General features: G+C 45.1%; 80 protein-coding genes, 1 rRNA gene and 2 pseudogenes. 59 read left to right on the forward strand and 24 right to left on the reverse strand.

The annotated features are described in order from the left end of the window. The 3 genes from FTU69_RS08325 to FTU69_RS08335 all read left to right on the forward strand — a co-directional run. A partial coding sequence (locus FTU69_RS08325) for a type VI secretion system Vgr family protein (RefSeq protein ID WP_257223622.1) occupies nt 1-2,192 on the forward strand: 2,192 nt, incomplete at its 5' end. Nucleotides 2,193-2,232: 40 nt separating this feature from the next. Further along, nucleotides 2,233-6,936: an RHS repeat-associated core domain-containing protein gene (locus FTU69_RS08330; protein WP_180103725.1), complete on the forward strand. Its 4,704-nt coding sequence runs from the start codon at nt 2,233-2,235 to the stop codon at nt 6,934-6,936. Nucleotides 6,937-7,214: 278 nt separating this feature from the next. Continuing rightward, a complete protein-coding gene (locus FTU69_RS08335; protein ID WP_168391366.1) occupies nt 7,215-7,955 on the forward strand; it encodes a tetratricopeptide repeat protein in 741 nt (246 codons plus the stop codon). A gap of 153 nt (nt 7,956-8,108) precedes the next feature. Here FTU69_RS08335 and FTU69_RS08340 read toward each other — a convergent pair. After that, nucleotides 8,109-8,411 (reverse strand): annotated as a pseudogene (locus FTU69_RS08340) (IS30 family transposase); the annotation flags it as partial. Here FTU69_RS08340 and FTU69_RS14935 point away from each other — a divergent pair. From FTU69_RS14935 to FTU69_RS08365, 5 genes and pseudogenes are all read left to right on the forward strand, one after another. After that, nucleotides 8,411-8,611 (forward strand): annotated as a pseudogene (locus FTU69_RS14935) (RHS repeat-associated core domain-containing protein); the annotation flags it as partial. The pseudogenes FTU69_RS08340 and FTU69_RS14935 overlap by 1 nt on opposite strands. Before the next feature lie 49 nt (nt 8,612-8,660). Continuing rightward, nucleotides 8,661-9,140: a hypothetical protein gene (locus FTU69_RS08350; RefSeq protein ID WP_180103727.1), complete on the forward strand. Its 480-nt coding sequence runs from the start codon at nt 8,661-8,663 to the stop codon at nt 9,138-9,140. A 15-nt stretch (nt 9,141-9,155) separates the two neighbouring features. Further along, nucleotides 9,156-10,034 carry a tetratricopeptide repeat protein gene (locus tag FTU69_RS08355; RefSeq protein WP_163146125.1) on the forward strand — a complete coding sequence of 293 codons (879 nt, stop codon included), beginning with the start codon at nt 9,156-9,158 and terminating at the stop codon, nt 10,032-10,034. Nucleotides 10,035-10,077: 43 nt separating this feature from the next. Next, the gene (locus tag FTU69_RS08360; protein ID WP_180103728.1) at nt 10,078-10,821 is read left to right on the forward strand and encodes a tetratricopeptide repeat protein; all 744 of its coding nucleotides are present in this window, start codon (nt 10,078-10,080) and stop codon (nt 10,819-10,821) included. A 604-nt stretch (nt 10,822-11,425) separates the two neighbouring features. Then, nucleotides 11,426-11,944 carry a tetratricopeptide repeat protein gene (locus tag FTU69_RS08365; RefSeq protein WP_075167347.1) on the forward strand — a complete coding sequence of 173 codons (519 nt, stop codon included), beginning with the start codon at nt 11,426-11,428 and terminating at the stop codon, nt 11,942-11,944. Between the two features lie 66 nt (nt 11,945-12,010). Here the strand turns inward: FTU69_RS08365 and FTU69_RS08370 are convergent, their stop codons facing one another. Beyond that, the gene (locus tag FTU69_RS08370) at nt 12,011-12,943 is read right to left on the reverse strand and encodes an IS5-like element IS17 family transposase (RefSeq protein WP_180103729.1); all 933 of its coding nucleotides are present in this window, start codon (nt 12,941-12,943) and stop codon (nt 12,011-12,013) included. A gap of 250 nt (nt 12,944-13,193) precedes the next feature. Here FTU69_RS08370 and FTU69_RS08375 point away from each other — a divergent pair, with 250 nt between their 5' ends. The 5 genes from FTU69_RS08375 to FTU69_RS08395 all read left to right on the forward strand — a co-directional run bounded on the left by FTU69_RS08375 (nt 13,194) and on the right by FTU69_RS08395 (nt 16,136). Continuing rightward, nucleotides 13,194-13,352 carry a hypothetical protein gene (locus tag FTU69_RS08375; RefSeq protein ID WP_180087932.1) on the forward strand — a complete coding sequence of 53 codons (159 nt, stop codon included), beginning with the start codon at nt 13,194-13,196 and terminating at the stop codon, nt 13,350-13,352. Between the two features lie 21 nt (nt 13,353-13,373). After that, nucleotides 13,374-14,309, forward strand: coding sequence for a hypothetical protein (locus tag FTU69_RS08380; RefSeq protein WP_180103730.1), 936 nt, complete (start codon nt 13,374-13,376; stop codon nt 14,307-14,309). Nucleotides 14,310-14,458: 149 nt separating this feature from the next. Then, nucleotides 14,459-14,836 carry a hypothetical protein gene (locus tag FTU69_RS08385; protein ID WP_180103731.1) on the forward strand — a complete coding sequence of 126 codons (378 nt, stop codon included), beginning with the start codon at nt 14,459-14,461 and terminating at the stop codon, nt 14,834-14,836. Between the two features lie 2 nt (nt 14,837-14,838). Further along, entirely contained in the window at nt 14,839-15,597 is a 759-nt protein-coding gene (locus FTU69_RS08390) for a putative type VI secretion system effector (protein ID WP_180103732.1), read from the forward strand. Further along, nucleotides 15,594-16,136 carry a hypothetical protein gene (locus FTU69_RS08395; protein ID WP_373685091.1) on the forward strand — a complete coding sequence of 181 codons (543 nt, stop codon included), beginning with the start codon at nt 15,594-15,596 and terminating at the stop codon, nt 16,134-16,136. Before FTU69_RS08390 ends, FTU69_RS08395 begins: the two co-directional genes overlap by 4 nt. Before the next feature lie 1,040 nt (nt 16,137-17,176). On the opposite strand, the gene FTU69_RS08400 is transcribed toward FTU69_RS08395, so the two are convergent. The 7 genes from FTU69_RS08400 to FTU69_RS08430 all read right to left on the reverse strand — a co-directional run bounded on the left by FTU69_RS08400 (nt 17,177) and on the right by FTU69_RS08430 (nt 27,044). After that, on the reverse strand, nt 17,177-18,595 hold the full coding sequence (locus FTU69_RS08400; RefSeq protein WP_180103733.1) for an efflux transporter outer membrane subunit: 1,419 nt from the start codon (nt 18,593-18,595) through the stop codon (nt 17,177-17,179). Nucleotides 18,596-18,605: 10 nt separating this feature from the next. Further along, nucleotides 18,606-20,585, reverse strand: coding sequence for a MacB family efflux pump subunit (locus FTU69_RS08405; RefSeq protein WP_005182346.1), 1,980 nt, complete (start codon nt 20,583-20,585; stop codon nt 18,606-18,608). Nucleotides 20,586-20,587: 2 nt separating this feature from the next. Beyond that, the gene (locus tag FTU69_RS08410) at nt 20,588-21,931 is read right to left on the reverse strand and encodes a MacA family efflux pump subunit (RefSeq protein WP_005182348.1); all 1,344 of its coding nucleotides are present in this window, start codon (nt 21,929-21,931) and stop codon (nt 20,588-20,590) included. A 118-nt stretch (nt 21,932-22,049) separates the two neighbouring features. Next, entirely contained in the window at nt 22,050-23,039 is a 990-nt protein-coding gene (gene holA, locus FTU69_RS08415) for a DNA polymerase III subunit delta (protein WP_163142809.1), read from the reverse strand. After that, on the reverse strand, nt 23,036-23,563 hold the full coding sequence (lptE, locus tag FTU69_RS08420; RefSeq protein WP_005182353.1) for an LPS assembly lipoprotein LptE: 528 nt from the start codon (nt 23,561-23,563) through the stop codon (nt 23,036-23,038). Before lptE ends, holA begins: the two co-directional genes overlap by 4 nt. 378 nt (nt 23,564-23,941) lie before the next feature. Then, nucleotides 23,942-26,563, reverse strand: coding sequence for a leucine--tRNA ligase (gene leuS / locus FTU69_RS08425; RefSeq protein ID WP_180103734.1), 2,622 nt, complete (start codon nt 26,561-26,563; stop codon nt 23,942-23,944). A gap of 127 nt (nt 26,564-26,690) precedes the next feature. Continuing rightward, a complete protein-coding gene (locus tag FTU69_RS08430) occupies nt 26,691-27,044 on the reverse strand; it encodes a DUF4124 domain-containing protein (protein WP_180103735.1) in 354 nt (117 codons plus the stop codon). Between the two features lie 707 nt (nt 27,045-27,751). Between FTU69_RS08430 and FTU69_RS08435 the strand changes: the two genes are divergently transcribed. The 19 genes from FTU69_RS08435 (at nt 27,752) to der (ending at nt 48,031) form a co-directional block, all read left to right on the forward strand. Beyond that, nucleotides 27,752-29,479, forward strand: coding sequence for an acetolactate synthase 3 large subunit (locus tag FTU69_RS08435; RefSeq protein WP_035363671.1), 1,728 nt, complete (start codon nt 27,752-27,754; stop codon nt 29,477-29,479). Continuing rightward, nucleotides 29,476-29,967: an acetolactate synthase small subunit gene (ilvN, locus tag FTU69_RS08440; RefSeq protein ID WP_005182370.1), complete on the forward strand. Its 492-nt coding sequence runs from the start codon at nt 29,476-29,478 to the stop codon at nt 29,965-29,967. The genes FTU69_RS08435 and ilvN overlap by 4 nt, the downstream gene beginning before the upstream one ends. Before the next feature lie 104 nt (nt 29,968-30,071). Beyond that, the gene (gene ilvC / locus FTU69_RS08445) at nt 30,072-31,088 is read left to right on the forward strand and encodes a ketol-acid reductoisomerase (protein ID WP_005182373.1); all 1,017 of its coding nucleotides are present in this window, start codon (nt 30,072-30,074) and stop codon (nt 31,086-31,088) included. A 1,142-nt stretch (nt 31,089-32,230) separates the two neighbouring features. Continuing rightward, complete coding sequence (locus tag FTU69_RS08450; protein ID WP_180046244.1) at nt 32,231-32,752, forward strand: hypothetical protein; 522 nt, start codon at nt 32,231-32,233, stop codon at nt 32,750-32,752. A 69-nt stretch (nt 32,753-32,821) separates the two neighbouring features. Then, nucleotides 32,822-33,526: a molecular chaperone gene (locus FTU69_RS08455; protein ID WP_075167357.1), complete on the forward strand. Its 705-nt coding sequence runs from the start codon at nt 32,822-32,824 to the stop codon at nt 33,524-33,526. Nucleotides 33,527-33,546: 20 nt separating this feature from the next. Beyond that, nucleotides 33,547-35,847: a fimbria/pilus outer membrane usher protein gene (locus FTU69_RS08460; protein WP_180103736.1), complete on the forward strand. Its 2,301-nt coding sequence runs from the start codon at nt 33,547-33,549 to the stop codon at nt 35,845-35,847. A gap of 14 nt (nt 35,848-35,861) precedes the next feature. After that, on the forward strand, nt 35,862-36,281 hold the full coding sequence (locus tag FTU69_RS08465) for a hypothetical protein (protein WP_180103737.1): 420 nt from the start codon (nt 35,862-35,864) through the stop codon (nt 36,279-36,281). A gap of 167 nt (nt 36,282-36,448) precedes the next feature. Further along, complete coding sequence (locus tag FTU69_RS08470; protein ID WP_180103738.1) at nt 36,449-37,732, forward strand: glycosyltransferase family 1 protein; 1,284 nt, start codon at nt 36,449-36,451, stop codon at nt 37,730-37,732. A 32-nt stretch (nt 37,733-37,764) separates the two neighbouring features. Then, a complete protein-coding gene (locus FTU69_RS08475; protein WP_180103739.1) occupies nt 37,765-38,316 on the forward strand; it encodes a phosphatase PAP2 family protein in 552 nt (183 codons plus the stop codon). A gap of 94 nt (nt 38,317-38,410) precedes the next feature. Continuing rightward, complete coding sequence (iscX, locus tag FTU69_RS08480) at nt 38,411-38,611, forward strand: Fe-S cluster assembly protein IscX (RefSeq protein ID WP_005182385.1); 201 nt, start codon at nt 38,411-38,413, stop codon at nt 38,609-38,611. A 108-nt stretch (nt 38,612-38,719) separates the two neighbouring features. After that, nucleotides 38,720-39,151, forward strand: coding sequence for a nucleoside-diphosphate kinase (gene ndk, locus FTU69_RS08485; RefSeq protein ID WP_005182388.1), 432 nt, complete (start codon nt 38,720-38,722; stop codon nt 39,149-39,151). A 122-nt stretch (nt 39,152-39,273) separates the two neighbouring features. Then, nucleotides 39,274-40,509, forward strand: a complete 1,236-nt coding sequence (rlmN, locus tag FTU69_RS08490) for a 23S rRNA (adenine(2503)-C(2))-methyltransferase RlmN (protein ID WP_005182389.1) — start codon at nt 39,274-39,276, stop codon at nt 40,507-40,509. A gap of 35 nt (nt 40,510-40,544) precedes the next feature. After that, nucleotides 40,545-41,342, forward strand: coding sequence for a type IV pilus biogenesis/stability protein PilW (gene pilW, locus FTU69_RS08495; protein ID WP_104470591.1), 798 nt, complete (start codon nt 40,545-40,547; stop codon nt 41,340-41,342). Next, nucleotides 41,333-42,121, forward strand: coding sequence for a helix-turn-helix domain-containing protein (locus tag FTU69_RS08500; protein ID WP_180103740.1), 789 nt, complete (start codon nt 41,333-41,335; stop codon nt 42,119-42,121). The genes pilW and FTU69_RS08500 overlap by 10 nt, the downstream gene beginning before the upstream one ends. A gap of 22 nt (nt 42,122-42,143) precedes the next feature. Further along, complete coding sequence (gene ispG, locus FTU69_RS08505; protein WP_180103741.1) at nt 42,144-43,265, forward strand: flavodoxin-dependent (E)-4-hydroxy-3-methylbut-2-enyl-diphosphate synthase; 1,122 nt, start codon at nt 42,144-42,146, stop codon at nt 43,263-43,265. 3 nt (nt 43,266-43,268) lie between these two features. Continuing rightward, complete coding sequence (gene hisS / locus FTU69_RS08510; protein ID WP_016659531.1) at nt 43,269-44,564, forward strand: histidine--tRNA ligase; 1,296 nt, start codon at nt 43,269-43,271, stop codon at nt 44,562-44,564. Nucleotides 44,565-44,594: 30 nt separating this feature from the next. After that, entirely contained in the window at nt 44,595-45,299 is a 705-nt protein-coding gene (locus tag FTU69_RS08515; RefSeq protein ID WP_180103742.1) for a tetratricopeptide repeat protein, read from the forward strand. Next, complete coding sequence (gene bamB / locus FTU69_RS08520) at nt 45,296-46,444, forward strand: outer membrane protein assembly factor BamB (RefSeq protein WP_180103743.1); 1,149 nt, start codon at nt 45,296-45,298, stop codon at nt 46,442-46,444. Before FTU69_RS08515 ends, bamB begins: the two co-directional genes overlap by 4 nt. A gap of 174 nt (nt 46,445-46,618) precedes the next feature. Next, entirely contained in the window at nt 46,619-48,031 is a 1,413-nt protein-coding gene (gene der / locus FTU69_RS08525) for a ribosome biogenesis GTPase Der (protein WP_005182406.1), read from the forward strand. 64 nt (nt 48,032-48,095) lie between these two features. On the opposite strand, the gene FTU69_RS08530 is transcribed toward der, so the two are convergent. Continuing rightward, nucleotides 48,096-48,872, reverse strand: a complete 777-nt coding sequence (locus FTU69_RS08530) for an SDR family oxidoreductase (protein WP_016659529.1) — start codon at nt 48,870-48,872, stop codon at nt 48,096-48,098. 100 nt (nt 48,873-48,972) lie between these two features. On the opposite strand from FTU69_RS08530, the gene mazG reads away from it, so the two are divergent. The 9 genes from mazG to yjgA all read left to right on the forward strand — a co-directional run bounded on the left by mazG (nt 48,973) and on the right by yjgA (nt 55,637). Beyond that, nucleotides 48,973-49,734 (forward strand): nucleoside triphosphate pyrophosphohydrolase, encoded by a 762-nt coding sequence (gene mazG / locus FTU69_RS08535; RefSeq protein WP_180103744.1) that lies wholly within the window; start codon nt 48,973-48,975, stop codon nt 49,732-49,734. A 10-nt stretch (nt 49,735-49,744) separates the two neighbouring features. Next, nucleotides 49,745-50,158 carry a ComEA family DNA-binding protein gene (locus tag FTU69_RS08540; protein ID WP_127801699.1) on the forward strand — a complete coding sequence of 138 codons (414 nt, stop codon included), beginning with the start codon at nt 49,745-49,747 and terminating at the stop codon, nt 50,156-50,158. Between the two features lie 136 nt (nt 50,159-50,294). Then, entirely contained in the window at nt 50,295-51,767 is a 1,473-nt protein-coding gene (gene pcnB / locus FTU69_RS08545) for a polynucleotide adenylyltransferase PcnB (RefSeq protein ID WP_005182410.1), read from the forward strand. Next, a complete protein-coding gene (gene folK, locus FTU69_RS08550; RefSeq protein WP_168383411.1) occupies nt 51,764-52,252 on the forward strand; it encodes a 2-amino-4-hydroxy-6-hydroxymethyldihydropteridine diphosphokinase in 489 nt (162 codons plus the stop codon). The genes pcnB and folK overlap by 4 nt, the downstream gene beginning before the upstream one ends. Nucleotides 52,253-52,297: 45 nt before the next feature. After that, a complete protein-coding gene (gene panB, locus FTU69_RS08555; RefSeq protein WP_180103745.1) occupies nt 52,298-53,107 on the forward strand; it encodes a 3-methyl-2-oxobutanoate hydroxymethyltransferase in 810 nt (269 codons plus the stop codon). Between the two features lie 3 nt (nt 53,108-53,110). Beyond that, complete coding sequence (gene panC / locus FTU69_RS08560) at nt 53,111-53,956, forward strand: pantoate--beta-alanine ligase (protein WP_005182413.1); 846 nt, start codon at nt 53,111-53,113, stop codon at nt 53,954-53,956. Nucleotides 53,957-53,983: 27 nt separating this feature from the next. After that, on the forward strand, nt 53,984-54,835 hold the full coding sequence (gene rapZ, locus FTU69_RS08565) for an RNase adapter RapZ (RefSeq protein WP_005182418.1): 852 nt from the start codon (nt 53,984-53,986) through the stop codon (nt 54,833-54,835). Further along, a complete protein-coding gene (locus FTU69_RS08570; RefSeq protein ID WP_034598158.1) occupies nt 54,832-55,101 on the forward strand; it encodes an HPr family phosphocarrier protein in 270 nt (89 codons plus the stop codon). Before rapZ ends, FTU69_RS08570 begins: the two co-directional genes overlap by 4 nt. 2 nt (nt 55,102-55,103) lie before the next feature. Then, a complete protein-coding gene (gene yjgA / locus FTU69_RS08575) occupies nt 55,104-55,637 on the forward strand; it encodes a ribosome biogenesis factor YjgA (protein WP_168381921.1) in 534 nt (177 codons plus the stop codon). A 129-nt stretch (nt 55,638-55,766) separates the two neighbouring features. On the opposite strand, the gene FTU69_RS08580 is transcribed toward yjgA, so the two are convergent. Continuing rightward, entirely contained in the window at nt 55,767-57,410 is a 1,644-nt protein-coding gene (locus tag FTU69_RS08580; protein WP_163146108.1) for an acyl-CoA synthetase, read from the reverse strand. A 497-nt stretch (nt 57,411-57,907) separates the two neighbouring features. Here FTU69_RS08580 and thrS point away from each other — a divergent pair, with 497 nt between their 5' ends. The 4 genes from thrS to FTU69_RS08600 all read left to right on the forward strand — a co-directional run bounded on the left by thrS (nt 57,908) and on the right by FTU69_RS08600 (nt 61,787). Beyond that, on the forward strand, nt 57,908-59,830 hold the full coding sequence (gene thrS, locus FTU69_RS08585) for a threonine--tRNA ligase (RefSeq protein WP_016659522.1): 1,923 nt from the start codon (nt 57,908-57,910) through the stop codon (nt 59,828-59,830). A gap of 5 nt (nt 59,831-59,835) precedes the next feature. After that, nucleotides 59,836-60,387: a translation initiation factor IF-3 gene (gene infC, locus FTU69_RS08590; protein ID WP_075167371.1), complete on the forward strand. Its 552-nt coding sequence runs from the start codon at nt 59,836-59,838 to the stop codon at nt 60,385-60,387. A gap of 270 nt (nt 60,388-60,657) precedes the next feature. Continuing rightward, nucleotides 60,658-61,275, forward strand: a complete 618-nt coding sequence (locus tag FTU69_RS08595; protein WP_045795980.1) for a glutathione S-transferase N-terminal domain-containing protein — start codon at nt 60,658-60,660, stop codon at nt 61,273-61,275. Between the two features lie 89 nt (nt 61,276-61,364). Beyond that, nucleotides 61,365-61,787, forward strand: a complete 423-nt coding sequence (locus FTU69_RS08600) for a YqaA family protein (protein ID WP_005182435.1) — start codon at nt 61,365-61,367, stop codon at nt 61,785-61,787. A 1-nt stretch (nt 61,788) separates the two neighbouring features. On the opposite strand, the gene FTU69_RS08605 is transcribed toward FTU69_RS08600, so the two are convergent. Continuing rightward, entirely contained in the window at nt 61,789-62,517 is a 729-nt protein-coding gene (locus FTU69_RS08605) for an energy transducer TonB (RefSeq protein ID WP_180103746.1), read from the reverse strand. Between the two features lie 295 nt (nt 62,518-62,812). On the opposite strand from FTU69_RS08605, the gene rpmI reads away from it, so the two are divergent. The 3 genes from rpmI to FTU69_RS08620 all read left to right on the forward strand — a co-directional run bounded on the left by rpmI (nt 62,813) and on the right by FTU69_RS08620 (nt 63,996). Continuing rightward, nucleotides 62,813-63,007, forward strand: coding sequence for a 50S ribosomal protein L35 (gene rpmI, locus FTU69_RS08610; protein WP_001096359.1), 195 nt, complete (start codon nt 62,813-62,815; stop codon nt 63,005-63,007). 12 nt (nt 63,008-63,019) lie between these two features. Beyond that, nucleotides 63,020-63,379, forward strand: a complete 360-nt coding sequence (rplT, locus tag FTU69_RS08615) for a 50S ribosomal protein L20 (protein WP_005182440.1) — start codon at nt 63,020-63,022, stop codon at nt 63,377-63,379. A gap of 86 nt (nt 63,380-63,465) precedes the next feature. Beyond that, on the forward strand, nt 63,466-63,996 hold the full coding sequence (locus FTU69_RS08620) for an AAA family ATPase (protein WP_127799088.1): 531 nt from the start codon (nt 63,466-63,468) through the stop codon (nt 63,994-63,996). Here the strand turns inward: FTU69_RS08620 and FTU69_RS08625 are convergent. After that, nucleotides 63,993-65,021 carry a hypothetical protein gene (locus FTU69_RS08625; protein ID WP_180103747.1) on the reverse strand — a complete coding sequence of 343 codons (1,029 nt, stop codon included), beginning with the start codon at nt 65,019-65,021 and terminating at the stop codon, nt 63,993-63,995. The two genes, FTU69_RS08620 and FTU69_RS08625, sit on opposite strands and share 4 nt — an antisense overlap. A 158-nt stretch (nt 65,022-65,179) precedes the next feature. On the opposite strand from FTU69_RS08625, the gene pheS reads away from it, so the two are divergent. The 3 genes from pheS to FTU69_RS08640 all read left to right on the forward strand — a co-directional run bounded on the left by pheS (nt 65,180) and on the right by FTU69_RS08640 (nt 69,013). Next, nucleotides 65,180-66,160, forward strand: a complete 981-nt coding sequence (gene pheS / locus FTU69_RS08630) for a phenylalanine--tRNA ligase subunit alpha (protein WP_016659518.1) — start codon at nt 65,180-65,182, stop codon at nt 66,158-66,160. Between the two features lie 178 nt (nt 66,161-66,338). Then, nucleotides 66,339-68,720, forward strand: coding sequence for a phenylalanine--tRNA ligase subunit beta (gene pheT, locus FTU69_RS08635; RefSeq protein WP_180103748.1), 2,382 nt, complete (start codon nt 66,339-66,341; stop codon nt 68,718-68,720). After that, entirely contained in the window at nt 68,717-69,013 is a 297-nt protein-coding gene (locus tag FTU69_RS08640; protein ID WP_004649746.1) for an integration host factor subunit alpha, read from the forward strand. The genes pheT and FTU69_RS08640 overlap by 4 nt, the downstream gene beginning before the upstream one ends. A 151-nt stretch (nt 69,014-69,164) precedes the next feature. On the opposite strand, the gene FTU69_RS08645 is transcribed toward FTU69_RS08640, so the two are convergent. The 3 genes from FTU69_RS08645 to trxA all read right to left on the reverse strand — a co-directional run bounded on the left by FTU69_RS08645 (nt 69,165) and on the right by trxA (nt 71,808). Then, nucleotides 69,165-69,473 carry a hypothetical protein gene (locus FTU69_RS08645; RefSeq protein ID WP_163142764.1) on the reverse strand — a complete coding sequence of 103 codons (309 nt, stop codon included), beginning with the start codon at nt 69,471-69,473 and terminating at the stop codon, nt 69,165-69,167. Nucleotides 69,474-69,885: 412 nt separating this feature from the next. Then, nucleotides 69,886-71,154, reverse strand: a complete 1,269-nt coding sequence (gene rho / locus FTU69_RS08650; RefSeq protein WP_005182456.1) for a transcription termination factor Rho — start codon at nt 71,152-71,154, stop codon at nt 69,886-69,888. 327 nt (nt 71,155-71,481) lie between these two features. Continuing rightward, nucleotides 71,482-71,808 (reverse strand): thioredoxin, encoded by a 327-nt coding sequence (gene trxA / locus FTU69_RS08655; protein ID WP_016659515.1) that lies wholly within the window; start codon nt 71,806-71,808, stop codon nt 71,482-71,484. 265 nt (nt 71,809-72,073) lie between these two features. On the opposite strand from trxA, the gene ppx reads away from it, so the two are divergent. The 5 genes from ppx to FTU69_RS08680 are packed head-to-tail and all read left to right on the forward strand — an operon-like array spanning nt 72,074 to nt 77,196. After that, entirely contained in the window at nt 72,074-73,594 is a 1,521-nt protein-coding gene (gene ppx, locus FTU69_RS08660) for an exopolyphosphatase (RefSeq protein ID WP_005182484.1), read from the forward strand. 33 nt (nt 73,595-73,627) lie between these two features. Continuing rightward, complete coding sequence (locus FTU69_RS08665; RefSeq protein ID WP_045795976.1) at nt 73,628-74,452, forward strand: acetyl-CoA carboxylase carboxyltransferase subunit alpha; 825 nt, start codon at nt 73,628-73,630, stop codon at nt 74,450-74,452. Next, nucleotides 74,389-75,738, forward strand: coding sequence for a tRNA lysidine(34) synthetase TilS (tilS, locus tag FTU69_RS08670; RefSeq protein WP_180103749.1), 1,350 nt, complete (start codon nt 74,389-74,391; stop codon nt 75,736-75,738). Before FTU69_RS08665 ends, tilS begins: the two co-directional genes overlap by 64 nt. Nucleotides 75,739-75,768: 30 nt before the next feature. Beyond that, complete coding sequence (gene proC / locus FTU69_RS08675) at nt 75,769-76,599, forward strand: pyrroline-5-carboxylate reductase (RefSeq protein WP_005182498.1); 831 nt, start codon at nt 75,769-75,771, stop codon at nt 76,597-76,599. A 27-nt stretch (nt 76,600-76,626) separates the two neighbouring features. Next, the gene (locus tag FTU69_RS08680; RefSeq protein WP_005182501.1) at nt 76,627-77,196 is read left to right on the forward strand and encodes a YggT family protein; all 570 of its coding nucleotides are present in this window, start codon (nt 76,627-76,629) and stop codon (nt 77,194-77,196) included. Between the two features lie 139 nt (nt 77,197-77,335). On the opposite strand, the gene polA is transcribed toward FTU69_RS08680, so the two are convergent. After that, entirely contained in the window at nt 77,336-80,098 is a 2,763-nt protein-coding gene (polA, locus tag FTU69_RS08685; RefSeq protein WP_180103750.1) for a DNA polymerase I, read from the reverse strand. A 162-nt stretch (nt 80,099-80,260) separates the two neighbouring features. Here polA and FTU69_RS08690 point away from each other — a divergent pair, with 162 nt between their 5' ends. Beyond that, a complete protein-coding gene (locus FTU69_RS08690) occupies nt 80,261-82,981 on the forward strand; it encodes a DUF2339 domain-containing protein (protein WP_180103751.1) in 2,721 nt (906 codons plus the stop codon). Nucleotides 82,982-83,023: 42 nt separating this feature from the next. Here the strand turns inward: FTU69_RS08690 and FTU69_RS08695 are convergent, their stop codons facing one another. Together FTU69_RS08695 and FTU69_RS08700 are read right to left on the reverse strand one after the other, a co-directional pair. Continuing rightward, a complete protein-coding gene (locus tag FTU69_RS08695; RefSeq protein ID WP_016659510.1) occupies nt 83,024-83,947 on the reverse strand; it encodes a mechanosensitive ion channel family protein in 924 nt (307 codons plus the stop codon). 9 nt (nt 83,948-83,956) lie between these two features. Beyond that, complete coding sequence (locus FTU69_RS08700) at nt 83,957-84,760, reverse strand: hypothetical protein (protein ID WP_034598323.1); 804 nt, start codon at nt 84,758-84,760, stop codon at nt 83,957-83,959. Between the two features lie 123 nt (nt 84,761-84,883). On the opposite strand from FTU69_RS08700, the gene gspE reads away from it, so the two are divergent. Next, the gene (gene gspE / locus FTU69_RS08705; RefSeq protein ID WP_016659509.1) at nt 84,884-86,371 is read left to right on the forward strand and encodes a type II secretion system ATPase GspE; all 1,488 of its coding nucleotides are present in this window, start codon (nt 84,884-84,886) and stop codon (nt 86,369-86,371) included. Nucleotides 86,372-86,407: 36 nt separating this feature from the next. On the opposite strand, the gene FTU69_RS08710 is transcribed toward gspE, so the two are convergent. The 5 genes from FTU69_RS08710 to FTU69_RS08730 form a co-directional block, all read right to left on the reverse strand. Then, nucleotides 86,408-86,797 carry a DUF4951 domain-containing protein gene (locus tag FTU69_RS08710; RefSeq protein WP_104470612.1) on the reverse strand — a complete coding sequence of 130 codons (390 nt, stop codon included), beginning with the start codon at nt 86,795-86,797 and terminating at the stop codon, nt 86,408-86,410. A gap of 92 nt (nt 86,798-86,889) precedes the next feature. Further along, entirely contained in the window at nt 86,890-87,714 is an 825-nt protein-coding gene (locus FTU69_RS08715; RefSeq protein WP_005182522.1) for a carbon-nitrogen hydrolase family protein, read from the reverse strand. Between the two features lie 24 nt (nt 87,715-87,738). Next, the gene (gene gigB / locus FTU69_RS08720) at nt 87,739-88,260 is read right to left on the reverse strand and encodes an anti-anti-sigma factor GigB (protein ID WP_005182525.1); all 522 of its coding nucleotides are present in this window, start codon (nt 88,258-88,260) and stop codon (nt 87,739-87,741) included. A gap of 114 nt (nt 88,261-88,374) precedes the next feature. Beyond that, complete coding sequence (gene gigA, locus FTU69_RS08725; RefSeq protein WP_104472728.1) at nt 88,375-89,343, reverse strand: RsbU family protein phosphatase GigA; 969 nt, start codon at nt 89,341-89,343, stop codon at nt 88,375-88,377. Between the two features lie 104 nt (nt 89,344-89,447). Then, a complete protein-coding gene (locus FTU69_RS08730) occupies nt 89,448-90,365 on the reverse strand; it encodes a VacJ family lipoprotein (protein WP_180103752.1) in 918 nt (305 codons plus the stop codon). A 544-nt stretch (nt 90,366-90,909) separates the two neighbouring features. Between FTU69_RS08730 and FTU69_RS08735 the strand changes: the two genes are divergently transcribed. Beyond that, nucleotides 90,910-90,987, forward strand: a 16S ribosomal RNA gene (locus FTU69_RS08735); the annotation flags it as partial.

A 90,987-nucleotide genomic window follows, 5' to 3' on the forward strand; every position in this document is an offset into this window, starting at 1 on the left:
GCCATTTTAGTTTTCAACAAAAACAACACCCGGATGAACGTCAAGGCAATACCTTAACCTTACAACGTCGCAACATCCATACGGTACCGGAATACCACCCACTACAGCACCGACCGGCGGCTCATCCGCAGCGTGCTCGGGTGGTGGGACCTGCTGGAGAAAGCATCCATGTCGATGAATGGGGACGGATTAAAGTCCGCTTCCTGTTTACCCGCAGTGATGACCATCAGCATGATGGTGGGGCCGGTAGCAATGACAATGACACCGATTCCGCCTGGGTGGATGTACTGACGCCTTGGGCCGGAGAAGGCTACGGGGCACGTTTCCTGCCACGGATTAATGAAATTGTGGTGATCGACTTCTTTGACGGTAACATCGACCGGCCTTTCGTGGTTGGTCGTTTACATGAAGCAGAACGCTCGCCAACCCAATTCGACCAACAAGGCCAACTACCCGACACCAAAAAACTCAGCGGGATCCGCTCACAGGAAATTGAAGGCAGTGGCTTTAACCAGCTGCGTTTTGATGATACTCCGAAGCAGATTTCTGCCCAGCTGCAAAGCAGCCATGGTGCGACCCAACTGAACCTGGGGAACTTGAGCCATCCCAAAGCCAGCGCCGAAAGTGACGGTCGGGGAGAAGGTTTTGAACTGAGAACCGATCAGTGGGGTGCAGTTCGTGCCGGAGAAGGGCTACTGATTTCCACTCATCCACAGGCACAGGCCGAAGGTAACCATCTTGATGCCAGCGAAGCCAAGAGTCAGATTGAAAGCAGCTTAAACAACAGTACTGCCCTAAGTGAAGTGGCCAAAAACCAGCAGACCGATCCTTTAGAGGTTCTCGATAACTTAAAGAACTTCCTGGAACAGATCGAACAGCAGGATGAAAATAAAGCCGCTGCTTTTAAACAGGCACTGATGATTCTTAGCGCACCAAACTCTATTGCGCTGAGTAGCCAGCAAGATGTACACCTTTCTGCGGATGGTCAGATCAGCCACAGTGCCGGAGAGAGTATTAACCTCAGTACGCAGCAGTCTTTGATTGCCCATGCCAGCCAGAAACTGAGCCTGTTTGCAGCACAAAAGGGTGCACGCTTATATGCCGGTAAAGGCAAGGTCGAGATTCAGGCACAGGGTGATGGGGCAGATCTTATTGCAAGAAAGGGGGTGCAGATTATTTCAACGGAAGATGCGGTTTATATTACCAGTCCAACCGAAATTAATCTGACCGCTGGCGGTTCACAAATCAAGATTAATGGCTCGGGGATTTTTCCGACCACGGGTGGCAAGTTTGAGGTGAAGGCGGGGCAGCATGCCTTTAATACCGGTGCCAATGTAGATGCCAGCGTACAGCAATTACCTCAAGCCAAACCATTAAAAGGAACCCTGGAGCTGCTGCGTAGTTATGGAGGTCAAGACTTCTTTGAGCAAAATAGCTATAAAGTGATTGATGCTTTAGGGCAGGAGTTTAGCGGTAAATTGGATGCGAATGGATTTGCTCAGGTGGCAGGTATTGCTCCAGGAGCAGCAAAAATTATCTTTGACAAAGATACCCGGAGTGCCTGGGATCAGGCCAGCCACTTTGAGCGCGATTATACCTGGACAGACAAATTAAGCAGTCAGGTTAAAAGTTTGGCTCAAAATAGCTTGCAGTCTGTGAAACAGAATATGCTGTCACAGCTAAAGACAAACCTGTTATCTCCAGATACGCTGAATGCTGATGGCTTGAAGAATATGGCTAAAACTGCACTGAACCAGACTGGAAGCCAAATGCTGAGTCAAGTCCAAGGGCAAGCAAGCTCAGCTGCACTAGGAGCTGTGGCCAATCAGCTCAATATTAATTTATCGCCTGAGCAATTAAAACATACAGCGCAATTGCCACAGAATGTAATGTCCTTGATGCCAACCGGCTCTAATGGAAATACATCTTCGAGTTTGCCTCAGGATAATGATTGGGTAAGCCAAAAATATTACCAATCTGGAGGGCTGACCTATACCGAAACCACGCGGTATGGAGAATCAAAAAATCTAGTGGCTCCAGTGTTAACCCAGCAGCCAGACTTTTCTCGGGTGGAGCAACCTGCAGTTCCAGTGGCTGCAAAGTCTTCTTCAACCTCGGAAGATTTTATTTCCCAAAAGCACTATCAGGCGGGTGGGCTGAAAATTACCGAAACCTTAAGAAAGAAAACTTAAGTTGTGCCGGTATTTAAAATAAAGAACGTATGGATTAAACATGTCTACATCAACCGATCAGAATAAAAAACAAGAACAGCAAGCTGCTGTCGAATTGGCTGTATTTAATTTAAATAGTGTAACTCATCTGGAAGATCATAAACTGATTGCCCATCAGATCCAGAATTATTTGCAGGTTTGTGGTCAAACCAGCCTGATGCAAATTGAAGGCCAGGCTACAATTAAAACCGTAGCCAATATTTATGCCCTAACTGGTAGCGTATTGGATTTACTGCTTTATGTTATGGCGCCACAAACGGGCGCGGCAGCTGTACAGCGTCATGCATTACTGGCAGCCAATTTAATTGGTTTATTTGCAGAGCCCAAAAATGAAGCACATGCACGGATGGCGCTACGTCCAATGTTTGGACTTATGGCAGAGTGTTTATATCCTGCCAATACTAAAGTAAAAACAGCCGATTTACGTCGGATGGAGCTGCATCTGAATGCACGTATTGCAGGTGATCTGGAGCTTTTTTTACAGGAAACTCAGACCAAACTCACTGGCCTGCTCAAAGCAGCGGCTGATTTGGGCGGAAGTATTTTAAACAGTTTGGTCTCCTCTGGAGCTGCGGCGACCACAGCTACGGCATCTGCTGGCGCCTCAGCAGAAAAACGTGATCCTAAATTACAATTTAACAATTGGGCCAGTCCATTAATTGAATTAATCCAGGCACCCGCAGAAGCGGATGTACGACCAAAGTTAAATCCGGAACAGAGTTCATTACAGACCCTTATTCCCGAAGCCATCACTCAATTAAATACCGTTCTGCAAGAACAGGCCAATGCCGGTTTGCAATATAGTTTGGCCTGGCTGATTCAGGAAACGCTCAGCGCAATTCAGTCCGCTGAATATCAGGGCAGAGCCAGTGTACCCATCAATCAGACCGGTGAATATGAACGACATACTGAAGGTGATATTTTAGAGTTTGTTTCCTTACAAGCTGATGCGTTAAAGGAACCGCCTTGTTTGAATATGTCGCAAACCGCAGTAGCATCTGAATCTGCAACAGGTAACAGTATTAGCTATGCCATCGGCGCTGAGCGGATTAGCCATAGTGACTTTAGCTTGCCCAAAATAGGTTTTGTCTTTAGCCGGCTCTATAACTCTCAATTATCTGAGCTTGATGGTAGCAGCATGGGGGCGCGCTGGCAGATGCCTTTTTCCAATATCATTCAACAGAATGAAAAAGGTTATCTGTTTATTGATGGAAAAGGCCGCAAACTACAATTACCTGCCTCTATTATTCAGCAGGCCTATGAAGTGCCGTATGAAGGTACTACGGTGACACCTCTCGAAGATGGCCGGCTTCGTTTAAATTTTGGTGGCGCGTGGAGCTTTGATTTTGAAAGCTTTAATAGCGGGTTCAGTTATCAGCTGGTTTTAGAACATCAATTAGAGACACAGGAGCAGGTACAGCTTCAATATGTGTTCGTGCAAGGGCAGGCATTTCTACAAACTGTTGCATTTAAGTTAAAGCAGGCACAGCAGGCGCTCAAATTCGCTTATAACGATCAGGGTAAAATTCTGGCCATCTTTGTAGATGATGAAGTCGAGCCGTTGGCACATTATATTTATGATCAGCAAGGTAATCTGATTCAGGCTTTTGATGAAAATGCTCATCATCGTGATTATGAATATAACAGTGCCCATCAGCTGACCCGCTATACCGATCGGACGGGGCGTGGGCAGAATATCCGCTATGACTCAAGCTTGCCGAATGCCAAAGCTATTCAGGAGTGGGCCGATGATGGCAGTTTTAAAACTACATTAAAGTGGCATCCTCGTTTACGTCAGGTCGCGGTATACGATGCTTATGACGTGCCGACCTATTATTATTTTGACCTGGATGGGTTTACTTATCGAATTCGTCTGGCAGATGGCCGAGAGAAATGGTACTCCCGCGATCAGTACAAACGTATTACCCGTCAAATTGATTTTGAAGGGCGAGAGACCCAACAAGAATACAATGATCAGGATCAACTCATCAAAATCGTACAGCCAAATGGCGGAGTAATCCGTTTTGCCTATGATGAGCAAGACAATTTGGTCGAAACCAAAGACCCCGAAGGCAATATTTGGAAACGAGAATATGATGCCAAGGGTAATATCAGCAAAGAAATAAATCCTTTGGGGCATATCACCCAATATAAATACAACAATGACAATCAATTGATCGAAGTGATTGATGCCAAAGGCAGCAGCAAAAAAATTCAATACAATGAATTAGGACAAATGACCTCCTATACTGATTGCTCAGGCAAAAGCAGTACTTGGGAATACGATGAAGAGGGTTCGCTAACAGCTGAACAAACTGCAAATAATAAAGTCGTTCAGTACCTTTACAGCACTCAAGGTCGAGACAAAGGACAACTCCAAAGTATTGTTTACCCTGATGGATTAAAAGAACATTTTGAACATGATGAAGAAGGGCGTTTACTCAAACATATTGATACTAAAGGTTTAGTGACTGAGTACCAATACAATGCCACAGGATTACTCGAACAACGCATCGATGCTAATCGACATCGCATTGGCTATCAATGGGATAAACAGGGACGCATCAAAAAACTAATCAACCAAAACCAAGCAGAATATTTATTTGATTACAATCAATATGGTTATTTGGTACGTGAACAAGCTTTTGATGGAGAAGAAAAACACTACAGCTATCATGATGAGAGTGGCAGGTTATCTGAAATCCGACAGCCTAATATCCTGACCCAATTTGATTATTACGCTGATGGACAAATCGCATCGAAAAGCTTTACCCATTTACATACAGGAAAGAAGCAAACAGAACAATTTGATTACAATCTGAACAGCCAACTGAGCCGAGCCAGTAATGAGGTTAGCCAAATTGATTTTTATCGCAATACACTTGGGCAATTGGTAAGAGAGCATCAGCACTACAAAATCGCTGGGCTTCGTCCACTTACTGCGGTGTTACGTTATGAATATGACGAACTTGGTAATCTGATTAAAACAATTCGTCCAGATGGACAGGAACAAGCCAATTTGAGTTATGGCTCAGGACATTTGTATGCCATTGCCCTGAATAAACAGGACGTGGTTTCATTCCAACGAGATGACTTACATCGAGAAACAACACGCCTATTGGCAAATGGGCTTATTCAAACTAAACAATATAATGATGTGGGATTACTGAGTTCACAGTTCATTCAACCTGAGCAAGAAACTCAAGACTATTTACAGTACCAAGCGCATCGACATTATCATTACGACCAAAACTACCTACTAAACCAAGTTGAAGATAGCCGTTTGGGTAAGCTTAATTATCAATACGATCCAATCGGACGCTTAATCACAACGCAAAGCGCACATAAAACAGAGAGTTTTAGCTTTGATCCTGCGGGTAATTTGATCGACCCTGTATCCGCATCTAGTACGGCACAAATTAAAAACAATCTGGTCAGAAGCTATCAAGGAAAACATTACCACTACGACGCACAAGGCAATGTCATAGAGGCTAAACAAGCAGGTAAAACCCTCAAACTGACATGGGACAACCAAAATCGATTGATTCGCAGTGATCACAATGGTCAAGTCACGGACTACGGTTATGACGTATTTGGTCGTAGACTTTACAAGAAAACGGTAGATGCGTTGACTTTGTTTGGTTGGGATGGTGATCTGATGATTTGGGAATCCCGCAAATCAGAACAAGACAGTTATACCAAGCACTATCTGTATGAACCGAATAGCTTCGTTCCACTGTTGCAAGCTGGATATAAAGGTTTTATTCAACTGATTGAAACACCTGATTATGCTGAATATCAAAGTAAACCTTATTCGGTTTATAAAGATCCTGTATGGCGCAATGATACCCGTAAAAATCGAGTGGAGTTAGAGCAGATCACTTTTTACCATTGTGATCAAGTCGGTACGCCGCAGACTATGACCAATGCAAGAGGTGAGTGTGTTTGGGAAATTACCCAAGATACTTGGGGTAGCACACTCGACATCAAAACAGTAAATCCAGACAATCCGTTTGAGCAGAGTAATCTCAGATTCCAAGGTCAATATTACGATCAAGAAACAGGATTACACTATAACCGTTATCGCTATTATGAACCCCATAGTGCAAGATATGTGAGTAAAGACCCAATTGGGTTAAATGGAGGAATGAATACTTCTGCTTATGTAAGTGATCCAACTCAGTGGGTTGATCCGTATGGACTATCTCCTGATATTTCAATTCCTGGTATGAAAGGAGATCCAAGATTGAAAGATAGATCAACATTAGTTCAGGCAACTGATAGAGCATTGAATGGAACGAGTGCTAATATTAGTGGTGCACTAGGATTGGGTATAACTCATAGCACTACTTATGCAGGAGGTGGGCGGGCTGTGCATTCTACTGGACGAACGTTAGGTTTAGGTGTTTCGGCTAGTACTACGCGAGATATACTTAATATAGGTAATAAACCCGATGGTAGATATATAGAAGCTTGCGGAGGTGTCGGTGCTAATTGGTTTGGACAAATTTGTGGTGGGTACTCTTGGTCTGGAAAATCATTTTATGCGGTCATAAAAGGTGGAAGTGGAGCAGGAGCTGGTTTAGGGATTACGGATGGATGGCAAAATACATCAGATTATATACCTGAACAACCAGTCTACAGTATTCCACCGGAAAAGATGCCAGTAATTCCGGCTCAACCATTTAATTTTCCAAGGTTCTAATTATATGGAAATACTATTTTATTTAAGATGGATTGCGGTTTTTTTATTCGTATCTAATTTTATTCTAATGATATATTTCTTATATAGGTATTATATTAGTAATGAAATGGCAACTGATATCTGGAATTTTTTTTCAAAGAATAATAGTTTTAACAAAGTAATGAGCGATATTGTTTTTAAGAAAAAAAATAATTATCAAAAAATTACTAAGCTAATAAGATTAACATATTGGCTGGTAGGTTTGTTTCTTTGTTTAAGTATATGGAGTGTCGGTTATTATGAAGCTAATTTTATGTAGTTTTTTATTTTTTTTATCTTTGATTAAATCTACTTTTGCTTGTGAAAAAATTGAATATTCTAATCAAATTAAAAACTCTAATTTTGATCTCAATATTTTAAATTTACAAGGAAATCTAAAAAAGATTGATAAGGTAATAAATGGCTTACCTGATGGATTTTATAAAGAGTATATTTTAGGTGTGAGTTTTTTAGATGGGAAAACAAAGTTGGTTGATTTAAAAGAAGCTGAAAAACATTTGACAAATTCTGCTAAGTATTGTTTCTCACCAGCACATTATTCTCTAGGATATTTATACTATTTAGAAAATAAATTAGAAGATTCTAAGAAATGGCTTCTTTCAGCAAAGAAACTCGGTGATAGTTTAGCAGCATATCAGTTAGGTTTGATTTATATAAAAGAACATAACCCTGAGAAGATGTTAGAGAGTTTAGATTTTGCTGAAAAAACAGATTTTACTCCTGCTATAACAGAGTTGGGAGTACAGTATTATGATGGTAAAATTATAAATAAAGACTTAACAAAAGCATTTAAATATTTTGAAAAAGCGGCCTTAAGAAATGATCCTTTAGCTCAAAATAATGTAGGCTGGATGTATGAAAATGGGGAAGGGGGAGTTAAGGTAAATAAAGAAAAAGCATTGTATTGGTATAGAAAAGCTTATGATAACGGATTTTCTGGAGCATATGAGAATTATAGTAGGCTTTTAGGTGAAAAATAAGTATTTAAGAGATGTTTTTTTGTTTTAAAAAACTAAATTATTGAAGATAATTTTTAAGAGGATATGTAAGTTTTCCTTTTATATTTATAGAAGGCAATAATTATATGTTGGTATTTTTTTTGATTTTAAGGTTTATGTTTTTAATTGGCGAATTCAAACATGAGGTGCGACAGTTTCAAAAGCCTTATGATAATCAACAAGCTGAGCAAACTTCTCTAATGGTGTAAGCCAATCTAACGCTTTTCTAGGACGAGTATTCAGTGACATGGCAACTTGATTTAAATAATGCTGATCTGCCTGATTTAAATCAATCCCTTTAGGTAAATATTGCCTAATTAAACCATTCATATTTTCGCATGTGCCTTTTTGCCATGGTGAATGTGGGTCACAGAAATATACATCTATGCCTAAATCTTCTTCGAGTATTTTATGTTCTGACATCTCACGTCCATGGTCAATTGCACTATAACCGTTACCGATATTACGAGCCATATAGTGCAAGATATGTGAGTAAAGACCCGATTGGGTTAGAGGGGGGAATGAATACTTCTGCTTATGTAAGTGATCCAACCCAATGGGTTGATCCGATGGGGTTAACTGAATGGACTGGTTCAAGTTATCAAGTTAGTGTTCTTGCCGGAACAGGAATTAAATATGATTTAAGATCCCAATGCCTAAATAATGAAAGAGGTGTCGCATCAATAGTTGTTGGTAGTGGCTCATATGGGCGGGGGCACTTTAGGAGCGGCAGGAAGTAGATCAGTAACTTTTCATGACCCATATGATGGTGTTTATAAAGACGCATTGAATGGTGGGTGGGGAGATGTAAGTGCTAGTGTTGTATTATTTAGAGGTATAGGTTTTGGTAAAACTGGTTTAGGTGAAGCATCTAGTGATGGCTTAATGTCGACATATGATAGAGGAGTCGCTGCTAGTGCTGGAGTTTCAAGTGGACATGTTATACCTAGTTTATCTAGCTATAAGGTTGAAGCTTGTTTTACAAATGACCCACGTGGGCCCATTTGTAATGGTCGAAATGGTAGATGTGAAAAAAGTGTACCTAAACCAAAGCCTCGATCATATATCGATCCCAAAACCATTCCTGAGTATGATCCTCGCTCTCATGCACATATTCCGCCAAATAATGTCAACATTAATGACATTTTTAACAAAATGAGTTTTTAAGAGGTTATGTACAAAATGCTGAAAAAGAAATTATTGGTGAGTCTAGCTGTAAGTATATGTATTACTGCTTGTAATGCTTCAAATACATCATCTGATTTAAATATGACATTTGAACAAGCTGAGCAGTTAAGATCACAAGCAGAAGCTGCACCATCAAACTCTGATGAAAAGAAAGAATATTATAAAAGACTCGAACCTATTTATGAAAACTTGGCAAAAGAGGGTAATAGTGATGCTCAACTAATATTGGCAGATATTTATTTTAAAGCGCTGAGTGGAACTTATGATACTAAAAAATCATTTGAGTGGACAAAAAAATCGGCAGATAATGGAAATGTCTCCGCTATGTATAATACTGGTTTTAAGTACTACACTGGAACTGGAGTTCAAAAAAGTATAGAAAATGCAAAAAAATATTATCTTAAAGCTGCTAAGTTGAATGATGTTGATGCAATGGGCTCTATAGGCTCTATTTATATTGAAGAAGGAAATATTGAAGAAGGGTTAAATTATTTAAAAAGTGCAGCCGAAAAAAATGATGCTCTTTCATTATTTGAGTTAGGGTTGATATATTGCGAAGGTGTGGTTGTTAAACAAGACTATAAAATTTGTAATAATTACTGGGAAAAATCTGCATCATTAAATAATGCTGAGGCTGCTTTAAATTTGGGTATTAATTTGATAAATAGTAATGGTATCACTAAAGATGTGGATCGAGCTATTAAGTATTTTGAATTAGCTAGTAAAATGAGTAAAGGACAAGCATCTTATAACTTAGGGGTCATATATTCATCTCCAGATTATAATAAGTTAAATGAAAGTTTATCTCAATTTTACTTTAATAAAGCATATGAGCAAGGCATCTCAAGTGCTAAAGAAAAGATAAAACAGTAAGTATTCAAATAATTTTCTGTAATTTATAAGAGATAGCATAATAATGCTCAAAAATAAAGTTCTGTTTATTTCCGCTATAAGCATTGTTATATGTAGCTTAATTGCTTGTACAAATTTGAATAAACAGGACAAGTTCCCTACGCTCGAGGAAGAGTGTAAATTAGCAGGAAGTAGTAGTAAGCAGTGTGAAATTCTTAATTTAAAAGATTTATCCTTAGATGAAAAAGAGAATCTAATGGGATGGGTCTATCTAAATGGGTTAGATAATATCAAACCTAATTATGATAAAGCTTACTATTGGTTTGAAAAGGCTGCAAAAGCTAATAACCATGAAGCTATAAATTCATTAGGTATGATTTATTTTGCTGGGTTAGGAAAAGATAAGGATTTTCAAAAGGCTGAAGAATGTTTTTTAGAAGCAAATAGGTATGGTAACAAAGATGCTAAATTGAACTTGGCAGAACTATATAGAGTTAAAGATTTTGGTCGATCACCAGATTTTGAAAAAGCAGAGCGTTGGTATTTATTAGGGGCCCAAGATAATCCTTCACGAGCATATGAGGGTTTATCAAAAATGTACTTAGATCAGGAAAACTATGAAAAAGCATTTATTTTTTCTGAAAAAGCTGCTGAACTAGATAATCCTGAAGCCCAATATAATTTAGGAGTTTTCTTTGAGCAAGGTGTATATGTAAAAAAAGATAAAAAGCAAGCTGAATATTGGTATGAAAAAGCAGCTAAGCAAGGACATTTGAACGCAATTAATAATTTAAATATTCTTAGATAAAAATAAATGGAAAGGCTTCATTATGTAATCATTTTTATCATAATGAAGCTTTATTTTCTGGGGTTATATGAAAAGATACTGTTTGATAGGTTTTTTAAATAAAATTATTTTCTTGTTTTTGTAATTAAAGAGAAAAGTATTAGCAGGTTTTTTTATTTCTTACCAATTATAGTCATTTATTAAAAAGTAAAATAACTGAAAATAAGGAGAAATAAATGAAAGAAATACTTTTACTAGCAATTTTATTGGGGTTAACTGGGTGTAGTGATAATGACCAAAAAAGCAGTGTGCAAGAAAATATAACTCAGCATGCTGAGTAGCAGTACCAGCATTAGCTAATTATAGTTTACCTGCCTCACCATAAGCATTTTCGATGGGTGGGTAGTCTATACTAATACAAGTCCTGTCGGCGCATCTACATTATTGGATGAAGCAAAAGACCGCTGCATTAGTTATGCCTAATCCAACTCAAGTGGCAAATGTACTGAAATGAAGCGATTACAAGAACTGGGGAAAAGATATCAAGAAGAAAATCCTGTGTATTTAAATGTACCTCCGAGTTCTCAATGGTTTCCGTCAAATTTTTAATTTTTGGAGTTAGTAAATGAAATATTCTTATTCTATCTTTTTCAGCCTATTGATGGTAAGTGGTTGTAGTAATGGTACATCAACGAATACACTTCCTGATTCAGAAAAGATTACATCAACGGAGCAAGATTCATATCAAAAAATACAGAAATATTCTGAAGCTGGCGATAAGGAAAATTATTTAAAACTTTTGGAAACGTCTGCTGAAAGTGGGGATGTAATTGCCCAAAATGAATTGGCTGGATTATATGCATTTGGTGAGGGCGTACCAAAAAGTGGAGAGAAATTTATTTATTGGTCAGAGTTAGCTGCATCTAAGGGGTCTTCACTTGCTCAACTTAATTTAGGTACAGCCTATTTTTTTGGAACTAATGGAGTAACTCAAGATTTGGTAAAAGCAGAAAAGTGGCTAACACTTGCTGCAAGTAATAATGAAGAAATTGCTAAAAGTTATTTACAGAAAATAAAAAATAATGAAATACCAGATGCATCAATACCAGATGATATAAAACTTCTTATGGAGAGTGATAAGTAGTTTGGTCTATTTACGGCTTTGTTGCACAAAGATTTGAAATGCAAAGCGCCCCTAATTGAGCCAAATTTAAGGCGTAACTTGGGTAAGTGGTCGACCTAATTCCGTAAATCTGTTGAGGACTGCTACACGTGCATGAATCTCATTCACCTGACTAGGAAAGCTTCTTGCCATTAATTTATCGCCTAATAATTTGATGCAATGCATCTTGGTTTCCACCAAACTGCGGCGATGATAGCCTGACCATTTTTTCCATAGTGTCCTGCCTAAACGTTTAACTGTTCGAAGTAATTCATTTCGCGCTAGCGAGCTACTCTTTGTATCTTTCCATGGTTTCGCATTTTTTCTAGGTGGAATCACCGCATGTGCTTGCCGATCTGCAATGACCTGACGGCATTGCTTGGTGTCATAAGCTCCATCGGTATGAACAGAGTCAATCTGCTCATCTTGTGGAATCTGATTAAGTAAATCACCAAGCACCTGTGAATCACTGACATTATTGGTTGTGAGCTGAATAGCGCGTATTTGTAGGGTTTTGGCATCTATACCAATATGTAGTTTACGCCATTGGCGACGATATTCAGCTCCATGTTTCTTGCGTTTCCATTCGCCCTCACCTAGAAACTTCATGCCTGTAGAGTCTACGAGTAGATGCAGCCCATCGCTACTTTTTTGGTAGCTGATTGCAATATCAATATGCTTTTGTCTTCTACAAAGCGTACTGTAATCTGGTGCGGTCCAATTTAATCCGCAAAGTTTAATCAGACTTTGCACAAAGCCAGTGACTATACGTAAAGATAGACGGAATAAGGATTTAATCATTAAGCAGCATTGGATAGCTGCGTCGGAGTAGGTTTGATTTCGCCCTTGTTTGCCTTTTGATGGAGCATACCATTGCGTAGCAGGATCAAACCAAATGGCAATATTTCCGCGACTCATGAGTGCTCGGTTATATGCGGGCCAATTGGTTGTGCGGTAGATTTTGTGTGTAGGCTTCTTCATTTGAAAATTATATCGCTGAAAAAGCCTTTACAGATAGGTTTGTGCAACAAAGCCCTTTAGAATTCAAAAAATGCTTGGATTTCTTTTAATCGAAATAATAAAACTAGCATGATTTTTGATGGAGCATTTGGAATCTCACTAATAGCTTCAACTTATCTTTTACGTAAAGGTACAACGTTCATGTCAGCTCGTTTACTGGGGGTTAGGAGCGACTGGATGGGGAGTTGCTTTAATTATAGTAGGTTTTGGAGTGGATTATTATGCTGATTATAATCGAAGACAACAGCTTAGAAAGTGGTTAAAAGAAAGCGCTTGGGGGACATCAAGTGCAGGATTATCTTTAGATGATCTAGAAAAAAATTATATCTTAGCTGTCGAAGAAGTAAGTAGTTCGGATTACAAGTGGTAAAGTTATATTTGGAGGTTTCTTATGAGTGGTAACTATGGTTATGAAAATCAGAATTTGATCAAAGGTTTGAAAATTAACCATGAAAAACCACAAGTATTGACCTATATTAATGAACGAGGATTAATTAACTTTAATTTAGATCCTAAAAAAAAATTAAATAATAAGTTGATTCCATATTTTAATATTCAGCAAGTTAACGATGATTATCTAATTTGTAATGATGCTTGGGATGAGATCAGGGGGTTGCCAACCATGTTCTCTTTATGGTTTAGCTTTTTAATGATGATAGGGCTTATAATTCTATTAATAGGCTTTCCTGGCTTTTTATCTGAATCAGGTTTTTCATTGATATCCTTAATTGGAATTATTTTTTTATTGGGAGGTATATTTTCCTTTTTTAAAATATTTAATATTTCATTTGGTCGTGAGTTATTTGGTTATACGCATTACCCTTTGATTTTTAACCGTAAAAATCAAGAATTACACTATTTTGAACCTTACCAAAAAAAATGGATTTCAGCTCCATGGAGTGATTATCATTTTTCTATAAATATTAATGAAAATCATGAATACGCTGTGAATGCTTCACTGATTGATCAAAATGAGATCATTCAACAAGTGGTCGTCTTTCCATTTAGATTTCGTAGCTTAAGTTTGGTTGAAGGTCATTGGGAGTTTTTTAGACGCTATATGGCGGGTGAAGACTTAGAAAAATTAAAAAAGAATATTCATTACTATGCCCCGAATGTCATTGACCGTAAAGAGATAGCAAGAGAAACTTGGTTTAGACTTAAACTACTAAGATTTTCAGAGCGAGATTATTTAACAGATCAAGTAAAATTACCTTCTGACTTCAATTTAAATCTTTTGATTTTTGGTATTCCTCAATTCTTAATTAGAAGGCTTTGTGTGAGAACATCTAAAACTCCTCAAGTCCCTCGAGAATGGATCAATTAAATTTTAAATGATATTTTTAATCCATAGTTTTATTTAGCAAAGCTATTTAATTATGAGTATTGATGGCTTTGTTGCACAAAGATTTCATAACTATATGATTTTAAAGGTTTTGATTGTTTTTGATCCAAAATTAAATTTATTTAAATCAGATGCTTACATATCTATGCAACAAAGCCTCTTTAGCAAAGTTGGTAATTAATTTTGCTTTGACTTTAGGGCAAGTTGGGGTATTAGCAAGCTCAGTTGCACCATATATCGGAAAGGGTGTATTAAATCGGACAGCAGTAAGATTTTCTTCAAATACTGTCATTGCTGCTCTTGCTGGAGCACGTGTAGTCGCAGGTTTGACTGTGTTTTCCGTTCTATTGGTGACTTTAGAGTACGCTCTTAAAAACTATGTGCTGGATAATGCATTTGAGGATTGGTGTCAAAAAACACCTTTTAGGAAAGCAAATAGTAAAGAGACGCCTTTTAAAAATGAAGATGAAGAGTATCAAGAGTTTGTAAAAGCGGTAGTGAGTTTTTGAATATGTATGATTCGGTGAAGTTAGAAGGTCGTATTGAAGCGTTAGAAATCCATAATGGTGTGTTAAATACTTTGGGAGGGGCAGGAGATAATTTAATTAAGTCTTCAGCGATTTTAAGTACAGTTGCGGGTAGTGTTTCATTGGGGGCACAAACAGTTTTTTTAGCCACGCAAAGCCGTTTACATATCCAAACTGTGGTGATGAACATAGAGGGCAAAGTCTGTGTGGGTCAGTTTCACCGTGCATTGTTAGCAGCAAATGAATATGTCATTTGTATTGCTAAGCAAATTGAACCCAATGTATATGAGTTATGTTCAGTACTTAGTCCAAAAACAGGTTTACTGCATATGCAAGTCGGAATGGGGGCAGCTGATAAACCTGCATACAAGTCAATGATGAAAGGTGGGAGAGTTTGGTATGCAATTGGCTTTTTAGTAATAGTTATTGTTTGGATTATTGTGCCTAATGATTATTCAATTGAAAATTTATTGCTTTGGGGAGGCTGTTTATTTATATTTTATTTTATTTTTATGTTTATTGTTAAAAATGCATTTAATTCATTACGCCATATGAATGAAAAGTCAGAACAAGTTTTCAAGATGTATGGATTTAAAAATCCAGAAGAGATTTATTTACTGACGGCTCGACATCAAGATGATAATGCAAAATTAATATTAGAATCGGTTTATGAATACCGTAATGCGATTGATGATGACCCATATCCTGAAGTTTATATAGCAGAACAGGAAAAGAAAAATTGATGTATTTATATGGTTTGGTGAAGTTAGAAGGTCGTATTGAAGCGTTAGAAATACATAATGGTGTACTGAATACATTGGGGGGAGTAGGAGATCATCTCATTAAGTCTTCAGCGATTTTAAGTACGGTTGCTGGTAGTATTTCATTGGGTGCACAAACGGTTTTTTTAGCCACGCAAAGCCGTTTACATATCCAAACTGTGGTGATGAACATAGGTGGCAAAGTTTGTGTGGGTCAGTTTCACCGTGCATTGTTAGCAGCAAATGAATATGTCATTTGTATTGCTAAGCAAATTGAACCGAATGTGTATGAGCTATGTTCAGTACTTAGCCCTAAAACTGGTTTATTGCATATGCAAGTGGGCATGGGGGCAGCCGATAAACCCGCATATCAATCGATGATAAAAGGAGGGCGGATTTGGTATGCAGCTACAATTATTGGGGTTAGTCTATTTATTATATTCATTGATGAATTTAATCAAGATATTTTTTTGATGTTATTAATTGTTAGTATTTTATTTTATTTTTATGTTTATTGTTAAAAATGCGTTTAATTCATTACGGCATTTAAATGAAAAGTCAGAACAAGTTTTTAAGATGTACGGGTTTAAAAATCCAGAAGAGATTTATTTACTGACGACTTGACATCAAGATGATAATGCAAAATTAATATTAGAATCGGTTTATGAATACCGTAATACGATTGATGATGACCCATATCCTGAAGTTTATATAGCAGAACAAGAAAAGAAAAATTAATGTATTTAGGCTTTGTTGCACAAATATTTCATAACTATATGATTTTAAGGGTTTTGATTATTTTTTTGATCCAAAATTAAATTTATTTAAATCAGATGCTTACATATTTATGCAACAAAGCCAATTGAGAGTATTATGAAAAAATTTGAGTTAATTAATAAGTCTGTATTTATGATTTTATTTTTTATTTTATTGGTAATTTATTCATATGTTTGTAAGGGTTATTCTTTTCTTCTTATTTTAAGTATTATTCTAGGTTTTTTTCTGGTTTTTAGGTCGTTTTAATTATATTAAATTTTATTTTAAATTTGTTTTGTTAAATGTTTTAATAGTTTTTTTCTATGTTTTGGGTGGGGTGTATTTAACAATAATTGAGGGTTGGGGGATTATATTTGTTTTTTTATTATTGTTTTTCTTAATTGATTTTTATTTGTCGATAAAAAAAATAAAAAGAATGCAAAAACATTATAAGTTAAATAATACTGTAATTGACAATAATTTGGATAAATATACTCATGATTTTGAAGTTGAGCACGGAAAAGTATGGGGGGATGGGATTTTTTTTTCAATTTGGACTTATTTCGTATATGTTTGTTATAGGGCCCTATTTTATAATTATTAATTCGCCTTTTTATTTTGATGCAGGTGGGTTAATGTTAGGTATTAAATCAAATGCTTTTGTCTATTTTGGTATTTTGTTAATGTTGATACTATGAGAATATTCATTAAAGCGGTTCTATTTTTTTAGTGGTCTTGAATATAAATTTAAAAATGAGTGAAATATAAAAAAAGCCCTTACGGGCTTTTTTTTATTCTATAAAATTTAAGGCAACTGCTGAATCGGACTCCCACCCAGCGCTTGTAACAAGGTCACATAAGCATTGTATTGGCTCTGACGGGTTTGCACCAAAGATAGACGGGCATTACGCGTGGTTTCCTGTGCATCTAACAGATTTTTTAATGCCACTGCGCCGTTACGATAACGAACTTCAGTCAACCGTTCAGACTTTTCCGCCAGTTCAACATTACGTGCCTGCAAGGCAAGCTGCTTATCCAGCTCATTACGTGCCGATAATGCATTTTCCACATCTGCAAAGGCGGCATATAGGGTCTGGCGATACTGCAAAATCGCTTTTTCATATTCCAGTTCGTTGACCTGTAAATCGCGTTTCATGTCATTCCATTGTAAAAATGGCAGACTTAAACCTGCACCCAAGGTCAAGGCCGGATTTTGCAATGCACTGCTTAGTGAGGTAGAGGCACCCACACCAGTCGATAGCACACCAGTCAAACTGATCGATGGATAATAGCTGGCCCGATTGGCATCTTTATTGGCCAGGGCTTTGCGCAGGCGCAACTCAGCGGCCTGCAAGTCCGGACGACGCGCCAATAATTCTGCCGGCAAACCGGCACTAATCTCCGGCAGCGCCGTGCGTGGTAAACGCGGCGGTTCCTGAACATTCAGTTGCTGCACCGGCATGTTTAATAAAACTGCCAAGGCCGTCCGGGTTTCTACACGCTGCTGCTCAATCTGGCTTAAGGTCGATTTCTGGTTTTGTACCGACTGTTCTGCCTGGGTTACATCCAGACCCGATACCGCGCCAGCCCGATACTGTACTTGTACCAGTTCATAGGTTTTTTGTGCGGTCGCCAGGTTTTGCTGCACCACCTGATAACGTTCATTTAAATAGCCCAGCTGCCAATACAGCTCTGCTGCTGTACCAATCAAACTCTGTGCTGTGGCCTGTAAATCCTGCTCGGTGGCTAAGGCTTCCCAGCGCGCAGCTTCGGTCTGGTTGGCCAGTTTGCCAAATAAATCCAGTTCATAACTCAAGCGTGGATAGCCCAGAGAAATTCCGGTCGAGGCATTACCATCGCCATCCAGACTAAAACGGTGCCCGGTTGAAATACTGGCATCTCCAATCCGGATTCCTTGCTGGCTTTGAGACTGTCCCGCCTGTAGACGGGCCTGTTGCAGATTAATCCCGGCAACCGCCAGATCGCTATTGCGCGTCAAGGTTTGTTCAACCAGGGCATTCAGCTGGGCATCCTTAAACAGCGTCCACCACTGATCGGCCTGAACCTGGGCATGCACCTGCTGGCTAACCGCTTTACTGTTCTGGAAACTGCCCGGAATAGTCACAGCGGGTGCCTGATATGGGGTTTTCACCACCGCCGCACAGCCGACCAGGCTGCTGCTCAATAGCAAGGCGGTTGCAAGCTTACTGAAATTCAATTGCATGAAAGTATCCTTATTCTCGAGACAGTGCATCGACGGGGTTTAAACGGGCAGCGTTACGGGCAGGAATAAAGCCAAACACAATCCCGATCAGGCTGGAACAGATAAAGGCCGCCACAATGGAGGTGGTCGAGTAGGCCATTTGGAAAGTCCCGCCGGCGAACTGGGTAATCAGTTGTCCAATCCCTAAAGATAAGAGCACCCCGAGAATACCACCTAAAATACAGACCAGTACGGCTTCAATCAGGAACTGCTGCAAGATGTCACTTTGTCGGGCACCCACCGCCATACGAACGCCGATTTCCTGCGTCCGCTCTGTAACCGATACCAGCATGATGTTCATCACCCCGATACCACCCACCACCAGAGAAATCACGGCAATGGCTGAAATCAGCAGGGTCATCGTCGCAGTGGTCTGCTGGATGGTTTCCCGAATACTGTCGGCATTCTGGGTAAAGACATCCTGCGCACCGTGGCGTTGGACCAGCAGGCTTAAAATTGCATTTTCTGCGGCGGCACTTGGATATTCATCTTTAATCCGGACAATGATGCTGCGCACATGCGATTGCCCCAGCATCCGGCTTAAAACGGTGGAGTAGGGCAGATAGACATTCAGGCTATCCGCATTACCGCCCATGCCTTGCTGGGCATCGACCACCCCAATGATCCGACTGGGTACGCTCCCCAGTAAAATCACCTGACCTACCGGGTTAGAGCCGTCACTAAAGAAAGTCTTTTGGGTGTTGGTATCAATCACCACGTCTTGGGCTTGAGTGCGGACACTGCTCCGGTCAAAAGGTTGACCGCTGTTAAAATCCAGACCGCGTACATAGAAGAAGTCTTCACTCACACCATTCACGGTGGTCGAGGCTTCAATTTCCTTAAAGCGTCCGGTCACGCTGGTATTCACCGACGGGCTGACCCCATCGACATAGGGCTGTTCCGCCAGCGCATCGGCATCTGCGGGAATCAGGGTTCTGACCTGAGAGGAACGTGAATTGTCCCCGAAGCCCCGGCCCTGATACACGGTGATGGTATTGGTACCCAGACTGCTGATGTTTTCCAGAATCTGTTTTTGTGAACCATTGCCGAGTGCCACCACTGAAACCACCGAGGCAATCCCGATAATAATCCCGAGCATGGTCAGAAAGGTTCGCATCCGGTGTGCATTCATGGCCAGTAAGGCCATACGGAAGGCTTCTCCCAGACGGTCCACCGCGGAGCGCCAGGACGAAATTTTCTTTTGCGTATTGCGCTGCAGTTGCTGTTTTTCTAGGGGGGCATCTTCAGTTTCTGGCGTATTCGGCTGATCGGAAATAATATTCCCGTCACTGATTTCAATAATCCGGCTGGCACTTTTGGCGACATTGTGGTCATGGGTGACCAGAATAATAGTATGACCCTGGGCATTCAGCTCGCGCAGAATCCGCATTACCTCAATGCCGCTGTTTTTGTCCAGCGCACCGGTCGGTTCATCGGCTAGAATCACATCGCCGCCATTCATTAGCGCACGCGCAATCGAAACACGCTGTTGCTGACCACCAGAAAGCTGGCTTGGACGGTTCTGGGTTTTCTCACCCAGACCCAAATCGGTCAGCAGTTTTTCTGCACGCTGATGACGTTCATCGGCATCGGCACCGGCATAAATCGCCGGGACTTCAACGTTTCCCGCTGCGGTTAAATCGCCCAGCAGATGATAGCGCTGGAAAATAAAACCAAAATATTCACGGCGTAACTGGGCCAGTTCATCGGGTTCCAGTTCACGGGTTTCGCGGCCATTGACGCGGTAGCTGCCCGAGGTTGGTTTATCCAGACAGCCTAAAATATTCATCAGGGTCGATTTACCCGAACCGGACTGACCGACAATTGCGACCAGTTCACCGGGGTAAATCGCCAGATCGACACCCTTGAGAATCTGCACCGTTGATTCACCTGCAGGGAATTCACGAGTCAGATTCTTGACCTCGAGTAGAGGTTGCTGTTGTTGACTCATGCTTACATTCTCATTGGGCCGGAAGGACCACCACGGTTACTACGTTTGGCGCCATCGTTTGAAGTATCTGAACCATCGGCAATAATGACCTGATCACCTTCTTTCAAACCTTTGATGATTTCAACGCTAACGCGGTTATTTAAGCCGGTCAGGACCTGTTGCGGTTTGGCGCTGCCATCGGCCTGTAAGACACGTACCATTGCCAGTGCAGCTTTGCCTTGATCAATCAGGGCACGTTCCTGTTCGGTCAGGGTTAAGCGCGCAGGACGGTCACCGGCCGGGCGTTGACCACGAGCTTCAGATGCACCGCGTTCAGCCGGCGCCTGATCTGCACCCGGGGCACGGCTACGCTGTGGACGGTTAGAGGCCTGAATGGCTGCCGCTGGAATCATCAGGACATTTTTCGCTTCATCCAGCACAATCGACACCTGTGCGGTCATGTCAATACGCAATTTGCCATCTTCATTCGGAACATCAAACAGGGCGTTGTAATACACCGCAGAGCTTGAAGTGGATGAACTGTTATTGGTCTCGGTATTGATTGAATTTGGTGCCGGTTCAACCTGACGCAAGGTGGCGTAGTGTTTTTTCTCACTGTTGCCCAAGGTGGTGAAGTACACACGCTGGCCTTCTTCCACTTTCATAACGTCGGCTTCAGAAATCTCCGATTTTACGGTCATGGTGTCGAGCTTGGCCAGTTTGACAATAGTCGGCGCACTCTGGTTGGCGTTTACAGTCTGACCTTCTTCCGTAACAATCGCCACGACCGTACCATCCATGGGTGCAACAATACGGGTATAGCCTAAATCTTCACGTGTGGTGGCTAAAGTTAAGCGGGACTGTTCAATCTGGGCATTAATGGCAGCAATATCGGCCTGTGCGGTTTTGTAGCTGGCCAGTGCGGCTTCCAGTTCTGCACGTGAGGTCGCATCCTGATCATACATGGCCTGTTGTCGGCGATATTCAGCTTCGACTTTGGCAAGATTGGCCTGACGCACCGCCAGTTGAGCCTGTTGGTTTTTAATGCTGGCTTCTGCGGTTTTTAATTCGTTTTCCTGACGTACCGAATCAATCTGGGCAATCAGCTGGCCCTGTTTGACCTGATCGCCGAGTTCGACATACATTTTTCTGACCTGTCCCGACACCTGGGCGCCGACACTGACCATTTTGGTGGCTTCAAGGACACCGGTGGCCAGTACTGAATTTTCAATATCGCCACGACTGACGGCAGCGGTAATGTACTGTGGCTGTTCCTGTTTAGGTTTTAAAAAGAACCAGGCTGCAGCAATAAGTGCCACAATGGCCAGCGCAGCAAGCGCGAGTTTGGTTGGTTTTATTTTAGGCATGATCATCGAAACAGGTAAAAAGAATTAAACGGAATTATAAAAGCGAATTAAGGATAAATCGTGAATATTTTGAAGACATTGCAAATGATAATTATTCTATGCAGGTTTGAATATCCGGTTAAACAGCAAATAAAGGCCGACCACAGAGACTGGCAATGGCTTGCTGCACCAGCTGTTCCGGGTTGTCCTGACTGACGCCTTTAATAGCCGCATCAATATTTAATAACAGCGCTGGCCAGCTTAAAAACGTCTGTGGCGATAAACGGCGTACTGCCTGCTGGTAAGTGCTGACCTTATTTTTCCAGATGCCCAGTTGCAAGGCATTCTGTGGTTGCTCGAACAGTTGCATCAGAAGTCGCATTTCCTTGCTGATACTCCATAAGATCAGGCTCATCGGCTCGCCAGAGGCAGTCAGATACTGAAAAATCTTGATAGATTGAGCCAGATTTCCGGCTAAAAGGGCATCGCTTAAATCATAAGTGGTATAGCGTGACTGGTCTTGCAGGCAGGCATATAAATGCTCAATCTGAATCTGTTCAAGGTCCGGAAACGTATCGCGCACCCGCATCAGGCTGTTTTTGGCGGCCAGCAGGTTGTGTTCATGATGCTGCTCTAACCATTGCCAGGCATCATTGGCCAGTTGAATCCCGAGTTTCTGCGCTTCAACCGCTAAAATCTGCTGTCGGTCACGTGGGTAATTTGCCGTTAAGGCGACGCAAACCCCATTGGCCTCCACCGTCTGGAAAAAGCTTGACTTGAGGCTACTGGCATCCTGCTTGGGCATGACCACCAGCAGCAGGTTATTGCTGTCTTGTTGTAAGTAGTTTTTCAGCAGTTTTAAGCTGCTGGCATCAGGCTTGATGTTACCATGCACTTCAACCGCCAGTTGGGTGGAAAATAAAGACAGGCTGTTTAAGGCATTAAAGACATTTTTCCAGTCACTGACGCTGCTAATGTCATAGCGCTGACGTTCAATGTCCTGCTTCTGCCAGCTTTGGCGAAAAGCATCAATCAGGTTTTGTTCTAGTAATGGTTCCTGACCATGCAGCACCCAGGCCCCCCGGGCATCATCAATCCGTTTCAGGGCCTGTAAGTAATCCAGTTTCATGGTGCAGCAGTTTGGCTGGTCGATGCGGCAGGTAAGCGGTTTGATGAAATCTGACGCACAATTTGCTGAGCCACGTCATCAATGATCACATCACGCAGGAATTTCTGTTCCTGATCATCGGTGTTCACTGTTGCGACATCATATTGATAGCTTCGGGTGGCGACTACGGTACGCGGTTCAGTTACCGGATTGCCTTGTGCATCTTCAATACGGAAAGTCACATTTAAACGCAGCATGGTTTCGACCAGCTTGCCATTTAATTCCAGACGGCGCGGGCTATAGTCGAGTACCCGCAGCAGATAGGCATCATTGCTATTGCTGAGCTGGACACCGGCGGCACCCAAATAAATCGACAGTTTTTCCTGTAATTCTTCCGCTTGGGCAGGCAGCGCCAGACGCATTTTCGAATAGGCCACCGGGGCGACGGTTGGGTTGGTGCCTTTCAGATGAAAACCACAACCGACCAGGCTAGTAGCTAAACCGCATGTAAGTACAATAGCTGCGACACGTTTGCCCAAATGCATGTGTTGTCCTCTGTGTTGGCCTGAATCAAGCGAAAAATAAAATGAGGTTTTGATTGTATGTGCAAAGCCCGTTGACTGGCAACGGGCTTTGTGTTTTTTAAGCCTCCCTTTGGTAAAGGGAGGTTTGGAGGGATTCGTCCTTAAAGGTCCCCCTCTTGCGCCATATATGGCTCACCTTTTACAAAGGGGGACTTCCACGGTCCATATTATAAAAAATGGGTTCTCCTCCCTTTTTTAAAGGGTGAGAAGCATTGCTTCGCAAGGGAGGGATTGTTCCTTTATATTCCCTTCTCCCTTTGGGAGAAGGTTAGGATGAGGGTGCTTTTAATATTTCACCTCTCCCTAACCCTCTCCTGAGAGGAGAGGGAACCTAAGGAATTAAACCACCAAATTCACTAACTTATTCGGCACCACAATTTCTTTCTTGGTTGGGCCAGTTAAGAATTGTTGCACTTCAGGCAATGCTTTCGCTTGTGCCAAAATGTCATCTTTCGATGCATCGACAGACACTTCTAATTTGCCGCGAAGTTTACCGTTCACCTGAACCACGATGGTTTGGGTATTACGTGTTAACGCAGATTCATCCACAGTCGGGAATTGAGCAGAGGTTAACTCAATGCCAAACTGAGCCAATAAAGTCTGGCTTAAGTGTGGTGCAAATGGTGCCAGTAAAGTCAGAAGTGTGGTGATGGATTCACGAGCAACGGCTACATCGTTGTCATCTTTCGCTTCAAACTTGTTGTTCGCGTTTAGAAGTTCCATCATCGCTGCAATGGCAGTGTTAAATGCATGACGACGTTCGATGTCATCACCCACTTTTTGGATGGTTTCATGGGTTTTACGACGTAAGTCTTGCGCTGCTGTAGAAAGCGCAGCTTTGTCGATGTTTGATGCATTGTTGCCTTGTTCAAGGAAACCAGTTGCCAAACGCCATACACGTTTCAGGAAGCGGTTTGCACCTTCAACACCAGCATCAGACCATTCTAAAGATTGATCAGGTGGTGCAGCGAACATCATGAATACACGAGCCGTATCTGCGCCGTATTGGTCAATAATCGCTTGCGGGTCGATCCCGTTATTTTTCGATTTCGACATTTTTTCTTGGCCGCCAACAATGACGTCTTGACCATCACCTTTGTATTTCGCAGACGTGATACGACCTTTTTCGTCTTTTTCAAGTTCGATGTCGGCAGGGTTGAACCAAGTTTTCTTACCTGATTCAGACTCGCGGTAATAAGTATCGGCAAGTACCATACCTTGTGTTAACAAGTTGGTGAATGGTTCGTTGCCTTGTACCACGCCTTCGTCACGCATCAATTTGTGGAAGAAACGTGCATATAACAAGTGCAGAATCGCGTGTTCCACACCACCGATGTATTGGTTCACAGGCAACCAGGTTTGACCCGCTTCAGGTTTCACCATGCCATCTGTAAAGTCTGGAGAAGCATAACGTGCATAGTACCAAGAAGATTCTACGAAGGTATCCAATGTATCGGTTTCACGACGTGCGTCGCCACCACAGCATGGACATTTGGTTTCGTAGAACTCAGGCATTTTATTGAGTGGGTTACCTGAACCATCAGGCACAACATTAGTCGGAAGTACAACCGGAAGTTGATCTTCAGGCACTGGCACTTGACCACAAGTGTCACAGTTGATCATTGGAATTGGACAACCCCAATAACGCTGACGAGATACACCCCAGTCGCGTAAACGGAATTGAACTTTGACATTGGCAAGACCTTGTGGTTCAAGTTTTGCCAAGAATGCATCAAATGCACCCTGGAAGTCTAAACCGTCAAACTCGCCTGAATTAACCAGTTTGCCTTCTTTCGAGCCGTACCATTCTTGCCATTCAGTTGCGTCAAATTCCGCATCATCTGCGCCTTTGGCATCAATCACTTGTTTGATGGTGAGGCCATATTTATTGGCAAATTCGAAGTCACGTTCATCGTGTGAAGGCACTGCCATCACCGCACCTGAACCGTATGACATCAGCACATAGTTTGCGATCCAAACAGGAACTTCTTCACCAGTCATAGGGTGTTTTACAGAAAGACCTGTTGCCATGCCTTTCTTCTCAGCAGTGGCAAGATCCGCTTCTGCAACTGAACCCATCCGACATTCTTCGATAAATGCAGCAAGTTCTGGATTCGTTTCAGCCGCTTTTAACGCCATCGGATGTTCTGCTGCAATAGCAACATAAGTCACGCCCATTAAGGTGTCGGCACGTGTTGTGAAGACTGTTAAGCCATCTGCATACACGTCTGGATTCGCTGAAGGGAAAGTAATTTCCATACCCTGTGAGCGACCAATCCAGTTACGTTGCATGGTTAATACTTGTTGTGGCCAACCGTCTTTCAGCGTGTCTAGGTCGTCCAGTAATTCTTGCGCATAGTCAGTAATGCGGAAGTAGTACATTGGAATATCACGTTTTTCAACCAATGCACCTGAACGCCAGCCACGACCATTTTCAACCTGTTCGTTGGCAAGTACAGTTTGATCCACTGGATCCCAGTTCACCGTTGAAAGTTTACGGTAGATCAGACCTTTTTTATAAAGCTGAACAAATAACCATTGTTCCCAGCGATAGTATTCTGGTGTACAGGTTGCAAATTCACGATCCCAGTCAATCGATAGACCAAGTTTTTTCAACTGATTACGCATGTAATCAATGTTTTCAAAAGTCCATTTTGCTGGTGCAACCTGGTGTGCAATGGCTGCGTTTTCAGCAGGCAGACCGAAGGCATCCCAACCCATTGGTTGCAGTACGGTTTCGCCTTTTAAACGGTGGAAACGGCTGATCACGTCACCAATCGTATAGTTACGCACATGACCCATATGCAGTTTGCCACTTGGGTAAGGGAACATCGAGAGGATATAACGACGTGGACCTTCTACAGTGTCGGCAACTTTAAAGGCTTTGCGAGTTTCCCAGTCGCTTTGAACTTGAGGTTCAATCGCATTGGCTTGATATTCAGGGTCAATATGAGTAGTCATAAACGGATTAATGAATTACGGTTAAAAGTTTGTTGCACAGCATAGCGCAAAATGCAGCGAAAAGTGAATTTTGCGCGGCGGTTTCTGCTGGAAAAATTTAACTGATCGGGCCAGAGCAAGCAGAAACTTAAAAAACTTGCGGATTGGCACGTTCCTGTTTGGCTTGCTGCAGGGCAGCATTGGCTTCACGTTGCTGTGAATCCATCTCGGGAGCGGTTGCTGGCGTGTTCGCTGTCTGTGCTGTGGTGGGGCTGTGGGTATTATTCGCTGCTGCCGTTTGCGCGGACGCCGTTGGGGCAGAGTTGCGCCAGCCATAAGTATCGACTTTGCCTTGCTTCTTGGCATTTTTTGGTGGCGGGGTGGTGGTGTAATGGGTTGAGCCATTGGCATCGACCCATTTGTAGTACTGTTTGGCCATCACATTGGCGCTGGCCAGTGCGACTACTGAACATAATCCCCAAGTTAAAATAGAGCGATTCATCTTGTTATCCTCATGCTGTATTCAGCTGATCAATCTGCGCGTTTATCTTAGCAATAATTGGCGCTAAAGTTGATGAATTTTTAGGCTGGAAGATGAAAAATAACAGCATGAATCTGCGCCTAAATATCTTTGGTTATTGTATTCAGAATAACCATTTTACTGCTGCAGAATTATCCATTTTTATGGGTTAATTATAAATAAACGATTTTTTATTCAATAAAATTCATTCATTTTTTTTATGTATTTTATATTTAAAATTTATGTTAAATAAAGGCAAACACATGAAATATCATGTTTTATAACGGAAATTTAAATTTTTCTATGTAATGCTTGAAAACTAGATATGTTTAAAAAACAGGCACACAGCCAAGTTTAGGAAAAAAGCCAATTTTTAAACTTGACTTTAGGGGACGAAACTACAAAAATGCTGTCTTTAGTTTTATATGCCTTAGATCGATCACCCTTCGAATAAGTGTCATGTCATGCAATGGGCAACTTCTCTAGCCGAGAAGCTGAACAAAGCTGTGAAACGTGTTTATCCCAACATGTTTTTAGATCTCATATTGCTCAATCAGCAATCAGATCACAAATTTTTCCTATTGCGATGAAAACTATGAAATATGTGTGCTATAACAGTGCAACAATGAATTAATGAAACGCTGCAAATGCCTCCCATTTCGCAGTGATTAAGATTAGGGTGAATCACGTTGGAACTTTTATCTGGTGGTGAAATGCTCGTTCGTGCATTAGCGGACGAAGGCGTTGAACATGTATTTGGATACCCAGGCGGCGCCGTTTTACACATTTACGACGCGTTCTTTCAACAAGACAAAATCAATCATTACCTTGTGCGCCATGAACAGGCAGCAGGCCATATGGCTGATGCTTACTCGCGCGTAACCGGTAAGACCGGTGTGGTGCTGGTGACTTCAGGTCCAGGTGCAACCAACACCGTTACCCCAATTGCAACAGCCTATATGGACTCCATTCCAATGGTGATTCTGTCAGGTCAGGTTGCTTCTCATTTAATTGGTGAAGATGCGTTCCAGGAAACCGATATGGTGGGGATTTCCCGACCAATCGTAAAACACAGTTTCCAGGTGCGTCATGCCAGCGAAATTCCATCAATTATTAAAAAAGCATTCTATATCGCGTCATCTGGCCGTCCTGGTCCGGTTGTGGTTGATATTCCAAAAGATGCGACCAATCCGGCAGAAAAATTTGCCTACGAATATCCTGAAAAAGTGAAGATGCGTTCGTATCAACCACCACATCGTGGTCACTCAGGTCAAATCCGTAAAGCGATTGATGAACTGATTCATGCCAAACGTCCAGTGATTTATTCAGGCGGTGGTGTGGTGCAGGGCAATGCCGCAGCACAGTTAACTGAGTTGGCGCATATTCTGGGTTATCCGGTGACCAATACCTTAATGGGCTTGGGCGCATTCCCGGGTGATGATCCGCAATTCATCGGCATGCTCGGTATGCACGGTACCTATGAAGCCAACATGGCCATGCACAATGCAGACGTGATTCTGTGTGTCGGCGCGCGTTTCGATGACCGTGTCACCAACAATCCGGCAAAATTCTGTCCGAATGCTAAAGTCATTCATATTGATATTGACCCGGCAACAATTTCTAAAACCATCATGGCGCACATTCCAATTGTGGGCGCAGTTGAACCTGTACTCCAGGAGATGCTGGTACAGCTGAAACAGATGAATGTGTCGAAGCCAAATCCTGAAGCGATTGCAGCATGGTGGGAGCAGATCAATGAATGGCGTAAAGTTCATGGTTTGAAATATGAAAAGCCAACTGATGGCACCATGAAGCCACAACAGGTGGTGGAAGCTTTAGATAAAGTGACTAATGGTGAGGCCATTATTACTTCTGACGTTGGTCAGCATCAGATGTTTGGTGCGCTTTACTACAAATACAAGCGCCCACGTCAATGGATCAACTCGGGTGGCTTGGGCACCATGGGTGTAGGTTTGCCTTATGCAATGGCTGCGAAACTGGCATATCCAGACCAGCAGGTGGTGTGTATTACTGGTGAAGCATCCATCCAGATGTGTATCCAGGAGCTGTCGACCTGTAAGCAATACGGCTTGAACGTGAAAATTCTGTGCCTGAATAACCGTGCCTTGGGTATGGTAAAACAGTGGCAAGATATGAACTATGAAGGTCGTCACTCAAGCTCATATGTAGAGTCTTTACCTGACTTTGCCAAGCTGATGGAAGCGTATGGTCACGTGGGAATCCAGATTGACCATGCCGATGAGCTTGAATCGAAGTTGGCTGAGGCCATGGCCATCAATGATAAATGTGTATTTATTAACGTGATGGTTGACCGTACTGAACACGTTTATCCGATGCAGATTGCCGGTCAGTCCATGAAAGATATGTGGTTAGGAAAAGGGGAGCGTACAGAATGAGACACATTATTTCCGTTCTCGTTGAAAACGAAGCTGGTGCGCTTTCTCGTTTAGTGGGCTTGTTCTCTCAACGTGGTTATAACATTGAGACGCTGAACGTAGCACCGACTGAAGACCCGACTTTGTCACGTTTGACACTCACTACTTATGGTGATGACCACAAAATTGAGCAGATTACCAAGCAGCTGAACAAGCTGGTTGAAGTGGTCAAAGTGGTAGATTTGTCTGAAGGTGCGCATATTGAGCGTGAACTGATGCTGATTAAAGTCAAGGCACTGGGTTCAGCACGTGATGAAATCAAGCGTACTGCCGATATTTTCCGTGGTCAGGTGGTCGATGTGACACCAACGACCTATACCATTCAAATTGCTGGTACCACAGAAAAGCTTGATGGCTTTATTGATGCGTTGGCTGAGAACACCATTCTGGAAGTGGTGCGTTCAGGCGTATCGGGTATCGCACGTGGCGAAAAAGTTTTAACTATTTAATTTAACAACGAATTCACCTCTCCCGGCTGGGAGAGGCGCTAGCAAGCTGAATAAAGAAATTGCCCTAGCGGACAGGAATCAAAAGCATTTAAGCGGAGACAGCAATGCAAATTTTTTACGATAAAGACTGCGACTTATCTATCATCCAATCTAAGAAAGTAGCGATCATTGGTTACGGTTCACAAGGTCACGCGCACGCGCTTAACCTTAAAGATTCTGGCGTTGACGTAACTGTTGGTTTACGTGCTGGTTCAGCTTCTTGGAAAAAAGCTGAAAATTCAGGGCTTAAAGTTGCTGAAGTTCCTGCTGCAGTTGCACAAGCTGACGTGGTGATGATCTTGACTCCAGACGAGTTCCAAGCGCAACTTTATCGTGACGTGATCGAGCCAAACATCAAGCAAGGCGCGACTTTAGCATTTGCTCACGGTTTCTCTGTTCTTTATAACCAAGTTGTTCCACGTGCTGACTTAGACGTAATCATGGTTGCACCTAAAGCACCTGGTCACACTGTACGTTCTGAATACCAACGTGGTTCAGGTGTTCCTGATCTTATCGCGATTCACCAAGATGCTTCTGGTAACGCACGTAACCTTGCACTTTCTTACGCTTCAGGCGTAGGTGGTGGCCGTACAGGTATCATCGAAACTTCTTTCCGTGAAGAAACTGAAACTGACCTGTTCGGTGAGCAAGCGGTTCTTTGTGGTGGTGCCGTTGAACTGGTTAAAATGGGCTTCGAAACTCTGGTTGAAGCGGGTTATGCGCCTGAAATGGCTTACTTCGAATGTCTACACGAACTTAAATTGATCGTTGACTTAATGTTCGAAGGCGGTATCGCGGACATGAACTACTCTGTATCAAACAACGCTGAATACGGCGAATACGTAACAGGTACTGAAGTCATCAACGAACAGTCTCGTGAAGCAATGCGTAATGCGCTTAAACGTATTCAATCTGGTGAATACGCGAAGATGTTCATCCAGGAAGGTGCGTTGAACTACCCATCTATGACTGCTCGTCGTCGTCAAAACGCTGCTCACGGTATCGAAGTGACTGGTGCTAAATTGCGTGCCATGATGCCTTGGATTCAAGCAAACAAAATCGTTGATAAAGAAAAGAACTAAGTTCTAATTTCTGAGCCAAAAAGCCCTTGTGTTTCACAGGGGCTTTTTTATGTCATTTAAAAATAGAGCTTACTGAGTTAAGTTAACTTCCGTGCCTTAAAGAAAAGAAAGCAGTGCTTTTCTTTCTTTGCACTTCACTCAGAACAGTGTTCTGAGCTTGCTCATACCTTGGATTCAAGCAAACAAAATCGTAGACAAAGAAAAGAACTAATTTCTCGAATCATTTGATTTGAACGCGAAGACCCACTCACTAGAGTGGTTTTTTTACATTTAATATTGTGTGCCTTGCTTCATTCAAAGGAGTGCCTTTCTTGCTTGTACTTCATACAAAACACTGCTTTTTACTTCTTACGCTTCACTTAAAGTGCTGCTTTGACGTCGCTGCCAGATCATCTGCCCAAAAAAAACTACTGTACTGAGTGAGATGGCTAATCACGCTGGGTCACTAAATTGGCTGAAAAATACTTTTATTTAGAAGAATTATTTTTTACTCAGATTAAAAGTCGAGTGAAAAATGAATAAATGCAAAAAAAGTAAAAAATGAATCAGGAATAAAACAGATTGGGCTGCTTTGGTTTTTTCTGATGGGGTTTATGTATTTTATTATTTCTCCCTAACAGTTTATTGAATAAGGCTATCCCTATTACTAAGTATTTTATATTTAAAATAACAATCAAATAATCTGTTTAAATTGTCAGGCTTCTTAAGGATATGTGAAATTTCAACTAATTTTTGGTGGAAAATTCTAATATTTCGAGGAAAACTAAAAAAAAATGTAATAAATGTAAAGGAATGTTTATTAAGGGTATTTAATTTTTTTTATAAAAAACATCTATTTGTTTTTATCTTAAAAAACTAGGTAGAAAAAAAATCCCTAAAAATAGTGACCCAAGTAGCAAGGAGAATTTGGGTCACCAAAAAAAGAGAATTAGTCCAAAAACAGTCGATTAAAAAAGAAAAATAATTTTAAAAAATAAACACTTAGTCTTGTGTGAAAAATCCCGTATAGATGGTTTTTTCTGTGGAATACCTACAATAAAAGGACTTGCTCAGGATCGGGTTTTAATCAGTCTAAAGACATTCTGGTTTGGGTGAGTGATTAGAAAAACAGTTCTTATATTAAAGTTATGGAGAAACACGACATGTCTACATTAATTAAAACAGCTATGGCGGTATTATTTGCAGGTACTTGCTCATCAGCAATTTATGCAACAGAAGCTGAAACAGCTGGTAAACCAGGTGGTAAACATAACTGGAATAACTGTACAACTTTAGGTTGTGAAAAAGATATTCCAATTAAACTAGAAGTTCCAAAAAAATGTGAAATTAAAGGCGGATCAGCAATTGAGTTGAGCAAAGCCGGTGGTACCAAAACATCTAACTATACAGTAAGAAGTAATACTCACTATGTATTAAATATTACAACTGCAAACAATGGTACCAATGCAAGTACATATGTTAAGCATGAAGATGATGGCACAGTACGTATTCCAACTACAATCACAACAACAAAAACAGGTGGTGGTGCGATTGCTTGGGGTAGCAGTAACCATGCTGGTCTAGCAGATGATGTCTATACTGTTTCGGTTACTAACTCGGCAGTAGCTCCATTCCAGCGTGCAGGTACATATTCAGACACTTATAAAATCAAAGTGTTCTACTAATTTAGTGTTTCGCCTAACTTGGTCTTCGGACCAAGTTAGGCTTTTTCGTTATAAAAGCTGGGGAATAATATGAAAAAAATAATAGCCTTTTTAGTTTCATCGCTGTGTTATGCATCTGCAAGTTATGCAGGTGTTTCTATTGACCCGGTTCAGATGTATATCAACAGTCAGGCTAAACAAAGAACCACAACGCTTACTTTAGAATCTACAGATGAAACTGAAGCAAAAAATTTTGAAATTAAAGCCTTTAAATGGACGCAACAAGGCAATGGTGAGAATGTTTTGGTACCAGATGACACCCTTATTTTAAATCCCAAAAACTTTATTCTGCAGCCGAATGGCAAACAGACTATCCGTGTTGGTTTTAATCGTCCTTTAGAGTCGGTACTCACCGGTAATCAGGAGGGTGCATGGCGCATTCTGGTGGAAGAAATTCCACAGGCCGTGAAAGAAACCTCAGTTAACTTTCTGCTCAGCTTTAACCTGCCTTTATTTGTCGGTAAGCAGGAAGATACGAACGTTAAATTTAATATTGAGAATAACCGGCTGGTTGCACAAAATCAGGCCAATTCGCATGTTCAGATTAATAATTTGAAGATTGTTGATGCCAATAAGAAGGAAGTGTTTAAGGCCGATACTATGGCTTACTTATTGGCCAAAATGAATTACAGCTATGAGTTAAATGGAACCAAGATTGCAGATCCAAAAAAGTATACTGTCCAATTTTTTACGGATAAGAACGATAACATGGTGGAGCTTAAATTCTCGGACTAGCGGTATAGGGGGAATTTGCGATGAATATAAAAAATCGGTGGTTTATTGTTGTTCATATTTTATTTAGCTTCGCAGCGAATGCGAATGAAAATCCGGTAGAAGAAAGTCTTGCCAATCTGTGGATTAATGAACTTGATCATCATACTGATATTATTTTAATCACAGAAGGGCAGCATTATTATATGGGTTGTGATGTGCTGTCCGAACGGCAAATTCAAGTGCAAAAGTTAAAGAAACATCAGCAGCGTGCGGATTTCTGTCTGGTCAGTGAAGGCGATATTCAAGCGGTTTTTGATAGTTCATCGCAGTCCATTAAATTAACCATCCCCACTCACTATTTTCAATCCGATTTAAACGTTTTTAACCAGAAAGTGATTCCTGAAAAAGCCAGTTTTGGTGGCTTTATGAATTATGACTGGGTCTATGCCAACAGCGATTCAAATGAAGCTTATAGTGGTCTGGCCGAGCTGGGGGTCTTTAAAGATTACTGGATTCTCAAGAATTCGGTGCTGTATCAGAATACCTCTGTCGAGGAGCAGGTGGTACGTTTAAATAGCAGTTTTGATCTGGAATTTCCGGAAAGCATGACCCGTCTAACCCTGGGCGACACCACAACAACCTATAACCCGTTAATTAACTCTTTGCGTTTTGCCGGTTTAAACTGGGGAACCAACTACACCGAGCGTCCAAGTTTTGTCTATTGGAATATTCCAACCTTACAGGGTAGCGCGCGTATTCCATCTACTGTTGAGCTGTTTATTAACGGGGTGAGCATTTATAGCCAGAAAGTCAGCCCGGGCGATTACATGCTGGAAACAGGGGCGCAAATTCAGCAGGCGGGTGATGCACAAATTGTAGTTGAAGATGTTTTAGGTAACCGTAGTGTGCAAACTTTTCCAGTGCTGGTCACTAACCGTTTATTACGTGATGGCCTGGATGAATATAATATTGCCTTAGGTAAGCTGCGTTATAACTACAATCTGGACAGTAGCGATTATCGGGATTTCTTTGTTAATGGCTTTTACCGCAGGGGACTGTCTAACGCAACCACCTTGGGAACCAACCTGTCCTATAGTGAAGATATTCAGAATGCGGGGGTTATGTGGACTCAGGCCATCAGTAATATTTTAATTGTAGACAGTGTGGTCATGGCCTCGCATGATGACCGGAATCAGATGAACTATTCCTATGGTTTGTCCGCCAGCAAAGATTTCGGGAATTTTTCACTGGGTGCCAGTTCCAAGTATACCGAACGGGATTTTAAGTTTTTATGCGATGATCTGGACAATGTTTCGAATTATCCAAAATTTGAAAATCTGGTGTATTTAGGGCTGACCAATGTGCCTTATGTGCACAATATTAATCTGAACTATGCTGAACAGAAATACTATGATCATCCTGAATTTGAACAGCAGAACCAGCGGGTGATCAATGTCGGATTTAACCGGAATTTTGGACGCCGATTTGCTGTCGGGCTCAGTTATTTCAATGCTTTTGGCGATCGTAAAGATTCTGGCGGGATATTATCTCTTAGTTATAATTTTGATAATGATAAATCCGTCTATTTTAGTCAGTCTGCAGACCAGAACACCAACCTACAGCTGGTGAAAAGTGACTCGAGTCAGGTCGGCTTTGACTATGCTGTCGGTGTGAATCATCGCAATGATGACACACTTTATAATGTAAATGGCCTGCTGAAAACCAAAGTGGGTGATCTAGATTTTTACCATGTTCAGGGCAAGGAAACGCGTGACTCGCAACTGGCTTATCGTGGTGCTGTTGTCTGGCTGGGTAATCAGTTAAGTTTTACCAAAATTGTTGAACATGCTTTTGGTTTGGTCAAAGTCGGGGATTATCAAGATATTGATATTCTACGCTCACTGGTTTATGTCGATAAAACCAACAAAGATGGCTATGCCTTTGTGCATGATATTATTCCTTATGTGAAATACGACATTGCCTTTGATGAAAATCAGTTACCTATCGAAGATAAAATTCTTTATTCAAGTAAACAAATTACCGCGTTAAACCAGCGCGGCTACAAAATCAATTTCCCGGTTTTCCATGCTAAACAGGTTCGTATCCGGCCGGTAGATGTCCAAAATCGCAGTTTTATACCGGGATCAGAGCTGCATATTAACAATGAAGGTGGCGAGGTTTATCCGATTGGTTCGGATGGAACGGTCACTTTATATGGCTTGATTCCGGGGAGTTATAGTGTGCGGATTAAAACCCGAGAGGCGCAAACCTGTAGCGCTGTATTACAGGTTTCAGCTCAGGCACAAGATATAACTGTACCAGTTGAACTTGTGTGTAAATAAAAGGAGTAGGGGTGATGAAAGCGAGTGTACTGTTTTTAGTCTGTTGTATCAGCAGCAGTCTGTCTCTGGCACATGCGAGACAATGCCAAATTGAGCGTTTAACGGCAACCCAATTAAATTTGAATGCCTCTTATTTAAGTCAGGCTGCGACTTCCTTTTCGGTGAATTGTGGTAGTCGTTATGCCATTAAGTTTAATAGCCGAAATCTGGTGAATAGTACAGGCAGCAGTTATCTGGTGAATGAGAAGAATTATAAGCTCAGAACCCAGATGAATATTAGTGGTGCCAGTTCTTCACGCTGGAATGTTCCGCTTAGTCAGGCCCCCACTGGTCAAGATAAATTTGTGGTGTTGGTACAATTAATGGAACGTCCAACGGCAAGAACACCTGCCGGTGTATACCGGGACAGTCTATATATTAATTTGATGTTTTAATAATGCTTTAAATATTGGAAATATCGAATATTTTTCCAATGCTCTAACCAGGCGGGTGCAATACCACGAGTTTGATACAAGTATGAAATTAATTTCATGAATTTATCATAAAACTGCAAACTGTAAGGATTATGCTGGGCAGACAACAACAACAGAGGAATACGCGGATGTCAGCGTCTTCACGCACACTGGTATTAAAGTCGCCTAATATTCCTGAGAATTTTAAATTTTATTTTAAACAGGAAAAACAAAAAAAAGCGATTAATGAAGTTATTGAAATTGAAGAGCTGGTGCGACCTCGTTTAAGAATTGCGTTAGTGACAGAAACCTGGCCGCCAGAAATTAATGGTGTGGCCAATTCATTATTACAACTGTGCAAAGGATTGCAAAAATTGGGACACAAAATTCTACTGATTCGTCCTGAACAAAAACAACCTTGTACCGATTTTAGTCCCAACAAAGAATGTCTGGTCAAGGCGCAGTCTATTCCGAAATATGGCCATCTGCAGTTTGGCTGGCCACAGCTGTATAAACTCTCTACCGCCATGGATGAGTTTGAGCCAGATATCGTGCATGTGGTGACCGAAGGGCCGCTGGGTCTGGCTGCTTTACAGGTGGCAAAATCCAAGCAGATTCCGGTATCTAGCGGTTTTCACTCTGCCTTTCAGGACTTTAGCCGCTTTTTTGACCTGGCTTTTCTGGTTAAACCGATCCAGCGTTATCTGTGCTGGTTCCATAACAATACGCAATTGACCTGTGTGCCTAGTACTGATACCGAGCAGTCTTTACGCCAGTTTGGTGTGGAAGGCCCACTGGTGGTCGTTGGTCGTGGGGTCGACGTCGACAGGTTCTCACCGCAACATCGTTCAGAGGCCTTACGTTCACGTTGGGGTGCAGATGAACAGACTCGGGTGCTGATTTATGTGGGCCGGGTGTCGCCAGAAAAAGAAGTGAACGTGGTGATTGATGCCTATCGGGCCATGCAGGCCATTGCCAAATATCCAACCAAGCTGGTGGTGGTAGGCGATGGTCCGGACCTGAAACGTCTGGAAGGGCTGAACACCGATGGTGAGGTCATCTTTATGGGCAGTTTAAGTGGGCAAAAACTGGCTGAAGCTTATGCTAGTGCCGATGTGTTTGTCTTTGCCAGTCAGGTAGAAACCTTTGGTAATGTGGTGCTTGAAGCCATGGCCAGCGGCTTGCCAGTCGTGGCGTATGACTATGCTTGTGCCAATTTGCATGTCAAACAAGATGAAACCGGCTGGCTTAGTCCACTGGGTGATGTCGCCGGAATTATGCGTTCGATTTATCAGTTACCGAGCGCAAAAGTATTAAGACAGATGGGTAAAAAAGCCCGTGAATCTACCCAGCATATCGGCTGGCAATATCCGATCCAACAATTTGAACAGGCACTTTATCGGGTGGTGCAGGAGTCGCATATGACGACCTAGATTTTAAGCTCAAGCTTAAAGGAGAGCATAGAATGAAACTTAAAAATGCAAAAATAAGAATACTTGATCTCGACTTGAAAGGCTGTTTGTATCTCAATCATTTTTCCCACTCCGAACGGGTGGCTTATTTCTTTAAAGTGATGAGCCGCTTAGGCGACGGTTTATTCTGGTATGTCATGTTGGCCACAGTCTGGTTATGGCAGGGCCTGCTGTATGGATTGCAGATTATCTACTTGCTGTTAGGTGGATCGGTCGGTACGGGCATCTATAAACTGCTTAAAAGCAAAACCGTGCGTCCCCGTCCTTATCAGGTACATCAGGTGATTCGCTTGGGCGAGCGTCCGCTTGATCACTTTAGTTTTCCTTCCGGTCACACTTTGCACGCGGTCATGATTACCACAGTGCTGGGCTATATTCAGCCGCTACTGCTGGTGTTGATGTTACCTTTTACCATTCTGGTGGCGCTATCACGTATGGTGCTGGGGCTGCATTATCCAAGTGATGTGGCGGTCGGTGCACTAATTGGCGGTCTGGTGGCCAGCGGCATTATTTCGGCTGCGCCGTATCTGGAAATTGCGCTATAGCCCATTCACCGGCGGTACGGCCTGTCAAAGCTGGTACAGCATTTGCAAAATTTGCTAAAGTAGTGCATCACACTAAATTGCCTTAGGAATAGACATGGGTTTACGTTGGACAGATAGCATCGATATCGCCATTGAACTGTATGAAGCACATCCAGATGTCGATCCGCAATGGATCCGTTTTACTGACCTGCATGCCTGGGTTTGTGCACTTCCAGATTTTGAAGATGATCCGACCAAGTCAACCGAAGGTCTGTTAGAAGCCATTCAAATGGCATGGATTGACGAAGCACGTTAACAGCGACCTCAAAAAACCGATTTTTTTACAGATTAAACGCAGAAAAAAGCCCATTTTTCGGTATAATGCGGCAAAATTTCTGTCAACTTTGACTTTAAGGAGCCAATCATGGCTATCGAACGTACATTATCTATCGTTAAACCAGACGCAGTTGCTAAAAACGTAATCGGCGAAATCTTCGCACGTTTTGAAAAAGCGGGTCTTAAAATCGTTGCAACTAAAATGAAACACTTGACTCAAGCTGAAGCTGAAGGCTTCTACGCTGAGCACAAAGAACGTGGTTTCTTCGCTGACTTAGTTGCGTTCATGACTTCTGGTCCAGTTGTTGTTTCAGTTCTTGAAGGTGAAAACGCAGTTCTTGCTCACCGTGAAATCCTGGGCGCAACTAACCCTAAAGAAGCGGCTCCTGGCACTATCCGTGCAGACTTCGCTGTAAGCATCGACGAAAACGCTGCTCACGGTTCTGACTCTGTAGCATCTGCTGACCGTGAAGTTAACTACTTCTTCGCTCAAACTGAGATTGCTCCACGTACTCGTTAATACGCAGTATTCAAACCAGATAAGTGTTATTATACTTATCTGGTTTTTTTATTCTCTGAATAATCCCTCGCTCAGATCTTGAGCATCTCCTTTCATCCTCAGACATGATTTAGGTAATACACATGAGTAATGAAGTGGTCGCTTCATCTGCAACATCTGATGAGCAGCAACAATCTTTGTCCACTCCAGCGCAATCAACTTCTGTGCAGAAAGTGAATTTACTGGGCATGTCGCGTGCTGAGCTGGAAAAATTCTTCGAAGATTTAGGTGAGAAGAAGTTTCGTGCCGGCCAGGTGATGAAATGGATTCACCAGTATTTCGTGACCGATTTTGCCGAAATGACCAATATTTCAGGCAAGTTGCGCGCAAAACTGGAACAGATATGTGAAATTAAAGCGCCAGATGTGGTGCATAAAAACTATTCTAAAGATGGTACTCGTAAATGGGTGTTCCGTGTTGGTGATGGTGCGGGTTCCTTGGTCGAAACCGTGCTGATTCCTGCGGAAGATAAAACCGGTTCGCGTAAGACTTTATGTATTTCCTCACAGGTCGGCTGTGCGCTGGACTGTTCATTCTGCTCAACCGGTAAACAGGGCTTTCAACGCGACCTGACCCAAGCTGAAATTATTGGTCAGCTGTGGATGGCCAACTATTCCTATATGGAAGATGTGCCGGTTGCAGAGCGTGAGCGTTCGGTGACGAACGTGGTGATGATGGGCATGGGCGAGCCGCTGCTGAACTATGATGCGGTCTTAAACTCGATGCGTATTATGCTGGATGACTTCGCCTATGGCATGTCAAAACGCCGTGTAACGCTGTCGACCTCGGGTGTAGTGCCAAAAATTGACCAGCTGGCTGAAGATATTGATGTCGCGCTGGCGATTTCTTTACACGCCACCAACGATGAACTGCGCAATGAGCTGGTGCCAATCAACAAGAAATATCCACTGGAACAGCTGATTGCAGCCTGCCAGCGTTATATCAAAAAAGATGGCAACGAAAGTGCGCGTAAGCACGTGACCATTGAATATGTCATGCTCGATGGCGTGAATGACAGCATTGAACATGCCAAAGAGATGATCAAGCTGCTCAAAGACCTGCCAAGCAAAATCAATTTAATTCCGTTTAACCCGTTCCCGCATGCGCCATATGGCCGTTCAAGCCGGAACAGGATTATTTCTTTCCAAAAAACTTTGTCTGATGCCGGATTTGTGTGTACGATTCGTCAGACACGTGGTGATGATATTGATGCCGCGTGTGGCCAGCTGGTGGGACAGGTGGCAGACCGTACCCGTCGTGCGGAACAGTGGAAAAAGAAAGTTGCAGAGCGAAATGAAATTATGCGCTCTCAAGGATAATTAAATTTAGGGGGAGAGGTCCATTGACTAAGTTGATGTATAAATTCACAACCATCAGTACACTGTGTGTGGCTGCATGGATGAGCACCGGCTGTCAAACCACAACTCCTACTTTAAGTCCGAAAGATCCGGAAAAGGCAATTCAGGTGCGTACCCAGCTGGCGGCCGAGTATTTAAAATCGGGTGATTTAGACTCGGCCAAACGTGCCCTGGATCAGGCACTGGAAACAGATTCGCGTGATTCTATGGCCAATATGATGATGGGCGTGCTGCTACAGCAAGAAGGTAGCAAGCTGAATCTGGAGAAGGCCGATACGTATTTCAAGCGTGCCATCTCTGCCGATCCGAACAATGCGCAGGCGCGTAACAACTATGGTACGTATTTGTATCAGGTTGAACGCTATAATGATGCCATTGAACAGCTGAGTATTGCCGGGGCAACACTCGGTTATGATCAACGTTTTCGTGCATTGGAAAACGTGGGGCGGATTTACCTGAAACTGGGCGATATGGCGAATGCTGAAAAATCATTCAAGCAGGCTCTGCAGGCGAACCGTGACTCCTATGTTTCAATGTTAGAGTTGGCGGAAATTTTTTATTTCAACCAGCAGACTCCTGCAGCATCCAGAATGTATGAACAGTTTGTGCGTGCTGTGGGACAAAAAAATCAAGGTGCGCGTGCATTGTGGATTGGGATCCGTGTTGCACGAGCAAATGGCGATCAGTTGGGACAGCAGGTGCTGGTCAATCAGCTTCGGGCATTGTTCCCTGAAAGCCAGGAATATCAACGTTATTTGCAATTACAGCACAGTACTGAGGCCGTATGGAAGTAAATCCTAATTCACCGCAATCAAATACAAATGTAGCGCCCAATGCATTAGGAAATATCCAACGCCCAGGTGAGTATCTGCGTCAAATCCGTCAAAATCAGAAGCTTGAGCTTGAAGATGTGGCGCAAGAATTGAATATTCCGGTCAAAACCCTGACGGCGCTGGAGCAGGATGAATACAAGTCACTGCCTGAAGCGACCTTTATCAAGGGTTATTACCGCACCTACGCCAAATATTTAAAAGTCGATGCCACCAGTATCATCCAGCGTTTTGATGAAATCTATGCCAATGATACCGGCATGCTGCCGAATCATGCCCTGAATAATTCCCCAATTAAAATTATGGGCAAACTGCCTGGCTCGAATCGTGACCGTAACCGCAAATGGTTAAAGCGTATTGCGCTGGCGGTAGTGGTACTGGCCTTAATCTGGATTATCATCGCGGCCGTGCAAAACTGGTCATCTTCGCAGTCGAGCGACACCGAGCAGAATATTGTGCCAATGTCTGATGTCGAAATTATTAATTTAGACAACAGCAGTGCCGTGACCGGCGATCAGCTGTCTTTAAGCTTTAACCGTCCGACGTCGGTTCATATTGTGGATTCGACCGGGAAGGTGCTGGCCACTGGCCGTCAGGCGTCCAGCTTGAATTTAACTGGTGAGGCACCATTTCAGATTCGTTTAGATGATGCAACCGCAGTGTCATTAAGTCTAAACAATGAAAATATTTCATTGTCTCCATATACCGTCAATGGCAAAGCGGAATTCCGTTTGTCGCCTTAATGGCACAGAGTAGAGCGAAATCATGATTGAGAATCCAATTCGACGCCGTCCAACCCGTAAAATTCGTGTCGGTTCAGTCTATGTGGGCGGTGATGCGCCAATCAGCATTCAGAGTATGACCAATACCGAAACCTGTGATGTCGCTGCAACGGTTGCGCAAATTCAGCGCTGTGTTGATGCTGGTGCAGACATCATGCGGGTATCGGTGCCAAGCATGCAAGCTGCACAGGCTTTTGGTGAAATCCGTAAGCAGGTCTCTGTTCCTTTGGTTGCAGATATTCACTTCGACTATAAAATTGCTTTGGCTGTGGCCGATTTCGGCGCTGACTGTCTGCGGATTAACCCGGGTAATATTGGTTCGGAAGCGAAAATCCGTGAAGTGGTGGCTGCGGCCAAACATCATGATATTTCCATGCGGATTGGGGTCAATGCCGGTTCACTGGAAAAAGATATTCAAAAGAAATATGGCGAGCCGACCGGTGCGGCTCTGCTTGAATCGGCCATGCGCCATATTGATATTTTAGACCGTCTGGATTTCCAGGAATTTAAGGTCTCGGTGAAAGCATCGAATGTATTTTTAACCATGGATGCCTATCGTTTGCTGTCGCAGCAAATTGATAATCCGCTGCATTTAGGTGTGACTGAAGCGGGAATCTATCGGACCGGTTCGGTGAAATCAGCGATTGCCTTAGGTGGCCTGCTGATGGAAGGCATTGGCGACACCATGCGTATTTCCCTGGCAGCAGAGCCGGAAGAAGAAGTCAAAATTGGCTTTGATATTTTAAAATCGCTCGGCCTGCGTTCTAATGGCATTAACTTCATTGCCTGCCCAAGCTGTTCACGTCAGGAATTTAACGTGATTAAAGCCATGCAGATGTTGGAAGAGCGTCTGGAAGATGTCCGCACCCCAATGGATGTGTCGGTGATTGGCTGTAAAGTTAACGGTCCGGGCGAAGCCAAAGAAGCTGATATTGGCGTGGTAGGTGCAAGTCCGCGTTCACTGGTGTATCGTAATGGTGAAAAGAGCCATTTAATTGATACCAATCAATTGGTTGATGAAATCGAAACAATGGTTCGTCAACGTGTTAAAGAGCTTGAAGAAGCTAAGTCAAAAGAGATTATTCGCACAGGTTTTTCTGAGTAGATCATGAGTTCAATCGTCGCAATCAAAGGTTTTAATGACATTCTCCCAACCCAGACCCCGGCTTGGAGACGTCTGGAACAGCATCTGTCCAGTCTTATGGATGCTTATGGTTATCAGCAAATCCGTTTGCCGATGGTTGAGCAGACCCATCTGTTCAAGCGTTCCATTGGTGATGCAACCGATATCGTTGAAAAAGAAATGTACACCTTCCTGGACAAAGGCAATCCGCCAGAGTCATTGACTTTACGTCCGGAAGGTACGGCAGGCTGTGTACGTGCCATGCTTGAGCATAACCTGCTGCGCGGTGCAACGCCTCGCGTGTGGTATATCGGCCCAATGTTCCGTTATGAAAAACCGCAAAAAGGCCGTTATCGCCAGTTCCATCAGTTTGGTGTGGAAACTTTTGGTGTCGCTACCCCAGATATGGATGCCGAGCTGATTTTAATGACCGCGCGTTTATGGAAACGTATGGGCGTTGCAGATAAAGTTCAACTTGAACTGAATACTTTAGGTGAGTCAGATGAACGTGCCGCGTATCGCGCCGCCTTGGTTGAGTTCCTGGAAACGCACAAAGCCGATCTCGATGAAGATTCTCAGCGCCGTTTAAGCACCAACCCGCTGCGTATTCTGGACTCTAAAGATGCCAAAACTCAGAGCATCCTGGAAAATGCACCAAAACTTCACGACTTTATGGGTGAAGACACCATGGCGCATTTTGCCCTGTTGCAGCAGTATCTGACTGATGCCGGTGTCAGCTTCGTGATTAATCAAAAATTGGTCCGTGGTCTGGATTATTACAACAAAACCGTATTTGAATGGACCACTACCCATTTGGGTTCACAAGGGACAGTGTGTGCCGGTGGCCGTTATGATGGTCTGGTGGGGCAGTTAAAAGGCAAGCCAGAACAGTCGGTTCCGGCAGTTGGTTTTGCCATGGGTATGGAGCGTTTATTGCTTCTACTGGAACAGGTCGAAGACAACAGCCCAAGCCGCGACTGTGAAATGTTCCTGGTGGCCGATCCGGCATCACAAGGTAAAGCACTGGTGCTGGCCGAGCAGATTCGTGACCAACTTGAAGCCAGTGGTAGCGCCATTCGTTTGAAAGTCGGCTCGCAAGGCTCGATGAAAAGCCAGATGAAAAAAGCCGACCAGTCGGGTGCACTGTATGCTTTAATTCTGGGTGAGCGTGAGTGGGAAAACCAGCGCTTCGCCGTTAAAGAACTGGCCACTGCCGAGCAGTTGGATGTAGCTGTGGCAGAGATTGTGCCATTTATGATTGAAAAATTTTCTTCAAAATAAGCCAAAGAATATAAGGAAAAGGGTAATTCAATGAGCGCATTAAGTGATGATGAACAACTTGATCATTTAAAATCATTCGCTAAGAAATATGGTTCTGCAATTATTAGCGGGATTTTGATTGCGCTGATTGCCTTTTTCGGATGGCAATACTGGCAGAAGAAAAACCTGGCTGAAGATCAGACCAACACCGCCAAAGTCCAGCAACTGATGGACGAGGCGCGTGCGACTGAAGGCGATGACAAGGCTTTCCAGAATCTGTCGACCACGGCCGATAAGATTGTGAAAGAAGCACCAGATTCCGTCCAGGCCATTCAGACCCAGTTCTTAATGGCGAAACTGGCCTATGATCAGGGCGATTATGCCGGTGCAGAAAAAGCCTTAAAGAAAGTTGAAAATTCTAAAGTCGATGACGCCGGCTTAATGCAGGTATTAAAACTGCGTTTGGCCTATGCGCAATTGGCACAAAAGAAATATGATGAGGCACTGAAAACCTTGTCTGCCGTCAACGATCCTGCCTTTAAAGCAACAGCTGAAGAAGCGCGTGGTGATGTGTACGTGGCGAAAAACGATATTGAAAATGCTAAAAAAGCGTATCAGAACGCATGGAATGCGTTACTTGAACGTCAACAGGAACGTCAAATTTTACAAATTAAACTCGAAAGTGTCGGCGTTTTAGTTGATGATCCTGAAATTGAACGTCCTGTAATCGACACACAAGTGGATGAAACTGAATGAATAGAAAATATAAGATCCCGTTTGCACTAACTGTTTTAAGCCTTGCATTGGCTGGCTGTTCAAGCAACAGCATTAAAGTTGAAAAAGTAAAACCGAATCCTTTGCCAAAACTGCAACAGGCCAAAACCCTGGTGCCTGTATTTTCTCAAAACACCTCATCGACTGCTGAGGAAGATCCGCTGCGTTTACAGCTAGATGTCGATAATGGCGTAGTATTTAGTATTGATCCTAAAGGTGAAGTGGCGGCCTATCGTGGCAAGCAGCGTTTGTGGCAAACCGAAGTCAGCAAACAGGGGCTCAGCTCAGGTGTAGAAGCGGCAGAAGGTCTGGTGATTGTTGGGAATCAGAAAGGCCAACTGTTTGCACTGGATCAGGCCACAGGTGAGAAAAAGTGGACCGCACAATTGACTGGGGCTATTCTGGCACCTTCGCTGGTGCATGCCAACCGTGTGGTGACTATCAGCAATGATGGTATTGTCTATGCGCATAACCTGGCGACTGGCCAGCAAATGTGGACTTACAATTTGCCGAATGTCCAGTTTAGCCTACGTGGTAGCGCTGCACCGGTAGCGGTTGATCCGCGTACCGTGCTGGTAGCAACCGCCAATGCTTATATTTATGCAATTGATGTGGTGACCGGTACGCCACGTATGCAGCGCCGTGTGGCCATCAGTGAAGGTCGCTCCGATATTCAGCGTTTAAATGATATTGATGGCGATCCGGTAGTAGCTGGCCAGTTACTGGTCACTACCAGCTTCCAGGGCCAGGTGACCGTCACTGATCTGGCTTCACAGCAAGTGGTTTGGAGCGAAGACCTGAGCAGCATCAAACGTCCGGAAGTGGTCGGCAATGGGGTTTTTGTCGCCAGTGCCGATGGCCGTTTAGTGGCTTATGAAATTACCAGTGGCCAGAAGCTGTGGGAAAATGACCAGTTGCTTAACCGTCGTTTAAGTAACCCGGTAATGCTGGGTCAGGACCTGGTGGTGGGAGATATGGATGGTGTCTTGCATCTGTTTAACCCGAGCAACGGTCAGCTGATTGGTCGCGCCAAAACCAGCGGTGAAGTGCGTTCTTTACGTGTCATCGACAACCAGTTATATGTTGGTACGCAAAAGGGTGCATTCAGCATTTGGCAGAACCGTTAACTTTTTGTTGCCTTATGTTAAACTAGGCGACAATTTCCGTATTTTTTAACGCGGGGTGATTGAATGTTCAATGCCCCGTGTTTTTATTCAGGTCTTTGACTGAAATTTTTTCTTCCCATTTGTTTCTGATGTTCAGACCCGTGTAGTGGACTGATCTCAAATAAAGGTTAATCTATGAAACCCGTAATTGCGCTCATTGGTCGTCCGAACGTCGGAAAATCAACGTTGTTTAACCAGATCACCAAGAGTCGTGATGCTCTGGTCGCAGACTTTGCCGGCCTGACGCGTGACCGTAAATATGGTGATGCGACCTATCAGAATAAATCCTTCATCGTGGTCGATACCGGCGGTATTGGCGAATCTGAAGGTGGTATCGATTCTTACATGGCCGAGCAGTCGAAAACCGCCATCCATGAAGCCGATATGATCATCTTCGTGGTCGATGCACGTGCCGGTTTGCTGGCTTCGGATGAGCAGATTGCCCGTGAACTGCGTACGCTGGGTAAAAAAGTCTTTCTGGTGGCCAACAAGGTCGATGGCGTACATGCAGAAGCCGCGCTGGTTGAATTCTTTAAACTGGGGATGGGCGAGCCAATGCAGGTGGCCGCCAGCCATGGTCGCGGTGTCCAGCAGATGCTGGAAGAAGTGCTGCAAGATGTGCCGGAAGATGAAAACCCGGAAGAGCGTGATGAAGACACGGGTCTGCGTTTAGCGATTATTGGTCGTCCGAACGTGGGCAAATCGACGCTGGTGAACCGTTTGCTGGGTGAAGAGCGCGTGGTTGCTTTTGACCAGCCGGGCACAACACGTGACTCGATTTATATTCCGTTTGAACGTGAAGGGCGTAAATACACCCTGATTGATACTGCCGGTGTACGCCGTAAAGGCAAGGTCGATGAAATGATCGAGAAATTCTCGATTGTAAAAACCTTGCAGGCGATGAAAGATGCCAACGTGGTGGTTGTAGTGGTCGATGCCCGTGAAGGGATTGTCGAGCAGGACCTGCACCTGATTGGTTATGCGCTGGAAGCTGGCCGTGCCATGGTGATTGCGATCAATAAATGGGACAACATGTCTGAATATGATCGCAAGCAGTGTAAGCTGGATGTCGAGCGCCGCTTTGACTTTATTCCTTGGGCGCGTATTCACCTGATTTCAGCGCTGCATGGCACTGGGGTGGGTGATCTTTATCCGTCGATTCATCGTGCTTATGAGTCTTCGCGCTTAAAAGTATCTCCGGCCAAACTGACTCAAATCCTGAATGATGCAACTGAAGCGCACCATCCGCCAAAAGTGCAGGGTCGTGCCATTAAAATGCGTTATGCACACATGGGTGGTCAGAACCCGCCAACGATTGTAATTCACGGGAACAAGGTTGATAAAACTCCGGCTGATTATCGTCGTTACCTGGAAAACGTGTTCCGTAAGGTCTATAAGCTAGAAGGAACTCCGGTGAAGATTGAATTTAAAACCTCTGAGAACCCGTTTGAAGGACGTAAATCACAGGTGGATGAACGTACTGCTGCGCGTCGTCGTCGTTATGTACAGAAGTTTAAGAAAGCCGAGAAGAAATTTAAACGCGGTTAAGCGGTTTTTCGCTTGATACAAAAAAGCCCGAATCAGATTCGGGCTTTTTTATGGTCATCAGTTTCTAGTCTGGACGGCGTGCCAGCCACATATTGCTATAACGATTCACCCACTGCGGGCTTAGGCGCGACAGGGTAAACAGGAATTTGCTTTTTAGTCCGACCGGCTGATGGGTGGCGGTAAATAACGAGCTTTTTCGCGTAACACAACTGAAAATTTCATCGGCCACATCTTCCGCGCTTAAATGTACCCCCATATTTTGAATAGTGCCGGCATCCATATCTTTGACCATGGCGGTTTGCACAAACAGCGGCATCACATCCAGCACCCGGATACCGTATTTTTGCCATTCAACATCCAGCCCTTCGCTTATACCGCGTACCGCAAATTTACTGGCTGAATACGACACCAGATCGGCCTGTCCATAAATGGCCGAAGCCGACGACAGGTTCACCACCCGGGCAAAAGTCGCCTGTTTTAAATAAGGCAGTGCTGCATGACAGCCATTCAGCACCCCATTGACATTAACTTGCATGGTACGCTGATGCGCCTGAATCTCGGTGTCTTCAAAAGCACCCGAATATAAAATGCCGGCATTGTTGACTAAAATATTCAGCTCGCCAGCCCAGTCTACAAAACGCGCCAAAGCCGTTTGCCACTGCGCATAATCCGCGACATCCAGCCCGCCGGCTTGCGCATTGGGACCTAGCTGCTGCGCCAGTTGCTCGGCCTGTGCAACATTTAAATCATAAATTCCGACTTTATAACCCGCCTGATAAAATAAGCGGGCCACTGCTGCACCAATGCCTTGTGCTGCACCACTAATGAAGATACTGTGCATGTGGCTAACTCCTTGTGTTTTTGTTTTTCAAAGTGTTGTTCTGTTGAGAGCATAGCAAATATTTTTATGTAGATGATGGTTAAAGAAGGTAGAAATCGGCATGGATCAGTTATTGGCAGTGATGAAACAGCTTCGTGAGCAATGCCCATGGGACCAGAAGCAGACCCCGGAATCGCTGACCAGGTATGCAATTGAAGAAGCCTATGAAGTCGAAGCGGCCGTGCGCAGTGGTCATGCTCAGGACGTCAAAGAAGAACTGGGTGATCTATTGCTGCAAGTGGTATTCCAGTCGCAAATGTATAGCGAGCAGGGTGCTTTTGACTTTCGGGATGTGGTGCAGGCCATTACCGATAAAATGATTCGCCGTCATCCGCATGTATTTCAGCCCGAGCAGTTTGCGGCCTTAAGCCCGGAAGATGTCAGTGCATTGTGGCAGCAGATCAAACAGCGGGAAAAAGCCGGCAAACCTGCATCGCGCTTATCTGAGGTCAAACATGGCCCGGCCATTCAGCAGGCGCAGCAGTTACAGCACAATGTCGCACAGATTGGCTTTGATTTTCCCGATGTCACTGGCGCGATGCAGAAAGTCGATGAAGAGTTGCAGGAGTTGAAACAGGCGGTGGATCGGCAAGATTCCGACGAAATTCTGGATGAGCTGGGTGACTGTTTATTTTCTTTAATTAATGTTGGCCGTAAACTGAATCTGTCCAGCGAAATGGCTTTGCTGAGTACCGTACATAAATTTAGAACCCGCTTTGCTTTCATTGAACAGCAGTTACAACAGCAGCATAAAAATATAGAACAGGTGTCGTTGGCTGAAATGGATCAGCTGTGGGAGCAGGCAAAACAACAATTAAAATGACAGAGTGACCATGACAAGAAGAATAAGATTTCAACACGCTCAAGCTCTAATTCAACTGGCGTTAATGTTCTGCCTGTTTTGTAGTTTTTTCGCGCTGCAAAATGCGCAGGCAGAAAATTATGATGCGCGTTATCTGCAATGGAAGGCTGAACAAGAGGCGATTGATGCCCGCTTAAGCTCGTCGGCTTCTACGAAGACTTCCCAACCCCGTTCAGCTAGCGCAGGCAGTAGTGAAAAAATTAATCTGAATATGGCAACAGCCGCGCAATTACAGCAATTATCTGGCGTGGGACAAAAGAAGGCGGAAGCTATTATTGAGTACCGCAATCGGCATGGAAAATTCAAACGGATTGAAGATTTACAGTTAGTCAAAGGGATTGGACCGGCATTATTGGCCAAAAACCGGCACCGGCTGGGTATTTAATCGGGTCTGATCATCGGCCAACACCGCATCAGCCGGGCCCGAGTATTGAGATAATCAAATTGCCCTTTGATTGTGTTAGAGATATGATTAGCGTCATCTAATCTATTTTACGTTCAGACGTAGGAGACAGCGTCTTTTGCAAACTTTGCGCGCGTCAAAATGTGGTTTATCAACCACGCAATTACCTGCTTACATTCTAGATGTTATTGATGCTTTAACCAAAGCTGGCTATGAAGCTTATATCGTTGGTGGTGGTGTTCGTGACCTGATGTTGGGCCTGAATCCGAAGGATTTTGATGCCGTGACCAATGCCACGCCATCTCAGGTCAAAGAGGTGTTCGGACGCCGCTGTCGCATTATCGGACGCCGCTTTGAGCTGGCTCATGTCTATTCTGGACGTGAACTGGTGGAAGTTGCTACCTTCCGTGCACCGCCGAAAAGAGCGGTGACCTCTGCTGCGGGCATGATTTTAAGAGACAATAACTGGGGCACGATTGAGCAGGATTTTGCCCGTCGTGACTTCAGTATCAATGCTTTGTATTACCAGCCACGTAAAGGAATCGTGCTGGATTTCTGTCATGCAGTTGATGACATTAAATCCAAAACCTTGCGTCTGCTTGGGGATCCGACCGTCCGTTTTGAAGAAGATCCGGTGCGGATGCTGCGGACCTTACGTTTTGCGGCCAAGCTGAATTTCAATATTGATCCGGCCATTCTGGAGATTTTTACTCCGGAAATGACTCAGTTGCTGCGCGATGTTTCTCCGCACCGTCTGTATGATGAATCGCAAAAACTGTTCACCATGGGGCATTTAAATCGCGTCTTGCCGATGCTAATCGACTTCGGTATCTGGCGTCAGCTTTTTGCCGACATCAAGCCGGACATCACTCCCTTTATTGAACTGGCTGCAAAAAATACCGATCAGCGCATTGCGATTGGCAAAACCATCAACCCGGCCTTTTTCTATGCGGTGCTGCTGTGGAAGCCATTTTTAGAGCGCTGTGATTTTTATCTATCCAAAGGGGTAATTCCGGCAGAAGCACGTGCACAGGCTGGGCTGGATGTGTTGAAACGTCAGGCCACCCGCACGGTGATTCCGCGTTTTGCCGAAACCTTTATTCGTGAAGTCTGGGAAATGCAAACCCGTTTGCTGAATCCAAAACCTCAGCAAATTGCTGCCCTGTCCAACCATGCACGTTTCCGTGCCGGTTTCGACTTTTTGCTGCTGCGTGAAAGATCTGGCGATGCCCAGACTCAAGAGATGGGTACGTGGTGGGATCAGTACCAGACCATGAGCACCGATGAAAAAGAACGTGCCATTGGCCAGTACAACCGTCAGCGGGCCAAGAGCCGTCGCAAAGCTGCACAGGAAGAACATCTGGAGCAGCAGCTGAATGCCGCGCAGACCGCCGAAATTGAACCGCTGGTGAATGAGCCGGAGCCACGCAGCCGCCGTGCCCGTAAAGCCAAACAGCAGGAAGATGCCCGTGCCCAAGTTGCATCAACATCATCAAGCAATGGCTCGGGGATTGGTGCAGACCATCCAATTCTGAAGCGCAAGCGGGTACAACGGGATTTAAGTCAGGTTATTTTCGGGCCAACACAATGAGTAGGGTGGCTTATATTGGCCTGGGTAGTAACCTGGGCGATTCACGCCAGATTCTGACCGAAGCTGTACACAAGCTGGCAACGTTGGGTCAGGTCAAAACCTCTAAACTGTATCAAAGTCCGCCAATGGGGCCACAAGACCAGCCGAATTATTTAAATGCGGTGGTACAGCTGCGTACAGATTTACCGGCGCTGGAATTGCTGGATCAGCTGCAGCGTTTTGAGCAGGAAGCCGGACGGGTGCGTTTACGCCATTGGGGTGAACGCACGCTCGATCTGGATTTACTCCTCTATGGACAGGAGCAGATTCAGCATGAACGTCTGACTGTGCCGCATGTCGGCGTTTTAGAACGCGATTTCGTGGTCATTCCATTACTGGATTTAGACCCCGAACTGCGTGTGCATACGCAATTATTAAAAGACTTGCCGTTCATTCAACAGCCCGCACTGGATGTGCTGGACCATGAACACTGGGCAAATATTTAAAGTGATTTTTAGCATGTTCTATGCTTTTCCTAGAGGAACATCTCCATGATTAGTCTCAGTGACTTAAGACAATTTAAAGCCGATGGTCGCAAATTCTCCTGCCTGACTTGTTATGATGCGAGTATGGCCAAGGCAATGGAAATTGCTGAAATTGATAGTATTTTAATTGGCGACTCGCTGGGGATGTCGATTCAGGGCCGTGACTCTACCTTGCCGGTGACCGTTGAAGATATGGCCTATCATACGGCAGCAGTGCGTCGTGGCAATCAGCATGCCTTTATCATGACCGATCTGCCATTTATGAGTTATGCCACCTTGAATGATGCACTGCAAAGCTCGAAAGCGGTAATGCAGGCCGGTGCGCAAATGGTCAAAATGGAAGGTGGTGCCTGGCTGGCTGAAACCGTAGAAGTGCTGACCCGTAACGGAATTCCAGTGTGTGTGCATTTGGGCCTGACGCCGCAATCGGTACATGTCTTTGGCGGTTATAAACTCCAGGCGCGTACCCGTGAAGCGGCGGACAAGTTGATTGCCGACTGTCAGGCGGTGGTTGATGCCGGTGCTGCGCTGTTATTGCTGGAATGTGTACCGGCGCAGCTTGGTCATGAAATTAGCGCCCTGTTCCCGCATATTCCGGTAATTGGAATTGGTGCCGGTGCAGACACCGATGGTCAGGTGCTGGTGGTGCAAGATATGCTGGGTCTGACGTTTGGCCGCGTTGCCAAATTTGTACGGAACTTTATGAAAGAGCAGTCTGGTGAAACAGCCATTTTAGATGCCTTCAAAGCCTATCATGCTGCGGTACAAGACGGTTCTTTCCCGGCACGTGAACAAACTTTCCAAGTTGAGTTGTAAAACATGAAAACAGAAACCACGATTCAGGGATTGGCAGCCTCATTAAATCCTGCACGTGCAGCGCGTAAAATTATTGGTTTTGTCCCGACCATGGGCAATTTGCATGAAGGCCATCTGAGCCTGGTGCGTGAAGCGCGTCAATTATGTGATGTGGTGGTGGTCAGCATCTTCGTGAACCCGATTCAGTTTGGTCCAAATGAAGACTTTGACAACTATCCACGGACCTTGGAACAAGACAGTCAATTGCTGGCAGAAGCCGGTTGTGACATCGTATTTGCACCTTCTGTCGAGCAAATGTATGGCAAAAACCCGCGCTTAACCAACATCAGTGTGTCTGAAATTACCGAAGACCTGTGTGGTTTGCAGCGTCCGGGACATTTTGATGGCGTCGCGGTGGTGGTGACCAAGCTGTTTAATATTGTGCAGCCGAACTATGCCTTCTTTGGCCAAAAAGATTATCAACAGCTGGCGGTGATCCGTCAGTTTGTACGTGACCTGAATATTCCGCTGGAAGTGATTGGCGTGCCAATTGTCCGGGCAGAGGATGGTCTGGCCCTTAGTTCCCGTAACGGTTATTTAAGTGAACAGGAACGTAAAACGGCACCAGTAATTTATCAAAGCCTGAAAAATGCTGAACAGGCACTGCAACAGGGTGAAAAGCTGTCAGAAGTGTTAGCGAATATTAAGGCAGCATTGACGCAGGCCGGCTTTGTTGTGGACTATGTAGAGGCACGTACACCTGAACTGCAAAAAATTGATGAATTTAATCAAGAGATTGTTTTGTTCGTGGCGGCAAAATTGGGAAGCACCCGCTTAATTGATAATATGCAGATCAAACCGACTGCATAGCTCAGCAATGGAAAGGACAGCCTTGTCATGAAGCGTATTTTGATTGTGACCGGACAATCAGGTTCAGGAAAATCCTCGGCTTTGCAGGTTCTCGAAGACCTCGGATATTACTGTATTGATAACCTTCCTCTGGCATTGCTGCCCGAAATTGTGGCCAAGCTTGATCTGGAAAATAATCTGGAACAGCTGGCGCTAGGGGTCGATGTACGCAGTACCCGCGCCAATTTGCAGGAATTTGACCAGGTGTTTGAACAGTTGCAAGGTCATGGCTCGGTCGATATTATTTATCTGACTGCCCAAGATCAGGAGCTGATCACCCGCTTTAGTGCTTCGCGCCGTCCGCATCCTCTGGCCAGCCGGTTTAAAAGTCTGCATCAATGCATTCAGGAAGAAAAAGTCCTGCTTATGCCGATTCAGCTGCGCTCCACGGTGCACATTGATACCACCGACAAGAGTGTGCATGACTTAAAGCATACCTTGCTGTCGAAGCTGGGTCAGACCGATAAACTGATTGTGATTTTGCAATCTTTTGGCTACAAGCATGGTATTCCGCTGGATGCCGACTATGTCTTTGATATCCGGCATTTGCCGAACCCACATTGGGATCTGTCTTTGCGCAAATATTCCGGGCTGGATGAGCCGGTGCAACAGTTTCTGGAACAGCATGAACAGACCAATGAAATGTTCCAGGATATTTATCAGTTTTTAAATAAATGGCTGCCTGCATTTGCAGAAGGGCATCGTCATTATATGACCATCTCTATTGGCTGTACCGGTGGGCAGCACCGATCTGTTTATATGGTGGATAGACTAAAAAAGGCACTTGAGGCACAATGGTCTATTCAAGTCTTACACCGGGAAATGAAGCACTGGTCATGATTGACACAACTGTTGACGTAATTAATAAACTAGGTTTACATGCGCGTGCATCAGGCAAACTGATTGAAGTCACCACGAAATTCCGTTCGTCCATTCAAATTGGCAAAGGTGACAAGTTGGTCGATGCAAAAAATATCATGTCCCTGCTCATGCTCGGCGCAGGTAAGGGCACAACTTTACGTTTAGTGATTGAAGGTGCAGATGAAGAACAAGCTTTATCTGAAATTCAGGCACTTTTTGCAGCAAAATTTTACGAGGCAGATTAATCGTGGCACGTCGACCGCACCGTTTTACCGAAGATGATTTCGAATCTTTAGAAGGACGTGCAAGTAAAACTGAACAGAAAAAAGCCGTACAGCGTATGGCGGCTTTGGGCGAGCAGTTGGCTCAACTGAACCCGAAGCAAATTCAAAAGCTTCCTGTAGATGAGCGTTTAATTGATGCACTCATTGAAGTGCAGAATATCAGTTCGCATGAGGCGCGTCGCCGTCAGTTCCAGCGGATTGGGAAACTGCTGCGCAATGAAGATGAATCGGTAATTCTGTCTTATTTAACCCCGCAGCAAGGTGCCAAGAAAACCGCGCAGTTACAACGCTGGGTCGAGCGGATTATTAAAGATGGCGATCCGGTAATTAATGATTTCTGTAAAACCTATAATGCGGCAGAGCGACATACCCTGCGCCAGCATGTGTTGCGCATTCACCGTGACCTGAAAGAGGAAATGCCGGAAGCAGAACTGGAAGCATCCAAGTTAAAACTGTTTAACTATGTGCAGCAAGTGGCGCTGTTATCTGACAATTAAGCTAATCAGACTTCATCTGGTCTGGAGCTATAAAAAACGACTCGATGGAGTCGTTTTTTATTGCGGTTCATTTTTCGGTGACTGCTTTAAAAACGGGCACTATGACCCGTATCAACATCTCGGCTGGCTTTAACCGAACTCGCCAACAGCGCGTTCTTTGGCCCATTCACGTAATACAAACTTCTGTAATTTGCCGGTCGAGGTTTTAGGAATCTCGGTAATCACCACTTCTTTTGGCACTTTAAAGCGCGCCAGATGCTGCTGGCAGAAGGCAATGATTTCATCTTCGGTCACGGTTTTGCCTTCTTTAATTTCAATAAAGGCGCACGGCACTTCCTGCCAGCGCGGATCCGGTTTGGCCACCACTGCCGCGGTGAGGACCGCAGGGTGCTGATACAACACTTCTTCAACTTCCAGCGAGGAAATATTTTCACCGCCGGAAATAATCACATCCTTGGAGCGGTCGGTAATTTTGGCATAGCCATCCGGCTGGCAAACGGCCAGGTCGCCGGTATGGAACCAGCCACCGGCAAAGGCTTCGGCCGTCGCTTCCGGATTTTTTAAATAGCCTTTCATCACGATATTGCCACGGAACATAATTTCGCCCATGGTTTCGCCATCGTTCGGTACCGGCTGCATGGTCTCCGGGTCGAGGACTTTCATGCCATCTTGCAGCGGATATGGCACGCCTTGGCGTGAATGCAATTGTGCCTGTTCCTGAATGGTCAGTTCGGACCAGCCAGCTTGTGATGCACATAGCGCCGATGGGCCATAGGTTTCCGTTAAACCATAAACATGGGTCACGTTAATGCCCAGATTACGCATCCCTTCAATAATTGCCGCAGGTGGTGCAGCACCGGCCACCATGACTTCTACGCGATGCTCAATTTTAATCTGTTGCTGTTCCGGAGCATTAATCAGCATCGACAGTACAATCGGTGCGCCGCAGAAGTAATCAACTTTGTGTTCTGCAATCAGTTTAAAAATCAGCTCAGGATCAACTTTACGCAGGCAGATATTGGTACCGCCATTGGCTGCCATGGTCCAGGCAAAACACCAGCCATTGCAGTGGAACAGCGGCAAGGTCCATAAATAGGTGGCACGTGGGGTCATGCCGCAGGCAATAATATTACTGGCCGCATTGATATAAGCCCCGCGATGATGATAGACCACGCCTTTCGGGTTGCCGGTGGTGCCAGAGGTATAGTTCAGGCTAATCGCATCCCATTCATCTTGTGGGAGTGACCATTCAAAATTGGCATCGCCTTCAGCCAGCCAGTCTTCATATTCAATCTGGCCAATTGGGGCAGTAAAGCACTGCTCATACAGCTCATCTTCAACATCAATGACAAAAATTTCTTGTGGTACCAGCGCCAACGCTTCTTTGGCCACGGCGGAAAATTCCGGATCAACCAGTAACACTTTGGATTCGGCATGTTCCAGCATAAAGGCCAGACTTTTGGCATCGAGCCGGGTGTTGAGGGTATTGAGGACGGCGCCTGTCATCGGTACGGCAAAATGTGCTTCCAGCATGGCTGGTACGTTCGGGAGTAAGGTGGACACGGTATCATTCTTGCCGACCCCCAGCTGTTGTAGCTGATGGGCAAACTGGCGGCAGCGCTGATATTTTTCTCGCCAGGTAATGCGGCGTTTACCGTGAATAATGGCATCCTGATGCGGGTAGATATAAGCAGCGCGTTCAAGGTATCTCAGTGGAGACAAGGCCACGAAATTGGCAGGGGTACGCGGTAATTGATCATATGCGCTAACCATTATTATTACTCCCTAATCATATTTATTGTTTATCTGGTTTAAAGATATTCATTTCAGTGCAGGCTTGCAGTTATTCTTTAGTCGAGTGAGCGGTATTGCAGCTAAATAGGCACGCTATCACCTGAAATATAAACCTTTTTTGATCCGGTAAAATTGTATGGAGATATTTCTTTTTTATCTGGGTGTAGCTGATGATGGCAGTTGCAGATAGATTGGCCAGATCAGCATATAAAAAGCCACATCATCCGTTTGACCGGTAAATCCGGAAATAAAATTGGCCCATGCAGCACATTTTTTTAAATCGGAAAAAATTAAGCATAAACACGAGGCTTAATTTGAATTTTCTCGGAGAAAAGGTTTAATCACCGCGCCAAGACGTGTAAAATTCTAGTCGATTTTTTATTTACCACCGTTTTTTATCTTTTGAGGTTCTCCTCGATCATAATCTCGCGGTGACATGCTCCATGGTACGGGGCATCACTCCTTAAGGATTTTCTATGCCAATTATCACTTTGCCGAATGGTGATCAAAAACAATTTGATCAAGCCGTATCTGTGATGGAAGTTGCACAAAGCATCGGCCCAGGTCTTGCCAAAAATACTGTGGCAGGTCGTGTGAACGATCGTTTAGTCGATGCCTGCGATTTAATTACTGAAGATGCCACCTTACAAATCATCACACCGAAAGACGAAGAAGGGGTCGAAATTATTCGTCACTCTTGTGCGCACCTGGTGGGCCATGCGGTAAAACAATTGTTCCCTGAAGCAAAAATGGTGATTGGTCCAGTCATTGAAGAAGGTTTCTACTATGACATCTGGATGCCACGTCCATTTACTTTAGATGACATGGCGGCCATCGAAGAGCGTATGAAAAAGCTCATCGACCAGGACTACGATGTTGTGAAAAAAATGACCCCGCGTGATGAAGTCATTGCTGAATTCACTGCGCGTGGCGAAGAATACAAACTGCGCCTGATTGCAGACATGCCTGAAGAAACTCAAATGGGCTTGTACTACCATCAGGACTATCTGGATATGTGCCGTGGTCCGCACGTACCAAATACCAAATTCTTAAAATCATTCAAGCTGACCAAAATCTCGGGTGCTTACTGGCGCGGTGATGCCAAAAACGAGCAGCTGCAACGGATTTATGGTACCGCCTGGGCTGACAAGAAACAGCTGGCTGCCTACATCAAACGTATTGAAGAAGCAGAAAAGCGTGACCACCGTAAAATTGGTAAAGCCTTAGACCTTTTCCATATGCAGGAAGAAGCACCGGGTATGGTGTTCTGGCATCCAAATGGCTGGACCATTTACCAGGTGCTGGAACAGTACATGCGTAAAGTGCAGCAGGACAACGGTTATCAGGAAATCCGTACCCCGCAGGTGGTCGATTTCACCCTGTGGGAAAAATCGGGTCATGCGGCGAACTATGCGGAAAACATGTTTACCACGCATTCTGAAAACCGTAACTACGCAGTGAAGCCAATGAACTGCCCATGTCACGTGCAGGTGTTTAACCAGGGCCTAAAGTCGTATCGTGATTTACCAATCCGTCTGGCAGAATTTGGTTCATGTCACCGTAACGAGCCATCGGGTTCATTGCACGGTATTATGCGGGTACGTGGTTTCACGCAAGATGACGCGCATATTTTCTGTACCAAAGAGCAGATTGGCCAAGAGGTTGCTGACTTTATTCAGTTAACCTTAGATGTCTACAAAGACTTTGGCTTTGAAGATGTGCAAATGAAGTTATCGACTCGTCCTGAAAAACGTGTGGGTGATGATGCACTGTGGGATCTGGCAGAAAAATCACTGGCCGATGCTTTGGATGCAGCGGGTCTGGCCTGGGAACTACAGCCGGGTGAAGGCGCATTCTATGGTCCGAAAATTGAATTCTCATTGAAAGACTGCTTAGGCCGTGTATGGCAGTGCGGTACCATTCAGTGTGACTTTAACTTGCCAGAACGTTTAGATGCTTCTTATGTGACGGAAGATAACGACCGTGATCAGCCGGTAATGTTACACCGTGCGATTCTTGGAAGTTTTGAGCGTTTTATTGGTATACTTATTGAGCATTATGCAGGCTTTATGCCACCTTGGTTATCGCCAACACAAGCCTGTGTAATGAATATTACCGACGCGCAAGCTGAAGCCTGTGGGTCAGTCGTCGAGAAACTGAAAGAAAACGGTATTCGTGCGATTTCTGACTTGAGAAATGAGAAAATCGGCTTTAAGATTCGTGAACGTACTTTAGAGCGTATTCCTTACTTGCTGGTTCTTGGCGACCGTGAAGTAGAGGAAGGTACAGTGAACGTGCGTACCCGCTCAGGAAAAAATTTGGGTACTATGTCAATTGATGCTTTCGTTGACCTAGTAAAAGCAGCCGTTGCCGAACGCGGCCGGTACATTGTGGAGTAAGAAAGATTAAACAGCCTGACCGTAACCAACAACAAGGTGCTAAGAGTAACCGCCCTGCAATTAATGACGAGATCCGTGCAAAAGAAGTACGCCTCGTTGCAGCGGATGGTGAACAAAAAGGAATTGTTTCTTTAGCGGAAGCATTGCGTGCTGCAGAGGATGCAGATCTTGACCTCGTTGAGATTGTGGCAAATGCAGAGCCGCCTGTTTGTAAAATCATGGATTACAACAAGCACTTGTTTGACCTGAAGCAAAAGCAAAAAGATGCCAAGAAAAAGCAGCATCAAGTGCAGGTAAAAGAAATTAAATTGCGCCCAGCAACCGATGTAGGTGACTACAACGTAAAACTGCGTGCCATTTTAAAGTTCTTGGAAGAAGGCAACAAAGTCAAAATCACACTGCGTTTCCGTGGTCGTGAAATGGCGCACCAACAATTGGGTCTGGCACAATTACAGAAAATTGAAGCGGATGTAGCTGAAATTGGTGTAGTTGAACAGGCGCCAAAAATGGAAGGTCGTCAAATGGGTATGCTGCTTGGACCGAAAAAGAAAAAGTAAGCATCTCCGAATCAAAAAAGCACTGCCCAGCAGTGCTTTTTTTGTGACTACAGTTTATGAGGTCACTAATATTTTGACGTAATGATCGTTCGGTATGTTGAGCAGCTCAGCATACTTTGCATGATAAAAGCTCGGTGACTTTCGAACAGCTGCGGGTCATCTCTGGTGTTTAATTTTTATGTGACAACAGTTGCCCTGCTCAGGCTTATCTCGTATCTTTAACGGCAGAGCAATAACACATGACAACGACAAGAGCGCAAGGATATACACATGATTGATCTTTATTATTGGGGCACGCCCAATGGTCATAAAATTACGATTGCCTTAGAAGAAATGGCGCTGCCATACCAGATTTTCCCGATTAACATCCTTGAAAACGACCAGTTCCAGCCAGATTTTCTGCGCATTTCTCCCAACAATAAAATTCCAGCTATCGTCGATCAGGATGGACCGAATGGCCAGCCGATTTCGATTTTTGAATCGGGGGCGATCTTGCAATATCTGGGCCGTAAAACCGGCATGTTCTATCCGGTAGATGAGCTCGAGCGGGTAGAGGTGGAGCAGTGGCTGATGTGGCAAATGGGTGGCTTAGGCCCGATGCTCGGTCAGAACCATCACTTTAGCCGCTTTGCACCCGAGCGTATTGCCTATGCCACCGAGCGTTATGTCAATGAAAGCAAACGTCTGTATGGCGTGTTAAACAAGCAGCTGATCGGGCAGAAATATGTAGCCGGTGAATATTCAATTGCCGATATGGCGATTTTACCGTGGTTGTTACGCCATGAATGGCAGCAGATTCCGCTAGAAGATTATCCGCATGTGCAGGATTATATTGAGCGTTTAACCGCCCGTCCGGCAGTACAACGCGCCCTGGCGATTCAGGTTTAAATAATCATCATAAAATCACCTAAAGCATCTTCGGGTGCTTTTTTTGTGATTTCAGTTAAGATGGGCAGAACCTGTTAACTGCATCTGTTATGGCTTATCTGCTGTTATTTCTGTCGGCCTTTGGGGCGGCTACCTTATTGCCGTTGCAATCTGAAGCGGTATTACTGGGCCTGCTCATTCAAGAGCAACATTCGGTGATGGCTTTAATAGCCATCGCCAGTCTGGGCAATATTCTGGGCAGCTGTGTGAACTGGTGGTTAGGACTCAAGATCGAGCAGTATAAAGACAAGCGCTGGTTTCCGGTGTCTGAACCCAAGCTGCAGCAGGCACAGCAGATTTATCGGAAATATGGCTTCTGGTCCTTACTGCTGAGCTGGGTGCCGGTGATTGGTGATCCAATCACCCTAATTGCCGGTTTAATGAAAGAAAACTTCGCCCGATTTCTGCTGATGGTGAGTGTAGCCAAAATCGGGCGTTATCTGTTTATTTATCTGGCTTATGCCATGTTCTAGTTTAGCCCTCACATTCTGCTGGCTGAAAACGGACTTCATCTTTCAGGCTGGATTTTTTATAGATCCAGAATTTGCGTGGTACATCGACCTGTGCACCTTGCAGCGCCTGAATCAGTTTCTGGTCCAGCGCATAACGGCCGGAACCTTGCTGAATTTTAACCTTGTGGATGTTGCCGTATTTATCGGCTTTCATTTTGAACTGAATCCGGCGGGCATGACCATTTAACTCATCTTCGGTGACGTTCAGTTGAGGCTGGCTGCGATATTGAAACGCGCTTTTTGCGCCGGCTTGCTGCGCTTGCCAGACAGTCGAGTCAAAGCTGTAGTGGCAGTCCTGAGCAGTATCTTTTAAATCCAGATGAAAGACCTGATAACCAATCACTGGAACCGGGGTATCATCGACCAGATGTGGTTTGATTCTGGCCTGTTTTACCGCCTGACTAATCAGCTGATCTAAAGATTTTAGTCCGGTGCTTTCCTGTACCGTGACCTTGTTGATTTGCCCCGATTCATCGGCATGAATCCGTAAAATGGCCGCGCGGTTTTGCTGCTTTAAATCGGCATTGCTATAACGCAGCTGCGGAAACTCGGTCCATTGAATACGCGTGGTCAGATGGGCGGCCAACGCCGAGGTTTTTTGTACTTGCAGTTGTTCGGCAGGGGCAGCAATGGCAAGCGTGGCACTAAAGGGCAGTGCCAGACACAGACTCAGACAAATGGTTTTTTTCATGAGGATTAGCTTGTTGTTGGGCAAAAGAAGGAACGCTGCGCAGTATTTCCTGAATCGGGCTTCAGTACAAGTCTTCCTCTATAAAAATAAGATGTTCCCTCTTCATGTTTTGGCTGTTCAATAACAAGGAGAGATCCTGCTAATCTCAAAGACCTCATCTGCCGATAGAAGACGAGCGACTTTTGCAATATCTGCTTTTGTTTTAGACAAAGATGCTTTAGAATACGTGCTCCCTTACCTGCAGGTCGTTTGTAATGGTGCAAATGAGCCGAACAGGTACTTAAAAGAGGTTGTTATGGCTAAGTTAAAAACTCGCCGTGGTGCAGCTAAACGTTTCAAAGCGACTGCTAACGGTTTCAAGCGTAAACAAGCGTTCAAACGCCACATTTTGACCAAAAAATCTGCTAAACGTATCCGTCAATTGCGCGGCTGTGTAATGGTTCACGTGAGTGACGTTGCTTCAGTTCGTCGTATGTGCCCATACATCTAAGGAGATTTATAAATGGCTCGTGTAAAACGTGGTGTACAGGCTCATCGCCGTCATAAAAAAATTCTTGCTCGTGCTAAAGGTTACTATGGTGCTCGTTCACGCGTATATCGCGTAGCGTTCCAAGCGGTAATCAAAGCAGGTCAATACGCTTACCGTGACCGTCGTCAGAAGAAACGTCAATTCCGTGCTCTATGGATTGCGCGTATCAATGCTGGTGCTCGTCAAAACGGCTTGTCTTACAGCCGTATGATTGCTGGTTTGAAGAAAGCTCAAGTGATCATCGACCGTCGCGTACTTGCTGACATCGCTATGCATGACGCAGTTGCATTTGCTGCTTTAGCTGAAAAAGCGAAAGGTGCATTGGCTGCCTAAGTCCTCGTGACTTAAAAGAAGACCGCTTTATGCGGTCTTTTTTATTGCGCAGAATCAGGGTCTGAATGATAGAGTAGGGAAATTGTATGCAGCGAATTAATGTGGTTGGTACTTCGGCTTCAGGCAAATCGACTTTTGCCCGGGCGCTGGCAGAAAAGCTGGGACTGGCCTATATCGAGCTGGATAATCTGTTCTGGTTAGATGACTGGCAGCAAAGTGCTGATACAGATTTTTTTGCCAAAATTCAGGCAGCCATTGAGCAGGCACCCAATGGCTATGTGATTGATGGCAACTATACTCGCACCATTCCCATTAAATGGGCGCAGGCCGATACCATCATCTGGCTGGATTTACCGTTTCATAGCAATTTACTGCGTTCTGTACAACGCGCCGTGCAGCGCGCGGTTTCACAGCAAACCCTCTGGCCTAATTCCAATAATCAGGAAACGATCAGACAGCTGTTTAGCCGCGATTCGATTGTCTGGTGGATGATTAAAACCCATCAGAAAAATCGCCGGCATTATCTGCAGCTGATACAATCTCCCGAATATGCCCATCTGCACTGGATTCGGCTGACTTCAGCGACTGAAGTTGAACGGTTTCTGAATCGCGTTTAAAGTCCGAAATAATAGGCCAATAAACAAATTACCACAGTAATAAGAATCAGCTTGATGACTCCAGTCGCACCAACTTTATGATGAGACGGGGCTTTGGCTGAATGCGCTGCTTGCGCATGGGTAGCCTTGTTGTCAGATGCGAACGGTTCCAGCGGATTCGGCTGTGCGACAGGCATCAGCTGGGCGCTTTGGTAATGGTTGGCCACCTTGACAATAAATTTGGCGCTTAAATCATCCAGCTTCTGGGCAAAATGGCGCAGGTCAAGCTGCTCTTCCGGACTCAGCACTTCATTATCTGCATTATAGGGATGCTGGATTTTCTGTCGAATATCATCTTTTAGCGCTTCTAAACGGTACAGCATGCGATGTGCATAATCGGCCTGATAGTGAGTCGGTAATAAAGACAGCTGATGCGGATCAGGTGTATCTGCCGTAAGCGGAACACCATAATAGGGTAAATTCTGCTGTTCAGGTGGCTGAAAGTCGGCCGCCAGTGTATGGGAAAACAGCTCCTGCTCGGTAAACAGATGAATTTCATCCCAGTGAGCGGGTTCTAGATCGGCCTCTACCTTTTTGGCCAGCTTACTATTGAGTTCATAACGCCAGAACGTTTCCTGGCGCAGTTCAATACGCTGTGCCGATGGAAATTCATAATCATTGTCGGCGTTATACCATTCCGGCAATTCCTTGCCACAAATCCAGGCGAATTTTTTATGTGCTTCATGGCTGACAATAAAATGCGGGTAGGGCAGCAGCTCTACATTGGCGTTGGGATTTTTTTCATCGACCAGCAGGCTGGCATTGTGCAGACTCAGTCGGGTTGTACCCTGGCGTTTTAAGCCTTCCAGCCAGATTTCAAAATGCTGGGCCAGCAGATGCTGGGAATTTAAATCACGAAACCAGAACAGGTGCTGATTAAAAATGGGATGCGCACGCCAGCGACTGAAACTCAAATCTTGGCTCAGATATTCATTGCCATAGGTGACCAGGGTCAGTTGCTGTTTCCAAATTTGATCGAGCGCCATAGTGTTTGATCTCATTGATATTTTGATTATCTTATACTTTTTCCAAATTGCGATGCCAATCTAATTTTCCTGCAATGCAACTTCATTCTACTGTCCAAAAACTGTTAGAATGTGGGGTTTTTTAATTATATTCAAAATTTGTTGCTTTGAGAGTTACTATGTCACTGGAAGCCCTGACCACTGAAGCGCTCGCTGCCATTGCAGCAGCAGACGACCTTGCTACACTCGATCAAGTACGGGTGCAATTTACGGGGAAGAAAAGCCAGCTCGCGGAACAATCTAAGTCACTTGGTAAAATGGATCCTGAACAGCGTAAAGCGTTTGGTGCGCAAATCCATGCGGTGCGTGAAGCCATTAATACTGCATTAACCGAGCGTCAGGCAGCATTACAGCAAGCGGCATTAGAACAAAAACTTGCCAGCGAAACGGTGGATATTACTTTACCAGGCCGTGGTCAGACCATTGGCTCCATTCACCCGGTAACTCAGGTGCAAGAGCGTATTTGCCAGTTCTTTACCAAAGCTGGCTTTACTGTGGCTACTGGCCCAGAAGTTGAAGATGATTATCACAACTTTGAAGCGCTGAATATTCCAGGCCATCACCCGGCCCGTGCCATGCACGACACGTTCTATTTTGATGCGACTCATTTACTGCGTACCCATACCTCTGGTGTACAGATTCGGACCATGGAAACCCAGCAGCCGCCAATCCGTATTGTCTGCCCGGGCCGTGTTTATCGCTGTGACTCCGACCAGACGCATTCACCAATGTTCCACCAAATTGAAGGTTTGTACGTGGCGGAAAACACCAGCTTTGCTGAACTGAAAGGTTTACTGGTGAACTTGCTGAACGAATTCTTTGAAAAAGATTTGAAAGTCCGTTTCCGTCCGTCGTATTTCCCGTTCACAGAGCCAAGTGCTGAAGTGGATATTATGGATGAGCGCGGTAAATGGTTAGAAGTGCTGGGCTGCGGTATGGTGCATCCAAATGTATTACGCGCGGCAGGTATTGATCCGGACAAATATAAAGGCTTTGCCTTTGGTCTGGGCGTAGAGCGTTTTGCAATGCTACGTTATGGCATTAACGACTTACGTATGTTCTACCAAAACGATGTGCGTTTCTTACGCCAGTTTGCTTAAGAATTTTTTAATCCTCTCCTTATATGAATTAGGGCTTGAGACATAGATTAGTTTTTAAATTTTAAATAATCCCCCTAAATCCCCCTTTGAGAAAGGGGGACTTACACGAAACAAGTAAAAGTGTGGGTGTTCCCCTCTTTATTAAAGAGGGGTTAGGGGAGATTCAGGAATTGAATGTATGAAAATTAGCGAAAATTGGCTACGCACATGGGTAAACCCAGCCATTGACAGCGATACTTTATCTGACCAACTAACCATGTTAGGTCTAGAAGTCGATGATTTGTCTCCTGCAGCAAAACCATTTACTGGCGTAGTCGTTGGTGAAGTGCTGACTGTAGAACAACATCCAGATGCAGACCGTTTACGTGTAACGACGGTGAACATTGGTTCAGGCGAGCCTTTACAAATTGTCTGCGGTGCGCCAAACGTACGTGCAGGGATGAAAGCGCCTGTGGCAACCATTGGTGCGGTATTACCAGGCGATTTTAAAATCAAGAAAGGCAAGCTGCGTGGTGTGGAATCACAAGGCATGCTCTGCGGTGCATCTGAAATTGACTTAGAAGACAAAATCGACGGTCTGTTAGAGCTACCTGCGGATGCACCTGTGGGTGTGAACGTTCGTGAATATCTGGACCTAGATGACAACGTGATTGACATCAGCATCACCCCAAACCGTGGTGACTGTTTCAGCATTCGTGGGATCGCACGTGAAATTGGGGTGATTAACCAACTGCCTGTGACTGCGCCTGACATTCAAGAAGTGGCTGCAAGCATGGCTGATGAAAAGAAAGTGGTTGTATCGACTGAAGGCTGTCCACGTTATTTAGGTCGTGTGATCAAGAACGTGAATACCAAAGCCGCGACGCCTGAATGGATGGAGCGCGCATTGGCGCGTTCGGGTATCCGTCAGCACAGCATTCTGGTTGATATTACCAACTATGTCTTGATGGAACTGGGTCAACCACTCCATGCCTTTGATGGTGCAAAAGTGCAAGGTTCAGTACAGGTGCGTCAGGCGACTGCGGGTGAAAAACTTGTTCTATTGAATGAACAAGAAGTAGAACTGCAAGACGATGTCATGGTGATTGCTGATGATGAAAAAGCTCTGGCGATTGCCGGCATCATGGGTGGTCTGTCTTCATCGGTTACCGATGAAACCACTGAAATCTTCCTGGAATCTGCTTTCTTTGCACCGCTGCATATTGCCGGTCGTGCGCGCCGTTTTGGCCTGCATACCGATGCCTCTCAGCGTTATGAGCGTGGTGTGGATTTTGAACTGCCATTGATCGCCATGCACCGTGCCTCTCAGTTAATTTCTGAGCTTGCAGGCGGTGAGTTTGGCCCAATTACGGTGGCGGAAAATGCAGCAGTATTGCCAACACGTGACGCGATTGAACTGAAACAGGCACAGGTCGATCAGCTGCTGGGTTATAGCGTAGATTCAGACTTTATTACCGATGCTTTAACACGCTTGGGTTGTGAAGTGACGGTAAAAGCGCAAGGTCAATGGTCTGTGGTACCGCCATCGCATCGTTATGACATGGCCATTTACCAGGACCTGATTGAAGAAGTCGCGCGTATTCACGGTTATGACAATATTCAAATCAGCCTGCCGGTGATTGATACCAAACTGGCGAAGTATCAGGATCAGTTTGAAGTGGCACAGCTGCGTCAAACCCTGGTGACTTTGGGTTATCAGGAAGCAATCAGCTTTAGCTTTGCTGACCTGAAACTGGAAAAACAGCTAAATGCGGCGGTCAACCCGCTGGCATTGGCGAACCCGATTTCAAGCGATCTGGCGGTGATGCGTTCAACCTTGCTGTCGAGCCTGATTCCTTGCGTACAGTACAACATTAACCGTCAGCAAAACCGTGTGCGTTTCTTTGAACTGGGTTTACGTTTTGATTATCAGAATGCAGCTTCAATTCATGACCTGAAACAGATTCCAACCCTGGCGATGATTGCGGTGGGTGCTAAAACAGCAGAATCATGGCATGGCAAACCACAAGCCATGGACTTCTTTGACCTGAAAGGTGAAGTTGAAGAGTTACTGGCGGCAGGTCGTGTACAGGTCGAATATGTACGTTCAGAGCGTAGCTGGTTGCATCCAGGCCAATCTGCAGAGATTCTGTTCAATGGTCAGTCAATTGGTTATTTGGGCCGTTTGCATCCATCTCTGGAAAATGAACTGGATTTGGGCACCACTTGGGTGGCGGAACTGGATCAGCAGGCTGTTTTGCAAACTTATGTATCTAATTTTACAGAATTATCACGTTTTCCGTCGGTAAGACGTGATATTGCGCTTTTAATTAGTGATAAGATTAATGTTAGCGAAATTCAGCAACTTATCGAACAAACGGGCGGCGAGCTTCTGCATTCAACCTGGTTATTCGATGTGTACACTGGTCAAGGTGTTGAAGCGGGTAAACGCTCATTGGCATTTGCACTGTTATGGCAACATCCGACACGTACGCTTGAAGATGCTGAAATTAAATCAGGTATGGACAATATCCTAAAAGTGTTAGAAAACACTTATCAAGCGACATTGAGGGCTTCATGACAGCATTAACAAAAGCAGAAATGGCTGATCATTTAAGTGAGCTCACGAGTTTAAACCGTCGTGAAGCGAAACAAATGGTCGAGTTATTCTTCGATGAGATTAGCCAGGCGCTAATCTCTGGGGAGCAGGTGAAACTTTCAGGTTTTGGTAACTTCGAGTTGCGTGATAAACGTCAACGTCCAGGCCGAAATCCGAAGACAGGTGAAGAAATTCCGATTTCTGCACGCCGGGTGGTAACCTTCCGTGCCGGACAGAAGTTCCGCCAACGTGTTGGAAATGAGCAGATCGATTGATCTGCTTTTTTATGCCGCTAAAAAAGTAAGGGCTGAGGTTCTAACGGCAGGTATTACCGTGTTCCTTGTATGTGATGATGAGATGTTGTAAGAAATATTCAGACAATAAAAAAGAGAGCCAAAAGGCTCTCTTTTTGTCAATAATCTAAGATTATTGAGCTTCAGAAGCAGTAGCGTCAACAGCAGCATCAGCAGCGTCAGTAGCAGCATCAGCAGCGTCAGTAGCAGCAGCAGCAGCAGTGTCAGCAGCATCAGCAGCAGCGTCTACAGCAGCATCAGCGCCAGAAGCAGCTTCAACAGCAGCAGCGTCAGCAGCAGCTTCAGCTTCAGAAGCAGCTACAACAGCTTCAGATGCAGCTTGGTTAGCGTCAGCAGCAGCTTCTTCAGTTTTTTTAGCACAACCAACGAAAGCTAAAGTAGTAGCAACTGCAGCAGCAATAGCGATTTTTTTGAATAACATGGCATCACTCTCTAAAAAATTGAGATTAAAAAAAACCGACGTTAGCCTGTTATATGCTTTTATTATTCCTAATTTTGTTAGGCACTAACAACGCAGGAGCAGTCTAACTGGTCTGCGAATATGCTATCACTGAGTTTTTTTAATTACTACTAGCTTGCTCTAAAAAAAGCCGAAAAAAGCCCTAAAATACGTTGTTTTTTAACAGAAAATAACAATCAAGAGTTCAGTTTATATTGGCGAAAGGCGATTTAAATCATTAAAAACTATAGGGTTTTTTTGAAATACTTATTTATAATCATTTACTTAAAAATAAGTTTACACAGAAAACGTCCAATTGTGTCTTTATGTAAAGATGGTCAACCGAAATAAAAAAGCCATCGTTATACGATGGCCTTTTTAAAAAGTTTTGATCTTAGTTGCTGGCTTTACGCTTCATATGATCAAAGAACTCGTCATTGGTTTTGGTTTCTTTCATACGATCCAGCAGGAATTCCATGGCTGCCAGTTCATCTTGGGTATGCAGCAGCTTACGCAGAATCCAGACCTTACGCAGGTTGTCTTCAGACATCAGGCGCTCTTCACGACGGGTACCTGATTTCTTGATGTTCATGGCAGGGAACACGCGTTTTTCGGCAATACGACGATCAAGCGTAATTTCCTGGTTACCGGTACCTTTGAATTCTTCGTAAATCACTTCATCCATCTTGCTGCCGGTTTCAATTAACGCGGTTGAGATGATGGTCAGTGAGCCGCCTTCTTCAATATTACGTGCGGCACCAAAGAAACGCTTTGGACGTTCCAGTGCGTGAGCATCGACACCACCAGTCAGGACTTTACCTGAAGATGGCACCACGGTGTTATAGGCACGCGCTAAACGGGTAATCGAGTCAAGCAGAATCACCACATCTTTTTTGTGCTCCACCAGACGCTTGGCTTTTTCAATTACCATTTCAGCCACTTGTACGTGACGGGCTGGAGATTCATCAAAGGTAGAGGCAACCACTTCACCACGCACGGTACGTTCCATTTCGGTCACTTCTTCCGGACGTTCGTCAATCAGCAGAACAATCAGGAATACTTCCGGGTTATTACGTACAATCGACTGGGCGATGTTTTGTAATAACATGGTTTTACCAGCTTTTGGCGGCGCTACAATAATTGAACGCTGGCCTTTACCAATTGGCGCAACCAAGTCAACCACACGCGCGGTTAAATCTTCAGTGGTACCGTTACCAAGTTCCATGACCAGTTGTTCGGTTGGGAACAGCGGGGTCAGGTTTTCAAACAGGATTTTATTGCGCGAGTTTTCTGGCGTGTCGTAGTTAATCTGGTTAACTTTTAACAGGGCAAAATAACGTTCGCCTTCTTTTGGTGGGCGAATGGTGCCGGTAATGGTGTCACCGGTACGCAGGTTAAAACGACGAATTTGCGAAGGGCTGACATAGATATCGTCAGGACCGGCTAAATAAGAGCCTGCTGCAGAGCGTAAGAAGCCAAAACCATCTGACAGAATTTCGAGCACGCCATCACCAAAAATCTCTTCGCCATTCATTGCATGACGTTTTAAGATGGCAAAAATAATGTCTTGCTTACGGTTACGAGCCATTCCTTCAAGGCCCATAAACTCGGCAATCTTGATGAGTTCGCCAATCGGTTTTTTCTTGAGTTCGGTTAAATTCATAGGTGATCAGATAGAATCAAAAATTCTGGGGTACAGGTTGGAAGGGAAGCAACATTTGACCGCATGCAGGCAATAAAACGAACGCAATTGTATTTGCACAATAACAATTCAGAGGACTGATTAATTGTTTCAGAGAAAAATGTGAAAAAACAATTTCTGTTGCCGAGCGGCATTTTTGTGTTGTGTCTTTTAAGAAACGGGCGGGACGGGAAGTCCTTTATTTCTTGAGCAAGCAATATAAGAGAGAAACGCCGATTTGTCAATTTATAGACGAAAAAAATACGCTATGAAACATAGCGTATTTTAATTTTTCTAAACAGACAGGATTTAGATGTTTTCATCAATAAATGCAGTCAGTTTCGATTTTGGTGCAGCACCAATCTGCTGGGCAACCACTTCACCATTTTTGAACATCAACAGTGCAGGGATGTTACGGATGTTGTAGTTCACGGCAGTTTGTTCGCAAGCGGTCACGTCAACTTTCACAATTTTAACTTTGCCTTCATATTCAGTCGCCAAAACTTCAAGTACTGGCGCAATTGCCTTACAAGGCGCACACCAGCCCGCCCAGAAGTCAACCAATACAGGTGTTTCAGATTGAAGAACGTCTGCTTCGAAGTTTGCATCCGTTGTGTTTACGATGTTGCCAGACATGGAATGTGCTCCAAATGAATTTTTGTATAGATAGCTATATTTATTAGTATTACATAGCCATCTAGAACAATGTAGAGGAATATGTAAATTTTCGATCTTTCCTGTGAATTTGTCTAATTGATGCTCACGATGCTGATGATCGTGTCACACAATTGTCACATCTGCCGAAAATTTAAATACTCATCGAAATGTGCGCACAAATGGCTTTTAAATTGCATGTATGTGAATTACTCTAGGCACAATTCTGTATAGGTTTGTTTGAAGAATGTCTGATTTTTTAATTGATGAAGAGTTACTTGCAGCCATCGATATGGGGTCGAACAGCTTCCACCTGGCCATTGCCCGTGTGGATCATGGTGAAGTAAAAAAAGTGGCATCAATGTCAGAAAAAGTACAGCTTGCCGCTGGTTTAGATGAGAATAAAAATTTAACCGAAGCCGCACAGCAGCGCGGTTTAGCCTGTCTGGCACGCTTTGTCGGACGTTTAAGCGCTGTACAGCCGAACCGTTTACGTATTGTTGCCACCAACGCCTTGCGTCAGGCCAAAAACGGACATGAATTTATTCAAAAAGCCGCAGAAATCTTGCCAAAACCCATTGAAATTATTGCCGGTCGTGAAGAAGCCCGCTTAATTTATCTGGGCGTGTCGCACACCATGGAAAACAGTGGTCGCCGCCTGGTGATTGATATTGGCGGTGGTTCAACCGAGCTGATTATTGGTGAAGAATTCGAACCTATTCATACCGAATCTTTACAGATGGGCTGTGTGGCCTATACCAAAGCCTTTTTCGCCGAAGGTGAAATTAACCATAAAAGTTTTGACAAAGCCGTGTTTGCCGCACGCAAAGAATTATCCACCATTGCCAATACCTATAAAAATGCCGGCTGGGATACCGTAGTAGGCTCAAGTGGCACCATTAAAGCCTGCCGCCAGATTACCGTGAATATGGGCTGGAGCAATGCGCAGGAAAATCTGACCCGTGAGGGCCTGGAAAAACTTAAAGATAAGCTGCTTAAATACAAGCATGTCTCTGAAATGGACTTTGACGGTTTAAAAGAAGATCGACGAGCAGTTTTGCCAGCCGGGATTGCGATTTTATATGCAGTTTTTGATATTTTAGATATTGATAAACTGGTTTATTCCGATGGTGCCTTACGTGAAGGCGTAATGTATGACCTGCTAGGCCGTTTCCAGCATGAAGATATCCGGGACCGCAGTGTGCAGGCGCTGATGGGCCGTTATAACGCCGATCCGAAACAGGCAGAACGTGTGGTCAAAACCGCGCAGCACCTGTTTGAAGGCGTAGCCGCGGAGCTGAAATTGACCAGCGATGACAGTGATTTACTGCGCCGCGCGGCCTATTTACATGAAATTGGTCTGGCGATCAGTCATGGTGGCTATCATCGTCATGGTGCTTATTTATTACAACATTCGGATATTCCAGGCTTTTCACAAATTGATCAAAACCATCTGTCGCATCTGGTTGCGCATCATCGCCGCAAGCTGCGTCAGGACGATAAAATTGATGTCAACAAGGTCGGTGGCCATAAATTAATGCATTTATGTCTGCTGCTGCGCCTAGCAGTTTTAGTCAATCACAGTCGCAGCGATCAGATGCTTCCTGCCATTGAATTGAGTGTTCAGAATGCGCAACAATGGCAGCTCAGCGTTTCGGGTGATGCTAAACAATGGCCATTGCTTGTCGCTGAATTGCACGATGAACAAGTGCAGTTCAAGAATTGGGACATTGAATTAAAAATTCATTCGGAACAATTTGTCGATTAACGTTTTGGTTAATTTAGGGATAACAGTCGACTTATGAAAAATAAAGCTGCTCAATCAAAAGCATGGACAACGGTTCAAATTGCACGTCATCCAGAGCGTCCGCAATTCCTGGACTATGTAGGCGAAATTTTCACTGAATTTGATGCGCTGCACGGCGACCGTTTATTTGGTGATGATGGTGCAATGGTGGGTGGCTTGGCACGCTTCGATGGTCAGCCGGTCATGGTCGTGGGCCAGCATCGTGGTCGTAGTACCCGCGAGAAATTGCAGCACAATTTCGGCATGAGTAACCCGGAAGGTTACCGTAAGGCACAGCGTTTGCTGGATATGGCAGAACGTTTCAAGCTGCCGGTCTTTACCTTTATTGACACCATGGGTGCTTATCCGGGTGTGGGTGCAGAAGAACGTGGTCAGGCGGAAGCGATTGCTACCAGTCTTGCTCAATTATCGAACCTGAAAGTGCCGGTCGTGGCAACAGTTTTAGGTGAAGGCGGTTCAGGCGGTGCCTTGGGTATTGGTGTGGCGGACCGTGTGGTGATGTTATCTCACAGTATTTATTCAGTAATTTCTCCAGAAGGCTGTGCATCTATTTTGTGGAAAACTGCAGAAAAAGCAGAACAGGCAAGTGAAGCATTGGCACTGACTGCTGAAAAATTACAGCAGATGGGCATTGTTGAATATGTGGTTGATGAAGGTGAGGGTGCTCACTTGCAACCAGAAAAAGTCATGCAAGATTTAAAAGCCGTGTTAAAACAGGCTCTAGAAGAATTGCAACCGATGGATGCACAAGAACGATGCGAAGCACGTTACCAGCGTTTGATGAAGTTTGGCAGCGACAATTTAGGACTGGCGTCTTAACCCAGATTCAGTCTTTTCCAGAAGATACGCATTTTCTCATCGGATGTAGTGGCGGCATGGATTCCATGCTGCTGCTGCATCTGATGGCGTTTGTATGCCCGGAAAAAGTCCGGGCCATTTATATTGATCATCAATTACAGTCTTCCAGCCAGGCCTGGGGCGAATTTGTCCAGCAGCATTGTCAGGCCTTCAATATTCCGTGCATGATTCAAGCCGTACAGGTCGCCGAAGGCAATCTGGAACAGCAGGCACGCGCCGCACGTTATCAGGCATTTCAGCAGCATATTCAAACCAACGAGATATTGGTACTGGCCCATCATCAGCAGGATCAGGCAGAAACGGTGTTATTGCGCCTGTTTTCTGGTGCCGGTATTCCTGGCTTGTCGGCCATGAAAACTTTCGATTCACGTCCTGAGCTGTCAATCTGGCGACCGTTGCTATCTTTATCGCGTGAGCAGATTCAGACCTGGTGCCAGCAGCTTTCGATTCCACATATTCAAGATCCGACCAATCAGGATATTCACTACGACCGGGCCTGGTGTCGGGAACAGTTGTGGCCGCTGTTAAATGCACGGTTCCCCAAAATGCAGCAAAGCATTTGCCGCAGCAGCCAGCTGATGCAGGATGCTGAGCAGATTTTGGCCGAAGTATTGCTGCAGGATTTAGCCAGCTGTGGCGATGCCGAGCATCTGGATTTACACCGTATTCAGCAATTGTCCGAGGCACGGCAACGCCAGTTACTGTCATTCTGGATGAAAGGGGACAGCCAGTACCGGCCAAGTTTTGACATGGTGCAGCGCATTCAGCAGGAAGTGATTCAGGCCCGGGCCGATGCGCAAGCAGCTTTGCATTGCAATGGCTTTTATTATGTGCGCTATCAAAATGTCATTTACCGTCTGCCCCAGCTGGAATATTTGGCCAGTCAACAGGCCATCCCTGCGCGGGAACCAGTGTGCTGCCAGTTGGGGCAAACCCTAGATTTACCAGCCGGACAGTTTCAGTTGAATGCACCGCATCAGGTTGGTTTGTCTTTTGCATTACTTCAACAAGAATTGACTTTAAGTACGCGAGTGGGCGGAGAAAAAATCCATCTTCATGGACGTGTCGGGGCCTGGCCATTAAAAAAGGCGATACAGCAGGCACAAATTTTTCCCTGGAAGCGTCATACAATTCAAATATTAAGCAGAGATAATGTTATGCTAGGGGTTTTCACGCCAAAAGGGTTTTGGCTGGCAGATTCTGCCTATTGCGAACCGGATGGCTGGCAACCGACTTTAATCTCTTAACTATAAAGAACTCAACCAAGAGTGTGAATCATGAGTGCAGTGTTAAATTGTAATATTAGTTTTATTGGTGGCGGAAATATGGCACAGGCCTTAATTGGTGGCCTGATTGCACGTGGCATGCCTTCAACGCGTATTACAGTTGCTGATCCGGTCGAAAAAATCCGTTTGTTGCTTGAAGAAAAAGATGTACATGTGACCGAAGACAACCAGGCTGCCATTCGTGACGCCGATATTGTGGTGTTCGCAGTCAAACCGCAGGTGCTGGCCAGCGTGCTGCAACCGCTAAAAGGGCAGTTTGAAGGCAAACTGGTGATTTCGATTGTTGCCGGTGCAGAAATTGCCACCATTTCGGCATTGCTCGATACCGACCGTGTGGTACGGGTGATGCCAAATACCCCGGCACTGGTACAAACTGGTGCGCATGGTTTATATGCGCATGATGCGGTCGATAGCAAAGACCGTGAATTGGCAAGTCAGGTTTTGGCTGCCACGGGTTTAACAATTTGGGTAAACTCTGAAGCGCAAATTGATGCAGTCACGGCAGTATCCGGTTCTGGCCCGGCTTACTTTTTCTATATGATGGAAAGTATGATTCGTGCCGGCAAAAACTTGGGCCTGGATGAAAAAGTGGCAACGGCTTTAACCTTGCAAACTGCGTTGGGTGCGGCACAAATGGCAATTACCAGTTCCAATACCCCGGCAGAGCTGCGTAAAAACGTGACCTCTCCAAACGGGACCACGCAGGCAGCGTTGGAAGTGTTTGACCGTGCGCAAGTGTCGCAGAATATTCAGGCGGCGTTGGCGGCTGCCAAAACACGCAGTCAGGAACTGGCTGCCGAGCTGAGTGACAGCATTAAATAAAGTATTTAATTTTAGGAACGTTCAAGTATGGGTGCAAATTCTGCGCTAATTTTTGGCATCATCATTAACGTAGCGATTTTGCTCGTCTTCTTCCGTTTTCTCATGCAGCTGGCTGCGGTGAGTCCTTATAATCCGGTGGTGTTGTCTACGATCAAGGCCACGAAAATTGTAGATGTATTTAGCCGTATTTTCCCGACCGTGGCAAAAGGCCGGGTGAATCTGGCGGCATTGGCGCTGCTGGTGGTGCTTTATCTGCTGAAAAATTACGGCATGATGTATTTAAACGGGGCGATGCCTAATGGCCCGGTACATCTGCTGATTCTCACCTTTGTGACCATGATTCAGGACCTGCTACGTTTCTGTCGTTACCTGATTTTTGCCACCATTATTTTAAGTTGGGTAGTGATGTTTACCCAGTCACGCGGGCCTTATATTGAAGTGATTCAGGAGCTGGCAGAACCTTTACTGGCGCCGTTTCGCCGGATCATGCCGAATATGGGCATGATTGACCTGTCTCCAATTCTGGCATTTCTGGCGTTATATATTGCTGAAATTCTGATGAACCAGGTGGCGATTGTTTTGCTGACCGGCTTCTAATAAATTCAGCTCAAGAAAAAAAGGACTCAATTGAGTCCTTTTTTATGGCTCAAGTTTTGAGGTGAAGACCTTGATATTTCGCCCAAGAGGCAAATGACCTTCAGCCCAGCCTTCCTCCGAGGAGGAAGGTGGAAAGACTTTAGTGTGCTTCATCCCAGTTCTGGCCTTTACCCACTTCGACCACCAGCGGAACAGACAGTTCAATCACCGACTGCATCACTTCGGCCAGTTTGGGTGCCAGTTCATCGGCGACATTGGCATCGACTTCAAACACCAGTTCATCGTGCACCTGTAGCAGCATTTTGGCCTGATCGCGTGGCAGCATTTTATCTACCTCCACCATGGCCATTTTAATAATATCTGCCGCAGAGCCTTGTAAGGGCGCATTAATTGCGGCACGTTCTGCTGCTTTACGCACCATCATGTTACGGGCATCAATATCCGGGGTATATAAACGGCGGCCGGTCAGGGTTTCAACAAAGCCTTGTTCCAGAGCCACCTGACGGGTGCGCTGCATATATTCATAAATGCCCGGATAACGCTGGAAGTATTGCTTGATATAGTTCTGCGATTCTTCCCGGGTAAAGCCCAATTGACGGATCAGACCAAATTCGGACATACCATATAACAGGCCGAAGTTAACCGCTTTGGCCTGGCGACGCTGATCCGGCGTGACATCTTCCAGGGCAATATTCAACACTTCTGCAGCGGTACGGCGGTGTACATCCTGACCATGATTGAAGGCATCAACCAGCGCGTCATCTTGCGAGAAATGCGCCATTAAACGCAGTTCAATTTGCGAATAGTCGGCAGCCAGTAATACGCGGCCTTCTGGTGCAATAAAGGCTTTACGAATTTGACGGCCAATATCCATACGTACCGGAATATTTTGCAGATTCGGATCGGTGGAAGACAGACGGCCGGTCGCGGTGAGGGCCTGATGATAACTGGTATGCACGCGATGGCTGCTGCTGTTGGCCTGTTTTTGCAAGCCATCGGTATAGGTGCTTTTCAGTTTAGACAGACCGCGATATTCCACAATCAGGCTGGCAATCGGGTGTTCAATCTTCTCTAAAATACTTTCACTGGTGCTGTATTGGCCAGTGGCAGTTTTCTTGCCACCTTTGATGCCCAGCTTTTCAAACAGGATTTCGCCAACCTGTTTGGGCGAGCTGACATTAAACGGCTGGCCGGCCAGTTCAATAATCTGCTGTTCCAGTTGCAGCATGGTGTTGGAAAATTCTACCCCCAGCTGATCCAGGAAATTCAGATCCAGCTTGATGCCGTTTTCTTCCATCTGGGTTAGCACGCGTGCTACCGGCATTTCAATATGATGCAGTAGATTGCTTAGTTCCGGATGACGCTGTAACTTTTCATTCAGCACTTCATACAGGCGATACGTCACATGTGCATCTTCGGCGGCATAATGCGCAGCTGTTTCAATCTCGATCTGGTTAAAGGTTTTCTGTTTGGCGCCTTTACCGGCAATCTGTTCATAGGTGGTGGTCAGATGACTTAAATACAAACGTGCCACATCATCCATCCCATGACGGGTGGCGACAGAATTTAAGACATACGAGGCCAGCATGGTGTCAAAGTACCAGCCCTGTAAGTGAATGCCGTGGTTTTCCAGCACATGCGCATCATATTTTAAATGATGGCCAATTTTTTCAACCGCTGGATTTTCCAGAATCGGTTTGATCTGCGCCAACACTGTTTCACGGTTTAACTGTTCCGGTGCGCCGGCATAGTCATGCGCCAGAGGCACATAGAAGGCTTCCGTAGCATCAAAAGCCACCGAGAAGCCGACAATCTGGGCAATCCGATAATCCAGACTAGTGGTTTCGGCATCAAAGGCAAAACGTGTGGCGGTGCTTAAACGCTGGAAGAGTACATCCCAGTCTGCCGGGCTTAACACTGTATGATAGGTGGCTTCACCTAGCTGATCTTCACTGCTGCTGAGCTGAGCTTGATCTTCGGTGGCGACTTCTGCGGCCGCTGGTGTTTGGCTAATGGCCTGGCTGACCTGTTTGTAGCTGTTGCTGTTCGGGTTGTTCGGATGATCGAGCGACTGCAGCTGGTTCCGGAACTCCAGTTCGGTATACAGGCGGCGCAATTCTTCGGTATTTGGATCGCACAGTTTCAGGTCTGCAAAGGTCAGGCCCATGTCCAGATCACAGACAATACTGGCCAGTTGATGATCAATGGCAATACCATCGACATTGTCTTTAATATTCTGGCCAACGCGGCCTTTAATTTTGTCGACATTTTCTAGAATACCACCTAAAGAGCCGTATTCGGTCAGCAGTTTGGCGGCAGTTTTAGCGCCCACACCCGGTACGCCCATAATCCCGTCCGAGGCATCGCCCATCAGGGTCAGATAATCAACAATCTGGTTTGGCCAGACACCAAATTTCTCAAAGACACCCTGCACATCCATTGGCTTTTCTTTGAAGCTGTCTTCCAGTGTGACTTTGTCGGTCACCAGCTGCGCCATGTCTTTATCACCGGTGGAAATTAACACCTGATGCCCCTCGGCTTCGGCGCGTTTGGCCAGCGTGCCAATAATATCGTCGGCTTCGGCACCCGGCAGCATATAAAGAGGAATCCCCAGTGCGCGAATTAAGGCGTGTAAATAAGGAATCTGCTGTGACAGTTCATCTGGCATACTTGGACGGTCACCTTTATAAATAGGTGACAGTTCGTGACGGAAGGTTGGTTCCGGGGTATCAAAAATCACCGCCATATGGGTAGGCTGGGTACGGCGCATCAGTTTCTGGATTGCGGAAATTGCCCCACGGATGGCGTTGGTATGTATACCGGTTGACGTGGTTAAAGGGGGTAAGGCGTGAAACGCACGAAATAAAAAATAAGACCCATCGACCAAGACAAATGGTGGCATTGAAAGTTTCCTAATCCAAAAAACCTGTTTATTGTACGTGATTTTACACACGCACGCTGAGTGATGATTGTATATGCAGGTTACCGAATATCTGATGAATATAAAATAAGCACTGTGCAAGTTGTTGTATGATCAGCACAATTAATAAAGGAATAGAACAAGATGCTGAGAGGGCAGAGCGAAATCCGCATGATCTGGTTGATGAGCCTGATGATTGTCGCCATCAGCGCGTGGTTTTTATCATTTCCACTGTTGACCTATGTCTGTGGTTTTGCACTGCTGATGAGTGTCATGCACTATGTCGATGCTATTCAACAACCAGCCCAGGCGCTAGGCGAACAGCGGTTGATTGCATTTCGTGCCACCTCCAAAGTGCCGCTGTATCTCTCCTCGATTATTGCCGTGGTCGGTGGGCTGCTGGATTGGGGCTGGATGATTGCCGCTGGCGCTGCGGCCTGGATTTTCTTTTTTCTGCGCTGGCTTCGGCGTCTGGAACAGTATTTGGGTCAGATTCAACAGGCCCAGCATTTTTTGCCGCAGCCGGCTTCTTCGGTACAGCCGGACATACCGCCTTTACCTTTGAGTGCAACAGCTGAAGCTGCGCCAGCGCCTGCTCCCAATTTAGTCCAGCAAATCAAACACTGGATTTTTGAGGGTAATCCGGTGCTGAAAACCGCGATTTCTATTTTGGTGATCGGCATTATTCTGCTGCTGCGTTTTGCCACGGAACATTGGCAGTTGAGTCTGGCCACCAAACTGACCATGGTCGCGCTGAGCAGTGCTGCCGTGACCGGACTGGGTTATCGCCTGCAACAGCGCAATCGCAGTTTTGCTCTGGGGCTGGAAGGGCTCGGGCTGGCGGCCTTGTGTCTGACCTTATTCTTTGCCTATTACAATGCGGTGATTCCAAACTTGCTGATTGCCAGTGGCTGTTTTCTGCTACTAATGGCCCTGACGTTATGGCTGAGTTTAAGACAGCAGTCGGTTGAACTGGCGTTAATGGCCATGGTGATGGCCTATCTTGCACCATTTACCTTACCGGTGCGTGATGCAACTGCACCGGAATTTATTGGCTATTATCTGGTGATTAATATTGCGGTGGCCGTGCTCAGCAGCCTGCGACCGTGGAAGTTTCTGAATCAGATTGCTTTTTTAATGACCGTGCTGGTCGGTGGCAGCTATGCCTTTGTGCATGGCAGCGATGCTGACCGCGACCTGATGACCGTGCTGATTCTGGCACATGCCGCTATCTTTATCTGGCTGGGTTTCCGTTTTAGCCAGTTATTGGCACAGCAGGATTTAGACAAGTTTAAGCTTAAACCGGCGCTGGATATTGGGCTGATTTTTGCTGCACCGTTGCTGGCCTATAGCAGTTTATATGTGCTGCATTTCCAGGACACAGCCTGGCAGGCGGGCCTCAGTCTGCTGTTTGCACTGCTGTTCGCCGTGTTGTACCGATTCTCCAGACACCATCAAACGGTACAGCTAATTGCGCACAGCTATTTAAGCCTGACCTTAATTTTTCTGGCCCTAATTCCGCCGATTTTATTGCCGGCTGAAAAAAGTGTCATGGGCTGGGCCATTGAAGGCCTGCTGATTTTCCTGTTGGGGCTGGTGCGGCAGTCCAAAATCAGTCTGTATCTGGCCATGGGCCTGCTGGTCGTGGCGGGGCTGTCGAGCCTGTATTATCTGGTGGAGCTGATTGTATTTCCACGCGCCATGTTCTGGGTATTGTGCCTGAGCTATGTGGGCGTGATATTGCTGTCCAATAGCCGGCTGCAATTTCAGCAACAACTTAGTAGCAGTATGATTGGCTTTCAATGTCTGCTGATGTTGCTGGCGACCACCATGCTGCTGGTGCTGCTCCAAGATGAATGGTCCGGCGAGCTCAGTGCGGTGCTGAGCCTGTTCAGCCTGAGTCTGGCCTATTGGGTTGTGAATGAAATCCTGTTACGCCGACAGGCCGGGGTGGCCTGGTTATTCAGCAAATGGTCGGGCCTGGTTCCCTTGCTGCTGTTTGCGGCAGGAATTGTCATGCTGCGGATGCAGCAGGGTAGTATTGTCTGGGCATCTTTCAATGAGCGGCTGTTGTTTGCCGGAGCTGGCATCATCCTCAGTCTGCTCTGGTTAAGGCCGCTTTTAGGTGTACGAACCGAAAAAGAATGGGTCAGTGCCGGTACTTTACTCAGTCTGCTACTGACCAGTCTGACTTTATTACCGCAGCAACCGTATATCAGTATGGTGATTTTACCGCTGCTGTTTTGCGGCTGGTGTTACTGGCAGGCACAGCCCGACTGGCAGATGTTCTGGCAGGCCCGAAGCAGTTTGCTGTTGATGCTGGCCTGGATGATCTGTTCGCAGCTGTTAAGCCAGCAGGCGTTTCATGGCTATCTGCTGCCCATCTTAAATCCTTTTGATCTGGTCAGCATCGCCATGCTGGTCGGCTTTTTATGGATGCTGTCGTTACAGGTTAAGGCCGGGCTGGACCGCAGTATGGCCGCAGTGTTGATGGTGCTGAGTTTATTGTGGCTGAGTAGCTATATTGTGCTGCGTGGCTTGCATGTGTATTTAGGGACGCCGCTGAATGAACTGGTGCTGTGGCGTAATGGCACGGTGCAACTGAGTTTGACTTTACTTTGGGTCAGCCTAGCATTTGTTACCATGAGCTGGGCCAGTCGCAAACAGCTGCGTTCGGTCTGGGTCCTGGGCGGCAGTATTCTGGTGGTTGTCAGCTTAAAGCTGGTGCTGTTTGATCTGTCGCATATTGGCACTTTAACCCGGGTGATTTCCTTTTTAGCCGCCGGTGCGGTGATGCTGATCATTGCCTATATTGCGCCAATGCCCGATCCAGAACAACCGGTTGAACGCTCACCCTCTGAATAGAAAAAAGCCTTCTCTTGGTGGAGAAGGCTAATATTAAAAAATCTATTTTAAATCCGGTTCACGTTTCAGGGCTTTTTCATTGGCATATTGATCAATCTCTGCATTTTCCAGCGGTCGGGACAGCGGATGATCGACAAAGCCCATTTTCGGTACCGGAATTTCAATCTGGTTATCGACAAAGCCATTACGAATCCGTTCCTGCATTTCATCGCGCACTCGCAGGAAATTTTCCTGCTGGCACCAGATCGCAAACAGCAGTTCAATTGAGGATTCACGGAAGGCAGTTACTGTCACCGCAGGTTTCGGATCGGCCAGCACCAGCGGATATTTATTGGCCACATCCAGCAGCACTTCACGCACCTTGATAATATCTTCATGGAAATTAATGGCCAGAGTAATTGGAATCCGCCGGATCGGGAATTTGGACAGGTTGTGTACTGGCGCCCGAATCAGCTGTTCGTTCGGTAAACGCACATACACGTTGTCCTGGGTGAGCAGTTTTACCGAGAGCAGGTCAATCGAAATCACTTCACCTTCTACGGTATGACCACGAATGAGGGTAATCTGGATGGTGTCGCCCACTTCAAAGGAACCTTCACCAATCAGGAACAGACCGCTGATCAGGTTGGAAGCCGAGGTTTGTGAGGCGAAACCCAATGCCACGGTTAAGATACCGGCTGCACCCAGGAAGACACTAAGTTTAAAGCCGGCTTCTTTCAGGCTGGCCATCACAAAAATCAGGAAAATAAAGTAGAAAATCCCGCGACGCCAGACCAGACTCTGATGCGCATTAAAGCGTTTACCAATGGTGCGGATAAAGGCATTAGAGACAAAACGCGCCACTAGGAAGCCTAAGAAGCACAGCACCAGCGCCACCAGAATTTCAGTCAGGCGCTCGGTATTAATGTTGGTAAAAATCCCTTTCAGGCTATTGGTAATTTCTTTAGGGATATTGGAATCGGCCATGTCTACTCCCTAGAAGAACGAATCAAACATATTAAATAAGGCCCCTGCGGTTTCACGTGGCGGATGCACATAAATCACTTCACCGGCATGCGGTGGGGTGCGGTTTTCAATCCGTACCCGTGGCGGCCGGTCGGAACCTTCGTGCAAGACTTTAATCTGCGAGGTCCATAAACGTCCGGTACTTTCACTAAAAAATAGCGGTAGTGCCGGCACCGGTACATTCATCCGGTCAAAGCGCAATTGCTGGTTGCTGATATTATGAAACTCAATAGGCGTAATGGCACGAAAAGCGCGCGGGCGTAGCTGGTGTAGCTCGGTCCGGCCATCCACTGCGGTGGCATAACAGATTTCGCCATAACGGTGATTCGGTCCAAACCAGGTATCTTTGGGCAAAATCACCGGCAAATCAAAAATTGGCTCGCGCTGACCATCAACAAAACCGGCAATCCATAACGGGGTACTAATGTACAGTGTGCCGCGCTGGCCAGCCGGAATATAAATCGGATCGACCGGTTTAATCACCACTGAACGGTCTGCCAGACGTGGCATCAGCTGGAGTTTGTTGGTGGTCGATTTGAACATGTAGCGTTCAATTTTCACCGGCTGCGGAAAGGAAAAATTCGGGTCATTGATGCGATGCCATTGCTGTTCATAGTCATACTGCACCTGCGGACGATGATATTCCAGACGCCACTCCTGCATGCCGCGTGTTAAACGAAACAGCAGGGAGCCAAATTGCCAGGCTTTGGGCTGATGCAGTTCAAACTCGTGTTCGCCCCACCATTTTAAATCGGGCAATTCATCATGATTCAGTAATTCATTCGGATGCGGCAAGGGCGTCTTCCTTTCAATTTAAAACCCTAAAAACAGACTTCACGCTGTCATAAGCTTAGAGTACACTCAAATGAGATTTTTTCATCATTATTATAATCGCTGATGCAAGTACTTAAACAATTACAAATCCCCTATAGTTTTGCAAAACGCCATGGCGTGCTAATTCGCTATGAGGGGGATCATGCTTTTATCGTGCGCCGTGAAAATACGCCGCTGCTGGCTATTCAGGAAGCACGCCGTTTTCTCGGGCATCCGGCCCAGTTCCAGTTATGTACCGATCAGGAATTTCATCAGCTGTTAAGCAGCAGTTTTGCCGGCGATACCGGGGAATCACAACAGGTTGCGGCAGGTCTGGAAGATCATCCAGATTTACTCAGTCTGGCCGACTCGGTACCTGAAGCCGAAGATTTAATGGATCAGGAAGATGATGCGCCCATTGTCCGGCTAATTAATGCACTGCTGTCCGAAGCGATTCGGGTCGGTGCATCAGATATTCATATTGAATCGTTTGAAAAGCGCTTATCGGTGCGTTTGCGGGTAGATGGACAGTTACGTGAAATTGTACAGCCGCGCCGTGAGCTGGCGCCGCTACTGGTATCGCGGATTAAAGTCATGGCCAAACTGGATATTGCTGAAAAACGCATTCCGCAAGATGGCCGTATTTCACTGCGCCTGGCGGGCCGTGAAGTCGATGTGCGGGTCTCAACCTTGCCATCTTCGCATGGTGAACGGGTGGTAATGCGTCTGCTGGATAAACAGGCCGGACGGCTGAACATGACCCATTTGGGCCTGATGCAAAATGATTATGACCGGCTAAAACAGCTGGTACATCGTCCGCATGGCATTATCTTGGTGACTGGTCCAACCGGTTCGGGGAAAACCACGACTTTGTATGCAGCACTATCGGACCTGAATGATGGCTCGAAAAATATTCTGACCGCTGAAGACCCGATTGAATATCAGCTGGAAGGGATTGGGCAGACTCAGGTCAACACCAAGGTCGATATGACTTTCGCGCGTGCTTTAAAAGCCATGCTGCGTCAGGACCCGGATGTGGTGATGGTCGGGGAAATCCGTGATCTGGAAACTGCAGAAATTGCGGTACAGGCTTCGCTGACTGGTCATCTGGTATTATCAACCTTACACACCAATACTGCGATTGGCGCCGTAACCCGTTTAAAAGATATGGGCATTGAACCTTTCCTGCTGTCCAGTTCCCTGATTGGTGTGATTGCGCAGCGTCTGGTCCGAACCTTGTGCTCGCACTGCGCCACCTGGCATGATGCTGATGACTTTGAAAAAGAACTGTTTAAACCTGTCAGCAGTGCAGAGGTATTGCGCCTGCCGAAACCGAAAGGCTGTGAGCAGTGTGCGCATACCGGATTTACCGGTCGGACCGCCATTTATGAAATTGTGCCGGTAGATGATCACATGCGTCGCCTGATTCATGGCAATGCTGCAGAGTATGAACTGGAAAACTATGCGCGCCAGCAATCCGGTTCGATTCGTGAAGATGGTTTGCGTAAAGTACTGGCCGGTAAAACCACGGTCGAAGAAGTATTACGCGTCACCAATGAAGCAGCAGACTAGCAGATTTGCAGAGTCTATTTAAAAAATCGTCAGTCCCTACCACAGGCTGACGATTTTTTGCATTAATAGGGCACGTAAGGGCGCCGTCGGATTGCCGGGATTGCGCTGGCTTTCATGAGTATAAAATGCCTGCCAGGCCTGCACCATCTCCAGGGTTAAACCTTGAATTTGCATCTGATGCACATCGGCAGCTGTGATGGAATCTAAACGCGCTTGCGCACCTTCCGGGCCGCTGCCCCAGCCAATCAGTCCCTGTCCAAAGGCCGGAAGATTCATCTGATTCGGTGTGGCTGGAACCGGCAGACGTGCCATCTCCGGATTGACCTGAGAATAAACCACAGGACGCATTTTTTCAGAAATACTCAGCTCGGCCAAGGCCAGTGTCGAGCACAGCAGCCCCAGACTGGTGATCACGATTTTAAACATCAGGATAATTTGTTGTTGAAAATAAGAATCATTATTATATGCAAGTTGAAAGCTTACGTCGATAACAATATCAGCGAGATCAAGGGAAAGACTTAATAATTGACTAACACGCGATGCTGCATTAAAGGCATTGACTCGCGTACCTGTTGCTGTTCTTTCAGGTCAAATTCGACTGTAATCAGTTGCGCGCCTTCGTCCTGCACCATGGCCAGTAATTGTCCACGGGAATTGGTCGCACCAGAATGACCCCAGGTTTGACGTTTTTCGCCGTGCCAGCCTTGCTGGGCAGCACCTAAAACCTGACACTGACTGTCCATGGCACGTGCTTGTAGCAGCAGCTGCCAGTGCATCTGGCCAGTGGTGTAGGTAAAAGCAGAAGGTGCTGTCAGAAGATTGGCGCCTTGTGCACGCAGTTTTAGCGCCAGTTCCGGGAAACGTAGGTCATAGCAGACCATCAGGCCAATATTGCCAAATGGGGTTTTGGCCACCACAACGTCTTGGCCCGGTTCAAAGAATTTGGATTCCTGATAACCCCCGACGGCATCACCCACCTGTACATCAAACAGGTGAATCTTGTCATAACGGGCTTCGGTTTTTTCCGGACTGATACACAGGCTGACAGTACGTACCCGGCCATCTTCAATGACTGAACCATCCGGGCGGAATGGACACGGCAGGGTACCCGCCACCAGCCAGATTTGATGCTGATGGGCCAGTTGTTCCAGACGTTGTTGAATAGATTCAAACTGGGCTGCAGTTTCGCGCTGCTTGCCGGCAGCAAAACAGATAAAATTTTCAGGAAGAACCAGCAGTTCACTGCCGGCGGCTTTACTCTGCTGAATCAGCTGCTCGACTGTGTTGAAATTGGCTTCAATATCATTTTGCGAGTTCATCTGTGCAACAGAAACGAAAGTCATGCAGGCATTCTCCCAAACTGAAAATTATACGTTTTGCTGATTAGACACCTGTTCCAAGTTGTCCTGTTCTTTTTGTAGCTGTTTGACCAGGGGTTCAAACATATTCTGGTTGCTGTCGTTGAGTTTCATCAGGGTTTTGTGGGCATCCAGTACGGTCGACAGCATATTGCTATGCGTCACATGCTCTTCAATCAGGGCCCGGGTGCAGACACTCGGATCGCCACAGTAATTCAGAATCACAAACACCTGCCCCAAGCCCATGCTATTGGCCAGTGTGGTGATGTCCGGATTGGTCGACAGCATAACTGCCTGAATCTGATGTACCTGTTTAAGTTTTAGCCCGAGTTTTGCCAAAACACCCAAAACAGTACTGTCAATAAATGTGGTTTGAGTTAAATCGACAATGGCGCCGACCACATTGGTTTGCTGTTCAATTTTACTGAGTAGTTTGTCTAAACTGATACAAGATTGGGCACGCACTTCGCCGATCAGCTTGAAAATATGCGTTCCATCCAAACTTGCGTATTCAACATGACCTGTTGACATATAAATGCCATTTGCAGAGAAGGATAGATAAAATTATCCCATAGGGACACCACAGACTCAAGTGTCTGCTATGGACATAAGTCTAAGGATGGTTTTAAGTGGTTGATTAAGTGATTAATTCAGTCGGCACAAACTGAGGATGGCAATATCATCGGCCACGTGTTCTGGCGCTTTAAAGGACTGATTCTGCAAGTGATAGACCAGTTGTTCAAACTGTTCATTGAGTCCGCCGACATAAGGTTCAAGCGCACCATCTGAACAGATAATAAAGCGCGCCTGACGTGACAGCACGCATTCATATTCTTCTACTTCCAGGTCTTCGGTCAGACCCAAAGGGAAGCTGCTGGTGTTTAAAATTTTCGGTGGCTGATTCGGTTCAAAGATAATCGCAGGCGGATAATGTCCGGCACTGGACCAGCGCAGCTGATGGGTTTCCAGGTTTAAAATCCCGCTAATCATGGTGATATGCTTTTCAATATTTTCCTGTACCAGCATCCCGTTGAGTTTTTTCAGTAACTCGCGCGGGGTTTTGGAACGACCATGAAAAGCCGCCATCCATGACGTTAATAAACTGCTGGTTACCCCATGGCCGGACACATCGGCCAGATAAAAAATCAGCTCTTTGTCACTAATTTTCCAGTAATCAAACCAGTCGCCAGATAAATAGGCCGAAGGCTGAAACAGGGTTTCAATTTCATAATTGACCAGTTCAATTGGGTTTGGCAGTAAACGTTTTTGTAACTCTGCAGCCGAGGGTAAATCACGGCTGTCCTGATTGCGTTTATATTGCGCATCAATTTTAAGCAGGGCCTGCTGCGGTTCTGTCGGCAGTTTGCTCCAGATCCAGCCGGCTAAAGCACCTTGTTCCCAGGCTTGCGATAGGGCCAGCCCTTCATCTTCAAAGCCCAAAACAATGGTCGGTAAATTCCAGCGATGGGTTAAATAATCCTGCACATCGGCAATGGCAATGATGGTCTGATCATATAGGTCGATGTCATCTATGCGAATCATTTGCACACTGGGCAGTGTGTCAATCACCTGATCTAGATAGGGAATATCACGTGTGGGCTGAATGAAATACATAAATGTAGAATATAATCCTATGCGCTTTAGGGGATAGATGTACTATAACAATCAATGAATTACTAGGGGAAGTTGAGCTTCCCGCCAGAAAGAAGTATTACAAATTATTCAGTGAGCGGTGCAACTGAATCAAAGTTTTCTTCATCTTCGATGTAGTCGTCTTCGACATCTTCAATAAATGAAATGCTCTCGGCCTCTAAGCCTTTTTTCTCGGCAATTTCAAAGTTTTTACGCTGCAGGTAAATATCACGAATAGCGGCATAGCGATCCCCTTGTAACACCTGTTCTACATCCAGAATCTGGGAACGGGCATCAATGCCGCGTAAAGCCTGCTCGGTCCAGTACAGTCCATCATGATCTTCTAGAATGTATTTTTGTGGACGGGCCTGACTGTCAACCAGACGGCTAAAACCATCACGGAAGGTACTTGGGCCAATAATCGGCAAAACCAGATACGGGCCAGACGGCACCCCGAAATAGCCTAAAGTGGTGCCAAAATCTTCATCTTCGGTTTCCATTCCCAAACGACGGGCCGGATCAGCCAGACCTAAAGTGGTGATGGTATTTACAGTAAAACGGCCCAGCGTTTTTGCTGCTCTGAGCGGACGGCCCTGAATCAGCTGGTTTACTGCATTCCATGGTTCACCCAGGTTTTTACGGAAGTTACGATAAGAACCACGCACATCGCCAGGAACTTTTTCTGTATATTGCACAGCCAGCGGACGGGCGATATTGCGGTCTAACACATCATTTAAGGCATAGACCTGACGGTTTAAAGGTTGTAGTGGATCTTTAACACTTTCCGGTTGTGCGGCATTGGCATTCACTTTCAAATCTTGTGCTTTAATATTTTTCAGCTCTTTTAAGGATTCAAAGCGTGAAAGGGCTTTGCTGGTTGCTGCAGATGAGTCTGCTTCTGCTGTGGTGCGGGTAGAACTGTCTACTGCAGATTCATTGGCAAAAGCAGGGGAGGCCATCCCTAAAGTCAGCAGGCTAATCCATACATATTGTTGTTGACGCATAAAAGATCCTAGTGCTTTGAATACTGAAAGCAAAAAAGAGAAAGCAGGGTCATTCGACCCAGCGCACATTTTAAGAGAGTATTTAAACACTTTTGGCCGAAATTTATAGCTAAAAAAGGTAAAATGAATAAAAAATAATCGGATGATTAAATTTTTTTATCAAAGGGCTTGCAAGCGTAAATATTTCGCCTATAATGCACATCCATCGGCGGTGATGTTGATAAAAACTTGTTGATAAACAAGGATTTAGCTAAAATGGTTGAGTTCTGGTTTAGGTGGTAAGTTTAGAAATAAAATCAACATTGCATGTTGACTTTCTAAAAATAGAGAGTAATATAGCCGACCTAGCTTGATGCTGACGAAGCATCGAGAAGATCATTAAGAGATTATGAAGAACAACTTGTGTGGATTTTTACTGGTTGATTAATCGAAATTATTTTCATTGATTGATTGGTTTAAATTACTCGAAGTTTATTTGAGCGAATTTAAGTCAGGAATTGATGAGCCAGATTTGGTCACTTCGAATAAAGTGACAAAATGATTTTAACTGAAGAGTTTGATCATGGCTCAGATTGAACGCTGGCGGCAGGCTTAACACATGCAAGTCGAGCGGAGCGAGGGT

It is taken from the genome of Acinetobacter sp. YH12134 (genome assembly GCF_013418555.1).
Taxonomy (GTDB): domain Bacteria; phylum Pseudomonadota; class Gammaproteobacteria; order Pseudomonadales; family Moraxellaceae; genus Acinetobacter; species Acinetobacter indicus.

Bases quoted from the DNA above. Each gene is read 5' to 3' on its own strand.
- FTU69_RS08330 (WP_180103725.1), top strand. From the start codon at position 2,233: ATGTCTACATCAACCGATCAGAATAAAAAACAAGAACAGCAAGCTGCT.
- FTU69_RS08335 (WP_168391366.1), top strand. From the start codon at position 7,215: ATGAAGCTAATTTTATGTAGTTTTTTATTTTTTTTATCTTTGATTAAA.
- FTU69_RS08355 (WP_163146125.1), top strand. From the start codon at position 9,156: ATGCTGAAAAAGAAATTATTGGTGAGTCTAGCTGTAAGTATATGTATT.
- FTU69_RS08360 (WP_180103728.1), top strand. From the start codon at position 10,078: ATGCTCAAAAATAAAGTTCTGTTTATTTCCGCTATAAGCATTGTTATA.
- FTU69_RS08365 (WP_075167347.1), top strand. From the start codon at position 11,426: ATGAAATATTCTTATTCTATCTTTTTCAGCCTATTGATGGTAAGTGGT.
- FTU69_RS08370 (WP_180103729.1), bottom strand. From the start codon at position 12,943: ATGAAGAAGCCTACACACAAAATCTACCGCACAACCAATTGGCCCGCA.
- FTU69_RS08380 (WP_180103730.1), top strand. From the start codon at position 13,374: ATGAGTGGTAACTATGGTTATGAAAATCAGAATTTGATCAAAGGTTTG.
- FTU69_RS08385 (WP_180103731.1), top strand. From the start codon at position 14,459: ATGCTTACATATCTATGCAACAAAGCCTCTTTAGCAAAGTTGGTAATT.
- FTU69_RS08390 (WP_180103732.1), top strand. From the start codon at position 14,839: ATGTATGATTCGGTGAAGTTAGAAGGTCGTATTGAAGCGTTAGAAATC.
- FTU69_RS08400 (WP_180103733.1), bottom strand. From the start codon at position 18,595: ATGCAATTGAATTTCAGTAAGCTTGCAACCGCCTTGCTATTGAGCAGC.
- FTU69_RS08405 (WP_005182346.1), bottom strand. From the start codon at position 20,585: ATGAGTCAACAACAGCAACCTCTACTCGAGGTCAAGAATCTGACTCGT.
- FTU69_RS08410 (WP_005182348.1), bottom strand. From the start codon at position 21,931: ATGCCTAAAATAAAACCAACCAAACTCGCGCTTGCTGCGCTGGCCATT.
- holA (WP_163142809.1), bottom strand. From the start codon at position 23,039: ATGAAACTGGATTACTTACAGGCCCTGAAACGGATTGATGATGCCCGG.
- lptE (WP_005182353.1), bottom strand. From the start codon at position 23,563: ATGCATTTGGGCAAACGTGTCGCAGCTATTGTACTTACATGCGGTTTA.
- leuS (WP_180103734.1), bottom strand. From the start codon at position 26,563: ATGACTACTCATATTGACCCTGAATATCAAGCCAATGCGATTGAACCT.
- FTU69_RS08430 (WP_180103735.1), bottom strand. From the start codon at position 27,044: ATGAATCGCTCTATTTTAACTTGGGGATTATGTTCAGTAGTCGCACTG.
- ilvN (WP_005182370.1), top strand. From the start codon at position 29,476: ATGAGACACATTATTTCCGTTCTCGTTGAAAACGAAGCTGGTGCGCTT.
- ilvC (WP_005182373.1), top strand. From the start codon at position 30,072: ATGCAAATTTTTTACGATAAAGACTGCGACTTATCTATCATCCAATCT.
- FTU69_RS08450 (WP_180046244.1), top strand. From the start codon at position 32,231: ATGTCTACATTAATTAAAACAGCTATGGCGGTATTATTTGCAGGTACT.
- FTU69_RS08455 (WP_075167357.1), top strand. From the start codon at position 32,822: ATGAAAAAAATAATAGCCTTTTTAGTTTCATCGCTGTGTTATGCATCT.
- FTU69_RS08460 (WP_180103736.1), top strand. From the start codon at position 33,547: ATGAATATAAAAAATCGGTGGTTTATTGTTGTTCATATTTTATTTAGC.
- FTU69_RS08465 (WP_180103737.1), top strand. From the start codon at position 35,862: ATGAAAGCGAGTGTACTGTTTTTAGTCTGTTGTATCAGCAGCAGTCTG.
- FTU69_RS08470 (WP_180103738.1), top strand. From the start codon at position 36,449: ATGTCAGCGTCTTCACGCACACTGGTATTAAAGTCGCCTAATATTCCT.
- FTU69_RS08475 (WP_180103739.1), top strand. From the start codon at position 37,765: ATGAAACTTAAAAATGCAAAAATAAGAATACTTGATCTCGACTTGAAA.
- iscX (WP_005182385.1), top strand. From the start codon at position 38,411: ATGGGTTTACGTTGGACAGATAGCATCGATATCGCCATTGAACTGTAT.
- ndk (WP_005182388.1), top strand. From the start codon at position 38,720: ATGGCTATCGAACGTACATTATCTATCGTTAAACCAGACGCAGTTGCT.
- rlmN (WP_005182389.1), top strand. From the start codon at position 39,274: ATGAGTAATGAAGTGGTCGCTTCATCTGCAACATCTGATGAGCAGCAA.
- pilW (WP_104470591.1), top strand. From the start codon at position 40,545: ATGTATAAATTCACAACCATCAGTACACTGTGTGTGGCTGCATGGATG.
- FTU69_RS08500 (WP_180103740.1), top strand. From the start codon at position 41,333: ATGGAAGTAAATCCTAATTCACCGCAATCAAATACAAATGTAGCGCCC.
- ispG (WP_180103741.1), top strand. From the start codon at position 42,144: ATGATTGAGAATCCAATTCGACGCCGTCCAACCCGTAAAATTCGTGTC.
- hisS (WP_016659531.1), top strand. From the start codon at position 43,269: ATGAGTTCAATCGTCGCAATCAAAGGTTTTAATGACATTCTCCCAACC.
- FTU69_RS08515 (WP_180103742.1), top strand. From the start codon at position 44,595: ATGAGCGCATTAAGTGATGATGAACAACTTGATCATTTAAAATCATTC.
- bamB (WP_180103743.1), top strand. From the start codon at position 45,296: ATGAATAGAAAATATAAGATCCCGTTTGCACTAACTGTTTTAAGCCTT.
- der (WP_005182406.1), top strand. From the start codon at position 46,619: ATGAAACCCGTAATTGCGCTCATTGGTCGTCCGAACGTCGGAAAATCA.
- FTU69_RS08530 (WP_016659529.1), bottom strand. From the start codon at position 48,872: ATGCACAGTATCTTCATTAGTGGTGCAGCACAAGGCATTGGTGCAGCA.
- mazG (WP_180103744.1), top strand. From the start codon at position 48,973: ATGGATCAGTTATTGGCAGTGATGAAACAGCTTCGTGAGCAATGCCCA.
- FTU69_RS08540 (WP_127801699.1), top strand. From the start codon at position 49,745: ATGACAAGAAGAATAAGATTTCAACACGCTCAAGCTCTAATTCAACTG.
- folK (WP_168383411.1), top strand. From the start codon at position 51,764: ATGAGTAGGGTGGCTTATATTGGCCTGGGTAGTAACCTGGGCGATTCA.
- panB (WP_180103745.1), top strand. From the start codon at position 52,298: ATGATTAGTCTCAGTGACTTAAGACAATTTAAAGCCGATGGTCGCAAA.
- panC (WP_005182413.1), top strand. From the start codon at position 53,111: ATGAAAACAGAAACCACGATTCAGGGATTGGCAGCCTCATTAAATCCT.
- rapZ (WP_005182418.1), top strand. From the start codon at position 53,984: ATGAAGCGTATTTTGATTGTGACCGGACAATCAGGTTCAGGAAAATCC.
- FTU69_RS08570 (WP_034598158.1), top strand. From the start codon at position 54,832: ATGATTGACACAACTGTTGACGTAATTAATAAACTAGGTTTACATGCG.
- FTU69_RS08580 (WP_163146108.1), bottom strand. From the start codon at position 57,410: ATGGTTAGCGCATATGATCAATTACCGCGTACCCCTGCCAATTTCGTG.
- thrS (WP_016659522.1), top strand. From the start codon at position 57,908: ATGCCAATTATCACTTTGCCGAATGGTGATCAAAAACAATTTGATCAA.
- FTU69_RS08595 (WP_045795980.1), top strand. From the start codon at position 60,658: ATGATTGATCTTTATTATTGGGGCACGCCCAATGGTCATAAAATTACG.
- FTU69_RS08600 (WP_005182435.1), top strand. From the start codon at position 61,365: ATGGCTTATCTGCTGTTATTTCTGTCGGCCTTTGGGGCGGCTACCTTA.
- FTU69_RS08605 (WP_180103746.1), bottom strand. From the start codon at position 62,517: ATGAAAAAAACCATTTGTCTGAGTCTGTGTCTGGCACTGCCCTTTAGT.
- rpmI (WP_001096359.1), top strand. From the start codon at position 62,813: ATGGCTAAGTTAAAAACTCGCCGTGGTGCAGCTAAACGTTTCAAAGCG.
- rplT (WP_005182440.1), top strand. From the start codon at position 63,020: ATGGCTCGTGTAAAACGTGGTGTACAGGCTCATCGCCGTCATAAAAAA.
- FTU69_RS08620 (WP_127799088.1), top strand. From the start codon at position 63,466: ATGCAGCGAATTAATGTGGTTGGTACTTCGGCTTCAGGCAAATCGACT.
- FTU69_RS08625 (WP_180103747.1), bottom strand. From the start codon at position 65,021: ATGGCGCTCGATCAAATTTGGAAACAGCAACTGACCCTGGTCACCTAT.
- pheS (WP_016659518.1), top strand. From the start codon at position 65,180: ATGTCACTGGAAGCCCTGACCACTGAAGCGCTCGCTGCCATTGCAGCA.
- pheT (WP_180103748.1), top strand. From the start codon at position 66,339: ATGAAAATTAGCGAAAATTGGCTACGCACATGGGTAAACCCAGCCATT.
- FTU69_RS08640 (WP_004649746.1), top strand. From the start codon at position 68,717: ATGACAGCATTAACAAAAGCAGAAATGGCTGATCATTTAAGTGAGCTC.
- FTU69_RS08645 (WP_163142764.1), bottom strand. From the start codon at position 69,473: ATGTTATTCAAAAAAATCGCTATTGCTGCTGCAGTTGCTACTACTTTA.
- rho (WP_005182456.1), bottom strand. From the start codon at position 71,154: ATGAATTTAACCGAACTCAAGAAAAAACCGATTGGCGAACTCATCAAG.
- trxA (WP_016659515.1), bottom strand. From the start codon at position 71,808: ATGTCTGGCAACATCGTAAACACAACGGATGCAAACTTCGAAGCAGAC.
- ppx (WP_005182484.1), top strand. From the start codon at position 72,074: ATGTCTGATTTTTTAATTGATGAAGAGTTACTTGCAGCCATCGATATG.
- FTU69_RS08665 (WP_045795976.1), top strand. From the start codon at position 73,628: ATGAAAAATAAAGCTGCTCAATCAAAAGCATGGACAACGGTTCAAATT.
- tilS (WP_180103749.1), top strand. From the start codon at position 74,389: ATGCGAAGCACGTTACCAGCGTTTGATGAAGTTTGGCAGCGACAATTT.
- proC (WP_005182498.1), top strand. From the start codon at position 75,769: ATGAGTGCAGTGTTAAATTGTAATATTAGTTTTATTGGTGGCGGAAAT.
- FTU69_RS08680 (WP_005182501.1), top strand. From the start codon at position 76,627: ATGGGTGCAAATTCTGCGCTAATTTTTGGCATCATCATTAACGTAGCG.
- polA (WP_180103750.1), bottom strand. From the start codon at position 80,098: ATGCCACCATTTGTCTTGGTCGATGGGTCTTATTTTTTATTTCGTGCG.
- FTU69_RS08690 (WP_180103751.1), top strand. From the start codon at position 80,261: ATGCTGAGAGGGCAGAGCGAAATCCGCATGATCTGGTTGATGAGCCTG.
- FTU69_RS08695 (WP_016659510.1), bottom strand. From the start codon at position 83,947: ATGGCCGATTCCAATATCCCTAAAGAAATTACCAATAGCCTGAAAGGG.
- gspE (WP_016659509.1), top strand. From the start codon at position 84,884: ATGCAAGTACTTAAACAATTACAAATCCCCTATAGTTTTGCAAAACGC.
- FTU69_RS08710 (WP_104470612.1), bottom strand. From the start codon at position 86,797: ATGTTTAAAATCGTGATCACCAGTCTGGGGCTGCTGTGCTCGACACTG.
- FTU69_RS08715 (WP_005182522.1), bottom strand. From the start codon at position 87,714: ATGACTTTCGTTTCTGTTGCACAGATGAACTCGCAAAATGATATTGAA.
- gigB (WP_005182525.1), bottom strand. From the start codon at position 88,260: ATGTCAACAGGTCATGTTGAATACGCAAGTTTGGATGGAACGCATATT.
- gigA (WP_104472728.1), bottom strand. From the start codon at position 89,343: ATGTATTTCATTCAGCCCACACGTGATATTCCCTATCTAGATCAGGTG.
- FTU69_RS08730 (WP_180103752.1), bottom strand. From the start codon at position 90,365: ATGCGTCAACAACAATATGTATGGATTAGCCTGCTGACTTTAGGGATG.